This window comes from Gordonia lacunae (assembly GCF_002149015.1).
Taxonomy (GTDB): Bacteria; Actinomycetota; Actinomycetes; order Mycobacteriales; family Mycobacteriaceae; genus Gordonia; species Gordonia lacunae.
In genome coordinates, this window is record NZ_NGFO01000026.1 from 1 (window position 1) to 87,923 (window position 87,923).

Annotated in this window: 86 protein-coding genes and 2 tRNA genes; 66 read left to right on the plus strand and 22 right to left on the minus strand. The window is 68.7% G+C overall.

Annotated features, from left to right (window positions below):
* Positions 1 to 568: TetR/AcrR family transcriptional regulator (locus tag CA982_RS19510; protein WP_144066065.1), on the minus strand; the 568-nt coding region annotated here is incomplete at its 3' end.
* A gap of 225 nt (positions 569 to 793) precedes the next feature.
* Here CA982_RS19510 and CA982_RS19515 point away from each other — a divergent pair.
* Positions 794 to 1,414: a DsbA family protein gene (locus tag CA982_RS19515; RefSeq protein ID WP_086536913.1), complete on the plus strand. Its 621-nt coding sequence runs from the start codon at positions 794 to 796 to the stop codon at positions 1,412 to 1,414.
* A 33-nt stretch (positions 1,415 to 1,447) separates the two neighbouring features.
* Here the strand turns inward: CA982_RS19515 and CA982_RS19520 are convergent, their stop codons facing one another.
* Positions 1,448 to 2,494: a M48 family metallopeptidase gene (locus CA982_RS19520; protein ID WP_086536914.1), complete on the minus strand. Its 1,047-nt coding sequence runs from the start codon at positions 2,492 to 2,494 to the stop codon at positions 1,448 to 1,450.
* A gap of 22 nt (positions 2,495 to 2,516) precedes the next feature.
* Here CA982_RS19520 and CA982_RS19525 point away from each other — a divergent pair, with 22 nt between their 5' ends.
* The 4 genes from CA982_RS19525 (at position 2,517) to CA982_RS19540 (ending at position 5,359) form a co-directional block, all read left to right on the plus strand.
* Positions 2,517 to 2,999, plus strand: coding sequence for a ribose-5-phosphate isomerase (locus CA982_RS19525; RefSeq protein ID WP_086536915.1), 483 nt, complete (start codon positions 2,517 to 2,519; stop codon positions 2,997 to 2,999).
* A 15-nt stretch (positions 3,000 to 3,014) separates the two neighbouring features.
* Positions 3,015 to 3,818 carry an Fpg/Nei family DNA glycosylase gene (locus CA982_RS19530; RefSeq protein WP_086536916.1) on the plus strand — a complete coding sequence of 268 codons (804 nt, stop codon included), beginning with the start codon at positions 3,015 to 3,017 and terminating at the stop codon, positions 3,816 to 3,818.
* A gap of 87 nt (positions 3,819 to 3,905) precedes the next feature.
* Entirely contained in the window at positions 3,906 to 4,361 is a 456-nt protein-coding gene (locus CA982_RS19535) for a cupin domain-containing protein (RefSeq protein ID WP_275447830.1), read from the plus strand.
* A gap of 89 nt (positions 4,362 to 4,450) precedes the next feature.
* Positions 4,451 to 5,359 (plus strand): PE-PPE domain-containing protein, encoded by a 909-nt coding sequence (locus tag CA982_RS19540; protein WP_086536978.1) that lies wholly within the window; start codon positions 4,451 to 4,453, stop codon positions 5,357 to 5,359.
* A gap of 77 nt (positions 5,360 to 5,436) precedes the next feature.
* On the opposite strand, the gene CA982_RS19545 is transcribed toward CA982_RS19540, so the two are convergent.
* Entirely contained in the window at positions 5,437 to 6,138 is a 702-nt protein-coding gene (locus CA982_RS19545) for a L,D-transpeptidase (protein ID WP_086536917.1), read from the minus strand.
* A 310-nt stretch (positions 6,139 to 6,448) separates the two neighbouring features.
* On the minus strand, positions 6,449 to 6,634 hold the full coding sequence (locus CA982_RS19550; RefSeq protein WP_086536918.1) for a hypothetical protein: 186 nt from the start codon (positions 6,632 to 6,634) through the stop codon (positions 6,449 to 6,451).
* A gap of 261 nt (positions 6,635 to 6,895) precedes the next feature.
* Between CA982_RS19550 and CA982_RS19555 the strand changes: the two genes are divergently transcribed.
* The gene (locus tag CA982_RS19555) at positions 6,896 to 7,150 is read left to right on the plus strand and encodes a hypothetical protein (protein ID WP_244176389.1); all 255 of its coding nucleotides are present in this window, start codon (positions 6,896 to 6,898) and stop codon (positions 7,148 to 7,150) included.
* Positions 7,151 to 7,189: 39 nt separating this feature from the next.
* On the opposite strand, the gene CA982_RS19560 is transcribed toward CA982_RS19555, so the two are convergent.
* Positions 7,190 to 7,263, minus strand: a tRNA-Gly gene (locus tag CA982_RS19560).
* A 232-nt stretch (positions 7,264 to 7,495) separates the two neighbouring features.
* Here CA982_RS19560 and CA982_RS19565 point away from each other — a divergent pair.
* The 5 genes from CA982_RS19565 (at position 7,496) to clpX (ending at position 12,152) form a co-directional block, all read left to right on the plus strand.
* Positions 7,496 to 7,569 (plus strand) — tRNA-Pro (locus CA982_RS19565).
* A gap of 88 nt (positions 7,570 to 7,657) precedes the next feature.
* On the plus strand, positions 7,658 to 9,025 hold the full coding sequence (gene tig, locus CA982_RS19570; protein WP_158097823.1) for a trigger factor: 1,368 nt from the start codon (positions 7,658 to 7,660) through the stop codon (positions 9,023 to 9,025).
* 277 nt (positions 9,026 to 9,302) lie between these two features.
* Positions 9,303 to 9,902 carry an ATP-dependent Clp protease proteolytic subunit gene (locus CA982_RS19575; RefSeq protein ID WP_004019614.1) on the plus strand — a complete coding sequence of 200 codons (600 nt, stop codon included), beginning with the start codon at positions 9,303 to 9,305 and terminating at the stop codon, positions 9,900 to 9,902.
* 65 nt (positions 9,903 to 9,967) lie between these two features.
* Positions 9,968 to 10,663, plus strand: coding sequence for an ATP-dependent Clp protease proteolytic subunit (locus tag CA982_RS19580; protein ID WP_086536979.1), 696 nt, complete (start codon positions 9,968 to 9,970; stop codon positions 10,661 to 10,663).
* Positions 10,664 to 10,871: 208 nt separating this feature from the next.
* The gene (gene clpX / locus CA982_RS19585; protein WP_004019616.1) at positions 10,872 to 12,152 is read left to right on the plus strand and encodes an ATP-dependent Clp protease ATP-binding subunit ClpX; all 1,281 of its coding nucleotides are present in this window, start codon (positions 10,872 to 10,874) and stop codon (positions 12,150 to 12,152) included.
* Positions 12,153 to 12,224: 72 nt separating this feature from the next.
* Here the strand turns inward: clpX and CA982_RS19590 are convergent, their stop codons facing one another.
* Positions 12,225 to 14,561 carry an FdhF/YdeP family oxidoreductase gene (locus CA982_RS19590; protein ID WP_086536921.1) on the minus strand — a complete coding sequence of 779 codons (2,337 nt, stop codon included), beginning with the start codon at positions 14,559 to 14,561 and terminating at the stop codon, positions 12,225 to 12,227.
* 40 nt (positions 14,562 to 14,601) lie between these two features.
* Here CA982_RS19590 and mobA point away from each other — a divergent pair, with 40 nt between their 5' ends.
* The 11 genes from mobA (at position 14,602) to proB (ending at position 28,591) form a co-directional block, all read left to right on the plus strand.
* Complete coding sequence (gene mobA, locus CA982_RS19595; protein WP_244176391.1) at positions 14,602 to 15,249, plus strand: molybdenum cofactor guanylyltransferase; 648 nt, start codon at positions 14,602 to 14,604, stop codon at positions 15,247 to 15,249.
* A gap of 95 nt (positions 15,250 to 15,344) precedes the next feature.
* On the plus strand, positions 15,345 to 18,008 hold the full coding sequence (locus CA982_RS19600; RefSeq protein WP_086536922.1) for a valine--tRNA ligase: 2,664 nt from the start codon (positions 15,345 to 15,347) through the stop codon (positions 18,006 to 18,008).
* Complete coding sequence (gene folC, locus CA982_RS19605; RefSeq protein ID WP_086536923.1) at positions 18,005 to 19,537, plus strand: bifunctional tetrahydrofolate synthase/dihydrofolate synthase; 1,533 nt, start codon at positions 18,005 to 18,007, stop codon at positions 19,535 to 19,537. The genes CA982_RS19600 and folC overlap by 4 nt, the downstream gene beginning before the upstream one ends.
* On the plus strand, positions 19,534 to 19,926 hold the full coding sequence (locus CA982_RS19610; protein ID WP_086536924.1) for a DUF4233 domain-containing protein: 393 nt from the start codon (positions 19,534 to 19,536) through the stop codon (positions 19,924 to 19,926). The genes folC and CA982_RS19610 overlap by 4 nt, the downstream gene beginning before the upstream one ends.
* Positions 19,927 to 20,148: 222 nt before the next feature.
* On the plus strand, positions 20,149 to 20,610 hold the full coding sequence (locus CA982_RS19615; protein ID WP_144066066.1) for a hypothetical protein: 462 nt from the start codon (positions 20,149 to 20,151) through the stop codon (positions 20,608 to 20,610).
* 38 nt (positions 20,611 to 20,648) lie between these two features.
* Positions 20,649 to 21,065 carry a nucleoside-diphosphate kinase gene (ndk, locus tag CA982_RS19620; protein WP_086536982.1) on the plus strand — a complete coding sequence of 139 codons (417 nt, stop codon included), beginning with the start codon at positions 20,649 to 20,651 and terminating at the stop codon, positions 21,063 to 21,065.
* Positions 21,066 to 21,490: 425 nt separating this feature from the next.
* Positions 21,491 to 24,982: a translation initiation factor IF-2 N-terminal domain-containing protein gene (locus CA982_RS19630; protein ID WP_086536926.1), complete on the plus strand. Its 3,492-nt coding sequence runs from the start codon at positions 21,491 to 21,493 to the stop codon at positions 24,980 to 24,982.
* Positions 24,983 to 25,264: 282 nt separating this feature from the next.
* Positions 25,265 to 25,576, plus strand: a complete 312-nt coding sequence (rplU, locus tag CA982_RS19635) for a 50S ribosomal protein L21 (RefSeq protein ID WP_004019625.1) — start codon at positions 25,265 to 25,267, stop codon at positions 25,574 to 25,576.
* Positions 25,577 to 25,614: 38 nt separating this feature from the next.
* Positions 25,615 to 25,878, plus strand: coding sequence for a 50S ribosomal protein L27 (gene rpmA / locus CA982_RS19640; RefSeq protein WP_004019626.1), 264 nt, complete (start codon positions 25,615 to 25,617; stop codon positions 25,876 to 25,878).
* Between the two features lie 95 nt (positions 25,879 to 25,973).
* Positions 25,974 to 27,443 (plus strand): GTPase ObgE, encoded by a 1,470-nt coding sequence (gene obgE, locus CA982_RS19645; protein ID WP_086536927.1) that lies wholly within the window; start codon positions 25,974 to 25,976, stop codon positions 27,441 to 27,443.
* Entirely contained in the window at positions 27,440 to 28,591 is a 1,152-nt protein-coding gene (gene proB, locus CA982_RS19650; protein ID WP_086536928.1) for a glutamate 5-kinase, read from the plus strand. Before obgE ends, proB begins: the two co-directional genes overlap by 4 nt.
* A 7-nt stretch (positions 28,592 to 28,598) precedes the next feature.
* On the opposite strand, the gene CA982_RS19655 is transcribed toward proB, so the two are convergent.
* The 4 genes from CA982_RS19655 to ectA form a co-directional block, all read right to left on the minus strand.
* Entirely contained in the window at positions 28,599 to 29,477 is an 879-nt protein-coding gene (locus tag CA982_RS19655; RefSeq protein WP_086536929.1) for a Sir2 family NAD-dependent protein deacetylase, read from the minus strand.
* A gap of 48 nt (positions 29,478 to 29,525) precedes the next feature.
* Complete coding sequence (locus tag CA982_RS19660) at positions 29,526 to 29,957, minus strand: ectoine synthase (RefSeq protein ID WP_086536930.1); 432 nt, start codon at positions 29,955 to 29,957, stop codon at positions 29,526 to 29,528.
* Positions 29,954 to 31,225, minus strand: a complete 1,272-nt coding sequence (gene ectB, locus CA982_RS19665) for a diaminobutyrate--2-oxoglutarate transaminase (RefSeq protein WP_086536931.1) — start codon at positions 31,223 to 31,225, stop codon at positions 29,954 to 29,956. Before ectB ends, CA982_RS19660 begins: the two co-directional genes overlap by 4 nt.
* A 236-nt stretch (positions 31,226 to 31,461) precedes the next feature.
* Positions 31,462 to 31,989, minus strand: coding sequence for a diaminobutyrate acetyltransferase (ectA, locus tag CA982_RS19670; protein ID WP_086536932.1), 528 nt, complete (start codon positions 31,987 to 31,989; stop codon positions 31,462 to 31,464).
* Positions 31,990 to 32,153: 164 nt separating this feature from the next.
* Between ectA and rsmD the strand changes: the two genes are divergently transcribed.
* From rsmD to CA982_RS19805, 27 genes are all read left to right on the plus strand, one after another.
* Entirely contained in the window at positions 32,154 to 32,705 is a 552-nt protein-coding gene (gene rsmD, locus CA982_RS19675; protein ID WP_086536933.1) for a 16S rRNA (guanine(966)-N(2))-methyltransferase RsmD, read from the plus strand.
* A gap of 16 nt (positions 32,706 to 32,721) precedes the next feature.
* The gene (gene coaD / locus CA982_RS19680) at positions 32,722 to 33,210 is read left to right on the plus strand and encodes a pantetheine-phosphate adenylyltransferase (RefSeq protein ID WP_086536934.1); all 489 of its coding nucleotides are present in this window, start codon (positions 32,722 to 32,724) and stop codon (positions 33,208 to 33,210) included.
* Between the two features lie 119 nt (positions 33,211 to 33,329).
* Complete coding sequence (locus CA982_RS19685; RefSeq protein ID WP_086536935.1) at positions 33,330 to 34,181, plus strand: DivIVA domain-containing protein; 852 nt, start codon at positions 33,330 to 33,332, stop codon at positions 34,179 to 34,181.
* A 93-nt stretch (positions 34,182 to 34,274) separates the two neighbouring features.
* Positions 34,275 to 34,922, plus strand: a complete 648-nt coding sequence (locus CA982_RS19690) for a YceD family protein (protein ID WP_208618034.1) — start codon at positions 34,275 to 34,277, stop codon at positions 34,920 to 34,922.
* A complete protein-coding gene (gene rnc / locus CA982_RS19695) occupies positions 34,915 to 35,640 on the plus strand; it encodes a ribonuclease III (RefSeq protein WP_086536937.1) in 726 nt (241 codons plus the stop codon). Before CA982_RS19690 ends, rnc begins: the two co-directional genes overlap by 8 nt.
* 36 nt (positions 35,641 to 35,676) lie before the next feature.
* On the plus strand, positions 35,677 to 36,594 hold the full coding sequence (mutM, locus tag CA982_RS19700; RefSeq protein WP_086536938.1) for a bifunctional DNA-formamidopyrimidine glycosylase/DNA-(apurinic or apyrimidinic site) lyase: 918 nt from the start codon (positions 35,677 to 35,679) through the stop codon (positions 36,592 to 36,594).
* Positions 36,595 to 36,708: 114 nt separating this feature from the next.
* On the plus strand, positions 36,709 to 37,167 hold the full coding sequence (locus CA982_RS19705; RefSeq protein WP_086536939.1) for an OsmC family protein: 459 nt from the start codon (positions 36,709 to 36,711) through the stop codon (positions 37,165 to 37,167).
* A 4-nt stretch (positions 37,168 to 37,171) separates the two neighbouring features.
* Positions 37,172 to 37,477, plus strand: a complete 306-nt coding sequence (locus CA982_RS19710; RefSeq protein ID WP_086536940.1) for an acylphosphatase — start codon at positions 37,172 to 37,174, stop codon at positions 37,475 to 37,477.
* 44 nt (positions 37,478 to 37,521) lie between these two features.
* Positions 37,522 to 41,130 carry a chromosome segregation protein SMC gene (gene smc / locus CA982_RS19715; protein WP_086536941.1) on the plus strand — a complete coding sequence of 1,203 codons (3,609 nt, stop codon included), beginning with the start codon at positions 37,522 to 37,524 and terminating at the stop codon, positions 41,128 to 41,130.
* Positions 41,127 to 42,743 carry a signal recognition particle-docking protein FtsY gene (gene ftsY / locus CA982_RS19720; RefSeq protein WP_086536942.1) on the plus strand — a complete coding sequence of 539 codons (1,617 nt, stop codon included), beginning with the start codon at positions 41,127 to 41,129 and terminating at the stop codon, positions 42,741 to 42,743. The genes smc and ftsY overlap by 4 nt, the downstream gene beginning before the upstream one ends.
* Positions 42,744 to 42,994: 251 nt before the next feature.
* On the plus strand, positions 42,995 to 44,347 hold the full coding sequence (locus CA982_RS19725; protein WP_208618028.1) for an ammonium transporter: 1,353 nt from the start codon (positions 42,995 to 42,997) through the stop codon (positions 44,345 to 44,347).
* A 51-nt stretch (positions 44,348 to 44,398) separates the two neighbouring features.
* On the plus strand, positions 44,399 to 44,737 hold the full coding sequence (locus CA982_RS19730; RefSeq protein ID WP_004572306.1) for a P-II family nitrogen regulator: 339 nt from the start codon (positions 44,399 to 44,401) through the stop codon (positions 44,735 to 44,737).
* Between the two features lie 111 nt (positions 44,738 to 44,848).
* Entirely contained in the window at positions 44,849 to 47,389 is a 2,541-nt protein-coding gene (locus CA982_RS19735; RefSeq protein ID WP_086536944.1) for a [protein-PII] uridylyltransferase, read from the plus strand.
* 37 nt (positions 47,390 to 47,426) lie between these two features.
* Positions 47,427 to 48,989, plus strand: coding sequence for a signal recognition particle protein (ffh, locus tag CA982_RS19740; RefSeq protein WP_086536945.1), 1,563 nt, complete (start codon positions 47,427 to 47,429; stop codon positions 48,987 to 48,989).
* A gap of 4 nt (positions 48,990 to 48,993) precedes the next feature.
* Positions 48,994 to 50,091 carry an amidohydrolase family protein gene (locus tag CA982_RS19745; RefSeq protein WP_086536946.1) on the plus strand — a complete coding sequence of 366 codons (1,098 nt, stop codon included), beginning with the start codon at positions 48,994 to 48,996 and terminating at the stop codon, positions 50,089 to 50,091.
* A 470-nt stretch (positions 50,092 to 50,561) separates the two neighbouring features.
* Complete coding sequence (gene rpsP, locus CA982_RS19750; protein ID WP_086536947.1) at positions 50,562 to 50,999, plus strand: 30S ribosomal protein S16; 438 nt, start codon at positions 50,562 to 50,564, stop codon at positions 50,997 to 50,999.
* Complete coding sequence (locus tag CA982_RS19755) at positions 50,996 to 51,238, plus strand: RNA-binding protein (RefSeq protein WP_004572301.1); 243 nt, start codon at positions 50,996 to 50,998, stop codon at positions 51,236 to 51,238. The genes rpsP and CA982_RS19755 overlap by 4 nt, the downstream gene beginning before the upstream one ends.
* Positions 51,239 to 51,264: 26 nt before the next feature.
* The gene (gene rimM / locus CA982_RS19760) at positions 51,265 to 51,798 is read left to right on the plus strand and encodes a ribosome maturation factor RimM (RefSeq protein ID WP_086536948.1); all 534 of its coding nucleotides are present in this window, start codon (positions 51,265 to 51,267) and stop codon (positions 51,796 to 51,798) included.
* Positions 51,798 to 52,517 carry a tRNA (guanosine(37)-N1)-methyltransferase TrmD gene (trmD, locus tag CA982_RS19765; RefSeq protein ID WP_086536949.1) on the plus strand — a complete coding sequence of 240 codons (720 nt, stop codon included), beginning with the start codon at positions 51,798 to 51,800 and terminating at the stop codon, positions 52,515 to 52,517. Before rimM ends, trmD begins: the two co-directional genes overlap by 1 nt.
* A 40-nt stretch (positions 52,518 to 52,557) precedes the next feature.
* Complete coding sequence (locus CA982_RS19770) at positions 52,558 to 52,902, plus strand: YbaB/EbfC family nucleoid-associated protein (RefSeq protein WP_086536950.1); 345 nt, start codon at positions 52,558 to 52,560, stop codon at positions 52,900 to 52,902.
* Positions 52,889 to 53,242, plus strand: coding sequence for a hypothetical protein (locus CA982_RS19775; protein WP_086536951.1), 354 nt, complete (start codon positions 52,889 to 52,891; stop codon positions 53,240 to 53,242). The genes CA982_RS19770 and CA982_RS19775 overlap by 14 nt, the downstream gene beginning before the upstream one ends.
* The gene (locus CA982_RS19780; RefSeq protein WP_086536952.1) at positions 53,239 to 54,204 is read left to right on the plus strand and encodes a hypothetical protein; all 966 of its coding nucleotides are present in this window, start codon (positions 53,239 to 53,241) and stop codon (positions 54,202 to 54,204) included. Before CA982_RS19775 ends, CA982_RS19780 begins: the two co-directional genes overlap by 4 nt.
* A gap of 207 nt (positions 54,205 to 54,411) precedes the next feature.
* Positions 54,412 to 54,753 (plus strand): 50S ribosomal protein L19, encoded by a 342-nt coding sequence (gene rplS / locus CA982_RS19785; RefSeq protein ID WP_004572295.1) that lies wholly within the window; start codon positions 54,412 to 54,414, stop codon positions 54,751 to 54,753.
* A gap of 18 nt (positions 54,754 to 54,771) precedes the next feature.
* Entirely contained in the window at positions 54,772 to 55,626 is an 855-nt protein-coding gene (gene lepB, locus CA982_RS19790; protein WP_086536953.1) for a signal peptidase I, read from the plus strand.
* 10 nt (positions 55,627 to 55,636) lie between these two features.
* Positions 55,637 to 56,326 carry a ribonuclease HII gene (locus CA982_RS19795; protein WP_086536954.1) on the plus strand — a complete coding sequence of 230 codons (690 nt, stop codon included), beginning with the start codon at positions 55,637 to 55,639 and terminating at the stop codon, positions 56,324 to 56,326.
* Positions 56,323 to 56,634, plus strand: a complete 312-nt coding sequence (locus CA982_RS19800) for a DUF2469 domain-containing protein (RefSeq protein ID WP_086536955.1) — start codon at positions 56,323 to 56,325, stop codon at positions 56,632 to 56,634. The genes CA982_RS19795 and CA982_RS19800 overlap by 4 nt, the downstream gene beginning before the upstream one ends.
* Positions 56,635 to 56,749: 115 nt before the next feature.
* Positions 56,750 to 57,154, plus strand: a complete 405-nt coding sequence (locus CA982_RS19805; RefSeq protein WP_086536956.1) for a YraN family protein — start codon at positions 56,750 to 56,752, stop codon at positions 57,152 to 57,154.
* Positions 57,155 to 57,165: 11 nt separating this feature from the next.
* On the opposite strand, the gene CA982_RS19810 is transcribed toward CA982_RS19805, so the two are convergent.
* Entirely contained in the window at positions 57,166 to 58,524 is a 1,359-nt protein-coding gene (locus CA982_RS19810; protein ID WP_086536957.1) for a DUF4185 domain-containing protein, read from the minus strand.
* A gap of 99 nt (positions 58,525 to 58,623) precedes the next feature.
* Positions 58,624 to 59,262: a 5,6-dimethylbenzimidazole synthase gene (bluB, locus tag CA982_RS19815; protein ID WP_086536958.1), complete on the minus strand. Its 639-nt coding sequence runs from the start codon at positions 59,260 to 59,262 to the stop codon at positions 58,624 to 58,626.
* A 122-nt stretch (positions 59,263 to 59,384) separates the two neighbouring features.
* Here bluB and CA982_RS19820 point away from each other — a divergent pair, with 122 nt between their 5' ends.
* On the plus strand, positions 59,385 to 60,893 hold the full coding sequence (locus tag CA982_RS19820) for a YifB family Mg chelatase-like AAA ATPase (protein ID WP_086536983.1): 1,509 nt from the start codon (positions 59,385 to 59,387) through the stop codon (positions 60,891 to 60,893).
* A 92-nt stretch (positions 60,894 to 60,985) separates the two neighbouring features.
* Entirely contained in the window at positions 60,986 to 62,035 is a 1,050-nt protein-coding gene (gene dprA, locus CA982_RS19825; protein ID WP_244176392.1) for a DNA-processing protein DprA, read from the plus strand.
* A 2-nt stretch (positions 62,036 to 62,037) separates the two neighbouring features.
* Here dprA and CA982_RS19830 read toward each other — a convergent pair whose 3' ends face one another.
* Positions 62,038 to 62,616 carry a TetR/AcrR family transcriptional regulator gene (locus CA982_RS19830; protein ID WP_086536960.1) on the minus strand — a complete coding sequence of 193 codons (579 nt, stop codon included), beginning with the start codon at positions 62,614 to 62,616 and terminating at the stop codon, positions 62,038 to 62,040.
* 174 nt (positions 62,617 to 62,790) lie between these two features.
* Here CA982_RS19830 and CA982_RS19835 point away from each other — a divergent pair, with 174 nt between their 5' ends.
* Positions 62,791 to 63,657, plus strand: a complete 867-nt coding sequence (locus CA982_RS19835; protein ID WP_086536961.1) for a siderophore-interacting protein — start codon at positions 62,791 to 62,793, stop codon at positions 63,655 to 63,657.
* 90 nt (positions 63,658 to 63,747) lie between these two features.
* Complete coding sequence (locus CA982_RS19840) at positions 63,748 to 64,632, plus strand: tyrosine recombinase XerC (protein ID WP_086536984.1); 885 nt, start codon at positions 63,748 to 63,750, stop codon at positions 64,630 to 64,632.
* Positions 64,633 to 64,646: 14 nt separating this feature from the next.
* On the opposite strand, the gene CA982_RS19845 is transcribed toward CA982_RS19840, so the two are convergent.
* A complete protein-coding gene (locus CA982_RS19845; RefSeq protein ID WP_086536962.1) occupies positions 64,647 to 65,135 on the minus strand; it encodes a murein hydrolase activator EnvC family protein in 489 nt (162 codons plus the stop codon).
* Positions 65,136 to 65,637: 502 nt separating this feature from the next.
* Between CA982_RS19845 and rpsB the strand changes: the two genes are divergently transcribed.
* On the plus strand, positions 65,638 to 66,462 hold the full coding sequence (gene rpsB / locus CA982_RS19850; RefSeq protein WP_086536963.1) for a 30S ribosomal protein S2: 825 nt from the start codon (positions 65,638 to 65,640) through the stop codon (positions 66,460 to 66,462).
* 56 nt (positions 66,463 to 66,518) lie between these two features.
* A complete protein-coding gene (gene tsf / locus CA982_RS19855) occupies positions 66,519 to 67,343 on the plus strand; it encodes a translation elongation factor Ts (protein WP_086536964.1) in 825 nt (274 codons plus the stop codon).
* Positions 67,344 to 67,397: 54 nt separating this feature from the next.
* On the opposite strand, the gene CA982_RS19860 is transcribed toward tsf, so the two are convergent.
* Together CA982_RS19860 and CA982_RS19865 are read right to left on the minus strand one after the other, a co-directional pair.
* Entirely contained in the window at positions 67,398 to 68,984 is a 1,587-nt protein-coding gene (locus CA982_RS19860) for an MFS transporter (protein ID WP_086536985.1), read from the minus strand.
* A gap of 95 nt (positions 68,985 to 69,079) precedes the next feature.
* On the minus strand, positions 69,080 to 70,501 hold the full coding sequence (locus tag CA982_RS19865) for a condensation domain-containing protein (protein ID WP_086536965.1): 1,422 nt from the start codon (positions 70,499 to 70,501) through the stop codon (positions 69,080 to 69,082).
* Positions 70,502 to 70,804: 303 nt separating this feature from the next.
* Here CA982_RS19865 and CA982_RS19870 point away from each other — a divergent pair, with 303 nt between their 5' ends.
* The 4 genes from CA982_RS19870 (at position 70,805) to CA982_RS19885 (ending at position 74,138) form a co-directional block, all read left to right on the plus strand.
* Positions 70,805 to 71,836, plus strand: a complete 1,032-nt coding sequence (locus CA982_RS19870; RefSeq protein ID WP_086536966.1) for an alpha/beta hydrolase — start codon at positions 70,805 to 70,807, stop codon at positions 71,834 to 71,836.
* 100 nt (positions 71,837 to 71,936) lie between these two features.
* A complete protein-coding gene (gene pyrH / locus CA982_RS19875; protein WP_058250098.1) occupies positions 71,937 to 72,671 on the plus strand; it encodes a UMP kinase in 735 nt (244 codons plus the stop codon).
* Between the two features lie 58 nt (positions 72,672 to 72,729).
* Positions 72,730 to 73,287 (plus strand): ribosome recycling factor, encoded by a 558-nt coding sequence (frr, locus tag CA982_RS19880; protein WP_086536967.1) that lies wholly within the window; start codon positions 72,730 to 72,732, stop codon positions 73,285 to 73,287.
* Positions 73,284 to 74,138 carry a phosphatidate cytidylyltransferase gene (locus CA982_RS19885; protein WP_086536968.1) on the plus strand — a complete coding sequence of 285 codons (855 nt, stop codon included), beginning with the start codon at positions 73,284 to 73,286 and terminating at the stop codon, positions 74,136 to 74,138. The genes frr and CA982_RS19885 overlap by 4 nt, the downstream gene beginning before the upstream one ends.
* Positions 74,139 to 74,177: 39 nt before the next feature.
* Here the strand turns inward: CA982_RS19885 and CA982_RS19890 are convergent, their stop codons facing one another.
* Positions 74,178 to 74,585 (minus strand): LapA family protein, encoded by a 408-nt coding sequence (locus CA982_RS19890; RefSeq protein WP_086536969.1) that lies wholly within the window; start codon positions 74,583 to 74,585, stop codon positions 74,178 to 74,180.
* Between the two features lie 30 nt (positions 74,586 to 74,615).
* Here CA982_RS19890 and rlmN point away from each other — a divergent pair, with 30 nt between their 5' ends.
* The gene (rlmN, locus tag CA982_RS19895) at positions 74,616 to 75,722 is read left to right on the plus strand and encodes a dual-specificity RNA methyltransferase RlmN (RefSeq protein WP_086536970.1); all 1,107 of its coding nucleotides are present in this window, start codon (positions 74,616 to 74,618) and stop codon (positions 75,720 to 75,722) included.
* A gap of 74 nt (positions 75,723 to 75,796) precedes the next feature.
* Here the strand turns inward: rlmN and CA982_RS19900 are convergent, their stop codons facing one another.
* Positions 75,797 to 76,099, minus strand: a complete 303-nt coding sequence (locus tag CA982_RS19900) for a DUF2631 domain-containing protein (protein WP_064571075.1) — start codon at positions 76,097 to 76,099, stop codon at positions 75,797 to 75,799.
* Positions 76,100 to 76,224: 125 nt separating this feature from the next.
* On the opposite strand from CA982_RS19900, the gene dxr reads away from it, so the two are divergent.
* The 5 genes from dxr to CA982_RS19925 all read left to right on the plus strand — a co-directional run bounded on the left by dxr (position 76,225) and on the right by CA982_RS19925 (position 82,740).
* A complete protein-coding gene (gene dxr / locus CA982_RS19905; RefSeq protein ID WP_086536971.1) occupies positions 76,225 to 77,418 on the plus strand; it encodes a 1-deoxy-D-xylulose-5-phosphate reductoisomerase in 1,194 nt (397 codons plus the stop codon).
* A gap of 52 nt (positions 77,419 to 77,470) precedes the next feature.
* Positions 77,471 to 78,697, plus strand: a complete 1,227-nt coding sequence (locus CA982_RS19910; protein WP_086536972.1) for a M50 family metallopeptidase — start codon at positions 77,471 to 77,473, stop codon at positions 78,695 to 78,697.
* 86 nt (positions 78,698 to 78,783) lie between these two features.
* Complete coding sequence (gene ispG, locus CA982_RS19915; protein ID WP_086536986.1) at positions 78,784 to 79,971, plus strand: flavodoxin-dependent (E)-4-hydroxy-3-methylbut-2-enyl-diphosphate synthase; 1,188 nt, start codon at positions 78,784 to 78,786, stop codon at positions 79,969 to 79,971.
* A 32-nt stretch (positions 79,972 to 80,003) separates the two neighbouring features.
* The gene (locus CA982_RS19920; RefSeq protein WP_086536973.1) at positions 80,004 to 80,840 is read left to right on the plus strand and encodes a GNAT family N-acetyltransferase; all 837 of its coding nucleotides are present in this window, start codon (positions 80,004 to 80,006) and stop codon (positions 80,838 to 80,840) included.
* Positions 80,841 to 80,898: 58 nt separating this feature from the next.
* Entirely contained in the window at positions 80,899 to 82,740 is a 1,842-nt protein-coding gene (locus tag CA982_RS19925; RefSeq protein ID WP_086536974.1) for a penicillin-binding transpeptidase domain-containing protein, read from the plus strand.
* On the opposite strand, the gene CA982_RS19930 is transcribed toward CA982_RS19925, so the two are convergent.
* Genes CA982_RS19930 through CA982_RS19940 form a run of 3 tightly spaced genes read right to left on the minus strand, consistent with a single transcriptional unit; the run spans position 82,682 to position 85,673 of the window.
* Positions 82,682 to 83,524: a heme ABC transporter ATP-binding protein gene (locus CA982_RS19930; RefSeq protein ID WP_086536975.1), complete on the minus strand. Its 843-nt coding sequence runs from the start codon at positions 83,522 to 83,524 to the stop codon at positions 82,682 to 82,684. The genes CA982_RS19925 and CA982_RS19930 overlap by 59 nt on opposite strands.
* Positions 83,518 to 84,654: a FecCD family ABC transporter permease gene (locus CA982_RS19935; protein WP_086536976.1), complete on the minus strand. Its 1,137-nt coding sequence runs from the start codon at positions 84,652 to 84,654 to the stop codon at positions 83,518 to 83,520. Before CA982_RS19935 ends, CA982_RS19930 begins: the two co-directional genes overlap by 7 nt.
* Positions 84,651 to 85,673 carry a heme/hemin ABC transporter substrate-binding protein gene (locus CA982_RS19940; RefSeq protein WP_086536987.1) on the minus strand — a complete coding sequence of 341 codons (1,023 nt, stop codon included), beginning with the start codon at positions 85,671 to 85,673 and terminating at the stop codon, positions 84,651 to 84,653. The genes CA982_RS19935 and CA982_RS19940 overlap by 4 nt, the downstream gene beginning before the upstream one ends.
* Before the next feature lie 120 nt (positions 85,674 to 85,793).
* Between CA982_RS19940 and map the strand changes: the two genes are divergently transcribed.
* Positions 85,794 to 86,657, plus strand: coding sequence for a type I methionyl aminopeptidase (map, locus tag CA982_RS19945; protein WP_086536977.1), 864 nt, complete (start codon positions 85,794 to 85,796; stop codon positions 86,655 to 86,657).
* 64 nt (positions 86,658 to 86,721) lie between these two features.
* Here the strand turns inward: map and CA982_RS19950 are convergent.
* On the minus strand, positions 86,722 to 87,923 hold a 1,202-nt coding region (locus CA982_RS19950), incomplete at its 5' end, for an RCC1 domain-containing protein (protein WP_425269092.1).

Below are 87,923 nucleotides of genomic sequence, written 5' to 3' on the forward strand. Positions count from 1 at the left end.
GGAGGGAGCCGCGCATCCCGGAGGTGTTGGAGTACACGCTCAGCGCGGCCGCGCCCAGCACCACCGCGTCCGAGGGTGCGATCCCGGGCCGCGTGGCGACGATCAGCGAGGCGAAGTGGTCGCTCAGCTGAACGAAATACTCTTTCATCACGCCGAGTTCGGCGGGCTGGAGGTGGCGTTGTTCGCGCCGCCACAGCGTCGAGACGTCTCGGTGGGCGGTGAGGTCGCCGAGGCCGTCGAGGAGGAGTGAGAGCTGGTCGTCCGGCGAGCTTCCGCGGAGTTCCGCGTCGGTCATGAGTTGCCCCACGAGCTCCACCTGGGTGGTCAGGGCCTGCGACAGGATGTCGTGCTTGCCGGGGAAATGCCGGTACACGGCCGGCCCGGTGAGACCGACGGCGGCGCCGATCTGCTCGATGCTGACGTTGCGGAACCCGGCGTCCTGGAAGAGTTTCGTGGCGGCGCGCACGATCTGCGCCGACCGGTGCCCGACGGACCTGGGCACCACCCCGTGGCCGCGCCGAACCATCCGGATCGGCTGGTCCGGATCAGACGGTGGTGGCGACGGCATCCCGGGTCCTGTTCCTCGGCGGTCCCTGCACCCTCTCACATCATCTCCGGCCCGGGCGCTGCGAATCCCCAGCCCCTCGTCGGGTGGTCTGGGCCGGGTGGTCTGGGCCGGGTGGTCGGGGTCCGGCGGGAACAGTTCGGTGCGCCGCGATGTTGAGGCGTCCGACGGCGCCACGGCTCGGCTGCCCGGCGCCCGCTGAACAGCAGACTCTCGAGAGGACGTTTCATGTCAGTGCAGGCACAGACCACCGACCGCGTCGACTTCTGGTTCGATCCGCTCTGCCCGTGGTGCTGGATCACCTCGCGCTGGATCCTGGAAGCCGAGCAGGTGCGCCCCATCGACGTGAACTTCCACATCATGAGTCTCGCCGTCCTCAACGAGGGCAAGGACATCCCGGAGGAGTACCGCGAGGGACTCAAGCACGCGTGGCGTCCCGTCCGCGTCATCGCCGCGGCTGCCGCACAGAAGGGTGACGAGATCCTCGCGCCGCTCTACACCGCGATGGGCACCCGGATCCACAACCAGGGCATCAAGGATCTCGACGAGGTCATCGCCGGTGCGCTCGAGGAGCTCGGCCTCGACGCCGCGCTCGCGGAGGCGGCCGACGGTACCGACTTCGACGAGACGATCCGCACGAGTCATCACGCGGGCATGGACAAGGTGGGCGACGACGTCGGCACGCCCACCATCCACGTCAACGACGTCGCCTTCTTCGGTCCGGTTCTGTCGCGCATCCCGCGCGGTGAGGACGCCGGCACGGTGTGGGACGGTGCGCGCGCGCTCGCGTCCTACCCCCACTTCTTCGAGCTCAAGCGCACCCGCAACGAGGACCCGCAGTTCGACTGATCGATTCGGTTGCGCGACAACGGTTCGACCAGGTCAGAAGCGCGGTGGGGGTTCGATGCCGTTGGGTAGTCCGCCGGGCGCCGGTGTGGCCGGGTGCGGTGGTGGCGGCACCGGCACCACGTTTCCGCTGCCGACACCCCGGACGATCTGGCGCGGACGCAACAGCATGGCCCCCGCCCGGGTCCGGTCGCGCAGGGCGGCCGCGCGCCAGGTCAGCACCGGATGCGACGACATCGCGTTGGTCAGGAAGGTGAAGAAGCCGCGCTCGTGGGTCGCCCGGTCGGCGAACTGGTCGAAGTCCACCGCCGAGAGCATGTATTTGCCCGCGGCCAGGACACCCATCGCCCCGGGCGCCCCACCGGGTCTGGCGTAGTACCCGTAGTTGTCGGCGCTGTACTCCTGAGCGCGTGACAACGCGGCGCCGAGAACCGGGATGTTCATGCCGACGATCGTCGAGAGCTGTCGCCAGTACGAGGTGTGTCCGGCGGCGATGTGACCGACCTCGTGCCCGATGATGAATTCGAGTGCCTGCGGGTCGCGGGCGGCGCCACCCACCTCGAACAGGTCGGAGTACACGACGACGAACCGCCGGAACCCGTGCCCGGAGGCGAACGCATTGATCGCCCCGTTGCCGAGGACGACGTAGGCGTCGGGCACGTATTCGAGTCCGAAGCGTGCGGCGGCCTCGACGACCATCCGGTGCCCGTCCGGGAACTGGGTCGGCGTCATCTGCACGCCGTTGACCCGCGGTGAGGCATAGGTCAGACCGCGGATCACGAAGAGCAGGAGCGGGAACAGCAGCGCACCCAGCAACAGCTGGTCGAGCGTGCCCAGCGCGACGAGCAGGATGATCGCCGCGTAGCCCACCACCGTCGCGAGGATCACCACGACGAGGGCGGGGATCTCCCAGGGATGCAGCCGGGGCCGCGCCGCGTAGTGCGCCGGACGCAGCCACCGCCGGGTGGGGTCGGCCGGAGCGGGCGGCGGCGGGTCGGCGACGCCGGGCACGTTCGGGATCGGCGCCCCGGCGACGCGTACGCCGCCGTTCGGCTCGTGGGGGATGGGCAGGGGCGTGTCCACGCTCTCAATCTATAGTGGCGCCATGCGTGTCTATCTCGGTGCCGACCATGCCGGATTCGAACTCAAGAACCAGATCGCCGATCATCTCGCGGCGGCCGGCCACGAGGTCGTGGACTGCGGAGCCCATGTGCTGGATCCCGCCGACGACTACCCGGCGTTCTGCATCGCCGCCGCGGCCCGCACCGTCGCCGACCCCGGCAGCCTGGGAATCGTGCTGGGCGGCAGCGGCAACGGCGAACAGATCGCCGCCAACAAGGTCCCCGGCGCGCGCTGCGCGCTCGCCTGGAGCGTCGAGACCGCACAGCTCGCCCGGCAGCACAACAACGCCCAGCTCATCGGCATCGGCGGCCGGATGCACAGCACCTCCGAGGCGCTCGCCATCGTCGACGCCTTCCTCGCCACCCCCTGGTCGGAGGAGGCCCGACACCAGCGCCGCATCGACATCCTCGCCGAGTACGAGCGCACCGGTGAGGCTCCCGAGGTACCGGGGGCCCCGGCCGAGTAGTCGCGGGCCGAGCCCGTGCCCGAGGGCCACACGCTTCATCGACTCGCACGCCGGCAGCAGCGTCTGTTCGGCGGGCAGCGGGTCCGCGTCAGCAGTCCGCAGGGACGTTTTGCCGACGGTGCGGCAGAGGTCGACGGATTGACCTTCCACGCCGCCGAGGCCTGGGGCAAACATCTCGTACATCGCTATCGGGATGGCCGCACCGAACGTCTGGTGCACATCCATCTCGGGCTCTACGGTGGCTTCACCGAACTCACGGTGCCCGTGCCCGCACCGGTGGGCCAGGTTCGACTCCGTATCGAGAGTGAGACCGCCGCAACGGACCTGCGCGGTCCGACGGCCTGTGAGATCTACCACCCCGCCGACCTCGAGACCCTGATCGCCCGGCTCGGTCCGGACCCGCTCCGGCGCGACGCCGACCCCGACCGGGCATGGTCGGCGATCTCGCGGTCCGCTCGTCCGGTCGGCGCCCTGCTGATGGACCAGAAGGTGATCGCGGGGATCGGCAACGTGTACCGCGCTGAGATCCTCTTCCGGGCGGGTATCGATCCGATGCGTCCCGGAAAGCGTGTTCTCCGTGAGGAATTCGACGCATTGTGGTCCGACCTGGTGGGTCTGATGAAGATCGGCGTACGCCGTGGACGCATCCACGTGATCCGCCCAGGGGACGATTCCGGGGCGCCGGCCTATGCACCGAACAGACCGCGAACCTACGTGTATCGGCGGGCGGGTGAGCCGTGCCGGATCTGCGGAACCGCTGTTCTCATGGCCGACCTCGAGGGCCGAAAACTCTATTGGTGTCCCGTCTGCCAGACCTGACAGGTTACTGCCCAGTCGGTGTGGATAGCCGAACCTTAGTAGCATCGTGCGGGACCGTGAGGTTCGCACTCATGCGAAGGGTCGGGGATGACAAGAGGGGGCAGTGTGACAGTCAGCGAAAGCATCCGGTCCCATGCCGGTTTGATCTCGCGGGGAGAGGTGTCTCCACTGAAGGACGTGCCCTTCCACGGAGCTGCCGACGCGCCGATCACCCGACGTGTGCTGGCCGGCGGGGATCTCTTCCCGGAGGCGGAGAAGCGCGTCGTCGCCCATGAGATGCGTGCCGTCTCGGCCGCTTCCCGCGACTATTGCGAACCGCACGTGCACGACTGCCCGGAGATCAACATCCTGCTGTCACTCGACCGTCTCGTCTACGAGATCACCCTCGGTGACGAGGTCTATGAGGTCGAGGCGCCGGCGAGTATCTACATCCCGGCCGGACTCGTGCACAGCGCGAACGTGATCGAGGGGAGCGGATTCTTCGTCGCGATCATCGAGACCGCCGACTACGTCGCCAAACCGCCGCCCGCGCAGGCGTCCTGACCTGATCCGGACCGGCGACGACCGGACTCTCAGGGAGCCCTCAGCGCCCGCGGGGCCGCTTCACACATGCCGTCGCCACGATGGGTGAGGTGCAGCAGAGTGTTGGAGTCCGCCTCGGACAACCGGGAGCCGCGTCGTCGACGATCACCGTCTTCGTGGTGGGCGGGACCGGGGAGTCCTTCGCGGGCGACACCCGGACCGATGTGTCGGGTCTCCTGGCGGGAGTGGCGGACGAACTCGACGACCGCTTCGTCTGTCGGTGGGTCGGGTACCCGGCCAGTTACGGGCCTGCCCCGGTCCCGGGCGGCATGAGTTTCGTCGAGAGTGTCGCCATCGGAGCGCGCCAACTGCGCGCGGCCGTCCTCGCCTCGGCCGGCCCGGTCGCGCTGGTGGGCTATTCCCAGGGTGCGGTGGTGATCCGGACGGCCCTCGCCGAGCTGGCCGCCGCCGACGCGTCCGACCTGCCCCGGATTGTCGGTGTGGGCCTGGTCGCCGATCCCCATCAACCGCCTGGCGCGGTGCCGGGTTGTCGCGGGTGGGGCGTGGCCGGACCGGGAGTAGACCTGCCTGCCGGGCTTCCGGTGCACTGGGTCGGCGCGGCCGAGGACATGATCTGCAACGCCGGTGCCGATTCACTGGTCCGCGACGTCGCCGACCTCACCGGATCGATGGCCCTCGCCGGGCTCGGCCGGTGGGGTAGGAGTGCCTGGAAGGTCCTGCGCGCCAACGACTTGCAGAATGCACGCCGCACCTCCGTCCGGCCGGCACAGTGGCGGCGCGACGCGCGACGTCTCGCGGCCGCCTGGCGCGAGATCCGGTGCTACCTCCCGCCGCGGATGCGCGTCAGGGGCCTGTGGGTCAGCAACGCGGTCGGCGGTCGGCACACGTCCTACCGCAGCGAGCCCTACCGGCGGACGTCGGTCACCGATCCCGCATCCACCGGCTGCCAGGTGATCGCGCAGTGGCTTCAGGTGCAGGCGACCTTCGCCGTCGCGTAGGGCACGACAAAGGGCCGGTCACCCATGGTGACCGGCCCCTCGTGGTGTCTGGTGTACCCAGCTGTTCTGGTACTTACCTAGCTGTTCTGGTACTTCGGTCCGATGGTGTTACGGACCACGATCGGGGTGTTGCGGGGCACGTTGTCGTACACCCACTTGCCGTACTCGGTGGTGACGTTGATGCAGCCGTGGCTGACGTTGCTGCGGCCCTGCTGGTTGACCGACCAGGGTGCGGCGTGGATGAAGATGCCGTCCCACGACATGCGGGTCGCGTACTCGACGTAGGTGCGGTAACCCTCGGCGGAGTCCACCGGGACGCCGTACGTGGACGAATCCATGTACATGTCGCGGTACTTCTCCTTGGTGTAGTACACGCCGTGCGGGGTCGGGTGCGCGTCGGACCCCATCGAGATCGGCATCTTCTTGACGACCTTGCCGTTGTGCCACCAGGTGATGGTGTGGGTGTTGTCGTCGGCCAGCGCGATGTAACCGGTCTCGGTCTTCACGTTCGGGATGGCCGGGTCAGCCGGCTTCTCCTCGGTGGTCGTCGACGACGGCGGCTGCGGGGCCTCGGGGGTGCTCGGCGCCGGCGGGGTCGGCAGACCGGGGATCGCCGGGATCTCGACCGGCGGCAGGCCGGGGATCACGGTGACCGGGACGGCGTTCGCGACACCGGGAAGTGCGAGGGCCATTGCCAGGACGCCGAAGACGACAGCCGTGAGGCGTCGAGCCGAGCGGCGGCGCGAAGCGCGCGGGGTCGGCGTAGGGGAGTTCAACACAGGTCGTACCTTCGGTTCGATGGGTCTTTCCGCGCATCAGCCTGAGCGCTGCACCATCGTTACACAACCGTTGTGTTCGGTCCAAGGAGTCGGGCAGCCCGAATGACCCCGCGATCGCGAACGGCGAGTACGACGTCGCAAAACCCGAGGTGAGCGCAGCCACGCACACCAGATGTGACGGTCATCACATTCGACCGCCGCCATATCCCGTCGGCAGCAGATGCGACTCATCTTCGTCGATGTCCCGTCGATGTCAACAGGATCGTTTGTCCCAGTGTTACTTGGGCTTTGGCGACCGTTGGGTTTCGGGTCAGACGGGCTGGGGGTGTTCGGTCCGAAGGTGTCGCGCGGGCTGTGAACACGCCTCGTCCCGGCAGACGAGCATCACGTCGACGCGGCCGATCCCCGCCTCGGATTCGGTGACGTCGCGGCGGAGGTAGAGGGGAGCGCCGCAGGAGCCGCACCGGCGCTGGGTTTTCGTGTGGCTGGAGGACATGGGTCAACGGTACGCCTGGTGTGGCGTGGATCACAGGGTGGTCGGATGCCGGTGGTCGTCTGTGGGGATGTGGTCCGCTCGGGTGACTCGGGCGGGGATTTGAGACATCCGGAGCGGAATCGCATGTCGTCGAGGTGCGGCGGAGGAATGTCGACGGTGGGGGCGGTGTGCGGTGCCCTCGGAAGGGAGCGCCCTGTTCCACCTCGTCGCCTCTCCGGCACGAGAGGCGATTCACCGTTAGGAAGCTCGATGACCAGACTCATGGCAACACTGACATTCGCCGCGGCGACGTTCGTCGGAAGCGCGGGACTTGTGGCAGGCGCGGGGCTCGCGAACGCCGAGCCCTGCAAGATGGCCGTCGGCAACGGCCAGTTCGCGCCGTGCCCACCGCCGATCATCTCGACCGGACCCGGTGACCCGTCGGCGCCCGGACATCCCGCGGAGGGGCCGCCGCCAGAAATCGAGTACGAGTACGTGCCGCTGCCGTTGCCATGGGACGAACCGCCGACGCCCTGAGACGTCGAAGGTCCGGAGGCGTGACGCCTCCGGACCTGGTGGAGCGGGTGACGGGAATCGAACCCGCGTAGCTAGTTTGGAAGACTAGGGCTCTACCATTGAGCTACACCCGCGTTGCCGCGGTGCCGTCGAGAACTCGGCGTCGCGTGCGATGTGTGACTGTACCGGTAGGGGAGCCGGAACCGAAATCGGGGTCGGCCCCGCGGTTCGGCTCTCATCGGACGCCTCAGTGTTCTGTCGTCGCTTTCGACACCCGTGCGCGGCGTCGGCCGGTGTGGCACGTACTATCTCTTGTTGGCCCTGATGCGCGGTCGCCCTCCGGGGTCTCCTCGCGTGTTCGGACCCCGGGATGTGGCGCAGCTTGGTAGCGCATCCGCTTTGGGAGCGGAGGGTCGCAGGTTCAAATCCTGTCATCCCGACTTGATCGATGTGGCCGGACCGGTCACCCGGTGTACGGCCCGCGAACGACCGAACTTCCACCACCGTAGATATAAGGAGTATTCAGGCGTGAAGAGCACTGTCGAGCAACTCACCCCGACCCGGGTCAAGCTGAACGTCGAGGTCCCGTTCGAGGAGCTGTCGGCAGACTTCGACCGGGCCTACCAGTCGTTGGCCCAGCAGATCCGGATCCCCGGGTTCCGCCCGGGCAAGGCGCCCGCGAAGCTGATCGAGGCCCGCGTCGGTCGCGATTCGATCCTCGCGCAGGTCGTCAACGACGCCATTCCGGCCAAGTACTCCGAGGCCGTCGCCGAGACCGAGACCAAGGCCATCGGCCAGCCCGAGATCGACCTCTCCGAGCTGAAGTACGGCGAGTCGGTCACCTTCACCGCCGAGGTCGACGTCCGTCCCGAGATCACCCTGCCCGACTACTCGACCCTCTCGGTCGAGGTCGACGCGATCGAGGTCGACGACGCCGCCGTGGACGAGCAGCTCGAAGGTCTGCGCGCTCGCTTCGGCACCCTCAAGGGCGTCGAGCGGGGCGTGGAGAACGGCGACTTCGTCTCGATCGACCTGGCCGCGACCGTCGACGGCGAGCCGGTCGAAGAGGCCACCACCGAGGGGCTGTCCCACGAGGTCGGCTCGGGTCAGCTGATCGACGGACTCGACGAGGCGCTCATCGGCCTGAAGGCCGGTGAGGACAAGGAGTTCACGACCAAGCTCGTCGCCGGCGACCACGCCGGTGAGGAGGCTCTGGTGAAGGTGACCGTGCAGTCGGTCAAGGAGCGCGAGCTCCCCGAGGTCGACGACGAGTTCGCCCAGATGGCCAGCGAGTTCGACACCGTCGACGAGCTGCGCGCCAGCCTCGCCGAGCGCGTCGAGCAGTCGGCGAAGCTGGAGCAGGCCAACAAGATCCGTGACGCGGTTCTCGAGAAGCTGCTCGAGACCGTCGAGATCCCGCTGCCCGAGAAGGTCGTCGACGAAGAGGTCGAGGGTCAGCAGCACCAGGTCATCCACGCCCTCGGACACGATGACGAGCAGGTCGCCAAGTTCCTCGAGGCGCAGGGCAAGACCCGCGAGGAGTGGGACGCCGAGTCCCGCGACGAGGCCGAGAAGTCGGTCAAGCAGCAGCTGCTGCTCGATGCCATCGCCGACCAGCAGGACACCGAGGTCAGCCAGGACGAGCTGACCCAACAGATCATCTTCACCGCCCAGCGCTACGGCATGCAGCCGCAGGAGTTCATCCAGCAGCTGACGCAGGCCAACCAGGTCGGCGCCGTGTACGCCGATGTCCGTCGCGGCAAGTCGCTGGCCGCGATCGTCGGCGATGTGACCGTCACCGACACCAACGGTGCGACCGTCGACACCGCGGAGTTCTTCGGTGGCAACGACGACGCCGAGGAGTCCGACGCGGAGACATCCGACACCGACAACTGATCGACTCCGACCGCGGCCCTGCGTGCCGCACCTGATCCGCGCCATCGCCGGTCCTCGTCCCCGAGGGCCGGCGATTGCCGTCGTCCGCCATCGCGCACAGGTTGTTCACGGTGCCGAAGGTGGTTCTGCTCTCAGCGAAGTGGCGTGTCCTCGGGAGTGCCCGCGGGTCTCGATTGGTTAGTGTCGGTGAGGACGTCATCAGAGAAGTATTCGATGAGCGTGTGCGTCGCCCGCGGGTGACGCACAGGTCATGACAACAAGGCAAAGGTAGGAACCCGTGAGTGAGCCGACCATCCACACACCCACGATGAGTTCGGGTGTGGCTGGGTTGAACCTGACCGATTCGGTGTTCGAGCGTCTGCTGCGCGAGCGCATCATCTTCCTGGGCACCCAGGTCGACGACGACATCGCGAACCGACTGTGCGCGCAGATCCTGCTGCTCGCAGCCGAGGACCCGCAGAAGGACATCCACCTCTACATCAACTCGCCCGGTGGGTCGGTGACCGCCGGCATGGCGATCTTCGACACCATGCAGCTCGCCGAGTGCGACGTCGCGACCTACGCGATGGGCATGGCGGCGTCGATGGGGCAGTTCCTCCTGGCCTCCGGCACCAAGGGCAAGCGGCACGCACTGCCGCACGCGCGCATCATGATGCACCAGCCGTCCGCGGGCATCGGTGGTACCGCCGCCGACATCGCGATCCAGGCCGAGCAGTTCGCGCTCACCAAGAAGGAGATGAACCGGCTCAACGCCGAGTTCAGCGGTCAGCCGCTCGAGAAGATCGAGGCCGACGCGGACCGTGACAAGTGGTTCACCGCGGAAGAGGCCAAGGAATACGGCTTCGTCGACAAGGTGATCTCGCGTCCGGGTCAGTGAGACCCGGGGTCGATGACCGCGCCTGACAGCCACCGCCGAGCCACCTCTACTCAATGGAGCAACAGATGACCAACTCCCTTTCCCACGACGGCATGCCCGCCGAGGTCGCCGCCGGGATCCCCGCGTCGGCCCTGGCGCTGAAGAACATCGAGGCGCGGTACATCCTGCCGCAGTTCATCGAGCACACCCCGAACGGTCAGCGACAGTACGACCCGTACGCGAAGCTCTTCGAAGAGCGGATCGTGTTCGTCGGCACCCCGATCGACCAGGTCGTGTCCAACGACGTCATGGCGCAGCTGCTGGTGCTGGAGTCGCAGGATCCCGACCGCGACATCACCATGTACATCAACTCGCCCGGTGGCAGCGTGCCGGACATGCTGGCCATCTACGACACGATGCAGTACGTGCACTGCGACATCGTCACGGTCTGCCTCGGCGAGGCGGCGTCGGCCGCGGCGATCCTCCTCGCCGGCGGAACGCCCGGCAAGCGCGCGGCCCTCCCGAACGCCACGGTCCTGATCCACCAGCCGCGTACCGGCGGTGCATACCAGGGTCAGGTGTCCGACCTCGAGATCCAGGCCGCCGAGATCGAGCGCATCCGCGACCGGCTCGACGAGATCTTGGCAAGCCACACCGGCCAGGACAAGGAGAAGATCCGCAAGGACACCGATCGCGACAACATCCTGACCGCGGCGGCCGCCAAGGAGTACGGAATCATCGACGAGGTCTTCGAGTACCGCAAGAAGTCGATGAAGAAGTAGTCCTTCGATGAAGTAGTTGTGGCAGTACAGAAGTCCCGGTGATTTTCTGCCGCGACATTTGGCCTTATCGGTCGAAGTTCGGGCGGCACGCGGGTACCGTCGGGTTACTGGGCATTCGAATGTCGATCAAATGACCCATGCCCGGCTGCGTGCGACGCGACGGACCAGACACGACAGTCCGGCAACGAGGAAGTAGGTACAGCGCGAGATGGCACGAATCGGAGACGGCGGCGACCTGCTCAAGTGCTCTTTTTGCGGGAAGAGCCAGAAGCAGGTGAAGAAGCTCATCGCCGGCCCCGGCGTGTACATCTGCGATGAGTGCATCGACCTGTGCAACGAGATCATCGAAGAGGAACTGGCCGAGAACGGCGACGTCAAGCTCGACGAGCTGCCCAAGCCGACGGAGATCCGTGACTTCCTCGAGAAGTACGTCATCGGCCAGGACACGGCGAAGCGGACGCTCGCGGTGGCGGTCTACAACCACTACAAGCGCATCCAGGCGGGAGAGAAGAAGGACTCCCGGACGGGTGAGACCGTCGAGCTGATGAAGTCGAACATCCTCATGCTCGGCCCCACCGGATGCGGCAAGACGTATCTGGCGCAGACGCTGGCGAAGATGCTCAACGTCCCGTTCGCGATCGCCGACGCCACCGCCCTCACCGAGGCCGGATATGTGGGCGAGGACGTCGAGAACATCCTGTTGAAGCTGATCCAGGCCGCCGACTACGACGTCAAGCGCGCCGAGACCGGCATCATCTACATCGACGAGGTCGACAAGATCGCTCGCAAGAGCGAGAACCCGTCGATCACCCGCGATGTGTCCGGCGAAGGTGTCCAGCAGGCGCTCCTGAAGATCCTCGAGGGGACCCAGGCCTCCGTGCCGCCGCAGGGCGGACGCAAGCACCCGCATCAGGAGTTCATCCAGATCGACACGACGAACGTGCTCTTCATCGTCGCCGGTGCGTTCGCCGGGCTCGAGAAGATCGTGTCCGAGCGAATCGGCAAGCGCGGCCTCGGTTTCGGCAACGAAGTGGCGAGCAAGGACGAGGTCGACACCTCGGATCAGTTCGCCGACGTGATGCCGGAGGACTTGATCAAGTTCGGTCTGATCCCGGAGTTCATCGGACGTCTGCCGGTCGTGGCCTCGGTGACCAACCTCGACAAGGACTCGCTGGTCAGCATTCTCTCGGAGCCGAAGAACGCGCTGGTGAAGCAGTACACCCGGTTGTTCGACATGGACAACGTGGAGCTCGAGTTCACCAAGGATGCGCTCGAGGCGGTCGCCGATCAGGCGATCCACCGTGGCACCGGCGCCCGTGGCCTGCGCGCCATCATGGAAGAGGTCCTGCTGCCGGTCATGTACGACATCCCCAGCCGGGACGACGTCGAGAAGGTCGTGGTGACCGGTGAGACCGTCCGGGACAACGTGCTCCCGACGATCGTGCCGCGGAAGGCCTCCAGCGACGAACGTCGCGACAAGAGCGCCTGACGCGCAGCACGCACCGACGACAAGCGAGCCCCGCCCGGTCCTCCGGGCGGGGCTCGAATCTGTCGTACCCGGCTAGGCCGATGCGGCCGGCTCGAGGCGGATGACCACCGCCTTGGAGACCGGTGTGTTCGACTCCCTGGCCACCGATCCCAGCGGGACCAGCGGATTGGTCTCCGGGTAGTACGCGGCCGCGTTGCCGCGCGGCGTGTCGTACGGGACGACCTCGAAGCCGCGGACCCGGCGTTCCTCCACTCCGGCCTCGCCGTCGAACTCCGAGACGATGTCGACGAGTTGTCCGGCCCGGAGGCCGAGCGACGCGATGTCGTCGGGGTTGACCATCACGATGTGGCGGTTCCCAGAGATGCCGCGGTAACGGTCGTCGTGGCCGTAGACGGTGGTGTTGTACTGGTCGTGGCTCCGGAGTGTCTGCAAGATGAGACGGCCGGCCGGGACGTCCACCCATTCGAGGGGGTGGAGTGCGAAGTTGGCCTTGCCGTTGGGGGTGTCGAACGACCTGGTGTCGCGAGGCGGGTGCGGCAGCACGAAGCCGTCACTCCGCCGGACGCGGATGTTGAAGTCGTCGAAGCCGGGTACGACCCGCTCGATCCGGTCCCGGATGCGGTCGTAGTCGCGCTTGAGTTCTTGCCACGGAACCGGGTGAGCGGTGCCGAGAACACGGGTCGCGAGATCGCAGATGATCGCGACCTCGCTACGCAGATGCGACGACACCGGCGGCAGCGACCCGCGCGACAGGTGCACCGCCGACATCGAGTCCTCGACCGAGACACGTTGCGCCACACCGTCGATGACGTCGCGGTCGGTACGACCGAGGGTGGGCAGGATGAGTGCGCGGCGACCGGTGACGAGGTGCGATTCGTTCAGTTTGGTGGACACGTGCACCGTGAGTGCGCAGCGCCGCAGAGCGTCGGCGGTGGCGTCGGTGTCGGGCGAGGCAGACACGAAATTGCCGCCCATCCCGACGAAGACGCGGACCTTCCCGGCGGCCATCGCGGTGATGGCTGCGACGGTGTCGTAGCCGTGCTCGCGTGGGGACGTGATGCCGAACTCGGCATCCTGGGCGGCGAGGAAGGACTCCGGCATCTTCTCGAAGATCCCCATCGTGCGATCGCCCTGCACATTGGAATGGCCGCGAACCGGGCACAGTCCGGCCCCGACTCGGCCGATCATGCCGCGCAGCAGCAGCACGTTGGTGCCCTCGGCGATGGTCGCCACGCCGTGGCGGTGCTGGGTCAGTCCCATCGCCCAGCACAGGACGATGCGTCGGGAGGTGGCAACAGCCCGTGCGAGCTCGTCGATCTCGGCGCGGGTCACTCCGGTGATCTCGACGACCTCGTCGAGGTCGACGTCGTCGAGCAGATCGAGATACTCCTCGACCCCGGCGCACGACTCGTCGAGGAATTGCTGATCGAAGACCGTTCCGGGCGCTGCTCGTTCGGCGTCACGGAGCAGACGTGCGACGCCGCGGAACAGGGCCATGTCGGACCCGAGCCGGACCTGGAGGAAGTCGTCGGCCAGCTTGGTGCCCGCGCCGATGACGCCGCCGACCTTCTGCGGATCCTTGAAGCGCATCAGGCCCGCCTCGGGGAGCGGGTTGATCGCGACGATCCGGGCGCCGTTGTGCTTCGCCTTCTCCAGGGTGGCAAGCATTCTCGGGTGATTGGTGCCGGGGTTCTGGCCGGCGATGAGGATCAGGTCGGCCGCCTCGAGATCGGGGACGGTGACCGACCCCTTGCCGATGCCGATCGACGCGCCGAGAGCGGCGCCGGACGACTCGTGGCACATGTTCGAGCAGTCGGGGAGATTGTTCGTACCCAGGCTGCGGGCGAAGAGCTGATACAGGAAAGCGGCTTCGTTGCTGGTGCGACCCGACGTGTAGAACACGGCCTCGTCGGGCGAGTCCATCGCGGCGAGCTCGTCGGCGATGACGGCGTCGGCCTCATCCCAGCTGAGCGGCCGGTAGTGGGTGTCGCCCGAGCCGAGATACATCGGGTGCGCCAGACGCCCCTGCTGCGAAAGCCAGTAGCCGCTTCGTGTGCGGAGGTCATCGACGCTGTGGGCGGCGAAGAACTCGGGAGTGACCGCTCGACGAGTGGCCTCTTCGGCGACCGCCTTGGCGCCGTTCTCGCAGAACTCGGCGTGCTTGCGGTGGCCCGGGGTCTCCGGCCAGGCGCAGCCGGGGCAATCGAACCCATCACGCTGATTGAGCTTGATCAAGGTCTGCGCCGTCCGGACCGCGCCCATCTGCTCGACACCGCGCTTGAGGGCGACCGCGACCGCGGGGACCCCGGCGGCATAGGACTTCCGGTGCGTGCGCCGGACCTCGCGCGGCTCGTCGACGGCGTGCGTTGCCGTCGATTCGGTGTCGTGAGTGTTGCTCATGATGTCCATCTTGCCCCGCACGTGTGCCGCATCGCGCACACTGGGCACTGTGACTCAACACACGGATTCGGATACATCGGTGATCGCCGCTCTGGTGCTGGCGGGCGGACGCTCACGGCGAATGGGCAGCGACAAGGCCGCACTGGACTGGGAGGGCGAACCCATGCTCGCCCGGGTGGTGCGCGTGGTGTCGCAACGATGCGATCCGGTGCTGGTCGTCGCGGGTGAGACGTCCGCCGCATTCCGCGGCGTCGACGACATCCGTGACCGCGCGGCGCCGGGGATCGACACGTCGAAGGTGCGCTGGGTGACCGATGAGCAGGAGGGGACCGGCCCGCTGGGCGGTCTCGTCGCAGGTCTGTCCGCCGCGGCCGCCGCGGGTGCCGAGTACGCGTTCGTGTGTGCCACGGACATGCCGCTCATCGCCCCGGACCTGATCGACGAGTTACGTCTGGGCGTGACCGGCTCGACGCAGGCGGTCATCGCGCACGACGCGCAGCGCGATCATCCGATGGCAGGGATCTACCGCACGGATGCGGCCGGACTGATCGCCGACATCGTCGCGAGCGGCGAACGACGGATGCTGGGCGCGATCGAGGCACTCACCACCCACCGGGTGGGAATCTCCGATCCGGACTGGCTCGTCAACGTCAACGCGCCCGAGGACCTGCACAGGTTGCGCGTGTCGGCGGGCTAGCGGCCGGCGCGCTCGCGCGGACGGGTCCCGGGCGAGGTCCGGCCCGGCGAAAACATAGAATAGCGCCCGTGACATCACCCGACCAGACATCCGCGTTGCCCGAGACAGCGTCGCCCCGGACTGCCGTACCCGAGACCGGGTTGCCCAAGTCCTGGGATCCCGCTGAGCACGAGGCGTCGCTCTACCAGGGCTGGGTGGACGCCGGGTACTTCACCGCGGACGCGGCGAGCGACAAGCCACCGTTCTCCATCGTGATCCCACCGCCGAATGTCAACGGCTCCCTGCACATGGGCCACGCCTACGAACATGTCCTGATGGATGCGCTCTCACGCCGGCGTCGCATGCAGGGTTACGAGGTGCTGTGGCTGCCCGGAATGGACCACGCGGCGATCGCGATGCAAACGATGGTCGAGCGCAAGCTCGCCGCCGAGGGCAAGACGCGTGACGACCTCGGCCGAGAGGCGTTCATCGACCGGGTGTGGGCCGAGAAGGCCGAGATCAGCGGGAACATCGGTGAGCAGATGCGCCGCATCGGCGACAGTGTCGACTGGTCGCGCGAACGCTTCACGATGGACGAGGGCCTGTCGCGGGCGGTGCACACGGTCTTCAAGAAGATGTTCGACGACGGGCTGATCTACCAGGCGGAGCGTCTGGTCAACTGGTCGCCGGTCCTCAAGACCGCTGTCAGCGACATCGAGGTGAGCTACGCCGACGTGGAAGGCGAGCTCGTCAGCTTCCGTTACGGATCGCTCGACGACACCGAACCCCACATCGTCGTCGCGACGACCCGGCTGGAGACGATGCTCGGCGACACCGCGATCGCGGTCCATCCCGACGACGAGCGTTATGCCCACCTGGTCGGCACCGAGCTGCCGCATCCGTTCGTCGACCGCCGGATCCCGATCGTCGCCGACGACTATGTGGACCCCGAATTCGGCAGTGGCGCAGTGAAGATCACTCCCGCACACGACCCCAACGACTTCGCGCTCGGACAGCGGCACAACCTGCCGATGCCGACGATCATGGACGAATCGGCCCGGATCGCCGACACCGGAACCGAATTCGACGGCATGGACCGCTTCGAGGCGCGCGTCAAGGTGCGCGAGGCGCTGGCCGAACAGGGCCGGATCGTCAAGGAGGTGCGTCCGTACCTGCACAGCGTCGGCCACTCCGAGCGCACCGGTGAGCCGATCGAACCGCGACTGTCGATGCAGTGGTGGGTGGCGGTCTCCACGCTGGCCGCGGCGGCCGGCGACGCGGTGCGCGACGGGTCGACGGTGATCCACCCGAAGTCGATGGAACCGCGCTGGTTCAGCTGGGTCGACGACATGCACGACTGGTGTATCTCGCGCCAGCTGTGGTGGGGCCACCGCATCCCGATCTGGTACGGACCCGACGGCGACGTCGTGTGCGTCGGACCCGACGAGCAGGCGCCCGAGGGCTACGTCCAGGAGACCGACGTCCTCGACACCTGGTTCTCGTCCGGGCTGTGGCCGTTCTCCACGATGGGCTGGCCCGACCAGACCGCGGATCTCGAGAAGTTCTATCCCACGTCGGTCCTCGTCACCGGCTACGACATCCTGTTCTTCTGGGTGGCCCGCATGATGATGTTCGGCACCTACGTCGGCAAGGACCTGGGACCGGGCAACGAGATCCCGTTCCACAACCTGTTCCTGCACGGACTGGTGCGCGACGAGCACGGTCGCAAGATGTCGAAGTCCAAGGGCAACGGCATCGACCCGCTCGACTGGGTGGAACGCTTCGGCGCCGACGCCCTGCGCTTCACCCTCGCCCGGGGTGCGAATCCCGGTTCGGACATCTCGGTCGGCGAGGATCACGCCCAGTCGTCGCGCAACTTCGCGACCAAGCTCTACAACGCCACCAAGTTCGCGCTGATGAACGGCGCGAAGGTCGGTGAGCTGCCCGAAGCGGAGGCGCTGACCGACGCCGACCGGTGGATCCTGGGCCGCCTCGACGAGGTGCTCGCCGAGATCGACGCCGGGTTCGAGTCCTACGAGTTCTCCAAGGCCTGCGAGGCGCTCTATCACTTCGCGTGGGACGAGGTCTGCGACTGGTATCTCGAACTGGCGAAGGTGCAGATCGCCGAGAACGACGAGAAGCGTTCGGAAGCAACCGCTCTCGTGCTGGGGGCGGTCCTCGAGCCGCTGCTGCGAGCGCTGTCGCCGGTGATGCCGTTCGTCACCGAGGTGCTCTGGAAGGCGCTCACCGGGGGCGAATCGCTGGTGGTCGCGCCGTGGCCGACCACCTCCGGACGTGACTGGTCGTCGGATTCGGCCGCCCGCGTGGACGATCTGCAGCGGTTGATCACCGAGGTCCGCCGTTTCCGCAGCGATCAGGGTCTGCGTCCGGGCCAGCGGGTCGCCGTGCAGTTCGAGGGACTCGGCGAAGCCGGGCTCGAACCGCTGCTGCCGTACGTGACCGCCCTGGCGCGCCTCGATCCGGCCGGACCCGGCTTCGGAGCCACCGCGACCATCGAGGTCCGCCTGAGCGTGGCCACCGTGGTCGTCGCGATCGACACCTCGGGCACCGTCGACGTCGAGGCCGAACGCAAACGCCTCACCAAGGACCTGTCGGTCGCGGAGAAAGAGCTGTCGACGACCTCGGCGAAACTGGGCAACGAGCAGTTCCTGTCCAAGGCGCCCGACCACGTGGTCGCCAAGATCCGGGACCGTCAGCGGATCGCGACCGAAGAGGTCGAACGATTGAACGCGAAGCTGGCGAGTCTGGCCGGCGCGTGAGCGACGACACCGGTTTCCCCGAAGAGGATCCCGCCGTCCTGGGTATGGACGCGGCGGGCGACCCCCTGGGTCTGTCGGCGATCCTGGGGGACGACGAACCCGATCCGGATGCCGAGCCGGCGCGGTTGCGCGTCACCGACAGCGCCGACGATCTCGCCGAACTCGCCGACGTCGAGGCCGAACTCGACACCCGGTGGCCCGAGACCAAGATCGAACCGTCGCTGACCCGCATCGCGACGCTCATGGACCTCCTCGGGTCGCCGCAGCACGGGTATCCCGCGATCCACATCGCCGGGACGAACGGCAAGACGTCGGTCACCCGGATGGTCGACGCCCTGCTGTCGGCGCTGCACCGGCGCACCGGGCGGATCACGAGTCCGCACCTGCAGCGCGTCACCGAACGGATCTCGGTGGACGGCAAGCCGATTCCGGCGCGCACCTACATCGACACCTATCGGGAACTCGAGCCGTACATCACCATGGTCGACGATTCGTCGACTGCCGCGGGCGGACCGCGGATGAGCAAGTTCGAGGTGCTGACCGCGATGGCGTACGCGGTGTTCGCCGAGGCGCCGGTCGACGTGGCCGTCGTCGAGACCGGTATGGGCGGACGCTGGGACGCGACCAACGTCATCGACGGGACGGTCTCGGTGATCACGCCGATCGCGATGGATCACGCGGACTACCTCGGCGACACGCTGACCGCCATCGCGGGGGAGAAGGCGGGGATCATCAAGGCCGCCGAGCCCGATGCCGCCGGGACCGTCGACCCCGTCACGGTCATCGCCGAACAGAGTCCTGAGGTCATGGACGTCCTGCTGCGCGCGGCCGTCGACGCGGGGACCATCGTCGCCCGTCAGGGTTCGGAGTTCGCGGTCCTCGATGCCGGCATCGCGGTGGGCGGGCAGATGCTGACGATCCAGGGACTCGGCGGCGTCTACGACGAGATCTTCGTGCCGTTGCACGGCGCGCACCAGGCGGCGAACGCCGCGCTGGCCCTCGCGGCGGTGGAGGCGTTCTTCGGTGCGGGTGCCGATCGGCAGCTCGACATCGATGCCGTCCGTGCGGGTTTCGCCACGGTCGACAACCCCGGGCGGCTCGAACGGTTGCGCAGCGCGCCGACGGTGTTCGCCGACGCGGCACACAACCCGCACGGGGCGGCCGCACTCGCGCAGGCCCTCGCCGAGGAATTCGACTTCCGTCGTCTCGTCGGCGTGGTCGGTGTGCTCGGCGACAAAGACGCCCGCGGGGTCCTGGAGGCCCTGGAACCGGTGCTCGACGCGATCGTCGTCACCGACAACGGATCACCGCGCGCCCTCGACCCCGAAACGCTCGCGGAGTACGCGCGCGAGGTGTTCGGTGAGGACCGCGTCGTCGTCAAACCCTTCCTGCCCGACGCCGTCGAAGAGGCCATCGCCCTGGCCGAGGAAGCCGACGGGGAGCGAGTGTCGGGCGCAGGCGTGGTCATCACCGGGTCCGTCGTGACCGCGGGTGCCGCGCGAACCCTCTTCGGTAAGGAACCCTCATGACCACCCGGTACACCCCACCCACGAACGATCCGTGGAAGGGGCTGCGCGGCGTGATGGCGGGCACGATGATCCTCGAGGTCATCGTCGTGATCCTGGCGTTCCCGATCGTGTGGCGTCTGGGCGACGGGCTGACCTGGCTGTCGGGCGGGTACCTCACGCTGGTGGTCATCGCGATGATCCTCGCCGCCGGGATGCAGGGCCGGCCCTACGCGATCACCCTCGATCTCGCCCTGCAGGTCGTCCTGATCGCCGGCGGGATCTTCCACTGGTCGATCGCGGTGGTCGGAGTCGTCTTCGGTTCGGTCTGGCTCTACATCCGCTACATCAAGGCCGACGTGGAGAAGCGCGTCGAACGCGGGATGCTGCCCGGACAGGAACCGATCGAGTAGTCGGAGAGGTCCGGTACCGCCCGCCTCGGACGCCGGACCAGCCGTGTTCGCGTTGCTCAGTGCGGGCTTTGGTGGCCGCAAGAGCTGTGGCCGGACCGTTATCGCCGAATCGGGGCGACACGGGGGGGCCGGCTGCAACAATGGCCCAAGCCGCGGGGGCGACAGGTCGTTCCTCGCAGCCTGTCGAACCACTTCCCGATACACCCCGATGTGAGGACATACGTGCAGTTCCAGCTCTCCCGGACCGTCATCTCCGACCGCTCCCGCCGCGCCGCGCTGCCCGCGGCTCTGCTCGCCGCCGCGGCATTCGCGCTGACCGTCCCGGCAACGGCCACCGCCGCTCCCGAGGACGACCAGGCCCCGCCCGCGATCGCGAACTTCACGGGGGCGCCGGTCGCCGATGCGCCGGTTCCCGTCGGCCCGGGGGAGTACAGCTACGTCGCCACGCACGCGATCACCGAGCGCGCCGCGTCGATGAAGGCACCCGAGGCGATCGCCAGCCTGCCGGTGCCCGTCCAGTACCGGCCCGCCAATCTCGGTCTGGCACAGCAGTTCGACCTGGCGCTCGCCGGGGCGCTCGCGTCGCCCGGCGGTTGTGTTCAGGTGGTCGTCGATCCGCGCTCGCGCACCGGCAGCCTCTTCAATTACGGGTTCTTCCCGGTCGCCGGTGAGTACTGCTCCTGACCGGTGCGGAGTGGCAACCGGTCGCTAGGGTGTCAATCGTGACTGAACGCACTCTCGTACTCATCAAGCCGGACGGCGTCGAACGCGGCCTCGTCGGTGACATCATCAGCCGTATCGAGCGCAAGGGTCTGACCCTGGTGGCACTCGAACTCAAGACCGCCGACGACGCGGTCGCCCGCGGGCATTACGCCGAGCACGAGGGCAAACCGTTCTATCCCTCGCTGCTCGAGTTCATCACCTCGGGTCCGCTGGTCGCGGCGGTCCTCGAGGGCGACCGAGCGGTGGCCGCGTTCCGGCAGATCGCCGGCGGCACCGATCCGGTGGAGAAGGCCGTGCCCGGAACCATCCGGGCCGACTTCGCGCTCAACACCCAGTACAACCTGGTCCACGGGTCTGATTCGCCCGAATCGGCGGAGCGTGAGATCGCCCTCTGGTTCCCCGGCCTCAGCGGCTGAAACGGGTTCATCAGCTCGACGCGCGCCGTCAAACGCTCATCCTTTGCGGTCATCCGACCGCGGTGTGGGATACTTGTGCAGTTATCGCCGACACACTTTGTCGACGGCAACCGGATGACGCGCCCTGGTACCGGCGCGTCGCGGTGCGTCACCGACGCACCGCGACGCCACGGAACCGCAGCTGACCCCACCGAGTTCGCGCTGCTGCCAGCAGCCGAACACTCAGGTTTCCCTGTGCCCGGTGGCGTGGAAGGCGTCCGGGGATGCGGTCATCGACACAGCAAGAGCGTCGTCGGGTGATCCGCAGGTCGGATCGTCGCACGACGCGCAGACCACACAACACCGGTCCGACACGGGCCGGGACACAGAGCAGACCCTCGCGTGGCCGCGTCAGCCCGACGCGCCCGGGGGTTCGAGGAGACTGAGTGACCGACAACGGGTCGCCGGCTGACGCGAACGCAGCGTCGGAATCGGCGGAGGAATTTCCCAGCAAACTTCGTGTGCACGCCCTGGCGCGTTTCTTGGGCCTGACGAGCCGACAGGTGCTGGCTCACCTGACGAGTCTCGGTGTGCAGACCCGCAGCCCGCAATCCAGCGTCGACCGCGACCTGGCGAAGGCCGTGGCGGACCGGGTTCGTGCCGGCGTCGACGAGACCGAAGAGGCTCCGGCCCAGACCACACCGGCGCAGACCACTCCGGCCCAGACCGCATCAACCGATACCGGATCAGCTGATCCGGAGCCGGCCGCGGCCGAGGCGACAGGGGACGAGGCGACCGGGGACGAGTCGACCCCGGCGCCGACCGAGACCCCGGCAGACGACGCCACCTCCACTTCGGGGACGGAGACCCCGACGCTGTTCTCGGCGGCGTCGGCGCACTACAACGCGCCGGTGGCGCCGTCGGCCGATGAGGCCGACCCGTCGGCGGGCGTGCAACCGCTGTTCCTGCAGCCCCAGGCGCCGGCCGAAAAGCCTCGCTCCGCCCGATCGGGGCGCGCGAAGCCGAAGTCCGACGCGACCGCCGAGGCCGAGCCGAAGACCACCACCGACGTGAGCGCGACCGCCGGTCCGGATGGCACGGACGCGTCGGGCGACTCCGCGACGACTGACGACCCGAAGACCGATGACGCCAAGGCCGCCGACGCCACGACCGACGATGCGGAGGGCGACCGCCCGACGACCGACCAGTCGAAAGTCGACGCCGACGATGCCGATGATTCGGACGACGACGACTCCGCTGACGAGTCGGGCGCCGACGACTCGGGCTCGAGTCGGAGTCGTCGACGCCGTCGTGGACGTCGTGGACGCGGACGCGGTCGAGGAGACCAGGGCGGCGACGGTGACTCCGACTCCGACACCGACGAGTCGGACACCGACGACCCCGCCGGCACCGAGGCGTCGAGCGACGACCGTGATCCCGACAGCACCGCAGGTGAGACGGACTCCGAGGACAGCTCGTCCGAGGACGAGTCCGCAGACGAGTCGCGCCCGGACGAGGGCCGCCCGTCGGGGAAGCGCACGCGGCGCCGCAGCCGCCGGTCGGGTTCGGACAAGTCGGCCGACGCCGAGTCCGCGGGCGCGTCGAGCGACCGTGCCGATGAGGCCGTCGACGACTCCGACAGCGGCGACGATGACGGTGACGACGCGTCCGGCGACGATGAGAACGGCGATTCGTCGTCGACCCGTCGCCGTCGCCGTCGCCGCCGCCGCAAGGGCGGGGGCGAGGCCGACGAGGCGTCCCCCGACGATCCGCCGAACACGGTGGTGCACGAGCGGGAGCCGCGCAGCAAGCGGGCCCGCGACGAGGTCCAGGGCATCTCTGGCTCGACCCGCCTGGAGGCCAAGCGCCAGCGTCGTCGCGACGGCCGCGATGCCGGTCGTCGTCGGCCACCGATCCTGACCGAGTCGGAGTTCCTGGCGCGCCGCGAAGCGGTCGACCGTGTCATGGTCGTCCGGGAGCGCAGCGCCAACAGCCGCATCTCCGGCAACGACGGGCACGAACACGCCGCGGTCGAGGACTACACCCAGGTCGCGGTCCTCGAGGACGGCGTCCTCGTCGAACACTTCGTGACCACCGCGACGTCGTCGTCGATGGTCGGCAACATCTACCTCGGTCGGGTTCAGAACGTCCTGCCGGGCATGGAAGCGGCGTTCGTCGACATCGGCCGCGGCCGCAACGGCGTGCTGTACGCGGGCGAGGTCAACTGGGACGCCGCCGGACTCGACGGCGGTTCGCGCAAGATCGAACAGGCACTCAAGCCGGGGGACAACGTCCTCGTCCAGGTCAGCAAGGACCCGGTCGGGCACAAGGGTGCCCGCCTGACCACGCAGATCTCGCTGGCCGGCCGCTACCTGGTGTACGTGCCCGGCGGGTCGTCGACGGGCATCAGCCGTAAGCTGCCCGATGTCGAGCGCAAGCGGCTCAAGCAGATCCTGGCAAAGCTCGTCCCCGACGAGGCCGGCGTCATCATCCGCACCGCCTCGGAAGGGGTCAGTGCCGAGGAACTCGGTGCCGACATCGCGCGTCTCGAGTCGCAGTGGAAGACCATCGACGAGGCCGTCACCCAGGCCAAGAAGGGCGGGTCGTCGAACCCCAAGCCGCTGTACGAGGAGCCCGATCTCCTGGTCCGCGTGGTCCGCGACCTGTTCAACGAGGACTTCAAGAAGCTCGTCGTCGAGGGCGACAAGGCCTGGAACCTGGTCGAGGGATACGTCAGCTCGGTGGCCTCGGATCTGATGGAGCGGGTCGAGAAGTTCGACAAGCCGCATGCCGACGCGCCGGATTCGTTCGTGGTGCACCGCATCGACGAGCAGCTCGCGAAGGCGCTCGACCGCAAGGTGTGGCTGCCGTCCGGCGGCACGCTGATCATCGAGCACACCGAGGCGATGACCGTCGTCGACGTGAACACCGGCAAGTTCACCGGCTCGGGGGGCAACCTCGAGGAGACGGTCACGCGCAACAACTTGGAGGCCGCCGAGGAGATCGTGCGGCAGATGCGGTTGCGTGACATCGGCGGCATGATCATCGTCGACTTCATCGACATGGTGCTCGAGTCCAACCGCGACCTGGTGTTGCGCAGGCTCACCGAGGCCCTCGCCCGTGACCGCACCCGCCACCAGGTCTCCGAGGTGACCTCGCTCGGTCTCGTGCAGATGACCCGCAAGCGCTTGGGAACCGGTCTGCTCGAGGCGTTCTCGACCACGTGCACCGCGTGCAGTGGCCGGGGCATCATCGTGCACTCGAATCCCGTCGAGGTGAAGACCGAGGACTCCTCGCGTGCGGAGGGGTCGGGCTCGAAGCGGTCGCGCCGGGGCAAGAAGAAGGCCGAGGCACAGCCGGAGGCAGCCGCACCCGCCGTCGCGCCGGCGCACAAGCCCGCCGAGCATCCGATGTTCCGGGCGATGGCCGCGCACACCCACGACGACGAGCACGGTGCGGACCATGGCGAAGTCCAGCCGGACGGGGACAACGCCGGTCGTTCCGACGGGGACAACGCCGGTCGTTCCGACGGGGACAACAATCGTCGTTCCGACGGGGACACCGCACCGGCCGAGCAGGCGACCACCACCGAGCCGGTTGCCCCGGAGCCGGTTGCCGCGGAGCAGGTGGCCGCGGAGCGGGTCGCGTCGGAGTCCGCCGCGGCGGAATCGCCGACCACCGGATCTGCCGGTCCGGCCCCGGATGGTCAGGCCCCGGCGTCCGCACGGCGTCGGCGTCGTGTCGTGCGTCGTCCGGCACAGACGACCACCGCACCCGAGAACGTGGTGATGACGGCGGCGGATGTGGTCGCGGACACCCCGCTGACGACTTCCGGCCCGGTCTCCTCCGGAACTCCGGAGGCGGCAGTCGCGGTCCGGCGCCGGCCGCGCAAGCGCAGCGCCGGACGCCCTGCCGGCCCGCCGCCCGCCGAGGACTGAGCGGCGGGGCGGCCCGGTTGCGGGTCGACGGTGGGCGAGTTTGACCCGACCACTGACGTTCCCGTAACCTTGGAAAGTCGCCTCCCGCGGAGGGTCTGCGCTGTTCTGCCCGCTTCGGCACAGCAACGGTGCGAATCCCGTCGGCAGGCCCTCTGGTGCGAACCGCAGCTTCCCGGCCACGTGACTGGGTGCCCTGCGGCCCGCCCCGGCACGCACAACACAAACGCCCCAGGAGCGCACGCGCCCCGAGGGTCCGAGTAGACGAGTAAGAGGAATACTTCGATGGCAACGTACGCGATCGTCAAGACCGGCGGAAAGCAGTACAAGGTCGCTGAGGGCGACACTGTGAAGGTCGAGAAGATCGACGGAGAGATCGGCAGCACCGTGAGTCTGCCGGTCGCGTTGGTCGTCGACGGGTCGAACCTGACCACCGATGCCGACAAGCTGGCCAAGATCTCGGTCACCGGCGAGGTCGTCGACCACGTCAAGGGCCCCAAGATCCGCATCCACAAGTTCAAGAACAAGACCGGCTACCACAAGCGCCAGGGTCACCGTCAGAAGCTGACGGTCCTCAAGGTCACCGGCATCAAGTAGTTCGACCCGCTTCGAGAAGACCTCAGGAGGACTGACACATGGCACACAAGAAGGGCGCGTCCAGCTCGCGCAACGGTCGCGATTCCAACGCCCAGCGACTCGGCGTGAAGCGCTTCGGCGGCCAGCAGGTGAGCGCAGGCGAGATCCTGGTCCGCCAGCGCGGCACCAAGTTCCACCCCGGCGTCAACGTGGGTCGCGGTGGCGACGACACCCTGTTCGCGCTCGCCGCGGGCGCGGTGGAGTTCGGCTCCAAGCGTGGCCGCAAGACGGTCAACATCGTCCCGGAAACCGCTTCGGTCTGACCTGAGCAACCGGCACGACACAGCTCTACACAGGGCGGGCAGGGTCATCGCGTACCCCGCCCGCCCTGTTCTTTTTTGACGGAAGAAGGATTTCGATGTCTCGGTTCGTCGACCGCGTGACCATCCACGTCGCCGCGGGGAACGGCGGCCACGGCTGCGCGTCGGTTCACCGCGAGAAGTTCAAGCCTCTCGGCGGGCCGGACGGCGGCAACGGCGGCAACGGCGGGTCGGTGCGACTCGTCGTCGACCCCCAGGTGCACACCCTGCTCGACTTCCACTTCCACCCGCACGCCAAGGCGTCCAATGGCAAGCCCGGCGCCGGCGACAACCGTGACGGCGCCACCGGTGGCGACCTCGTCCTCAAGGTCCCCGACGGCACGGTGGTCCTCGACGAGCGCGGCACCATACTCGCCGACCTGGTCGGCGAGGGTACGGTCTTCGAAGCCGCGCAGGGTGGTCGCGGCGGACTGGGGAACGCCGCGCTCGCCTCGAAGGCCCGCAAGGCTCCCGGCTTCGCCCTGCTGGGGGAGGAGGGACAACAGCGCTCCCTCGTCCTCGAACTCAAATCCGTGGCCGACGTCGGCCTCGTGGGGTTCCCCTCGGCGGGCAAGTCCTCGCTCGTGTCGGTGCTCTCGGCCGCCAAGCCGAAGATCGCCGATTACCCCTTCACGACACTCGTCCCGAACCTCGGGGTCGTGCAGACCGGCGGCGATGTCTTCACCATCGCCGACGTCCCCGGTCTGATCCCGGGCGCCTCGACCGGCCGCGGGCTCGGACTGGAGTTCCTCCGTCACCTCGAGCGCTGCGCGGTGCTCGCACACGTCGTCGATTGCGCCACACTCGAACCCGGGCGCGATCCGATCTCCGACATCGATGCGCTGGAGGCCGAGCTGGCCGCCTACGTCCCGGCACTCGACGACGACCACGGACTCGGCGACCTCGCCTCCCGCCCCCGCGTGGTGATCCTCAACAAGCTGGACGTACCCGACGCGGCCGAGCTCGCCGATCTCATCGAACCCGAACTGGCCGAACGCGGTTGGCCGGTGTTCCGGATCTCGGCGGTCGCCCACGAAGGCCTGCGCGAGCTCACCTTCGCCCTGGCACGCATGGTGCGCGAGTATCGGGAGGCCCAGCCCGCCAAGGTCGCTCGGCGTGCGATCATCCGGCCCAAGGCCGTCGACGACACGGGCTTCACGATCGAGACCGATCCGGACAACGAGGGCGGCTTCATCGTCCGCGGCACACGCCCGGAGCGCTGGATCGCGCAGACCCAGTTCGACAACGACGAGGCCGTGGGCTACCTGGCCGACCGGCTCAACCGACTCGGCGTCGAAGACGAACTCGTGCGCCGTGGGGCCGAGCCGGGTGCGCCCGTCACCATCGGGGCCGTCACCTTCGACTGGGAGCCGTCGACCCCGATGGGCGACGAGGTCCCGGTCACCGGACGCGGCACCGACATCCGACTCGATCGCTCCGATCGCGTGGGTGCCGCCGAGCGCAAGCAGGCACGACGCCTGCGGCGCGGGCTGCCGGACGAGGACGGCGGGGAGCGGGACCTCTCGTGACCGCCGGGTCCGTCGACCGCGTCCACGACGGGTCGGTGCGTGACCGGATCGCGCACGCCCGCAGCGTGGTCGTGAAGATCGGGTCATCGGCGCTGACCGACCTCACCGAGGGACTCGACCGCAACCGGCTCGACGCCCTGGCCGACGCCCTCGAGGCCCGGATGCGGGCCGGCTCGGATGTGATCGTCGTGTCCTCGGGGGCCATCGGCGCCGGGATCGCACCCCTCGGGCTCAAGCGACGACCCACCGACCTGGCCACCAAACAGGCGGCGGCGAGCGTCGGGCAGTTGGCCCTCGCGCACGCGTGGGGTACGTCGTTCGCGCGGTACGGCCGCACGGTGGGTCAGGTCCTGCTCACCGCCGACGACATCTCCAATCGCAGCCATCACGCGAATGCGCAACGGACGCTTGACCGTCTGCGTTCGCTCGGGGCCGTCGCGGTGGTCAACGAGAACGACACCGTGGCGACAAACGAGATCCGCTTCGGCGACAACGATCGTCTCGCCGCGCTCGTCGCCCATCTGTCGGGCGCCGATGCGCTCATCCTGCTGTCCGATGTCGACGGGCTCTACGACGGCGATCCGCGCAAGGTCGGCGTCGACGGCCGGCGTGCCCGGTTGATCCCGGAGGTCAACGGCCCCGAGGATCTCGACGGCGTGATCGCCGGCTCCGGCGGTGCGCTGGGTACGGGCGGCATGGCGTCCAAGCTGGCCGCCGCGCGGTTGTCGGCCGATGCCGGTGTGCCCGTGTTGCTGGCCGCCGCCTCGTCGGCGGCGCAGGCGCTGGCCGACGCCTCGGTGGGGACGGTGTTCGGCGCCCGGTCCGAGCGGCTGTCCGCTCGCCGCTTCTGGGTGCGTCATGCCGCCGACGCGCGCGGCCGGATCGTGCTCGACGACGGAGCGGTCGAAGCGGTGTCGCGCAGGCGGCGCTCACTGCTCGCCGCCGGGATCGTCGGGGTGACCGGCAGGTTCTTCGAGGGCGACGTCGTCGAACTCGTCGACCGGTACGACACCGTGCGGGCCAGGGGAGTCGCGGCCTACGGCGTCGACGACGTGACGTCGATGGTCGGCCGGTCCACCGGCGACCTCCCGCCCGACTTGCAGCGCCCGGTGGTCCACGCCGACGACCTGGTGGTCGTCTCGCGCTGACCGGAGGTCAGAACGTCGCCAAGGCGGGGAGCACGAAGCCGGCCTCGTGATCGATCTTCAGGGTGGCGATCTCGTCCGCGCGCGTGCCACCCCGGTTGACGATGATCAGCGGCTTGCCGGCGCGGTGTGCCCGCCGGGCGAATCGCAGGCCGGACATGACGGTGAGCGACGATCCGACGACCACCAGCGCGTCGGCGTCGTCGACCACCGAATATGACTCGTCCACAACGTCTTTGGCGACGGTCTCGCCGAAGTAGACGATGTCGGGCTTCAGGATTCCGCCGCAGTTCGGGCAGTCGATCATGACGAAATCCGATGTGTCCGACAAGGTGGCATCAGCATCGGGGGCGACTTCGATGGCACCCCGCCCGCGGACCCGGCGGGCGAATTCGGTGTTGACCTCCTCGAGGAGTTCGGCGAGCCGGTGACGGGAGATCCGCCAGTCGCATTCGAGACAGCGGACGCGTCCGTAACACCCGTGCAATTCGATGACTCCGCGTGTTCCGGCCTTGGTGTGCAGCATGTCGACGTTCTGCGTGAGGATCCGGGTGAGCCACCCGCGCTGCTGCAACTCGGTCAGCGCGAGGTGCGCGCGGTTGGGGACCGCGGCGTCCATGTGCCGCCAGCCGAGGTGATTGCGGGCCCAGTAGTGGCGGCGGAAGTCGGCAGAAGACAGGAACATCTCGAGGGTCATCGGGGTCCGCGGTGGCGACCCGGGGCTCCGGTAATCGGGGATGCCGGAGTCGGTCGAGATGCCTGCCCCGGTCAGCACCGCGAAACGGCGACCGGCGAGGATGTCGGCGGCCAGCGCGATCCGGTCCGCGACGTCGTCGTCGAGAGGTGTGTGCTCGGCCGGGGAGGAACCGAGCTGGAGACGAGTACGCACCCTGCCCAGGATAGGCAGGGTGCGTACTCGACGTGTGTGCGAGAGGTGTCAGGTGACGGGCGTCTCCGCGTGCTTGCCGGCCGGCTGTGGGACCGTCACCAGCGGGTACACGCCGTTCTCGTCGTGTACCTCGGTGCCCACGACCGGCGGGTTGAACACGCACAGCATGCGCATCTCGGTGTCGGCGGTCACCGTGTGACGCTCGTGGCCGTCGAGCAGGTACATGGTGCCCGGAGCCAGCGGGTAGGTCTCGCCGGTCTCCCGGTCGAGGAGGGTCCCGGTGCCCTCGACGAGCCACACGGCCTCGACGTGGTTGGCGTAGTGGAACTCGTTCACGCTGCCGGCGTTGATGGTGGTCTCGTGGAAGGAGAAGCCCACGTGGTCACCACCCAGGACGATGCGCTTGGAGCGCCAGTTGCCCTTGGGGTCGGCGACGTCGCGGTCGGTACCGGTGATTTCAGCAGTGGTTCGGACGATCATCCGATCACCTCCTTGACTGCATCGGACAGGATGGACAGGCCGCGATCGAGGTCCTCGCGCGAGATGGTCAGCGGCGGGAGCAGCTTCACCACCTCGTCGGACGGACCCGACGTCTCGGCCAGGAGTCCCGCGCCGAAGGCCTGCGCACAGACCTTGCCGGCGGCGGTGTGGTCGTCGAAGGCGAGACCGCGCACCATGCCGCGGCCGCGGGTGGAGATGCCGTCGTAGCGGGTGCACAGGTCGGTGAAGACCTCGTGGATGCGCTCGCCCTTGGCATGGATGTCCCGGGTCAGCGCGTCGTCGGCCCAGTAGGTCTCGATCGCCTTGGCGGCGGTGACGAAGGCCGGGTTGTTGCCGCGGAAGGTGCCGTTGTGCTCGCCGGGAGTCCACACGTCGAGCTCGGGCTTGAAGAGGGTCAGCGCGAACGGTAGGCCGTAGCCGCTGATCGACTTCGACAGGGTGACGATGTCGGGCTTGATGCCGGCCTCCTCGAACGAGAAGAACTCACCGGTGCGGCCGCAGCCCATCTGCACGTCGTCGACGATGAGCAGGATGTCGCGCCGCTCGCAGAGGTCGGACAGCGCGCGCAGCCACTCGGCGCGGGCGACGTTCACGCCGCCTTCACCCTGGACCGTCTCCACGATGACCGCGGCCGGGCGGTTCAGCCCACTGCCGGAGTCGTCGAGAACGCGCTCGAACCAGGCGAAGTCCTCCATGACGCCGCCGAAGTAGTTGTCGAACGGCATGGGAGTGGCGTGCACGAGGGGGATGCCCGCGCCGGCGCGCTTCATCGAGTTGCCGGTGACCGACAGCGACCCGAGGGTCATGCCGTGAAAAGCGTTGGTGAAGCTGATGATCGACTCACGCCCGGTCACCTTGCGCGCCAGTTTGAGAGCCGACTCGACGGCGTTGGTGCCCGTCGGGCCGGGGAACTGGATCTTGTAGTCCAGGCCGCGCGGCTGGAGGATGTGGCTGGTGAACCTCTCGATGAAGTTCCCCTTGGCGACAGTCGCCATGTCCAGACCGTGGGTGATCCCATCGGCCTCGATGTACTCCAGGAGCGCCTTCTTCAGGACCGGGTTGTTGTGGCCGTAGTTCAGCGAACCGGCGCCGGCGAAGAAGTCGAGGTACTCGCGACCGTCCTGGTCGGTGATGTAGGAACCCTTGGCGGTGGTGAACACAGCGGGCCAGTTACGGCAGTAGCTGCGCACCTCCGACTCGTGGGCGGTGAAGACGGAGTCGTCCATGTGGGTGTCGAGAAGTTGCATTTCTGGTGCTTCCTTCTGGTGTGACGAACGTGGGGCTTGGAGGTGTGCCGCCTCGGCGTCGCTTCGTTGCAAGCGCCGGGTCGGATGGTTCCCCACGGGGCGGGGTCGGCACGTGGTCGAAAAGTTCAGCAGGACAGTCGATTGCGGTGTCGCAGACCTGGGAGTTCTGCATGCGCGGGGTATCCGCTCCACAAGCGCCGATCGGTGATCAGCGCATGTGGGTCGAACGGGCCGTGTCAGGGCTCGGGGATCTCCGGCTCGAGCATGTAGAGGTCCTCCGGCTCGTGCGAATCGGGGAAGGCGTTGGCCGCGAACAGATCCCGACGTTCGAAGCGGAGCCCGCGGGCCTTGGCGACCGACGCGAACAGTCGCTGCGACGGGATGTTGTCCGGGCTGATCGTCGTATGCATGGCCACCATGCCCTGCCGGTTGACGCGGTCGAACAGCTGGTGCAGCATCGTTGCGGCGATTCCGTGTCCACGGACCTCGTCATCGACGGCGACCTGCCAGACCATCAGGGTGGACGGGTCGCTCTGCCGACGGTAGCCGGTGACGAAACCGACTGCGCGGCCGTCGACTTCGGCAACAATGGACGTAGCGGCGAAATCGTGGCACCACAGGACGTAGGAGTAACTCGAGTTGACGTCGAGAACCTTTGAGTCCGAGGCGATTTCCCAGAGGCGGGTGCCGTCGTCGACCGTGGGTGTGCGGTAGTCGACGGCAAGGGTGGTTGTTGGGGCCGTTCTTGTTTGGGAAGGGCTCATAACGCATTCGACGTTAACAACGCGTGTCGGGGAAGTCATGTACCTGCGGAAATTGGCCCGCAGAACACCTACCTTGTCCCTGATCAGGCACGCAATGTGAAGTGGGTCACAAAGACGTGATTTCCGATTGGTTCGGGTGCCTCCCCGGGTTGCAGAATGGCTCCATGACGAGGATCATCGCCGGCCGGCTGGGCGGTCGCCGGCTGCGCGTTCCGGGTGAAGGCACTCGACCCACGTCGGACCGCGTTCGCGAGTCGGTGTTCAACATCCTGGCCGCCCGATCCGATCTGGACGGAGTCTGGGTGCTCGATCTGTATGCCGGATCGGGGGCGCTCGGTCTCGAGGCGATCTCACGCGGAGCCGCGGGTGCCACGTTCGTCGACTCCGGACGCCGGGCAGCCGCGACGATCACCGCGAACGTGCGGGCCTGTGGGGTGTCCTCGAATGCCACCGTACATACGCGTGCGGTGTCTGCCTACCTCGCCGGCGCCCCGGAGCGGCACTTCGGTCTGGTCTTCTCGGACCCTCCCTACGACGTCACCGCCGACCGGGTCGCCGACGACCTGGCTCTGCTGACCACGCGCTTGGACGACGAGGCGCTGGTGGTCGTCGAACGGTCGACCCGATCCGGTGGAGACGTGTGGCCGTCGGACTACGAGGTGGTCGTCGACAAGCCCTACGGCGACACCCGGGTGGAGATCGCTCGCCTGGTCTGACCGGTAGGTTCGGACCATGACGACGGCTGTGTGTCCCGGTTCCTTCGATCCCTTCACTCTCGGTCACCGATATGTGGTCGAACGCGCCGCAGCGTGTTTCGACGAGGTCGTGATCACCGTGGTGGTCAACCCCAACAAGCGCGGCATGTTCGGCGTCGACGAACGCATCGCGCTCATCGAAGAGGATTGCGCTGATCTGCCGAAGGTGCGGGTCGATCGGTGGGAGGGCCTCCTGGTCGACTACCTGCGGCAGGAGTCGATCCACACGATCGTGAAGGGACTGCGTTCGGCGGTGGACTTCGACTACGAGGTGCCGATGGCCCAGATGAACCGCGAACTCGCGGGCGTGGAGACCGTCTTCCTGCTCACCGACCCACGTTTCGCCCACGTGTCGAGCTCGCTCGTGAAAGAGGTGGCGAAGTTGGGCGGCGACGTCTCGCCGTTCCTGTCCGGCCACGTACACGACCGGCTGATGAGCCGACTGTCCGGAGAGCTGACGGCCTGAACTCTCGCACCCATCGCGACACACCCCACGCGCTTCACGAGTCACAAGCGCACCATTCGGCACAATAGTCACAGATTCACCAACTGTTGCAACCAGGCAAGCGCCGGATTGGGGTGGCTGTGTACCGGGTATTTGAGGCTCTCGACGAGCTGGTCGCGATCGTCGAAGAGGCACGAAGTGTGCCGATGACCGCAGGCTGCGTCGTCCCGCGCGGCGATGTGCTGGAACTCCTCGACGACATCAAGGACTCCATCCCCGGCGAGCTCGACGATGCACAGGATGTGCTCGATCAGCGCGACACGCTCATCGGCGATGCCCGCGAGCACGCCGAGACGACGGTGGCGAAGGCGGATTCGGAGTCCGAGGCCGTTCTCGCGCACGCCCGTGCCGAGGCCGACCGGATCCTCTCCGAGGCGAAAGCACAGGCCGACCGCATGGTCGACGAGGCGAGCGCGCATTCGAGCTCGCTGGTCGAGGACGCCTCGGAGGAGGCGCATCGCCTGCAGACGAGCGCGGCACGCGAATTCGAGGCCGTCACCGGCCGGGCCCGCGCCGAGGCGCAGCGCACCATCGACGCGGCCAACAACTCCTACGACAAGTCGGTGGCCGACGGCATCGCCGAGCAGCAGCGCCTCGTCTCCGAGACCGAGGTCGTCGGTGCGGCGAAGTCCGAGGCGGAGCGGATCATCGACGCCGCCCACGCCGAGGCCGATCGCCTGCGCGGTGACTGCGATGTCTACGTCGACGAGAAGCTCGCCCAGTTCGAAGAGGTCCTGACCGGCACGCTGCGGTCGGTGAACCGTGGCCGGCATCAGCTGCGCACCGGCGCCGGAATGCACGACTACGTCGAGTACCCGCGGGGCGTCGACGAGTCCGGACGGTCCGAGGGCCGGGGTGACGGTTCACGCTCGCGCGAGGCGTCCGCCCGGCACACCTACGACCGCGACCACGGCTCGCCGCTCGCGGTGTGACACGGTCGTCGACCCGGCTGTCCACACGCCGCCGGCGTCGGTCGATCATTCCGGGGCGCGAGCGTATGGTGGGCGTTTGTGGCTGATCATGCTGTGACATCAGAGCCGTCGCACGGTCCCGGTTCGACCCCCAAGCGCGAGCCGTTCGTGCTGGATGTGCGTTCGATGGGACGCCGCCCGGGCACCATGTCCGAGGTGCACCGCACCGTGCGGACCCCCGAGCGGCTCGGCGTCGAGATGGTCGGGATCCCGGCGGATTCCGACGTCGATCTCGACCTGCGTCTCGAGGCGGTGTCCGAGGGAATCCTGGTGACCGGGACGGTGTGTGGCGAGACCGTCGGTCAGTGCTCGCGCTGTCTCGAGCCCGTGGACGGGACGGTCACGGTCTTCCTCACCGAGCTGTTCGCCTATCCGGACAGCGCGACCGAGCAGACGACCGACGCCGATGACATCCATCGCATCGCCGACGACCGTATCGATCTCGAGCAGTCGATCATCGATGCGGTCGCGCTCGAACTGCCCATGTCGCCGTTGTGTTCCGCAGACTGTCAGGGTCTGTGTCAGGTGTGCGGAGTCCGGCTCGCCATCGCCGAGCCGGGTCACTCCCACGAGGTCATCGACCCCCGCTGGGCGGGCCTCGCGAGCAAGTTCGCCGACCTCGACACCGACGACTCGGCACCGGCCTCGGAGGGCGACGCCGCCGAGGCAGCGGATCCCGACCGGAAACGACATCGTGACTGAGGCTGTGCGCGAGGACGGTCCGCGAGCCGCCCTGCTCGACGCCCTGGACACCGACATCCCCGACGACCTCCTCACCCTGGCGTTGACCCATCGGTCCTACGCCTACGAACACGGCGGTCTGCCCACCAACGAGCGCCTGGAGTTCCTCGGCGACTCGGTGCTGGGCGTCGTCATCACGGAGCGTCTCTATCTGCGCTATCCCGATCGTCCCGAGGGTGAACTGGCCAAGATCCGGGCGAGCGTCGTCAACATGCACGCCCTCGCCGATGTGGCGCGCGGGCTGGGGGACGAGGGCGGGCTCGGCAAGTACCTGTTCCTCGGTCGCGGCGAGGAGATGACCGGCGGCCGCGACAAGGACTCGATCCTGGCGGACGGTTTGGAATCACTGTTCGGCGCAGTCTTCCTCAGCCATGGGCTGGAGACCTCGCAGCGGGTCATCCTGCGTCTCTTCGACGAGCGTCTCGACCGTGCCGGCAGCCTCGGCGCGGGCCTGGACTGGAAGACCTCGCTCCAGGAACTGAGTTCTGAACGCGGGTTCGGTCCGCCGCAGTACCAGATCAGCGCGACCGGACCCGACCACAACAAGGAGTTCACCGCGACCGCCCTGGTCGCAGGCGAAAGCCTCGGCGAAGGCGTCGGCCGGACCAAGAAGGAAGCGGAGCAGCAAGCCGCTGCCCACGCCTGGAAAGTGCTCACCGAGCGCGCTTCCGCCTCGTGAACCGTCTTCCCGTGAACGCCCCGCGCGCGGTGTCGCATGCCTGAACTGCCCGAGGTCGAGACCGTCCGTAGCGGTCTCGAGACCCATCTCGTCGGCCGGGTGGTGACCTCTACCGAGGTCCTTCATCCGCGCGCGATCCGTCGTCATGCCGGCGGTGAACCGGATCTGATCGGCCGGCTCGCCGGCAAGCAGGTGACCGGCGTCCGACGCCGCGGCAAGTACCTGTGGATCGATCTCGCCGAGTCCGCCGACCGGGCGGCGCTCGTCGTCCACCTCGGGATGAGCGGCCAGATGCTCATCGCACGGGTCGGAACCCCCGACCACACGCATCTGCGGGTCCGCGCCGTCCTCGACGACGAGAACGAACTCCGCTTCGTCGACCAACGCACCTTCGGCGGTTGGCATCTCGACGACTACGCCCCCGATGTGTATGCGCCCCCGGAGAATCGGGACACGACCGACCCGTCGCCCACCGACATCCCGATGTCGGTGGCGCACATCGCCACCGATCCCTTCGACCCCGCCTTCGATCCGGACCGCGTCGTGGATCGCATGCGCACCAAGCACTCCGAGATCAAACGGGTGCTCCTGGACCAGACCGTCATCTCCGGGGTGGGCAACATCTACGCCGACGAGGCGCTCTGGCGTGCGCGCCTGCACGGTGCGCGGATCGCCGAGACCATCAGCCGCAGGAAACTGCGTGAACTGATCGCCGCCGTCACCGAGGTGATGGCGGCGGCGCTGAAGGTCGGCGGGACGTCGTTCGACGCCCTGTACGTGAACGTCAACGGCCAATCCGGCTACTTCGAGCGCTCGCTCAACGCCTACGGACGGGCGGGGGAGCCGTGCCGACGCTGTGGGGCGATCATGCGGCGCGAACAGTTCATGAACCGGAGCTCGTTCTTCTGCCCGAAGTGCCAGCGGCCGCCGAGTGCGCGCTCGAACGCGCCCTGACCCCACCGACTTCGCTGCGGCGCCGGGAACAATCGTCGCTCCGGAACTCTTACTATTGGTCGCGGCGCGGCACCCGCGCCGCCCGCCGGAGACTCTCGAGAGGACCTGCCTTCGATGACCACCGAAGCGACCACCCCCACGCCCGGGGTCCCTGCCGACCAGGTCCACACCGACCTCTGGGTCGAGCGCACCGGCACCCGCCGCTACACCGGACGCAGCTCGCGTGGGGGTGAGGTGCTGATCGGCTCGCAGGATGTCGAGGGGGTGTTCACCCCGGGTGAACTGCTCAAGATCGCCCTGGCCGCCTGCACCGGCATGTCGTCGGACCGGCCGTTGGCCCGTCGCCTCGGTGACGACTACGACGCGACGATCCGGGTGAGTGGCGACGCGGACCGCGAGAACGAGGTCTACCCGCGCATCGAGGAGATCCTCGAGATCGACCTGTCCGAACTCGACCCCGATGCCGCGGCCCGCCTGCTCGTCGTCGTCGAACGCGCCATCGACGCGGTGTGCACCGTCGGGCGCACGGTGAAGGCCGGTGCCGAGGTGGATCTGCGGATCCAGACGGACTGAATCGATGACCGACGAGACGGGGAGCGAGCACGGCACCGACCGCGTCCGGCTCACCGCGCACGTTCACGGACACGTGCAGGGCGTGGGCTTCCGGTGGTGGACGCGCTCCCGGGCCCTCGAACTCGGTCTGGTCGGCTACGCCTCGAACCAGGCCGACGGCCGGGTGCTGGTCGTCGCGGAGGGGCCACGGGACTCAGCGCTCGCCCTGCTGGACGCGCTGCGGTCCGGCACCACGCCGGGACAGGTAGACCTGGTCGTCGAGCGCGTGGATGAACCGCGCGGGGACCTCGACGGCTTCGTCGAACGGTGAGCGGAGCCCGGAACATGTCGCGATGGTGAGTAGTCTGTACCGTCGTGCACCTCAAAAGCCTGACCCTGAAGGGCTTCAAGTCGTTCGCCTCGGCGACGACCCTGCGCTTCGAGCCGGGTATCACGTGCGTGGTGGGTCCCAACGGCTCCGGTAAGTCGAACGTCGTCGACGCCCTGACCTGGGTGATGGGCGAGCAGGGCGCCAAGGCGCTGCGCGGCGGAAAGATGCAGGACGTCATCTTCGCCGGCACATCCGGCCGCCCGCCGCTCGGCCGCGCCGAGGTGACCCTGACCATCGACAACGCCGACGGTGCGCTGCCCATCGAGTACTCCGAGGTGTCGATCACGCGCCGGATGTTCCGCGACGGCGCCGGCGAATACGAGATCAACGGCAGTTCCTGCCGATTGATGGACGTGCAGGAACTGCTGTCGGATTCGGGTATCGGCCGCGAGATGCACGTGATCGTCGGTCAGGGCCGGCTGTCGGCCATCCTCGAGTCCCGCCCCGAGGACCGCCGCGCGTTCATCGAAGAGGCGGCGGGAGTCCTCAAACACCGCAAGCGCAAGGAAAAGGCGGTCCGCAAGCTCGACGCCATGCAGGCCAATCTCGCGCGCCTGTCCGACCTGACCGCCGAACTCCGTCGTCAGCTCAAGCCGCTCGGCCGGCAGGCCGAGGTGGCCCGCCGCGCCCAGACCGTCCAGGCAGACCTGCGCGACGCGCGGCTGCGGCTGGCCGCCGACGACCTCGTCACCCGACGAGCCGAGATGGCCGAACACGCCGCCGTCGAAGACGAGGTCCGGCGCCGACAGGACGAAGTGGCCGCGGAGCTGGACCGCGCGAACGCGGAGGTGGCCGAACACGAACAGCATCTCGCCGAGATCACGCCCGCCGCGGCCGCCGCGAACCGCGCGTGGTTCCGATTGTCGGCGCTCGCCGAACGCGTCGACGCTACCCGCCGGGTCGCCGCCGAACGCAGCCGCTACCTCAGCGAACCGTCGAGTGAGGCCTCCGGACCCGACCCGGACGAGCTCGACGAGCAGGCCCTCGAGGCCGCCGAACTCGAGGCCGAACTGACCGAGGGCGTCGAGATCGCCGCCGAACAACTCGAGAGCGCCCGCGAGGTGCTGGGGGAGCGCGAATCAATCGCCGAGGCAGCCGAGGCCGCTCACCTCGCCGCGGTCCGCGCAATCGCCGACCGTCGGGAGGGATTGGCGCGTCTGGAAGGGCAGGTCGACAACCTGCGGACGCGCTCGGAGTCGGTCGACGCCGAGGCGCAACGCCTCACGGACGCGATCTCGGCGGCCACGGAGCGCGCCGAAGCCGCTGTGACACAACAAGACTCGGCCGCCGGGGAGCTTGCGCAACTCGAGGCCGCCGAACGCGCCCTCGACGAACACCACGAACGCTGCGTCGCGGCGCTCAACCTGTCCAACGAACGCGTCGCGACCCTGCAGGCCTCCCACCGCGAGGCCGAGCACGCCATCGCCTCGCTGTCGGCGCGCGTGGACGCGCTCGCCATGGGCCTCGAACGGGGCGACGGCGGTGCCTGGTTGCTGGCGAACGCCCCCGAGGGTCTCCTGGGTCCGATGTCGGAACTGGTCACCGTCGAGCCGGGTTTCGAGACGGCCATCGCCGGCGCGCTCGGCCCCGCGGTCGACGGCATCGTCACCGTCGACGGGATCGCCGCGGTGCGCGCGTTGGCGGCGCTCAAGTCCGGCGACGGGGGACGGGCCGCGCTGATCTGCGGTGGGCTCGCCGGGCCGGACCGGCAGGGCCAGGTCGCGCTGCCGGACGGGGCCAGGTGGGCCGCCTCGGTGGTCGACACCCGGCCGGAGATCCGCGGTGCCATCGACACCGTCCTGGCCGACACCGTGATCGTCGACGATCCCGCCCAGGGACTCGAACTCGCCCGTCGCCTCGGCGTGCGTGCGGTGACCCCCGCCGGCGATCGCATCTCGGCGGCGTCGGTGGAGGGTGGTTCGTCGCGCCGGCCCTCCACGCTGGAGGTCCAGTCGGCGATCGACGCGGCGACCGCCGAACTCGCCGCGACGCGCCGGCGCGTCGAAGAACTGGAGGCGGCGCTCGACGGTGCCCTCACCGAACAGCACGAGCGCCGGGAGGCGGCCGAAGAGGCGCTCGCCGCGCTGCACGAGTCCGACGCCGGCGTCGGGGCCGCGTACGAGCAGATGGCCCGGCTCGGTCAGGAGATCCGGGCGTCGCGCGCCGAGGCCGACAAACTGACGCGCCAGCGGAACCTCCTCGAGAAGGGCCGCGCGGAAACCCTCGCATCGTTGCAGGACCTCACCGAGCGGCTTCGGCTCGCGCGTGACGAGCCCGAGGTGGGGACCGAGATGTCGGCCGACGATTCCGAGCGTGCAACCGCGTCGGCCGCCGTCGGGGTGGCGCGCAGCGCCGAGATGGAGGCTCGTCTGACGTTGCGGACCGCCGAGGAACGCCTCGCCTCGGTCCGGGGCAAGGCCGACTCGCTGCGCCGCGCCGCCCAGCGCGAACGGGAGGCGCGTGAACGAGCCCGCCGTCAGGACGAGATCCGGCGACAGGCCGCCGGCGTGGCGGTGGCCGTCGAACGCGCGGGTGCGCAGGTCAGTGAGCGCCTCGCGGCAGCGGTGGCCTCGGCTCAGGCCGGGCGCGACGAACTCGAGGAGATCCGGACCGCGCGCACCGCCACCCTGGACGAGCTCCGGGTGCGGGCGGGCGAGCTCACGACCACGCTCAACTCGCTGCGCGACACCGTCCACCGCGACGAGGTGGCGCGAGCGCAGGTCGCGCTGCGCATCGAGCAGCTCGAAGAGCAGGTCCTCGAGACCTTCGCGATGGCACCCGACGATCTGATCGCCGAATACGGTCCCGACGTGCCGATGCCCCCGTCGGCGCTGGAGATGGCCGAATACGAGCAGGCGAGAGAACGTGGCGAGCAGGTCGTCGCGCCCGCCCCGATGCCGTACAACCGGGCGACCCAGGAGGCCCGCGCGAAGAAGGCGCAGAAGGACCTCAACACACTCGGCAAGGTCAACCCCCTCGCACTCGAGGAGTTCGCGGCGCTCGAGGAACGGTACAACTTCCTCTCGTCACAGCTCGAAGACGTCAAGGCGGCGCGTAAGGATCTCCTCGACGTGGTCGAGGAGGTCGACGCCCGCATCCTGCAGGTGTTCACCGAGGCCTACGCCGACGTCGAGCGCGAATTCGCGCAGGTCTTCCAGACGCTGTTCCCGGGCGGTGAAGGGCGACTGGTCCTCACCGAACCCGGCGACATGCTCACGACGGGCATCGAGGTCGAGGCACGTCCGCCCGGTAAGAAGGTCAAGCGGCTGTCACTGCTGTCCGGTGGGGAGAAGTCGCTCACGGCCGTCGCGATGCTGGTGGCGATCTTCCGTGCGCGGCCGTCACCGTTCTACGTCATGGACGAGGTCGAGGCCGCTCTCGATGACACCAACCTGCGGCGACTCATCACGTTGTTCGAGCAGCTGCGGGAGAAGTCCCAGCTCATCGTCATCACCCACCAGAAGCCCACGATGGAGGTCGCGGATGCGCTCTACGGGGTCAGCATGCGCGGCGACGGCATCACGACGGTCATCTCGCAGCGCATGCGCGGCGTGAACATGCCCGTCGGTCAACAGGAGGACACCAGCCAGTGAACACCGGAATCATCATCGGCATCGTCGTCGCGGTGCTCGTCGTGATCGCGTTGATCGTGCTCGGTCTGGTGCTGTCGCGCCGCCGGCGCATCTCGCTGACCGACGAGCGGCAGCCGGAGGTCGTCGACGGCACGACCCGTCAGGTCGACCGGTCCGGGGGTTACCAGGCCGGATCGGGCTTCAGCTTCAGTCGCGGCGACGCCGCCCTCGCCGAACCGCCACAACGCACACCGGAACCCCGGACACCGGCACCGCAGACGCCGGCACCCGAGGTGGTACGGCCGCCGGGGGACCGCACCGAGGTGGACGGTCAGCCGGGTGTCGGCGATGACGCCGCAGTCCCGCGTGACTCGATTCGACGCGGCGTCACCGACGTGTCGCTCCCCGAGCCGGACACCGCGGAGCCGGACACCACCGAGCCGGACACCGCGGAGCCGGACACCGCCGAGACGGAGACGAGCAAGTCCGCGGCGGCCGAACCCGAGACAGTGGAACCGGAGGCCGCCCGACCTGCGACCGCACCGCCGGACACGGCAGTGCCGGACACGGCAGCGCCGGACACCACCACCGAGCGCACGACGACCGAACCCGACACGGCGGGGCCCGATACGGATGAGCCGGTGGTCGTCGAACCCGAGACGCGGGTGCCCGACGACGTCGCGGAGGCGACCACGGCGCCGCCGCTGGACGACATCGCGCCGACGGCGGGCCGGATCGGTCGTCTGCGTGGCCGGCTGTCCCGGTCGCAGGGCGCGATCGGCAAGGGCGTACTGGGACTTCTCGGCGCGGGCGATCTCGACGAGGAGAGCTGGGAGGAGATCGAGGACACGCTGGTGATGGCGGACCTCGGTGCCTCGACCACGGCCACCGTCGTCGAGACATTGCGCACCGAACTCGCGGCCAATCCGGTCCGGACCGCAGGGGAGGCCCGGGCGTTGCTCAAGCGGGTCCTGGTCGAGCAGCTCGACCCCACGCTCGACCGGTCGATCCGGGCGCTCCCGCACGCCGGCCGTCCTGCGGTCGTGCTGGTCGTCGGGGTCAACGGCACCGGCAAGACGACCACGACCGGCAAACTGGCGCGTGTGCTCGTCGCCGACGGACGTCGCGTCCTGCTCGGAGCCGCGGACACCTTCCGCGCCGCCGCCGCCGATCAGCTGCAGACGTGGGGTGAGCGTGTCGGCGCCGAGATCGTGCGCGGCAAGGAGCAGGCCGATCCCGCCGCGGTGGCGTTCGACGCGGTCGACCGCGGCATCGAGACGGGTGTCGACGTGGTCATGATCGACACCGCTGGCCGGCTGCACACCAAGACCGGCCTGATGGACGAGCTCGGCAAGGTCAAGCGCGTCGTCGAGAAGAAGGCGCCCGTCGACGAGGTGCTGCTGGTCCTCGACGCGACCGTGGGACAGAACGGGCTCATGCAGGCCCGCGTGTTCGCCGAGGTCGTGAACATCACCGGCGTGGTGTTGACGAAGCTCGACGGCACCGCGAAGGGCGGCATCGTGTTCCACGTCCAGAAGGAACTCGGAGTACCGGTCAAGCTCGTCGGGCTGGGCGAGGGCGCGGACGATCTGGCGCCGTTCGAGCCCGACGCATTCGTCGACGCCCTGTTGTGAGGGTCGGCGTCCGGCGGTGATCTGAGTTGACGCTGTGGTGAAGTCCGGATCTGTGATCGGAAATGCTGGGTTAGCGGTCTCCCACGGAACCTGAGAGGTCGCTCAGAGCCGAACAGGGGCGTTACATGTGCGCAATACAAACCGCCCAGGGGGTTACGCGCCGGAAACGTCGGGGCACCACAGCTGAAACCGACTGCGGACAATCTCTTTGGAGGCGCCGAGCCGTCGGCGCATCCTGAGGAGGTTTCGTAGTGGATTTGGCTCAGTTGCCAAACGAATCGTTTGGCCCGATCGACACGGGCAACACGGCATTCATGCTCGTGTCAGCCGCCATGGTGTTGCTGATGACCCCAGGCCTCGCGTTCTTCTACGGGGGGTTGGCGCGAGGCAAGTCCGTCCTGAACATGATGATGATGTCCTTCGGCGCACTGGCGTCGATCAGCGTCGTGTACGTGCTGTGGGGCTTCTCGATGTCGTTCAGCGACGGGATCACCGGTAGCAGCGACATCGGCGGGATCTTCGCGAATCCGTTCGCGCTGTTCGGCTCCGACCAGCTGATGAGCACGATCGGCGAGGGTGACAGCGAGCAGTACGTCACCGGCGGCCTGTCGATCCCCGCGATCGTCTTCATGGGATTCCAGCTCACCTTCGCGGTCATCACCGTCGCCCTCATCAGCGGTGCGCTCGCCGAACGCGTCAAGTTCTCGACCTGGATGGTCTTCACCGTCCTGTGGGCGACGATCGTGTACTTCCCGCTGTCGCACATGGTCTGGGGTGGACTCGTGGGTGGCGGCGGCCTCCTCGGCGGTGGTGCGGACGGTCTGGCGGCCAAGATGTTCGGGACCGACGACGAGGGTGCGGCCAACGTCGCACCGATCGACTTCGCCGGCGGCACGGTCGTGCACATCAATGCCGGTATCGCCGCTCTGGTCCTGGTCCTCATCATCGGCAAGCGCGTCGGCTTCGGTCGCACCGCCTACCGCCCCCACAACATCCCGTTCGTCATGCTGGGCGCGGCACTCCTCTGGTTCGGCTGGTTCGGGTTCAACGTCGGGTCCGAGCTGGGTGCGGACCTGCTCGCCGGCCAGGTGTGGGTCAACACGACCGCTGCGACGGCCGCGGCGATCATCGGCTGGCTCGCGGTGGAACTCATCCGCGACAAGCACGCCACCAGCGTCGGCGCCGCGTCGGGTGTGGTCGCCGGTCTGGTCGCCATCACCCCTGCGTGTGGTTCGCTCACCCCGGTCGGCTCGCTGATCCTCGGTGCCATCGCCGGTGCTCTCGCGGCGGTCGCGATCGGCCTGAAGAACAAGTTCGGCTACGACGACTCGCTCGACGTCGTCGGCGTCCACCTCGTCGCGGGCCTCTGGGGCACGGTGGCCATCGGCCTGATCGGCAAGGACGTGGGCCTCTTCTGGGGCGGCGACTACAAGCAGCTGGTCGTCCAGGTCGTCATCGCCACCTTCGCGCTCGTGTTCACCGGTGTTCTCACCGCGATCATCGCCTTCGCGCTCAAGCCGCTGGGCTGGCGCGTGAGCGACGAGGACGAGAAGACCGGCATCGACGAGGCGGAACACGCCGAGACGGCCTATGAGCTGGCATGACCGCGCGACGCCATTCGCTACTACGCTGAATCCTGTGGAGAGGGATAACTAATGAAGCTGATCACTGCAATCGTCAAGCCGTTCACGCTCGAGGATGTCAAGGCCGGGTTGGAGCAGGCCGGCATCCTGGGCATGACCGTGAGTGAGGTCCAGGGCTACGGACGCCAGAAGGGCCACACCGAGGTCTACCGCGGCGCCGAGTACTCGGTCGACTTCGTGCCCAAGGTCCGCGTGGAGGTCGTGGTGGACGACGCGGCCGTGGACAAGGTCGTCGACGTGATCGTCGAGGCCGCCCGGACCGGCAAGATCGGTGACGGCAAGGTGTGGGTGTCGCCGGTGGAATCCGTGGTCCGCGTCCGCACCGGCGAGCGTGGCGGAGACGCTCTGTAGCGAGCCCGTGCTGCATTGACGAACTCCCGGTGAACGGCCCCGTGCCCGACGACCCGTCGGGCGCGGGGCCGTACCGTTCGACAGCCCGAAACATCCTCTCTCCCTCACACTTTGGAGGCAGTCGTAAGCGCCGCAGACCTGGCCAAGACCCGACGGCAACTCACCGAATCCGGCCGCTCGGGAAAACTCGACGCACCGGCATTGCGCCAGGTGCTCGTCGACCTGCACGAGTTCTGGCTGACCAGCAAAGGAGCCGAACTCGGTATCAAGCCGCACAGTGGGTTCGCGATCGTCGCCGTCGGCGGACTCGGTCGCGGTGAGATGCTCCCGTATTCCGATCTCGACCTGATCCTGCTGCACGACGACATGCCCGCCGAGCGGGTGTCCGAGGTGGCCGACGGGCTCTGGTATCCGTTGTGGGACGCCAACATCCCGCTCGACCACAGCGTGCGGACGGTGCCGCAGGCACTGCAGGTCGCGGGCGACGACGTCACCGCGGCGCTGGGCTTGCTCGAGGCCCGCCACATCGCGGGTGACGAGGACCTGTCCACCCTGCTGATCGGCGGCGTCCGCCAGCAGTGGCGGAACGACATCCGCACTCGGTTCCCGGAGGTCGTCGCACATGCACAGGATCGCTGGCGGCGCGCCGGCGACATCGCGCATCGTGCCGAACCAGATCTCAAGAACGGTCGGGGAGGGCTGCGCGACGTACAGCTGCTGGGCGCGCTGGCGATCGCTCAGCTCACCCATGGGATGGCGAGCCTGCGGCCCGACTCACCCGGCGCGGGACCGCAGGTCGCCTACACGCGGCTCCTCGACATCCGCACCGAACTGCATCGCATCGCCGGGCGTCCCCGCGAGCACGTGCAGGCGCAGGACGCCGACGAGATCGGGGCGGCCCTCAGGATCGGGGACCGGTTCGATCTCGCCCGCGTCATCAGCGACTCGGCACGCACCATCAGCTACTCCATCGACGTCGGCCTGCGGACCGCGGGCAACGCCCTGCCACGTCGTGGTCTGGCCAAGCTGCGGCGTTCGCCGTTGCGCCGGCCGCTCGACGAGGGTGTGGTCGAGCACAGCGGCGAGATCGTGTTGGCGCGCAACGCGATCCCGAGCAAGGACCCGGGCCTCATCCTGCGGGTCGCGGCGGCCTCGGCGCGTACCGGCCTGCCGATCAGCGCGTCGACCCTGAGTCGGCTCGCCGACTACGCGCCGGAACTACGTGAGCCGTGGCCGGCCGAGGCGCGCAGTGACCTGCTGGTCCTGCTCAGCTCGGGCCATCACATGGTCGACCCGATCGAGGCCCTCGACCGCACGGGTCTGTGGGGCCGGTTGCTGCCGGAGTGGGGTGCCGTCCGCGACCTCCCGCCGCGCGACGCCATCCACACCTGGACCGTCGACCGGCACCTCGTGGAGACCGCCGCGTATGCGAGCGCGATGACCACGCGGGTGTCCCGGCCCGATCTCCTCGTGCTCGGTGCGCTCATCCACGACCTGGGCAAGGGGCGGGGTGCCGATCACAGCATCGTCGGGGCGGATCTGGCCGTTCAGGTCGGCAACCGGTTCGGGCTCTGGCCGCAGGACGTCGCGATCCTCTCCGACATGGTGCGGCACCACCTGCTGCTGCCGCAGGTCGCGACCCGCCGCGACCTCGACGACCCCGCCACCGCCGAATCCGTCGTCGAGACCCTCGGGCACAATCGCGTTCTCCTGGAACTCCTTGCCGCACTTGCCGAAGCGGACTCGCTCGCCACCGGTCCCGGCGTGTGGGGGGAGTGGAAGGCCTCACTGATCCTCGACCTCGTCCGGCGGTCGATGCGACTCATCGACGGGGAGGAGCCGAGCGCTCCCGAACCGCTGACCGACGAGCAACTCGCGACCGCGGCGGAGGGGGACTTCGCGGTGCGGCTCGTCCGGGCCGAGGGACAGCACACCTACCGCGTCACCATGGTCGCGCCGGACCAGCCGGGCCTGCTGTCGAAGATGGCCGGGGTCCTCGCGCTCGGCGGGCTGCGGTCCCACTCCGCCTGTGCGCAGAGCGCCGACGGCAAGGCGATCAACTCGTTCCTGGTGGTGCCGATGTTCGGCAGCCCGCCCGATGCCGGGCTGCTGCGCCAGCAGCTCATCGCCGCGATCGAGGGCAAGATCGACGTCCTCGCGCGGCTCGACGCGCGCGAACGGGACTCGCCGATCCCGACGATCGGCACGGTCACCACGATCCCCGGCACTGTGGTGACCATCGGCGCCAGCGCCGGCAGCACCGATCCCGAGGTGGACGGGGCGGGCCATCCGAAGAACGCGGTGCCCGCACTGTTCGCCGTCGCCCCGCCACGGGTGACGTGGCTCGACGCGCCGGCGGGGGAGGCGGTGCTCGAGGTCCGCTCGGACGACCGCATCGGTCTGCTCAGCCGGGTCAGCGCGGTCCTGGAGCGACATGGCGCCGACATCCGGTGGGCCAAGGTGTCGACTCTGGGCGCCACCGGTGTGGACATCTTCGGCCTGCGACTGGCGACCGACACCGACGCCGCGCGCGCCGAGCTGGCCGAGGCCGTCGTCGCGGTCTGCCCGCCTCCGCAGCCGGTGCGCGAGGAAGACGGCGACGGGCCACAGTCCTACGGCGGGACCGGCCGGTCCGGAGTGCCGATCTCCTAGCTGTTCGGCGTCGGGACCCACATGGAAGGATGGGGCCATGTTCGATTCCCTCTCCGACCGGTTGACCGGTGCCCTGAAGGATCTGCGTGGCAAGGGGCGGCTCTCCGATGCCGACATCGACCGCACCTGTCGCGAGATCCGGCTCGCCCTGCTCGAGGCGGATGTCTCGCTCGCGGTGGTCCGGTCCTTCATCGCGCGGATCAAGGAGCGCGCCAAGGGCGCCGAGGTCTCCGGGGCGCTGAATCCGGCGCAGACGGTCGTCAAGATCGTCAACGAGGAACTCATCGGCATCCTCGGCGGCGAGACCCGTCGAGTGCGGTTCGCCAAGAATCCGCCGACCGTCATCATGCTGGCCGGTCTGCAGGGCGCCGGTAAGACCACGCTCGCCGGAAAGCTGGGCAACTGGCTCAAGCAGCAGGGTCACACCCCGCTGCTCGTCGCCTGTGACCTGCAGCGGCCGGGCGCGGTCTCGCAGCTGCAGATCGTCGGCGAGCGCGCCGGCGTCCCGGTGTTCGCGCCCCATCCGGGCACCAGCGTCGGCGGGGAGGGCGCGCTCGGCGTCACCGCCGGAGATCCGGTCTCGGTCGCGCAGGCCGGTGTGGACGAGGCGCGCAGCAAGCACTACGACGTCGTGGTCATCGACACCGCCGGTCGTCTCGGTATCGACGCGGAGCTGATGAAGCAGGCGTCCGACATCCGGGACGCCACCTCGCCCGACGAGGTGCTGTTCGTCGTCGACGCCATGATCGGTCAGGACGCCGTGACCACCGCCGAGGCCTTCGCCGACGGTGTGGGGTTCACCGGCGTCGTGCTGACCAAGCTCGACGGTGACGCGCGCGGTGGTGCGGCGCTGTCGGTGCGTGAGGTGACCGGCCAGCCGATCATGTTCGCGTCCTCGGGCGAGAAGCTGGAGGACTTCGACGTCTTCCACCCCGACCGTATGGCGAGTCGAATCCTCGGCATGGGCGACGTGTTGTCGCTCATCGAGCAGGCCGAACAGCACTGGGACGCGCAGCAGGCCGAGGCCGCGGCCGCCAAGATCACCCAGGGCGAGCTGACCCTGGAGGACTTCCTCGAGCAGATGCTGATGATCCGCAAGATGGGGCCCATCGGCAACATCCTGGGAATGCTGCCCGGCGCCGGCCAGATGAAGGACGTGCTGTCGCAGGTCGACGACAAACAACTCGACCGGGTGCAGGCGATCATCCGCGGCATGACGCCCGCCGAACGCGACAACCCGAAGATCATCAACGCCTCCCGTCGCATCCGCATCGCGAACGGCTCGGGCGTGACGGTCAGCGAGGTCAACCAGCTCGTCGACCGGTTCTTCGAGGCTCGCAAGATGATGGCGCAGATGTCGGGCCGCATGGGCATGGGCGGGATGAACCGCAAGTCCAACCGCAAGAAGGGCAAGGGGAAGAAGGGCAAGGGCCGCGGCCCCACACCGCCGAAGGTCCGCGGCGGCTTCCCGGGCATGCCCGGGGGGATGCCGGCCGGGTTCCCGGACCTGTCGAACATGCCGGCCGGCCTCGATGAGCTGCCGCCGGGACTCGAAGGTCTCGACGTGTCGCAGTTCCAGCAGCCCAAGAAGAAGAAATAGGCGCGTGAGCGGGAGCAGGGGCGGGGCCGGAGCACCGAAGCACTACCGAGGTACCGACCCGCTGACCGCGGAGCCCATCGAGTTCTGGGTCAGCGGTGACACCGTCAGTGCCACACCGGTTCCCGATGCCGAGACCGCCGTCGACGGCGGCTGGATCCTGCCGGGCCTCGTCGATGCCCACAACCATGTGGGCATCGCCCCCGGCCTCGGTGTCGACATCGAGCAGGCCCGTGGGTTCGCCTATGCCGATGCGCGCGCCGGCACCCTGCTGATCCGCGAGGTCGGGTCGCCGCTGGACACCCATCCGCTCGACGACGATCCCGCGTGCCCTCGCTTCATCCGGTCGGGCAAACACATCGCCCGGCCCAAGCGGTACCTGCGCGACTACGGCGTCGACCTCGACGACCCGGATGAGCTGGCCGCCGAGGTGGCCCGGCAGGCGCAGGCCGGCGACGGCTGGGTGAAGATCGTCGGGGACTGGATCGATCGCGAGGTCGGTGATCTGGCCCCGCTGTGGACGCGTGCGCAGATCGAGTCGGCGGTCGCAGTGGCGCACGAGCACGGCGCACGGATCACCGCCCATGTCTTCGGAACCGACGCCCTGGTCGACCTGATCGGCGCCGGGGTGGACTGCATCGAGCACGGCACCGGGCTGACCGACGATCTCGTCGACCAGCTCGTCGAACGATCGATTGCCCTGGTGCCCACCATGATCCAGGTCGAGAACTTCCCCGGCATCGCCGACGGGGCCGAACGCTTCCCGACCTACGCCGCGCACATGCGCGCTCTGCACGCGGGTGCGCCGAAGGTGTTCGATGCCGCGCATGAGGCCGGTGTGCAGATCTTCGCCGGAACGGATGCGGGCGGATTCGTCGAGCACGGTCGCATCGTCGACGAGATCGAGGCGCTGTCCGGCATCGGGTTGGGTCCCGCCGCGGCGATCGCGGCCGCGTCGACGGAGGCCCGCCGCTGGCTCGGTGCCGACGTCCTGGAGGACGGGCATCGCGCCGATTTCGTGGTCTACGCGGACAACCCGTGTGACGATCTGGGCGCGCTGCGACACCCGGTAGCAGTGGTGTCGTCGGGCCGCCACATCGTGTGAGCAACGCCACACGGTGGCACCTGGTTGCCTTTCTTACCGCCGCGTAACGTAGCAACGGCGTTGCAACGGTTCTCCCACCATGAACCGGATCAGTCCACGCCGGATCCTCTCAGCCCGGGTTCGGCGACGCGGAACCGTCGGAGCCGGGGGTCGAGGGAGGCTCCGGCGGTGTCGTGATCTCGGACGCCGATGAGCCGACACCCATGAGTGACGGACGAGCGACGTGCGGCATGTGGTCGCTCTCGCGGGGTGGGTGACCACATGCCGGTACTTCGGCCCAGTCATCGTCGTGTCGGCGACCCCTGGTCGGCGGATTCGGTGTCCGCCGTCTGGTCTGGCACAATGACTCGCTGGTTCGTCGGATCCGGTCACGGCCGCCCGACGGTCACACCGATACAGACGCAAAACCGGGTCCGCCATTCCGGGCGGTCTGCTGAATTGCGCAGTGACCACACGAAAGAGAAGTAGACATGGCTGTCAAGATCAAGCTCACGCGGCTCGGCAAGATCCGCAACCCGCAGTACCGCATCGTCGTCGCCGACGCCCGCACCCGCCGCAACGGCCGGGTCATCGAGACCATCGGCAAGTACCACCCCAAGGAAGAGCCCTCGCTGATCGAGGTCGACTCCGAGCGCGCCCAGTACTGGCTGGGTGTCGGCGCGCAGCCGACCGAGCCGGTGGCCGCGATCCTCAAGGTGACCGGTGACTGGCAGAAGTTCAAGGGCCTGCCGGGCGCCGAGGGCACCCTGAAGACCGCCGAGGCCAAGCCCTCGAAGCTCGACCTGTTCAACGCCGCGCTCGCCGCCGCCGACAACGAGCCGGTCGCCGCCGCGACCACCCCGAAGAAGAAGGCCGCCAAGAAGGACGCCGAGGCTCCCGAGGCTCCCGCCGCCGAGGGTGACGCGTGAGCGCAGTCGTCGCCGACGCGGTCGAACATCTGGTCCGCGGAATCGTCTCCAACCCCGATGACGTCCGGGTCGACCTCGTCACCGGCCGCCGCGGCCGGCTCGTCGAGGTCCATGTGAACCCCGACGACCTCGGCAAGGTGATCGGGCGCAACGGTCGTACCGCGACCGCGTTGCGCACCCTGGTCTCCGGAATCGGTGGACGCGGGATGCGCGTCGACATCGTCGACACCGACCGCTGACCGAGAATCCGAACACCGAGCGCATCGTGGATCTCGTCGTCGGCCGTGTGGTGAAGTCACATGGAATCCGTGGTGAGGTCGTCGTGGACGTCCGCACGGACGAGCCCGAGATGCGTTTCACCCCGAACTCGGTGCTGCGCGGCCGTCTGCCGCGCGGTGCCGGGGAACGGGAGTTCACCGTCACAGCCGCCCGGGAGCATTCCGGGCGGCTGTTGGTGTCGCTGGCCGGCGTCGCGGACCGGGATTCGGCTGACGCCCTGCGCGGCACGCTGTTCCTCATCGACAGCTCGCAGGTGGAGCCGTCCGACGACCCGGATGAGTTCTACGACCACGAACTCGAAGGCGTCCCCGTGCAACTCGTCGACGGTTCCGCGGTCGGCATCGTCGAATCGGTCCTGCACCTGCCCGGCGGTGAGTTGCTGTCGGTCCGGACCACCGACGACCGCGAGGTGCTCGTCCCGTTCGTCCGCGAGATCGTGCCGAGCGTCAGTCGTGAACTCATCGTGCTCGACCCACCCGAGGGACTGCTGAACCCGGATTCGCTCGACGAGGCGCCCTGATGCGTCTCGACGTCGTGTCGATCTTCCCCGAGTACCTCGATCCGCTCCGAGTTGCCTTGCTGGGCAAGGCGATCGACGCCGGGCGAATCAGTGTCACGGTCCACGATCTACGGAACTGGGCCCACGATGTCCACCGCAGCGTGGACGACTCGCCCTACGGCGGCGGACCCGGGATGGTCATGAAACCCGAGGTATGGGGACCGTGCCTGGACGAGGTGTGCCCCGACGACGCGCTGCTGATCGTGCCGACCCCCGCCGGTGTGCCGTTCACCCAGGAGACCGCGCGTCGCTGGAGCACCGAGAAGCACCTCGTGTTCGCCTGCGGCCGGTACGAGGGCATCGACCAGCGCGTCTTCGACGACGCCGCACGGCGAGTGCGCGTCGAAGAGGTCTCCCTGGGTGATTTCGTCCTCATCGGGGGAGAGGTCGCGGTCATGGCCATGATCGAGGCGACCGTGCGTCTCCTCGACGGCGTGCTCGGCAATCCCCGGTCGCATCAGGAGGATTCGTTCTCCGACGGACTCCTCGAAGGTCCGAGCTACACGCGGCCGGTGAGCTGGCGCGGCCTCGACGTCCCGCCCGTGTTGCTCAGCGGCGACCACGCGAAGGTGGCCCGGTGGCGCGGCGAGCAGGCCCTCGAGCGCACGCGCGCGCGCCGCCCCGACCTGCTGGCGGACGCTGTGGACACCGCCACGGACCAACCGGGCGATTCCGGCTAGGATTCGCCGGAGAGTCGACTCGCAGGGGGTTCGAGGGACGATGCAGGGGTATTCGGCCATGGTCGGCGAGCTCGACCGTCAGCGTACGGAACTCGAGCGCATCCGGAAAGCGCTGTCGCAGCTGACCTCTCGGGCCACCAGTCACGATCGGCTCGTCGCCGTGACGGTCGACGCGCGGGGACTCGCGGTGGACATCACCATCGAACCCGCTGCCCTGCGGCGTTACCGTGCGGACCAGTTGTCGGCTCTGCTCACCACGCTGATCGCCGAGGCGGACACCGCCCTGCGCGCCCGAACCGCCGAGGTGCTCGCCGGCGCACCGGATCTGCCCCTCGATTACGCCGACGCCGGCCTCGACAGGGTGGTGGCCGATGACGAATCCTGACCCGGTCGACGTGGGGCAGACGGACGGCACCCGGGTCGGTGCCGACCCCGTCGCGGCCGTCACGCTGGCGCGACGTCTGGCGGAGGTGACCGCGGGACTCGCGGGGGCGCGAGGCGAGCTGTCCGCGTTGCTCCACGACATCGATGCCGCGGTGGGCGTCGGCGACTCGGCGCACGCGTTCCGGATGGGATTCGCGCCGGCGGCCGAGACGATCGCCGAGTCCCTGCAGGATGCCGAGGATCGGCTCGGAGGGCATCGTCGGGCGCTCGTGGCCGGCGTCGACGCACTGGTCGACGCCGACGCCGAGGCGTCCGCGCGTCTCGGCCGGAGCACGCGATGACCCCGGGCGAGGCCGAGCGGATCGCGGAGGAGTTGGCACCCGGGGCGTGGCCGACCGCCGACGCCGCCGCCCTCCACGACTCGGCGCAGCGCGCTCGCGCGCTGGCCGCGTCGCTGGACGGCCTCGCCGCGGCGGTGGCGTCGGCGGCCGGGTCGTACACGGCCGGCGGTGCGGCCGACGGCCGGTTCCACCAGGCCGTCGTGGGTGGGCTCGGGCATACCGCCGGTGCCGATCTGCCCGGTGTGGCGGAACGTCTGCGTGCATTGGGGACGTCGCTGGACGCGTATGCCCGGACCGTGACCGACACCCGACGGCAGATGTCGGTGATCGCACTGATCGCCGACCGCGACGCGCGGCGCGCCGAGGTGAACGCAGTGATCGGTGACGACACGTGGCGGGTGGAGGCCGCGAGCACGGGCCGGATGGCCCTCACCGCCGCCGGCGACGACCACACCGAACGGTCGGGTGAGGCAGGTCAGAGCGCCGGTGCGCCCGCGGCGACGAGCGGCATGATGCCGATGATGCCGTTCGGGGCGATGGGCGCGGCGGGAGCGGCCGGGGTCGGTGCTCTGGCCGGCGCACGGGCACATGCCGCCCGCGACGCGGTCGGAGCGGGCGACCTGACCTGGCTACGGGCCCGCGCCGAACGACTGCAGACGACGGTTCCGTCGCCGATCGCCGGCTGGTTCCGGACGGCGGTGGGGGTCGGAACCGGTGATCGGGGAACGCGGGTCGTCGTCGTGGGGACCAACGACCCGCAGCCGTACCAGCGGGCCGGCGTCGAACTCGCCGACGACGAGGCGCTCACCGCCAACGGACGGGCGCCGGAGCTCGCGATCCTCGACCACATGGTGCACGCCGGTGTCACACCCAGGGCGATCGCCGCGGCCACCCCGATGGACCCGGCCACCATCTCCGCGTTGCAGGCCGAGGACGTCCTGGTCGTCGGCCCGCGCGCGTAGCCACTCCGCGATTTCGTCGGCCCGGGGTGTCTCTGGCACAATAGTCGGGTTGCCTGCCGACGATGCCCCGCCTCCGGGGCCGTCCGTGACCATACGTCAGTGACACCGTCGGCAGCGACGCCAACGACTCGGAGCACGAACCGGTCGAGCCCTCGGGCCGCCAGGTTCCTCTGCTCAACGTTTTCCGCCAGACAAGGACCACGACACATGAACACGCTCGACTTCCTCGACAAGCAGTCCCTCCGCGACGACGTGCCGGACTTCGGCCCCGGCGACACCCTCGACGTCCACGTCAAGGTCATCGAGGGCAGCAAGGAGCGCGTCCAGGTGTTCAAGGGTGTCGTCATCCGTCGCCAGGGTGGCGGCGTGCGCGAGACCTTCACCGTCCGCAAGGTGTCCTTCGGCGTCGGCGTCGAGCGCACCTTCCCCGTGCACAGCCCGAACATCGCCAAGATCGACGTCCTCACCCGCGGTGACGTCCGTCGCGCCAAGCTGTACTACCTGCGCGATCTGCGCGGCAAGGCAGCCAAGATCAAGGAAAAGCGCTGACGCGTCTAACCTGACGAGGTGGCCGACACACAGCGACCCCACGATGCCCCCGACGACGACCGCGACACCGACGCCAAACGTCCGTGGCGCCTGACGACCGACCGGGACGATCCCGCCGACGAGCGCGGAAAGCGTAGATCCGGATCGGGCTCGCTCGTGCGCGAAGTCGTGATCATCGTGGGGTGCGTCCTCCTCCTCACCTGGGTACTGCAGACCTTCATCGGTCGGCAGTACGTGATCCCGTCGGAGTCGATGGAGTCGACCCTCATCGGCTGCGACGGCTGCACCAACGACCGCATCGTGATCGACAAGCTCACGTACCGGTTCGGTGATCCGCAGCCCGGCGACGTCGTCGTCTTCAAGGGTCCGTCGGAGTCGTGGAACGGCGCCTGGGTGTCGCCGCGGTCGACGAACCCGGTGATGCACAAGGCGCAGGATGCCCTGTCGTGGTTCGGGTTCGCGCCGCCCGATGAGAACAACCTCGTGAAGCGGGTCATCGCCACCGGCGGCCAGACCGTCGAATGCCGCAACGACGAGGGCGTCGGCGTCAAGGTCGACGGGCGTCCGCTGCGCGAGCCCTACATCGACATGAAGCTCCAGGAGGAGACCGTGTCCTCGTTCGGGCCCGGCGTCGCCGGCCCGGGCAATCAGGTGCCGCCGTGTCTCGGTCCGGACTTCGGTCCGATCAAGGTTCCCGAGGGCAACGTGTGGGTCATGGGCGACAACCGGCTGAACTCGCAGGACTCGCGATACCACGTGGACGACCAGTATCAGGGCACCGTCCCGGTCAGCGACATCCGCGGCAAGGTGCGCTTCATCATCTACCCCTTCTCGCGGATCGGTGGTGTCGGTTCGTTCAATCCGCAGCAGTGATGGGTGAGCTGTGACGACTCGATGGCCTCCGCGCTCTCCCGTCCGCCGCGCCGCGGGCCTGCGAACGTTCGAATTCGCATTGCATCGGCAGGGTCTCGGGCCCGTCGCCGGCGTCGACGAGGCCGGCCGCGGTGCCTGCGCCGGGCCTCTCGTGGTCGCGGCGTGCGTGCTCAAACCGACGCAGCTCGTCTCGCTCGCCGATCTCGACGATTCGAAGCGTCTCTCCGAGCGCACCCGCGAAGAGCTGTACCGCTCGGTGACGCGCTATGCGCAGAGCTGGAGCGCGGTGATCATCGAGGCCGCGGAGATCGATCGCATCGGCATCCACGTCGCCAACATCGAGGGCATGCGACGCGCGGTGGCGGCACTCGACGTGAAGCCCGGATACGTGTTGTCCGATGGCTTCGCGGTGCCGGGCCTGACCGCGCCGTCGCTGCCGGTGATCGGGGGAGACGGGGCGGCCGCGTGCATCGCCGCCGCCAGCATCATCGCCAAGGTCACCCGGGACCGGATCATGGTCGCGATGGACGACGACCTGCCCGGCTACGACTTCGCCATCCACAAGGGCTACAGCACAGCGCTGCACATGTCGCGGATCGACGCGGCAGGCCCCTCGCCACAACACCGCATGTCATACCGTAATGTCGCGGCACGTGTGGTCACCAGCGCAAACGACAACAGGGATAGGCTGACAGGATGAGTGCTGAGGATCTCGAGAAGTACGAAACCGAGATGGAACTCTCTCTGTACCGCGAGTACAAGGACATCGTCGGGCAGTTCACCTACGTGGTGGAGACAGAGCGGCGCTTCTACCTCGCCAACGCGGTCGAGATGATCCCGCGCAACACCGACGGCGAGGTCTACTTCGAACTCCGCATGAGCGATGCGTGGGTGTGGGACATGTACCGCCCGGCGCGTTTCGTCAAGCAGGTCCGGGTGATCACGTTCAAGGACGTCAACATCGAAGAACTCGAGAAGGCCGAACTCCGCCTGCCCGACGAGCCCTGACCGCGTGCGCAGTTGCAGACCCGACGTTGTTGACGAGGCCCTGATCATCCACAGATCAGGGCCTCGCCCGTGCGGGGACGGCCGTCGACAGTGGTTCTGGGCGACGCTGATCGGCATGAGTGCACAAGCGCGCGACCATCCTCGCCCCGATCGACGCGGTCACATCGGCCGGCTCGGCGAGGATGTGGCAGCGGACTACGCGACATCGCTGGGTTGGACTGTCCTGGAACGTAATTGGCGTACCCGATACGGCGAACTGGATCTTGTGGCCGCCGACGGTTCGGTCCTGGTGATCGTCGAGGTGAAGACCCGAGCGAGTCGCACCTACGACGATCCGGTCATGGCGGTCACCCCGGTGAAGCTCACCCGGATGCGCCGACTCGCCCGAGTGTGGCTGGCCGGGCAGGACCGCAGGTGGTCCCAGATCAGGTTCGACGTCGTCAGCGTTCGGCTCGATCATGCCGCTCCCGACGATCTGGCCCGTGCGCGGGTGCGGCATCACCGGGGTGTCTACGTGTGAGGTCTGGCGCGTCAGAGCTTGCTCAGGTCGGTGCGGATCAGCATCACGTTGTAGTCGCTCCAGCGCGAGGCGTTGAAGTACAGGTCCTTCGAATCCCCCTGCAGCGCGGGGGAGTTGGGGAGCATCATCGGTCCGTAGACGACGAGCGCGCCGCGGGGGACGATGGTTTTCGGTGCGCTCCACGGGCCTTCGGGGTGGTCGGCGGTGCGCAGCGTGATGTCGTTGTCGCCGTCGAGCATGACGTACTTCTCCAGATACGGACTCCAGGCGACCGACAGTTCGGTGACCGGCTGCCGGACGACGACCGCGGAGCCGTCGTCCGGGATCGCGGCGATGTCGTCCACCCAGCCGCGACTCTTTCCCGCCCAATACTCGTAGGCGTCGAGTGTCAGGATGTCCGCCGGCTTGAACCGTGCGAGGAACGCGGCGCCGAAACGTCCGTTCGGCGTGCCGTACTGGTAGACGTAATCCGCCTCGGGCGTCCCAGGCCGGCCGCGGACGTAGGCGTTCTGCTGGAACTTGCCGTTGTTGAACTCCACCGGACGGAACTCGCCGGGAAGTCGGAGTGAGACCGGCGCATTGATGAGGATCGTGTCCTGGTCGGTGACCCAGGTCTGGCCGTTGTCGTCGGAATGGGCGATCGCCGAGAAGTTGGTGATCCAGTTGCCCGGCGAGCCCCACGATCGCACCGACATGTAGTTGATGTACTGGCGGAAGCCGTTGCCGTATGGGAGGGAGATGGCCGCGGTCGGGATGGTCGTGACCTCGACGTTGGAGATGCCGACCGACGGGATGAGTTCCTGCGCGTAGTGGGGCTGGCCCGGTGCGATCACCGAACCCGAGGTCACGTCGCCGGCCCGGCCGTCGGGAACGGACAGACCGTTGGCGAGGTTGTCGTCGTCGGTGCGGAGAAGTACGTTGTGACGCCACTGCTGTCGGGGGGCGTTGCAGTTGCCGAAGGTGTCGCCGAAGGCCATCAGGGTCTGTCCTCGCCCGTTGTCCCAGGCGACGCCGAGATCGGTGCCGCCGATGCCGAACCGGCTGAACGTCCGGTTGGCGCTGAGCGGTCCGGTGACCCAGCCGACGGTGCGGGACTTGGATCCGACGTAGGGGATCAGCGGTCCCTGCGGACCCGGGTTCGGGATGTTCGAGCTGCCGGCGGAACCTTCTGAACCACTCGAGCCACTCGAGCCACTCGAGCCGCTGGACCCGCTCGAGCCGAAGCCGAGAAAGCTCGATCCGGTGCTCGCGTTGCCACACGGCGCAGCGTCCGCGACACCGGTGCCGGGCGTCAGGGCGATCGCGGTACCGCTGAACGCGATGACCCCGGCGAGTGCCAGCCGGACACTCGTGGTGAGACGGCTCGACACGAGCGTCCTCCAGTGATTTTTGTGACAGAAGTTATTGACGTGACTATTGTTACTGGAGTTACGTGCGGATCGCGCGGTCCGCGGGGTCACGATCTGGTGTCAGCGCACGAAGAACCGCTCCTCGGACCTCGTCCGTGACTGCCAGCCGACACGTTCGAGTTCCGGTGTCTCCGAGTCGTGGGCGGGGTAGCCGATGCACAGATAGGCGACCAGCTTCCAGGCCTCCGGCACTGCGAGTGCCGCAGTCACACTCTCCGGTTCGATGATGGACACCCATCCGACCCCGACGCCCCGGGCCCGCGCCGCGAGCCACAGGGTGGAGATCGCGGTGACGACCGAATACTCGAGGGTCTCGGGCACTGTTTGTCGGCCGAGTCCCTGACCCTGCTCGACAGCGGGCTCGCAGAACACGGCGAGGTGGACGGGAGCGTCATCCAGGCCGGCGAGCTTGAGTGACGAATACAGCTGTGCGCGTTCGCCGGTGTAACCGTCGAGTGCGTCGGCGTTGCACCGGGTGAAGCTGTCGCGCACCGATTGCCGGGCTTCGGCGGACCGCACCTCGACCCAGCGCCACGGTTGGCTGTTGCCCACCGACGGCGCGAGTTCGGCCGCGCCGATGATCTCGGGCAGCAGGTGGGGTTCGAGTGGTTCGCGGCGGAAGCGACGGACGTCACGCCGCCATCGGAGTAGTCGTTCGAGATCGCCGACGAACTCGTCGTCGAAAGTTCTGTCGTTCATCGGTTGTCGAGCCTAGTCGGACCACGCTGAGCGGCGGTGCACAACTCGACGCCCATCCCCAGATCGGCTGTGTGGGTGGTCGGGGACCGCCGGCCGGGCGCGATCACGGTGAGACTGTGCCCATGTTGGGGCAAACACAGGCGGTGGGGCTCAATGCCTTTGCCGCGCGAGTGGTCGATGTGCAGGCGAGTGTGAGTTCGGGGCTGCCGGGGTTCGCGGTGACGGGCAACCCGGACCCGTCGGTGCGGGAAGCACGGGATCGGGTGCGGGCCGCGATCAAGAATTCCGGATTCAGTTTCCCCGAGCTGAAAGTGACGGTGGCGTTGTCGCCGGCCGACATGCCGAAGATCGGCCCGGGGTTCGATCTGTCGATGGCCGTGTCCATTCTGGCTGCCACGCAACAGGTGTCGGCGGAGAAGTTGTCGTCGACGGTCTTCCTGGGCGAGCTCGGTCTGGACGGCACCGTGCGGCCGATCCGCGGGGTGTTGCCGGCGGTGATCGCCGCACGGCAGGAGGGGTACCGGCGGGCGGTCGTGCCGATCGAGACCGTCGCCGAGGCGGCGCTGGTCGAGGGGATGGACGTCGGCGGCGCGACGAGTCTCAAAGAAGTGACCCAGTGGCTGGCCGGAGACCATGTGCTCGACACCGTCCACGACGCGACGGCCTCGCAGGCGCCGCCGATTCCGGACATGGCCGACGTGGTGGGGCAGCAGGAGGCCCGGCATGCGCTCGAGATCGCCGCGGCCGGCGCCCATCACGTGTTGATGACCGGATCGCCGGGGATCGGCAAGACGATGCTCGCGCGGCGGCTGCCGGGCATCCTGCCGTCGCTGGGTCTGGAGGATTCGCTGGAGGTGACGGCGATCCATTCGCTGGTGGGGGAATTGTCGCCGGGACGTCCGCTGATCACCGAACCGCCGTTCGTCGCCCCGCACCACAGTTCGTCGATCACTGCCCTGCTCGGTGGCGGTACCGGTTTCGCCCGGCCGGGCGCGGCGTCCAAGGCGCATCGAGGAGTGCTGTTCCTCGACGAGTGCGCCGAGATGAGTGTCAAGTCGCTCGAATCCCTGCGGGAACCCCTCGAGGACGGCGAGGTGAGGGTGCCGCGGCGTGACGGCATGGCGGTCTATCCGGCGCGCTTTCAGCTGATCCTCGCAGCGAACCCCTGCCCGTGCGCCCCCGCGCACGACGTCGATTGTGTGTGCACGGCGGTCGTTCGACGACGCTACCTCGGCAAGCTGTCGGGGCCGTTGCTCGACCGCGTGGACATCCGCGTGCGCATGGACCCGCCGGGAAACACCGCGCTGATGAGCGGCGCCGGCGAGTCGAGCGCCGACGTCCGGGCCCGCGTCACCGCGGCGCGCGCCACCGCGATCGAGCGATGGTCGGAGTTCGGATGGCGCACCAACGCCGAGGTTCCCGGGTCCGCGCTGCGTCAGAGATTCCGGTTGCCACCGGACGTGCTGCGGCCCATCGAGTTGTTCCTCCGCGATGGTCGCGTGACGGCCCGCGGTGCCGATCGCGCGCTGCGGCTGGCATGGACCCTCTGTGATCTGCGCGGTACCGGCAGTCCCGTCGAAGACGATGTCGCACAGGCGCTTCTGTATCGAGACAGAGGAGCGACCTGGTGACCGCGACTCGTCCGCGCCCTTCCCGTTCGCCGGAATCGACCGCCTGGGCCTACCTGGCGCGGGTGGCCGAGCCGCCGAGTGCCGCAGTGATCATGCTCGTCGACGACATCGGCGCGGTCGAGGCCGCGTCGGCGATCCGTCGGCGCATCGTGCCCCCGGGTCACGACGCGGTGCTCGCCGCGACCGCGGCGCGGTGTGATTCCGACTGTGCGACAGAAGATCTCGACACCGCCGAACGCATCGGCGCGCGGCTGGTGACCCGCGCGGACCCGGAGTGGCCGGCGTGGTCGCTGTTGGCATTGGGCCAGGCCGACACCGCCGCGCGCGGGGGTGAGCCGCTCGCCCTGTGGGTGCGCGGTCCGGCCCGCCTCGACGATCTCGCGGCCGCGTCGGTGGCGTTGATCGGGTCCCGCGCCGCGTCGTCCTACGGCGAACATGTCACCCAGACGCTCGCATCGGGACTCTCGGCCGAGGGGTTCGCGGTGCTGTCCGGCGGTGCATTCGGCATCGACGGCGCCGCCCACCGGTCGGTGGTGGCGGCGGGCGGGGTGACGGCGGCGGTCATGGCGTGCGGGATCGACCGGGACTACCCCGCGTCGCACTCGTCGCTGTTGACCGCGATCGCGCGCACGGGTGCGGTGATCAGCGAGTACCCGCCGGGGACGACGGCGGCGAAACATCGATTCCTCACCCGGAACCGACTCGTCGCCGCGATGAGTGGCGCGACCGTGGTGGTCGAGGCCGGACGGCGGTCCGGAGCGGCGAACACCGCCGCCTGGGCGCGCAAGCTCGGCCGGCCGCTGGGCGCAGTGCCCGGCCCGGTCACGTCGGCGACCTCGGTCGGCTGTCACCGGATGATCGCCGATGAACTCGCCGTGTTGGTCTCCGACGTCGCCTCGATCGTCAACCTGGTACGACCCGACGGCGGGGGCGACATCGGCCGGGGCCGCGCGAAGCCGACCGACGGGCTCGACGCCGAGCAACTACGGGTCCATGACGCCATTCCTGGCCGCGGCGGTGTGGCAATCGACGAGATCGCCTTTGCCGCGGGCCTCGACATCGGGGTCGTCCGGTCCGCTCTGGCGCACCTCGACGTCAAGGGGTATGTGCAGAACGTCGACGGACGCTGGCGGCTGGCGTGACCTCAGCGGCGTGTGAGGATGTCGATGATGACCCGCAGATCGTCGGCGGTCGCCTCGTTCAGGCGGCCGTGCGCGTGGACATAACCGATGCCCGCGTACAGCAGCGTCGTGGCGCGAGCGTGTGCCTCGGCCTCCGAGAAGCCGAGCTCGCGCATGGCGGAGATCGCGATCGAGAAGATCCGGCAGTCGAGCTGGTCGACCGAGTCCGCGATCGATGCGTCGGTGTCGGCCCACCGGCGCAGCGCCGACTCCATCGCCCAGCGGCGCGGGTCGGACAGCAGGCGCGCCATCCCTTCCACCCGTTCGACCGGTGGTAGGGCCTCGAGCGCCTCGATCCGATCGGCAGCCGCCGACTGCGCCCGCCGACAGTGATCGGCGAGCGCCGCCTTCAACGCGCCGATGTCGGTGAAGTGCCAGTAGAAGCTGCCCTTGGTCACGCCGAGACGTGCGCTCAGGCGGGAGATCTTGAGCGCATCGATGCCGTCGTCGACCAGGATCTGCGTCGCGGCCTCCAGCCAGTCGTCGACACCGAGCCGTGAACCGCGGCGCGGGGTGGATGGATCCACGGGCTGATCCGGCATGGAGTCACCTCTGGTCGGGTCTCGCGACGTCTGATTTTAGTAATGGCAAAGTCTCAGATTCACATCGCTTGATTGGAGAGAAACCTTACAACCGTGGATGGGTGGTTCGCTCGACTAAAGCTAAGGGTCCCCTAATCAGAAAGGCGTAGGGTTGACCCCTGAAAGGGAGGTTCGATGGCGAAACGCGTGAACACGATGACGGTGCTCCGGAGCGAGCGGATCAGTCCGCACTTCGTGCGCCTGTACCTGGGCGGGGAAGGGTTCGACGACTTCCAGCCGGCACTGGGGAAGTCCGGGGAGCCCCACACCGACATGTACGTGAAGTTCATCTTCGCGCCGCCGGGTGTCACCTACCCGGAGCCGTTCGATCTCCAGGAGATCCGATCCGGAGAGCCACCGGAACGTCAGCCGGTACTGCGGACCTACACAGTCCGTCGCGTGGATGCGGCGGCTCGCGAGCTCGTCGTCGACTTCGTCGTCCACGGCGACGAGGGCATCGCCGGACCGTGGGCGGCGTCGGTCCAGCCGGGGGAGACGATCCGCTTCATCGGTCCGGGCAGTGGCTACCGCCCGCGGACTGACGCCCCCTGGCATCTGCTGGCCTGCGACGAAGCCGGCCTGCCCGCGGTGGCCGCCGCCCTCGAAGCACTGCCCGCCGACGCTATTGCCAAGGTGTTCATCGAAGTCGCCGGTCCCGAGGACGAGCTCGAACTCCAGGCGCCGGCCGGGGCGGACATCTCGTGGGTGCATCGTGGCGGGCCCGCGGGCGAGGTGGACGACTCACTCGCCGGCGACAACGCGCCGCTGATCGAGGCGGTCCGCGCGACGGAGTGGCTCGACGGCGAGCCGCACGTGTTCATCCACGGCGAGGCGCAGGCGGTCATGCACAACCTGCGGGCCTACATCCGCAAGGAACGCGGAGTGGGGGCGGCGAACGCCTCGATCTCCGGTTACTGGCGGCGCGGGCGGACCGAGGAGGGCTTCCGGCAGTGGAAGGCCGATCTGCGGGCCGAGGAAGAGGGTGTCGGCGCCCAGGGCTGACGTGTCCCGACCGGACACCGGGGCATCGATCCGGCCACGACGCCGCGTGTGCTGTTGCACTCAGGTGCCCGACGCGGTGAGGTCGTGACCATGCTCGACGACTTCGCCGACCACCTGCGCCTGGAGAAAGGGCGCAGTGAGCACACGATCCGTGCCTACGTCGGTGGCGCTCGTGCGCTGGTCACCTTCGCCGGTGCCCGCGGGATCGAGGTCGGCGACATCGATCTCGCCCTGCTGCGGGCCTGGCTCGCCGAACTGACGCGGCGCGGCGCCGCGCGGACGACCGTGGCCCGACAGGTCTCGGCGGCGAAGACGTTCTGCGCATGGGCGGTCCGAGAGGGCTACCTGGCCGCCGACCCGTCGCAGCGGTTGAAGGCGCCCAAGGCGCACCGGACCCTGCCCGCGGTCCTGGCCCCCGCCCAGGCCGAGGCCGCGATCGCGGCCACCGGTGCGGACCGGGAGCCCGACGACCCGATCGCACTGCGCGACCGGGTGATCCTGGAGCTGTTGTACGCGAGCGGGGTTCGCGTGGGGGAGTTGTGCGGGCTGGACGTCGGAGACGTCGATGCCGATCGGCGGGTGGTGCGCGTGATCGGCAAAGGCGACAAGGAACGGTCGGTGCCCTACGGTGAGCCGGCCGCGCGCGCGATCGACGACTGGCTCCGATCCGGACGCCCGGCCCTGGTGACCGATGCGTCGGGAGCGGCACTGCTCCTCGGCGCCCGCGGGGGCCGGCTCGACCAGCGGATGGCGCGCTCGGTCGTGGGACGCGCGGTCGACGCGAGCGGCGGACCGGCGACGGGGCCGCACGGACTCCGGCACAGCGCCGCCACGCACCTGCTCGAGGGCGGCGCCGACCTGCGCGTCGTCCAGGAGCTGCTCGGACACTCGTCGCTCGCGACCACACAGATCTACACCCACGTGAGCGTCGAGCGCCTGCGCGCCGTTCATCGTCAGGCGCACCCCCGGGCCTGAGGGGCGCCAGGCGGTCATCCGACCGGTTTGAGCCGGACGCGGACCGCGCCGAGCAGACCGAGCGGGTCCAGGTACTCCGAGCCGCGACCGCTGCCGCGCCGAGCACCCCAGTGCAGACAGACGACCACCGGGCACCCCGGATGCCCGCTGATCACCGTCCCGATGGTCTCGCCGCGAGCCACATGGTCACCAGCCGCGACGCGGGCCTCGACCGGCTCGTACGTGGTGATCACGCCATCGGGATGCGCCACCGAGACCACCGGCCGACCGGCGACGGTGCCCGCGAACCGCACCCGTCCCGCACCGGCCGCGTGGACGGCCTGACCGGGTCCGGCGGCGAGATCGACGCCCCGATGCCCCCGCTGCCAGCGCTTCGCCGGCTCGTCATAGGCCGTCACGACGGTCGGCCGAGGTGACAGCGGGGCCGAGTACCCGCCGTCGGCGAACGCCGTGGCGACCGGGCCGGCCCACCCGAGGGCCGCGAGCACGATCAGCGTGGCCACGACACGTGGCGAGGGAGATGGCACCTAGGTTGGACGCAGCAGAGGCCGGGTGGGATCCCGCCGAGCCGGCGCCCATGGCGGATCCGTCTCCGACTGTGACACAGCATCCGTCTCCGACTGTGACACCAACACCCGTCTCCGACTGTGACACCAACACCCGTCTCCGACTGTGACACAGCATCCGTCTCCGACTGTGACACCAACACCCGTCTCCGACTGTGACACAGCATCCGTCTCCGACGTGGGCGAAGGCGTTTTGGTGTTCGTTCCGTGGCGGCGTAAACTTCTGACCGCACCTCACCGCTTGTTGATGAGGTGACTTCGCGCGCCTGCATTCGGTTCTGTGTAGCTCCGGGCTTCGACGCCCTGACCAGCACGATCGAGGAAACACACGCCAAGTGAGCAGTCCCGGAACGGCCCATGCCGTCTCGGGTGGCACTCGGCCGCAGGCGCCAGGGTCGGTACCGACGGTGCCGACGACAACTGCGAGAAAAGGACGATCATGGCTGTCGTGACCATGAAGCAGCTGCTGGACAGCGGCGCACACTTCGGGCACCAGACCCGCCGTTGGAACCCGAAGATGAAGCGATTCATCTTCACCGACCGCAACGGCATCTACATCATCGATTTGCAGCAGACGCTGACCTACATCGACAAGGCGTACGAGTTCGTCAAGGAGACCGTCGCCCACGGCGGCACCATCCTCTTCGTCGGCACCAAGAAGCAGGCACAGGAATCGATCGCCGCGGAGGCGACCCGTGTCGGCATGCCGTACGTCAACCAGCGCTGGCTCGGTGGCATGCTCACCAACTTCTCGACCGTCCACAAGCGCCTGCAGCGCCTGAAGGAACTCGAGACCATGGAGCAGACCGGTGGCTTCGAGGGTCGCACCAAGAAAGAGATCTTGATGCTGACCCGCGAGAAGAACAAGCTCGAGCGCACGCTCGGCGGTATCCGCGACATGGCCAAGGTCCCCTCGGCCGTGTGGGTCGTCGACACCAACAAAGAGCACATCGCCGTCGGTGAGGCACGCAAGCTGAACATCCCGGTCATCGCGATCCTCGACACCAACTGCGACCCGGACCTCGTCGATTACCCGATCCCGGGCAACGACGACGCCATCCGTAGCGCAGCGCTGCTCACCCGCGTCGTGGCCTCGGCCGTGGCCGAGGGTGTCCAGGCCCGTGCCGGTGCCGCCAGTGGCGACGCCAAGCCCGAGGCCGGCAGCGGCGAGCCGCTGGCAGAGTGGGAGCAGGAACTGCTGACCCAGGCTGCCGCGCCGGCCGGTGGCGACGCCGCCGCGACCGACGCACCGGCTGCTCAGTAGTCCCGACTGCTCTGCAGTCCGGTCCCAACACACTTCCCGAAGGAGGCTCGCCGACGATGGCGAACTACACCGCAGCTGATGTGAAGCGTCTCCGTGAGCTCACCGGCTCTGGAATGCTCGACTGCAAGAACGCGCTGGCCAACAACGACGGCGATTTCGACAAGGCCGTCGAAGAGCTCCGCATCAAGGGCGCCAAGGACGTGGGCAAGCGCGCTGAGCGCTCCACCGCCGAGGGCCTCGTCGCGGCCAAGGACGGCGCGCTCATCGAGATCAACTCCGAGACCGACTTCGTCGCGAAGAACGGTGAGTTCCAGCAGCTCGCCGACGACATCGTGAACGCGGCGGCCGCGGCCAAGACGAACGATCTCGCCGAGCTGAAGAAGGCTCCGCTCGGCGACGGCACCGTCGACGAGGCCGTCGCGGCACTCTCGGCCAAGATCGGCGAGAAGCTCGAACTCCGTCGCGTGGCCTACTACGACGGCCCGGTGGCCGTGTACCTGCACAAGCGTGCCTCCGATCTGCCCCCGGCCGTCGGTGTGCTCGTGTCCTACACCGGTGAGGGCGAGGGTGCCGAAGAGGCCGCTCGCGGCGCCGCGATGCAGGTCGCTGCGCTGAAGGCGCGCTACGCCACTCGTGACGAGGTCCCCGCGGACGTCGTCGAGAACGAGCGTCGTATCGCCGAGCAGACCGCCAAGGAGGAGGGCAAGCCGGAGCAGGCTCTGCCCAAGATCGTGGAGGGTCGCGTCAACGGCTTCTACAAGGACGTCGTGCTGCTCGACCAGTCGTCGGTGCAGGACTCGAAGAAGACCGTGAAGGCACTGCTCGACGATGCCGGTGTGACCATCAAGGGCTTCACCCGGTTCGAGGTCGGCCAGGCCTGATCGAACTCGTTCCACATCGCCCCGTCTCCGTCGAGGAGACGGGGCGATGTGCGTTCACGGGGTCTGTCGCGTCCGAAGCGCAGTCGTGAGTGCCGCGATCGCCACGGCGACGAGGCCCAGTGTCATCAGGGTCGTCTTCAGTGCGGACAGGAACGTCCGGGCGGTCACCGACCGCGCCGCGTCCTGGGTCCAGGGCCGTGCCTGCGCGGCGACCGCGGCGACCGCCGCCGACCTCGGTTCGCCTGCGCAGGCGGGCGCCGGTCGCTCTGGATGAGCGGACCGCAGCTGATCGCTCGCGCAGGATGCGAAGCGATCGGCGACCGCCTCGTGCAGCACCGGGCGGACCGGTGACTCCGACAGGGACGCAACGAGTTCGGCTCGGACCGCCGGAACCGTCCCGGTTGTCTGGCCGGCCACCTGACCGAAGAAGAAGAGGGTGACGACCGCCAGCCCGATCGAGGCGCCGATCTGCTGAACCGTGGGGATCGTCCCGGTTGCCGTGCCCACCGTGGCTTCGGTCGTGTCGGACAGGATCACGGCCTGCAGCGGTGCGATGAACAGCCCCGTCCCCAGACCGCCGAGGACGAGGGGACCGAGGATGCCGGGCAACGGCAAGGTCTCCGCTGCCGGTTCGATGATCATGGCGAGCCAGACGAATCCGGCTCCGACGGCGAAGGATCCGACCATCAGGGTGTACGGAGCCGTGAACCGGGCGACCACGCGCGGTGAGGCGAGCGACCCGACCGCGGCGCCGATCGCGAAGGGCAGGGCCAGCATCCCGGTCCGGAATGCGGAGTAGCCGAGTCCGAACTGGGCCGAGATCGACACGGTGAAGAAGAACCCGGCGAACACACTGAAGAACAGCAGTGACAGGAGAAGCCCGACCGCGAACCGGCGGGACGCGAACAGCTGGGGTCGCAACAGGGGAGTGCCGCCGCGGGCGTCGACGCGCACCTCGTGGCGGGCGAACAGCGCCAACAGGATTCCGGCCGTCCCGATCATCACCCACAGGATCGGGGGCCATCCCATCTCACGTCCGAGGGCCAGCGGGTACAGCAGCAGGAACAGCGCCGTCGCCGACAGCACCACGCCCGGGACGTCCACGCGTCCCGGTGCCGGCTCGCGCGCGTCGGGAAGGCGGCGGTGGGCGAGGAGGCAGGAGAGCAGGCCGAGCGGGACGTTGACGAAGAAGATCGCGCGCCAGCCCCACCCGAGAACGTCGGCATCGACGAGGAAGCCGCCGATCACCGGACCGAGGATGGCGGCGAGACCGGCGACGGCCCCGTAGACGCCGAAGACCAGTCCGTGGCGCCCCTTGTCGAACAGGGCTGCGATGAGCGCCAGGGTCTGCGCGGACATGAGCGCCGCGCTCACGCCCTGAAGGCCGCGGAAGGCGATGAGTTCACCCGGACCGGTGGCGACACCGCACAGCACCGACGCCGCGGTGAAGGCGACCATCCCCACCACGAACATCCGGCGGCGTCCGACCCGCGCCCCCAGGGTTGCCGCGGTGAGCAGGGTGCAGGCGAACGACAGGGTGTACACGGTCAGCACGAGGAGTTGCTGCGACGTCGACGCGCCGAGATCCCGGGCGAGATCGGGGAGGGCGATGTTGACGATGGTGGTGTCCAGCATCTGCATGAACACCCCGAGTAGGCATCCCGCGAGAGCCGTCCAGGCGCCCGGACGATCGCGCAGAGCGCCGGTCGTCACCCGGCCCGCCGCGGGGCCGGCGGTCACGGTGCGAGAGCCGGCAGCGAGGGTCGGTAGTCGCCCAGGTCGGCGACCGCCGACATCACCGCGACGAATCGTTCGATGTACTGCGTCACGGACTCGTGTGCGATCTCGGTGTTGGGGTACAGCAACGTGATCGAGGTCTGACCGGAGAACCGGTTGACCCACATGTACACCTCCTCGCTGCTCCCGCGATTGCCGAAGAGGCATCCGTTACCGGCTTCGAAGATCTCGACACCGGGTAGTTTGCGGACGTCGATGTAGGACACCATCGGCACCGCCCAGCCGGACCGGACCGCGATCTCGTCGTCGGGCTCCACGAGTTCGAGAACCCGGTGAAACGAGATGTCGGTCAGTTCTTTTCCGGACTCGTAGCTGCGCGCGGCCTCGGGCGCCAGGGAGCGGAACGTGGTGTCGTCGTCGACGGTGAGCGGAACGGGGATCAGACTCGTGAACCAGCCCACCGACTTCATTTCCGCGGCACCCGATCTCGTGCTCTTCGGGGTCATTCCGAAATACTCACTCCGACCGGTGAACTCGGCATACACGAGGGCGGCCGCCGCCATGATCCCGGCAATCATGTTGGCGCCCAGGTCACGACAGATCTGCTCGAAGCGCGCGGCCGTGGGCTCGTCGAACAGGGTCGAGTTCACGATCGCGCTGCGCGTGTAGGTCTGCGCGCCGGTGCCGAGCGGCAGCGGGAAACCGGGCAGGCGCCCGCCATTGGCCTGCACCAGGTCGATCCAGCGCTGGACGTGCGGTGATCGACGGGTCAACTGGCGCGACACGGCGCGCTCGCGCGCGCAGTAGTCGAGGTAGCTGCCGACCGGGGGCAGCTCGGTGTCGCCACCGAAGGCCGCATTCATATAGAGCGTCAACAGATCCACGCAGGTGATGGCCTGAGAGATCCCGTCGGTGTTGAGATGGTCGGCGGCGGCGTAGAGGGTGAACCCGCCCTCCCACTCGATGGCCCCGAAGGTGAAGCAGTCCCAGTTGAACGGACCCGAGGTCTCGTCCTGCACGTGCGTTCGCAGCTGTGCGGCGTCGCGGTCGCCGTGCGCGACCGGAACCAGTTCGACGACCTCCGGGGGCACGAGATGGCGGAGGACCGAACCGTCGTCCTCCATCGAGAACCACGACCGGAAACTGTCGTGGCGTCGCACGAACTCGTTGACCGCGCTCGTCATGGCGGACACGTCGAGCGGGGCCGAGACGTCGAAGGCCATCAGGCAGAGCCGCGCGAAGCGGAACCCCGCGGATTCGTTGCGCCATGCCACCCGCAGGTACTCCTCCTGCTGGTGGGACGGCGGGGAGGGATGCACAGGAGCCCGATCGGCATTCGTCACCGAAGCGAGGGAGGCCACCCAGCTGGTCAGGTGACCGGGACGGGGCTCCCATTCCTCGATGAGGCCGAACTTCATCATGTGTGTTCCTCGATTCGCCTGCGGGAAAGTGGATCCGGCGACCGACGCACGAGTGGTGTCCGAGGTCTCCCGGACGGTGGAGCGGCCGACCGGGACGCACCCTACCGCACGGTAACCTCGACGGGCAGCGAAAACGGGACAACCTCGGTGTGATGAGACGTTGTATCAGTCCCTGTCTCTCTGTGTCATCGAATGCCGTTGCGGTGCTGGACGATTGACCCATGTGGACATCGCGCGGTGCGTCGGGCACACTGCCGGGGTTGCGCGTGTGACGCCGGTCGCACCCGAATGAAGGCGAGGGGTATGGACGACGGGTCTGCCAACGGGGACCGAGCGCGGCGCGGGCACACGCCGGTGCGGACGGCGGTGCTCGTGATCGCGCTGATCGCGGCGACTCTCGGACTCGCGGTACCCGCCGCCGCGACACCCGTGCCCGCCCGGATCGTCGGCGAGACGGTGCAGCGCGGCGGTGAGATCGAGGTTGCCGTCCGGTCCGTGGCGATGCGTCGGGTGGTCCCGGTGAAGGTGTGGCCCGCCCGCGGGCACGGGCCCGCCCCGACGCTCTACCTCCTCAACGGCGCGGCCGGTGGTGAAGGCGGGAGCAGCTGGTTCGACCGCACCGACATCCGGACCTTCTTCGCCGACAAGAACGTCACCGTCGTCGTCCCGATGGGCGGCGCGGCGAGTTACTTCACCGACTGGCAGCGGTCCGACCCCGTGCTGGGACGGCAGAAGTGGGCGACCTTCCTCACCGAGGAGCTGCCCGCGACGATCGATGAGCGCTTCGACGGCACCGGACGCAACGCGATCGCCGGGATCTCGATGGCGGGCACGTCGGTGTTCCAGCTCGCCCTGCACGCACCCTCGGTCTATCGCGCCATCGGTTCGTTCAGCGGCTGCGCCCAGACCAGCGATCCGCTCGGGCAGGCCGTCGTCCGGATGGTCGTCGAGGGCCGCGGCGGTGCCAACACCTTGAACATGTGGGGACCGCCCGACGACCCCGCCTGGCGTGCCAACGATCCGTACCTGCATGCCGAGGCGTTCCGGGGCACCTCGATCTATGTGTCGAACGGGTCCGGGATGCCGGGACGGTACGACACCCTCGACGGTCCCGGTATCGAGGGCAACGGCTCCAAGTTGTTCGACCAGATCGCGGTCGGAGCGGTGATCGAGACCGCCACGGCGCAGTGCACGAGGAACCTCCAGCGCCGCATGCACGACATCGGTGTGCCGGCGACGTTCCACCTCTACGAAGGCGGCACGCACGCGTGGCCGTACTGGCAGGACGAACTGCATCGTGCCTGGCCGCAGTTCGAGGCGGCCCTGCGCGGCTGAACTGCCCAGGGCACTCTCCCGCGGCGCGCACGACGCATGTCGCGGGTCGGTTCCGGTGACGACGTACGATAGTTCACCGAACCGACGAGTGAGGAAGCCGATGAGTGAAGCGTCCGACCCCATCCGGCGGGATGGATTCCGTAGGGTCTTGCTGAAGTTGGGCGGCGAGATGTTCGGCGGCGGCGAGGTCGGGCTCGATCCCGACGTCGTGGGCACCGTGGCCGACCAGATCGCCGACGTCGTCAATTCCGGTGTCCAGGTCGCCGTCGTGATCGGCGGCGGGAACTTCTTCCGCGGTGCCGAGTTGCAGCAGCGAGGCCTCGACCGGAGCCGCTCGGACTACATGGGCATGCTCGGAACGGTCATGAACTGCCTTGCGCTGCAGGACTTCCTGGAGAAGCGGGGGATCTCGACCCGCGTGCAGACCGCCATCACGATGGGTCAGGTCGCCGAGCCGTATCTGCCCCTGCGCGCCCAGCGTCACCTGGAGAAGGGGCGCGTGGTCATCTTCGGCGCCGGCATGGGGATGCCGTACTTCTCCACCGACACCACCGCCGCCCAGCGTGCGCTGGAGATCAAGGCCGAGGTGGTCCTGATGGCCAAGGCCGTCGACGGCGTGTACGACGCCGACCCGCGCACCAATCCAGACGCCACGCTGTTCACCGAGATCACCCACCGCGAGGTGCTCGACAAGGAACTCAAGGTCGCCGACGCGACGGCCTTCAGCCTGTGTATGGACAACAAGATGCCGATCTTGGTGTTCAATTTGCTCCAACAGGGCAACATCGCCCGTGCGGTCGCAGGTGACCGCATCGGCACCCTGGTCAGCACCTGACCCGCACGTCTCACCCCGAGATCGACGAGAACACCGACCGAACGGAACAAGGACGAAGATGATCGACGACGCGTTGCTCGACGCCGAGGAGAAGATGGAGAAGGCGGTCAACGTCGCCAAGGAGGACATGGGTTCGATCCGGACCGGGCGCGCCAATCCGGCCATGTTCAACAAGGTCAACATCGAGTACTACGGCTCGATGACCCCCGTGACACAGGTCGCCAGCATCAACACGCCCGAACCGCGCCTCGTCGTGATCAAGCCGTACGAGGCGTCGACGCTTCGGGACATCGAGACCGCGATCCGCAACTCCGACCTCGGAGTGAATCCGACCAACGACGGCACGATCATCCGGGTCGCCGTCCCGCAGCTGACCGAGGAGCGACGCCGCGACCTGGTCAAGCAGGCCAAGGGCAAGGGCGAGGATGCGAAGGTCGCGATCCGTAACGTGCGCCGCAAGGCCGCCGACGAGCTCAAGCGCATCCAGAAAGACGGCGAGGCCGGCGAGGACGAGGTCACCCGCGCCGAGAAAGAGCTGGACAAGACCACGGCGACCTATGTGCATCAGATCGACGAGCTGGTCAAGCACAAAGAAGACGAATTGCTCGAGGTGTGAACGAGGTTCCGCAACGAGGCGGTGAGAAGAAGAAGTCGCGCGCGGGGCGCGACCTGCCGGCCGCCATCGCGGTCGGCGGCACCCTCGGCGTCAGCATCATCGCGATCCTGATCTTCGTGCCGAAGGTCTGGTACGGCCTCGTGGCGGTCGCGTTCGCGATCGCCACCTGGGAGGTCGTCAAGCGGCTGCGCACCGGGGGTTACGAGGTCGCGCTGTGGCCGCTGCTCATCGGCGGGCAGGCCATCATCTGGGCGAGCTGGCCGTGGGGCCCGACGGGCGCACTCGTCGCCTTCGTGGCGACCGTCCTGGTGGCCATGGTGTGGAAGCTGCTGGGGCAGGGCATCAACAACGCGCCGGTCAACTACCTGCGCGATCTCGCGGTCACCGTGTTCGTGCTCGCGTGGTTGCCGCTGCTCGCCTCGTTCGGTGCGCACCTGGTTGTGCAGGACGACGGCGCCGCGCGGGTGGCCACGCTGATGGTCGTCGTGGTCTGCTCCGACGTCGGCGGTTATGCCGCGGGTGTGCTGTTCGGCAAACACCCCATGGCGCCGGCGATCAGCCCGAAGAAGTCCTGGGAAGGCATGGTCGGCTCTCTCGTCGTCGGTACCGTCGGTGCCGTCGGATGCGTGGTGTATCTCCTCGAGAGCCACTGGTGGATCGGCATCGTCCTGGGGCCGGTCCTGGTGGTCTGCGCGACGCTCGGAGACCTCGTCGAATCGCAGGTGAAGCGCGATCTAGGGATCAAGGACATGGGCACGTTGCTGCCCGGGCACGGCGGCATCATGGACCGGCTCGACAGCCTGTTGCCGTCGGCGTTCGTGGTGTGGGTCGTCCTGACCGCACTGCTCTGACCGGCGGCCGGACCCCTCCGGGCCGCCGGCCGGGCCGTCCTACTTCGCAGCCTTCTTCAGCGCACGTCGCAATTGCATCATCCGCAGGCCGCCCACCAGCGCGACGATCAGCGCGCCGGCGATGGCCGCGATGAGCAGGCTCACCCCGAGCGGCAGGTTCACCTCCCAGAACAGCAGCTCGATGGTCTGCGAGCCGAGGTTCTGCACGATGAAGACCAGCAGCAGGACGAGGATGATCGCACCGATCACCACGCCGAACCAGGTGGCGCGGGTGCGCGTGTGCTCCACATCGGCGACCGTGCGCCGGAGACGGTCGCGGTGGTCGGGTTCGGTGGAGTGCTGCTCAGGGGTGGGTGGGTGACCGGCTGCCGGTGCCGGCGACCCGGCGGGCTGTTCGCCCCACGCCGGTACCGAACCTGTGTGCCGTCGGTCCTCGGGTGTCGTCATCGCTTCATCATGACATGCGACAATGGCGAAATGACCTCATTGCCACTTGTGTTCGACGCGCCCAGACGCGGGCGTCCGCCGACACACTTCGCCGACCTCGACGCCGCCGGTCGCGTCGCGGCGCTGGCCGAGCTGGGGCTGCCGAAGTTCCGGGCCGATCAGCTGGCCCGGCAGTACTATGCGCGTCTCAACGGCAACGTCGACGAGATGACGGACCTGCCGTCCGCCTCTCGCGAAGTCGTGCGGGACAAGCTCTTCCCGCAGCTGCTCACCCCGGTTCGGCACATCTCCTGCGACGACGACTCCACGCGCAAGACGCTGTGGCGCCTGCACGACGGCACGCTTCTCGAGAGCGTTCTGATGCGCTACACCGAACGCAACACCCTGTGCATCTCCAGCCAGGCCGGATGCGGCATGGCCTGCCCGTTCTGCGCGACCGGTCAGGGCGGGCTCGACCGCAACCTGTCGACCGCGGAGATCGTCGACCAGGTCCGGGCCGCGGCCCGGGCGCTGCGGGACGGCGAACTCGGCGAACCCGGACGCCTGTCGAACGTCGTGTTCATGGGCATGGGCGAGCCGCTGGCCAACTACAAGCGAGTCGTGAGCGCGGTACGCCAGATCACCTCGCCCGCGCCGGACGGTCTCGGCATCTCGGCGCGCTCGGTGACCGTGTCGACCGTCGGTCTCGCGCCGTCGATCCGCCGTCTAGCCGACGAAGGGCTCGCGGTCACGCTCGCCGTGTCGCTCCACACGCCCGACGACGAACTGCGCGACACCCTCGTCCCGGTCAACAACCGGTGGTCGGTCGCCGAGGTGCTCGAGGCGGCCCGCTACTACGCCGACACCACCGGACGGCGCGTCTCGATCGAGTACGCCCTCATCCGCGACGTCAACGACCAGCCGTGGCGGGCCGATCTGCTGGGGGAGAAGCTGCACCGCGCACTCGGATCGCTGGTGCACGTCAATCTCATCCCGCTGAACCCGACGCCGGGCTCGGAATGGGACGCCAGTCCCAAGCCGGTCGAGCGTGAATTCGTCCGGCGAGTGCGGGAACAGGGAGTCTCGTGCACCGTTCGCGACACACGTGGTCAGGAGATCGCCGCCGCGTGTGGGCAGCTCGCGGCCGAAGAACGCTGAGCCACGACGACGACACGAGAAACGCCGAGCGGATCACCGCTCGGCGTTTCCCATGAGTGTGACGAGGTGGTCGGTCAGGACCACTTTCCGCGGTTCATCCACCAGCCGCGGACCGCGAAGAAGAGCGTTCCCACGGCGAAGGCGATGAGGTATAGGTCCTCGATGTGGCCGGTGTGATTGCCGATGATCATCGCGAGCAGGAACAGCGCGAAGAAGATGGCCGCACCGTAGAAGGTCTTGGTCGCTGCGCCGTGCCAGCCGAACCGGGCGGACGGGGCGTCGGCGGGCTCGCGGCGCCAGCCGGTGTCGATGACCTCGACTTCGCCATGCCCCCCATCGCCGTGCCCCACAGTGTGCTCCACATCGGTGCTTGCCACAGCCACTCCTCACAGCGCGGACGTCAGATGTCTGACGATCGGTAGTAGTTCTCCGAGCAGCATAGCGGCCCGCCCCGCCCGCGGGTCGGTCCGGTGTCGCCGGCGACGGCGGGCGTCGCGGCCGGATGGTCCAGAATGGGTGCGTGCCCACACGTGTGCTGCTCCTCGGTTCCACCGGTTCCATCGGCGTCCAGGCGCTCGAGGTGATCGCCGAGCATCCCGACCTGTTCGAGGTCGCCGGTCTCGGTGCCGGCGGGTCGAATCCCGATCTCCTCGCCGAGCAGGCCGCCGTGTTCGGCGTCCCGTCCGCGCGGATCGCCGTTGCGGACGCCGCGCGGGCGCGGGAACTCGGTGACCGTCTCGGCGGCCGGGTCCTCGGTGGACCCGACGCCATGTGCGACCTGATCGACGCGGTAGTCGCGGACACCGGTGTGGATGTGATCCTCAACGCGGTCGTCGGGTCGATCGGGCTCGCGCCCAGCCTCGCCGCCCTCCGCTCGGGTGCCCGGCTCGCGCTGGCGAACAAGGAGTCGCTCGTCGCGGGCGGTGCCCTCGTCCTCGACGCCGCCGCGCCCGGGCAGATCGTGCCGGTCGACTCCGAGCACTCCGCCATCGCACAGTGCCTGCGCGCGGGCACGGCCGCCGAGGTCGACCGACTGATCCTCACCGCCTCGGGCGGCCCGTTCCGCGGGTGGTCCCGCGCGCAGCTCGAAGACGTCACTCCCGAGCAGGCCGGTCGCCACCCCACGTGGTCGATGGGTCCGATGATCACCCTCAACTCGGCGACCCTGGTCAACAAGGCACTCGAGGTCATCGAGGCGCACCTGCTGTTCGACGTCGACTACGACCACATCGACGTCACCGTCCACCCGCAGTCGATCGTCCACTCGATGGTGACCTTCGTCGACGGCGCGACGGTGGCGAAGGCCTCGCCACCGTCGATGAAGCTGCCCATCGCACTGGCCCTGGGATGGCCGGACCGGGTGCCGGGTTCGTCGGCGGCGTGCGACTTCTCGACCGCGTCGTCGTGGACGTTCGAGCCCGTCGACGACACGGTGTTCCCCGCGATCGACCTGGCGCGCCGTGCCGGCAGCGCGGGGGGCAGCCTGACGGCCGTCTACAACGCCGCCAACGAGGCGGCCGCGGCCGGGTTCTTCGCAGGTGCGATCCGGTTCCCGCGCATCGTCGAGGTGATCGACGAGGTGCTCGGCGAGGCCGATCAGTGGCGCCGGACGCCAGGTACTGTGGAAGAGGTCTTCGCCGCCGATCGGTGGGCCCGGGATCGCGCTGCGCAGCTGGTCGCGGCCGCATCCCTCTGATCGGCGGTCCTCGTGAGCGGGTGTGTCCCGTGTCCCGGATGGAGTTAGGTACGTGAGTTTCGCGATCGGCGTCACGCTGTTCGCCGTGGCGCTGTTGCTGTCGGTCGCCTGGCATGAGTGCGGTCACATGTGGGCCGCGCAGGCGACGGGCATGAAGGTCCGACGGTACTTCGTCGGCTTCGGTCCCACGATCTGGTCCACCCGCCGCGGCGAGACCGAATACGGGATCAAGGCGCTGCCGCTGGGCGGCTTCTGCGACATCGCCGGGATGACCCCGCACGAGGAACTGGCCTGGGACGAGAAGGACCGGGCGATGTACAAGCAGAAGGCCTGGAAGCGGCTGGTCGTGCTGTTCGCGGGCCCCGCCCAGAACTTCCTCCTCGGTTTCGTCCTGATCATCATCGTCGGGCTGAGTTTCGGTCTGCCCGACCTCAGTCCGCCGCCCGTGCCGGCGCGCGTCGCCGAAACACAGTGCGTCTCATCGACCATCACCATCGCCGGCAACAAGCAGACCGACTCGCCGTGCACCGGCACCGGTCCCGCGGGCGCCGCCGGTCTGCTCCCCGGTGACGACATCGTGGCGATCAACGGTCAGCCGGTCGGTCAGGCATCGGACCTGACCCCGGTGATCCGCGAGTCCACCGGGCCGGTCGCGCTGACGGTCGATCGCGACGGTCAGCGACTCGACCTGACGATGACCCCCGAGCCCACCACTGTGACGGCGACGAACGCTGACGGCACCAGCGAGACCCAGACCTACAACATGGTCGGCATCGCCTACGACGTCCCGCCCGGCATCATCCACTACGGCGTCACCGACATCGTGCCCGGCGCATTCGCCTTCACCGGTGACCTGATCGTCGAAACCTGGAATGCGTTGCTGTCCCTGCCGTCGAAGATCGGTGCCCTGTGGACCGCGGTCACCGGCGGCGAACGCGCCCTGGACACCCCGGTGAGCGTGTACGGCGCCTCGGTACTCGGCGGACAGGCCGTCGAACGCGGACTCTGGGACATGTTCTGGATGCTGCTGATCAGCATCAACTTCTTCCTGGGCCTGTTCAACCTGGTCCCGCTCCTCCCGCTCGACGGCGGCCACATGGCGATCGTCGGCTACGAGAAGGGCCGCGACACCGTGCGGCGCTGGTTCGGCCGGGCGCCCGGTGGAGCCGTCGACTACTACAAGCTGCTCCCGATCACCTACGCGGCGGTGGTGGTGATGGCGGGCTTCATGGTGCTCACGCTCACCGCCGACATCGTCAACCCCATCAATCCGTGGTGAACACATCCGGGGTGACCCCGCACGACGAACACCCTCCTGAGCCAGCCCGAACACACCGACACTCCGATTCCCCAGAGGTGACCGAGATGAACGCCCCGACTCCCGCGAACGCCGTGCCGATCGGACTCGGCATGCCCGCCGGGCCACCGCCGGTGCTCGCCCCTCGGCGAAAGACCCGGCAGTTCTTCGTCGGCTCGGTCGGCGTCGGCAGCGACCACCCGATCTCGGTGCAGTCGATGACCACCACCAAGACCCACGACATCAATGCCACCCTGCAGCAGATCGCCGAGCTGACCGCGTCCGGCTGCGACATCGTGCGCGTCGCGTGCCCGCGTCCCGAGGACGCCGAGGCGCTGCCGATCATCGCCAAGAAGTCCAAGATCCCGGTGATCGCCGACATCCACTTCCAGCCGAAGTACATCTTCGCCGCGATCGATGCCGGGTGCGCCGCGGTGCGCGTCAACCCGGGCAACATCAAGGAGTTCGACGGCCGGGTCAAGGAGGTCGCCAAGGCGGCGGGCGACGCCGGCATCCCGATCCGGATCGGCGTGAACGCCGGCTCGCTCGACAAGCGCATCCTGCAGAAGTACGGCAAGGCCACGCCCGAGGCCCTCGTCGAGTCGGCGCTGTGGGAGGCCGGTCTGTTCGAGGAGCACGGCTTCGGCGACATCAAGATCTCGGTGAAGCACAACGACCCGGTGATCATGGTCGAGGCCTATCGCCAGCTCGCCGCGGCCTGCGACTACCCGCTGCACCTCGGGGTCACCGAGGCCGGCCCGGCGTTCCAGGGCACGATCAAGTCCGCGGTCGCCTTCGGCGCACTCCTCAGCGAGGGCATCGGCGACACCATCCGCGTGTCCCTGTCGGCGCCGCCGGCCGAGGAGATCAAGGTCGGCGACCAGATCCTCCAGTCCCTGAATCTCCGCCCGCGCAAGCTCGAGATCGTCTCGTGCCCGTCCTGCGGCCGTGCCCAGGTCGATGTCTACAAACTCGCCGACGAGGTGACCGCGGGACTCGAGGGCATGGAGGTCCCGCTGCGCGTCGCCGTGATGGGTTGTGTCGTCAACGGCCCCGGGGAGGCCCGAGAGGCCGATCTCGGCGTCGCGTCCGGCAACGGCAAGGGACAGATCTTCGTCAAGGGTGAGGTCATCAAGACCGTTCCCGAGGCGCAGATCGTGGAGACCTTGATCGAAGAAGCGCTGCGGATCGCCGAGGAATCAGGGGAAACTGGAGACGGTACTCACGTGGGTCCGCCCGTGGTGACCGTTTCCTAGGTCGGCGGAGGGCTCGAGAGGGAGGAGCGGCGTTGCTGAAGCTACTGGGCGACAAGCCGCTCGGCGCTCGTGATGCGGCTGCCGTCGACCGTGTCCTCACCTCGGACCCGGTGGCGATGTGCATGGTCGCCGCCCGGTTCGAGACGCACGGGATCAACCCCCGCCTGCTCGGTGGCGAGCTGTGGACGGCCCACAACCCGGCATCGTCGCTCTGTTTCTCCGGCGCCAACCTGATCCCACTCACCGGGTCACCGGAGGATCTCGACTATTTCTCCGACCGCGCCATCGCCGGACCGCGGGCGTGTTCGTCCATCGTCGGTCGCGCCGAACTCGTGTTGCAGATGTGGGAGCAGATCGAGCCGGTGTGGGGACCGGCGCGCGAGGTCCGCCCGATACAGCCGCTGCTCGCCCTCACCTCCTGCTCGGCGGTACCCATCGACCCCCTCGTGCGGCTGGTGACCCTCGACGACCTCGACGCGTACATGCCCGCGGCCATCGACATGTTCATCGGCGAGGTCGGCGTCGACCCGACGGCCGGTGACGGCGGCCGGTCGTACCGGCGGCGCCTCGCCTCGCTCATCACCGCGCAGCGGGTGTTCGCACGCTTCGACGGCCCCGACGTGGTGTTCAAGGCCGAGATCGGTTCGCTGTCGCGCCGCGTCGGCCAGATCCAGGGCGTCTGGGTCGCCCCCGACCGGCGTGGCGAGGGATTCGGACTCGGCGGCACCGCGGCGGTCGCGGAGGCCGTCGCCGCGCACGGTCGCATCCCCAGTCTCTACGTGAACAGCTTCAACGTCACCGCACGCGCGGTGTACGACCGCATCGGATTCACCGAGGTGGGCACCTTCGCGACCGTCCTCGTCGACTGAGCGCACCTACCGCGTGGCGTCGCGGTAAACCGGGCGCGCCACCATAGACTCGACGTCGATGTGGCGCATGCGAACTCGATGGACCCCGGCGGTGATCGTCGCGCTGTGTGCTGCCGTGGCGGTGGCAACGGTCGGTTGTTCGGCCTCGGCGGACGACGGCCCGCGCAGTGCCGCGGAACGCTTCCTGCAGGCCTACGCCGACCGTGAGGTCGCCGCGGCGGCCGCCCTCACCGACACCCCGGCCGCCGCGGAGTCCGCGATGGAGTCGGCCTGGGCCGGGCTGGGTGCCGAGGCGCTCGAGTCCGAGGCCGGCCGTGTCCGCGTCACCGGTGACACCGCCGAGGTGGACGTCGACTACCGCTGGGCGCTGCCGCGGGGTCGCGACTGGACCTATGACGCGACACTGCGGATGGGCCGGTCCGACGATGGATGGGCGGTGCGCTGGGCGTCGACGAACATCCACCCGAAACTCGGTGCCGATCAACGACTCTCGCTCCAGATCGTCGAGGCGCCGCGCGCCACGGTGAACGAGGCCGACGGCTCGGAGGTGATGGTCAACGGCAGCGTCGTCGGCGTGAACTTCGATGCGGCGGCAGCCGCCGAACAGGGTGCGTCGATCGCGGAGTCGGTGACTGCTGCGGTGGCGGTGCTGCGCCGGTTCAGTCCATCGCTCGACGAGCAGGCGATCACCGAACAGGTCACCGCGAGCCGACAGCAATACCCGCTCGCCCGTCTCTCGCACGAGCAGTTCGACCGCCTGCGCGACCAACTGGCGATCCCCGGCGTGGTGACCAACGAGCAGGCCGAGCTGGTTCCCGAGGACCCGCGATTCGCGCCCGCCCTGCTCACCGAGGTCAAGAAGGTCGTCGACTCCGAGGTGTCGGGACGTGCCGGCTGGCGCGTGGTGACGGTCAACCCCAACGGCCTCGACGCCGATGTGCTCGCCGACCACGACCCCGATCCCGCGCCGGCCGTCTCGCTGAGCCTGTCGCGTACGGTGCAGAACGCTGCCCAGCGAGCCGTCAACGCCACCAATCGTTTTCAGATCGCGCTGGTGGCCGTGCAACCGTCCACCGGACGGATCCTCGCGGTCGCGCAGAACCCCGCCGCCGACCGGCAGGGTCCGATCGCGACGACCGGTCTGTACCCGCCCGGCTCGACCTTCAAGATGGTGACCGCCGCGGCGGCCATCAGCCACCGGATGGCCACTCCCGACACACCCGTCGGTTGTCCCGGCGCCATCCAGATCGGCCCACGACTGATCCCGAACTACGACGGGTTCTCGCTGGGTACCGTGTCGATGCTCCGGGCGTTCGCGCAGTCCTGCAACACCACGTTCGCCAAGCTCGCCAGCGAGATGGGGCCGTCGGATCTGGCGCATGCCGCGGCCGCGATGGGCATCGGGCAGCGCTACGAGATCGCCGGCCTCGACGCGGTCTCCGGCTCGGTGCCGATCGAGAACGAACTCGTCGCCCGCAGCGAGGACGGCTTCGGGCAGGGCAAGGTGCTCGTGTCCCCGCTGGGCCTCGCGCTGGTGGCGGCAACCGTCGCCAACGGTGCCAAGGCGCCGGTGCCCCAACTCATCCTGGACAAGCCCACGAAGGTCGAGGGGCCGACGCCCACCATGGCGCCCGAGGTCTACGACCAGCTGCGTCCGATGATGCGTGCGGTCATCACGAGCGGAACCGCGTCGGTGATCGACGGTCAGGGCGCGGTGTTCGGCAAGACCGGTGAGGCGGAGTTCGCCGGCGGGTCACACGCCTGGTTCGCCGGGTACCGCGGCGACATCGCCTTCGCGACCCTCGTCGTGGGCGGTGGGGACTCCAACAACGCGGTGGCCGTCACCCGTGACTTCTTCGGTGGTCTCGGACCGGGGTACGCGGTCCGGTCGGCGTCCTGACGGGCAGGACCACGCGTCGACCGGCGTGCTCGATGACCTCGACGGGGTGATCGTAGGTACGGCTGAGCAGGTCGACGGTCATCACCTCCGACGTCGGTCCGATCGCCAGCAGCCGGCCGTCCTTCATCACCGCCACGCGATCGGCGTAGGCGGCCGCGAGGGTCAGGTCGTGCACCACCAGGAGCACCGCGTTGCCCGCGTCGCGGTGGACGCGCAGGATGTCGAGCACCTGTTCCTGGTGGTGGATGTCCAGGGCCGCGGTCGGCTCGTCGAGCATCATCACCGGAGTGTCCTGGGCGAGTGCGCGAGCCAGGGAGACGCGTGCCTGCTGGCCGCCGGAGAGCTGTCCGAACGGCCGGTCGGCGATGTCGCCGAGTTCGCACAGTGCCATCGCGTCGGCGATCACGGCGGGGGAGTTCGCGGCGCGCGGTGTCCGCAGCCACGGATACCGGCCCATCGCGACGACCTGGGCCACGGTGAAGGGCGTGTCCACCCGGTTCAGCTGGGTCACCAGCGAGCGATGCCGGGCCAGTTCACGCATCGAGGTCGACGTGACGTCCCGCCCGTCGACCTCGATGTGCCCCCGCTGCGGCGCGCGAGTGCCCGACAGCGCCGACAGCAGCGTCGACTTGCCGCACCCGTTCGGGCCGACCAGCGCGACGAGTTCGCCCGGCCCGACGTCCAGGGACACCCCGCGGACCACCTCGCGCCCGCCCAGGACGACCGAGACATCCAGGGCGTGGATGCCCAGGACCGCGGGCGCCGGCTGCTCGGCGGTCACCATCCGGCACCCGCATGACGGCTGCGACGCAGCAGGACGAAGAAGACCGGTCCGCCGATGAGGGACGTGAACATGCCCAGTGGGAGGTCGGCGTCACCGAGCATCGTCCGGGCGGCCAGGTCGGCGCCGGTGATGACCAGTGCGCCGCCGATGACGCTGGTCGGCAGCAGGATCGCATGGCGCGGGCCGACGATGAGGCGCATCACGTGCGGCACCACCAGGCCGACGAAGGCGATGATCCCGGCGAAGGCCACCGCGGCGGCGGTCAGCACCGCGGTCAGGACGATCGCCTGCCGGCGGACGGCTTCCACGTTCACGCCGAGGGAAGCGGCCTGGATGTCACCGAGCGCCAGCAGGTCGAGTTTGTGCACGAGGAACAGACAGGCGGCGACACCGCCGATCACCAGTGGTGCCACGACCCAGATCTCGCTCCAGGTGCGTCCGGCGAGTGAGCCGAGCTGCCAGAAGATGATCTGCTCGCGGGCGGCGGTGGTGGCGACGAAGGTGAGGAACGCGATGATCCCGGCGGCGAACGCGTTGACCGCGATACCCGTGAGCACCAGCATGATCGCCGACGACGAGCCGTCGCGGAGGGACAGCACGTAGACGGCTGCGGCGGTGATCAGGCCGAACACGAAGGCGGCCCCGGCGAGAGCCCAATTGCCCGCGGCGCCACCGACTCCGGCGGTCCCGCCGGCCAGCACGATCATCAGGCAGGCGCCGACCGCCGCGCCCGAGGAGATGCCGATGATGCCCGGCTCGGCCAACGGATTCGCGAGGACCCCCTGGAGGAGGCAACCCGCGGCGCCGAGTGCGGCACCGACGAACAGGCCGAGCACGATGCGCGGGAATCGCACATTCCACAGCGCACCCTCACCGTTGGGGTGGGACGGCAGCGGCCCCAGATCGAGGTGGAAGTGGTGGGCGATGCTGCCGAGGACCTCGAGCGGTGGCACCGACACCTTGCCGGTGCCGGCCGACACGATGACGAGGACGACGGTGGCGACCAGCATCACCGCCACCACCGTGAGGTCACGGACCCGATGCGACGTGCCGGCCGGGGGAGCGACGACGGCCGACGGGGTCGTCGGTTCGGTTGCCGACTCCGTCGTGGTCTGCGCGGGATCGGTCATGCGTAGATCGACCTCGCGAGGGCGCCGAGCACCAGCCCGACCTCGGGACCGAACGCCAGGATCTGACTCTCGTCCATCTGCACGACCCGTCCGTTGCGGCCGGCCTCGGTGTCGGCCACACCGGGCAGGGTCAGCACTCCCTCCGGTCCGCCGACGGTGGCCGCTCCCTGGGTCATCACGAGGATCACGTCCGGGTCGGCCGTGATCATGGCCTCGGCGCTGATCGCGGTGAACGCGCCGGTGAGATCGGCTGCCGCGCCGGCATCCCGGCCGCCGAGCGCCTCGATGAGGTCGTCGGCACCCGATCCGGGCCCGGCCAGCAGCAGCAGGTTGCGTCCGCGGATGTAGAGGAACGCCATGGTGGGATCTCCGGACGGATCCGGGACCAGCGCGCGCGCCTCCTCGATCTGGGCGTCGGTCCGCGCGACGAGCTTCTCGCCGGCATCGGCGACACCGAGAGCGGCTGCGACCGAGCGGATCAGGGTGTCGTTCGACTCCAGATTGCGGGCGGCCGGGAAGACGACGACCGCGACGCCGGAGTCGCGGATCTGGTCGACGGCGGCGGTGGGCACCGTGGACTCGCTGACGAGCAGGACGCTCGGGTCAAGGGCGAGAACGGATTCGGCGTTGAGGCTGTGTCCGCGGTTGGTCACCACCGGCAGCGACCTCGCCGAGGGGAAGGCGGTGGACGTGTCGCGGCCCACCACGTGGGACCCGAGTCCGAGGGCGTACACGATGTTGCCGAGGGTTCCGTTGATGTCCACGGCGATGATCCGGTCGGCGTCGTCGACGGTCACGTCGCCGTACCGCAGCGAGTCCACGGTCGCGGGCAGCCGGGGAGCGGGATTCTCGACGACGGGGGTGACGTCGGACTCGGCAAGGGTGGCGGTCTGCGGGCCGCTCCGCAGATGCGCACCCGGCGAGTGCCGGTCCTGCTCGATCGGGGTGACAAAACATGCCGACAGGCTCAGCACGGTCAGCACCATCACGAGCGCCGCCCGTAACCCCCTGGTCTGCACCGCCGCACCTCCATCGTCGACTCCGATGCCCGGCATCGGCTTCTCCCGGCGAGCTTAACGGCGTTCGGTCCGGCGTCCGCCCACGGGCCTCGCCGCGATGGGCAGGGATAGTCTGGTCGCATGCCAGTTCGTAGTGCCCTCACGCCTGGGATCGTGTCGCCCATCCGGTCCGTGCCCGATTCCATCGAACGTCCCGAGTACGTGTGGAAGCCGACGGTCGACGAGGGGCACGAGCCCTGGGTGCAGACCGCCGAGACGATCGAGAAGATGCGCATCGCGAGCAAGATCGCGGCCAACGCACTCGCCGAGGCGGGCAAGGCCGTCGCCCCGGGCGTGACCACCGACGAACTCGACGCGATCGCGCACGAGTACATGATCGACCACGGTGCCTACCCATCGACACTGGGCTACAAGGACTTCCCGAAGTCGTGCTGCACCTCGCTCAACGAGGTGATATGCCACGGCATCCCGGACTCGACGGTGATCGAGGACGGCGACATCGTCAACATCGACGTCACCGCCTACATCCACGGCGTCCACGGCGACACCAACGCGACCTTTCTCGCCGGTGACGTCGACCAGGAGGCCGTCGATCTCGTCGAACGGACCCGGATCGCGACCGAGCGGGCCATCAAGGCCGTGAAGCCGGGGCGCGAGCTGAACGTCGTCGGTCGGGTGATCGAGTCCTACGCGAATCGGTTCGGCTACACGGTTGTGCGCGACTTCACCGGCCACGGCATCGGTGAGACCTTTCACAACGGGCTGATCGTGCTGCACTACGACGAGCCGAACGTCGACACGGTCCTCGAACCCGGGATGGTGTTCACCATCGAGCCGATGATCAACCTCGGCGCGCTGCCGTGGGAGATGTGGGACGACGGCTGGACCGTGGTGACCGCCGACCGCCGGTGGACTGCTCAGTTCGAGCACACCCTCGTCGTCACCGACGACGGGGCCGAGATCCTCACTGTGCCGGACAACTGAGGTTCGGGCCCGGGACGACAACTGGGGTCGGGGCCGGACAACCGAGGTCCGGGTCGACAAGGACTCAGGCGGGGAATCGGACGGGTTGCGGTTCGCTGCTCGTGGTGGTCGTCCCGTTGCCGAGCTGCCCCTTCCCGTTCAGGCCCCAGCAGTACATCTCGTCGCCCGCGACGGCGCACACGTTGGCCGAACCGGTGGTGACCTCGGTGACCCCGGACAGTCCGTTGACGCGGTCCGGGCTCTTGTCGGGCTGATCGCTACGCGAACCCCAGCAGTAGGCGGAACCGCCCGCGGCGGCACATGCACCGTATGCCGCGGTCGACACCTCGGTGGCGCCCCGGACGTCGATCCGGGCGGGCGTGCGCCGGTCCTGCTCGGTGCCGTCACCGAGCTGGCCGCTGCTGTTCTGGCCCCAGCAGAACACGCCGCCGGAGCCGGCCACGGCACACGTCGAGTACAGGCTCGCGCTGATCGACGTGGGCGCATCGAGCCCGAGTACCCGGGTCGGGGTCAGGCGGTCGATGGTGGTGCCGTCGCCGATCTGGCCCTCCCGGTTGTTGCCCCAGCAGTAGGCGGAGCCGCCGGCGATCGCGCAGCTCGTGGTGTGCGAGGTGGAGACGGCGGTGACGTTCGACAGGCCGGCGACCCGGGTGGGCACGTCCACCGACCCGGTGCTGCCGTTGCCGACCTGTCCGTTGGCGTTGTTGCGCCAGCAGTAGGCGTCGCCGTCACTGATCGCGCAGATGGTCAGCCCGACCGACACGGCCGTCACGCGTGACAGGCCGGCCACCTTCGTCGGCAGAGGCACGTTCTGGCCCGGTTGTCCGACGCCGTATCCCCAGCAGTACAGGTCGCCCGAACTGATCGCGCAGGTCGTCCCGAGACCACCCATGCTCACCGCCGACACGTCGGAGATGCCGGTGATCGCGACCGGCCGCGGCCGGTCGGTGGTGGTGCCGTCGCCCAGCGTGCCACGCTCATTGCCGCCCCAGCAGTACAGCGCGGCCGCGCGCACCGCGCACGTGCTGTCGCCGCTGGAGGCGATGGACTCGAAAGTGCCGCTGCCCGGGGAGGATCCGGCCGATGTGCTCGGTCCGGACGTCGACGACCCGGCGACCGTCGTGCCGGGATCCGACCCGGACCCGCTCAGGGCGATGGCGGCGCCGACGACACCGACGACGAGCACGAGGACGCCGAACACCGCAGCGATGATCCAGGCGGTGCGTGAGCCCGATCCCCGTTGTCCCGGGCCGGGCCCCTGGGGTC

What these genes read in the sequence shown, in the direction of transcription:
- dxr (WP_086536971.1), top strand. Translation starts at nt 76,225, where the DNA reads ATGGTCCAGAATGGGTGCGTGCCCACACGTGTGCTGCTCCTCGGTTCC.
- CA982_RS19730 (WP_004572306.1), top strand. Translation starts at nt 44,399, where the DNA reads ATGAAGCTGATCACTGCAATCGTCAAGCCGTTCACGCTCGAGGATGTC.
- rsmD (WP_086536933.1), top strand. Translation starts at nt 32,154, where the DNA reads ATGACGAGGATCATCGCCGGCCGGCTGGGCGGTCGCCGGCTGCGCGTT.
- CA982_RS19860 (WP_086536985.1), bottom strand. Translation starts at nt 68,984, where the DNA reads ATGCAGATGCTGGACACCACCATCGTCAACATCGCCCTCCCCGATCTC.
- CA982_RS19870 (WP_086536966.1), top strand. Translation starts at nt 70,805, where the DNA reads ATGGACGACGGGTCTGCCAACGGGGACCGAGCGCGGCGCGGGCACACG.
- rpsP (WP_086536947.1), top strand. Translation starts at nt 50,562, where the DNA reads ATGGCTGTCAAGATCAAGCTCACGCGGCTCGGCAAGATCCGCAACCCG.
- frr (WP_086536967.1), top strand. Translation starts at nt 72,730, where the DNA reads ATGATCGACGACGCGTTGCTCGACGCCGAGGAGAAGATGGAGAAGGCG.
- mutM (WP_086536938.1), top strand. Translation starts at nt 35,677, where the DNA reads ATGCCTGAACTGCCCGAGGTCGAGACCGTCCGTAGCGGTCTCGAGACC.
- bluB (WP_086536958.1), bottom strand. Translation starts at nt 59,262, where the DNA reads ATGAACGACAGAACTTTCGACGACGAGTTCGTCGGCGATCTCGAACGA.
- rplS (WP_004572295.1), top strand. Translation starts at nt 54,412, where the DNA reads ATGAACACGCTCGACTTCCTCGACAAGCAGTCCCTCCGCGACGACGTG.
- clpX (WP_004019616.1), top strand. Translation starts at nt 10,872, where the DNA reads ATGGCACGAATCGGAGACGGCGGCGACCTGCTCAAGTGCTCTTTTTGC.
- map (WP_086536977.1), top strand. Translation starts at nt 85,794, where the DNA reads ATGCCAGTTCGTAGTGCCCTCACGCCTGGGATCGTGTCGCCCATCCGG.
- rplU (WP_004019625.1), top strand. Translation starts at nt 25,265, where the DNA reads ATGGCAACGTACGCGATCGTCAAGACCGGCGGAAAGCAGTACAAGGTC.
- CA982_RS19830 (WP_086536960.1), bottom strand. Translation starts at nt 62,616, where the DNA reads ATGCCGGATCAGCCCGTGGATCCATCCACCCCGCGCCGCGGTTCACGG.
- CA982_RS19590 (WP_086536921.1), bottom strand. Translation starts at nt 14,561, where the DNA reads ATGGACATCATGAGCAACACTCACGACACCGAATCGACGGCAACGCAC.
- CA982_RS19780 (WP_086536952.1), top strand. Translation starts at nt 53,239, where the DNA reads ATGACCCCGGGCGAGGCCGAGCGGATCGCGGAGGAGTTGGCACCCGGG.
- tsf (WP_086536964.1), top strand. Translation starts at nt 66,519, where the DNA reads ATGGCGAACTACACCGCAGCTGATGTGAAGCGTCTCCGTGAGCTCACC.
- CA982_RS19515 (WP_086536913.1), top strand. Translation starts at nt 794, where the DNA reads ATGTCAGTGCAGGCACAGACCACCGACCGCGTCGACTTCTGGTTCGAT.
- CA982_RS19935 (WP_086536976.1), bottom strand. Translation starts at nt 84,654, where the DNA reads ATGACCGATCCCGCGCAGACCACGACGGAGTCGGCAACCGAACCGACG.
- CA982_RS19770 (WP_086536950.1), top strand. Translation starts at nt 52,558, where the DNA reads ATGCAGGGGTATTCGGCCATGGTCGGCGAGCTCGACCGTCAGCGTACG.
- ectA (WP_086536932.1), bottom strand. Translation starts at nt 31,989, where the DNA reads ATGAGCCCTTCCCAAACAAGAACGGCCCCAACAACCACCCTTGCCGTC.
- CA982_RS19820 (WP_086536983.1), top strand. Translation starts at nt 59,385, where the DNA reads ATGTTGGGGCAAACACAGGCGGTGGGGCTCAATGCCTTTGCCGCGCGA.
- CA982_RS19555 (WP_244176389.1), top strand. Translation starts at nt 6,896, where the DNA reads ATGGCAACACTGACATTCGCCGCGGCGACGTTCGTCGGAAGCGCGGGA.
- CA982_RS19805 (WP_086536956.1), top strand. Translation starts at nt 56,750, where the DNA reads ATGAGTGCACAAGCGCGCGACCATCCTCGCCCCGATCGACGCGGTCAC.
- CA982_RS19840 (WP_086536984.1), top strand. Translation starts at nt 63,748, where the DNA reads ATGCTCGACGACTTCGCCGACCACCTGCGCCTGGAGAAAGGGCGCAGT.
- rpmA (WP_004019626.1), top strand. Translation starts at nt 25,615, where the DNA reads ATGGCACACAAGAAGGGCGCGTCCAGCTCGCGCAACGGTCGCGATTCC.
- obgE (WP_086536927.1), top strand. Translation starts at nt 25,974, where the DNA reads ATGTCTCGGTTCGTCGACCGCGTGACCATCCACGTCGCCGCGGGGAAC.
- CA982_RS19890 (WP_086536969.1), bottom strand. Translation starts at nt 74,585, where the DNA reads ATGACGACACCCGAGGACCGACGGCACACAGGTTCGGTACCGGCGTGG.
- coaD (WP_086536934.1), top strand. Translation starts at nt 32,722, where the DNA reads ATGACGACGGCTGTGTGTCCCGGTTCCTTCGATCCCTTCACTCTCGGT.
- rlmN (WP_086536970.1), top strand. Translation starts at nt 74,616, where the DNA reads ATGACCTCATTGCCACTTGTGTTCGACGCGCCCAGACGCGGGCGTCCG.
- CA982_RS19865 (WP_086536965.1), bottom strand. Translation starts at nt 70,501, where the DNA reads ATGATGAAGTTCGGCCTCATCGAGGAATGGGAGCCCCGTCCCGGTCAC.
- CA982_RS19580 (WP_086536979.1), top strand. Translation starts at nt 9,968, where the DNA reads ATGACCAACTCCCTTTCCCACGACGGCATGCCCGCCGAGGTCGCCGCC.
- dprA (WP_244176392.1), top strand. Translation starts at nt 60,986, where the DNA reads ATGCTCGTCGACGACATCGGCGCGGTCGAGGCCGCGTCGGCGATCCGT.
- CA982_RS19550 (WP_086536918.1), bottom strand. Translation starts at nt 6,634, where the DNA reads ATGTCCTCCAGCCACACGAAAACCCAGCGCCGGTGCGGCTCCTGCGGC.
- CA982_RS19525 (WP_086536915.1), top strand. Translation starts at nt 2,517, where the DNA reads ATGCGTGTCTATCTCGGTGCCGACCATGCCGGATTCGAACTCAAGAAC.
- CA982_RS19930 (WP_086536975.1), bottom strand. Translation starts at nt 83,524, where the DNA reads ATGGTGACCGCCGAGCAGCCGGCGCCCGCGGTCCTGGGCATCCACGCC.
- CA982_RS19705 (WP_086536939.1), top strand. Translation starts at nt 36,709, where the DNA reads ATGACCACCGAAGCGACCACCCCCACGCCCGGGGTCCCTGCCGACCAG.
- CA982_RS19660 (WP_086536930.1), bottom strand. Translation starts at nt 29,957, where the DNA reads ATGATCGTCCGAACCACTGCTGAAATCACCGGTACCGACCGCGACGTC.
- ispG (WP_086536986.1), top strand. Translation starts at nt 78,784, where the DNA reads ATGAACGCCCCGACTCCCGCGAACGCCGTGCCGATCGGACTCGGCATG.
- trmD (WP_086536949.1), top strand. Translation starts at nt 51,798, where the DNA reads ATGCGTCTCGACGTCGTGTCGATCTTCCCCGAGTACCTCGATCCGCTC.
- CA982_RS19835 (WP_086536961.1), top strand. Translation starts at nt 62,791, where the DNA reads ATGGCGAAACGCGTGAACACGATGACGGTGCTCCGGAGCGAGCGGATC.
- CA982_RS19775 (WP_086536951.1), top strand. Translation starts at nt 52,889, where the DNA reads ATGACGAATCCTGACCCGGTCGACGTGGGGCAGACGGACGGCACCCGG.
- CA982_RS19610 (WP_086536924.1), top strand. Translation starts at nt 19,534, where the DNA reads ATGACCACCCGGTACACCCCACCCACGAACGATCCGTGGAAGGGGCTG.
- rpsB (WP_086536963.1), top strand. Translation starts at nt 65,638, where the DNA reads ATGGCTGTCGTGACCATGAAGCAGCTGCTGGACAGCGGCGCACACTTC.
- ffh (WP_086536945.1), top strand. Translation starts at nt 47,427, where the DNA reads ATGTTCGATTCCCTCTCCGACCGGTTGACCGGTGCCCTGAAGGATCTG.
- ectB (WP_086536931.1), bottom strand. Translation starts at nt 31,225, where the DNA reads ATGCAACTTCTCGACACCCACATGGACGACTCCGTCTTCACCGCCCAC.
- CA982_RS19800 (WP_086536955.1), top strand. Translation starts at nt 56,323, where the DNA reads ATGAGTGCTGAGGATCTCGAGAAGTACGAAACCGAGATGGAACTCTCT.
- CA982_RS19710 (WP_086536940.1), top strand. Translation starts at nt 37,172, where the DNA reads ATGACCGACGAGACGGGGAGCGAGCACGGCACCGACCGCGTCCGGCTC.
- CA982_RS19925 (WP_086536974.1), top strand. Translation starts at nt 80,899, where the DNA reads ATGTGGCGCATGCGAACTCGATGGACCCCGGCGGTGATCGTCGCGCTG.
- CA982_RS19535 (WP_275447830.1), top strand. Translation starts at nt 3,906, where the DNA reads ATGACAAGAGGGGGCAGTGTGACAGTCAGCGAAAGCATCCGGTCCCAT.
- pyrH (WP_058250098.1), top strand. Translation starts at nt 71,937, where the DNA reads ATGAGTGAAGCGTCCGACCCCATCCGGCGGGATGGATTCCGTAGGGTC.